This is a genomic window from Citrobacter sp. MGH110 (assembly GCF_001037515.1).
Classification (GTDB): Bacteria; Pseudomonadota; Gammaproteobacteria; order Enterobacterales; family Enterobacteriaceae; genus Citrobacter; species Citrobacter portucalensis.
The window spans coordinates 288,356-403,698 of sequence record NZ_KQ089831.1 but is presented as its reverse complement, the minus strand read 5'-3'; the positions used below and the strand labels follow the sequence as shown (position 1 = coordinate 403,698).

98 protein-coding genes and 4 tRNA genes (2 of these 102 running past the window's edge) are annotated in these 115,343 nt (G+C 53.2%); 69 read left to right on the top strand and 33 right to left on the bottom strand.

The window, feature by feature from the left end; genetic code table 11:
• The 5 genes from fdrA to SK38_RS17970 all read left to right on the top strand — a co-directional run.
• Positions 1–872 carry the 3' portion of an acyl-CoA synthetase FdrA gene (gene fdrA, locus SK38_RS17990; RefSeq protein WP_048236714.1) on the top strand. Its footprint begins 676 nt before the window's first position, so the window shows 872 of its 1,548 coding nt (coding positions 677–1,548); its start codon lies off the left edge, out of view; its stop codon occupies positions 870–872.
• Complete coding sequence (locus SK38_RS17985; protein ID WP_048236712.1) at positions 872–2,290, top strand: YlbE family protein; 1,419 nt, start codon at positions 872–874, stop codon at positions 2,288–2,290. Before fdrA ends, SK38_RS17985 begins: the two co-directional genes overlap by 1 nt.
• A 117-nt stretch (positions 2,291–2,407) precedes the next feature.
• Complete coding sequence (locus tag SK38_RS17980; protein WP_048236710.1) at positions 2,408–3,958, top strand: hypothetical protein; 1,551 nt, start codon at positions 2,408–2,410, stop codon at positions 3,956–3,958.
• Between the two features lie 26 nt (positions 3,959–3,984).
• A complete protein-coding gene (locus SK38_RS17975; protein ID WP_008785727.1) occupies positions 3,985–4,935 on the top strand; it encodes a carbamate kinase family protein in 951 nt (316 codons plus the stop codon).
• A gap of 12 nt (positions 4,936–4,947) precedes the next feature.
• Entirely contained in the window at positions 4,948–6,330 is a 1,383-nt protein-coding gene (locus SK38_RS17970; RefSeq protein WP_048236708.1) for an amidohydrolase family protein, read from the top strand.
• Positions 6,331–6,375: 45 nt separating this feature from the next.
• Here the strand turns inward: SK38_RS17970 and SK38_RS17965 are convergent, their stop codons facing one another.
• Positions 6,376–7,272: a nickel/cobalt efflux protein RcnA gene (locus SK38_RS17965; protein WP_048236707.1), complete on the bottom strand. Its 897-nt coding sequence runs from the start codon at positions 7,270–7,272 to the stop codon at positions 6,376–6,378.
• Positions 7,273–7,392: 120 nt separating this feature from the next.
• Here SK38_RS17965 and rcnR point away from each other — a divergent pair, with 120 nt between their 5' ends.
• Positions 7,393–7,665: a Ni(II)/Co(II)-binding transcriptional repressor RcnR gene (rcnR, locus tag SK38_RS17960; RefSeq protein WP_003825567.1), complete on the top strand. Its 273-nt coding sequence runs from the start codon at positions 7,393–7,395 to the stop codon at positions 7,663–7,665.
• Positions 7,666–8,196: 531 nt separating this feature from the next.
• On the opposite strand, the gene SK38_RS17955 is transcribed toward rcnR, so the two are convergent.
• Together SK38_RS17955 and SK38_RS17950 are read right to left on the bottom strand one after the other, a co-directional pair.
• Positions 8,197–9,426 (bottom strand): amino acid permease, encoded by a 1,230-nt coding sequence (locus SK38_RS17955; RefSeq protein WP_048236706.1) that lies wholly within the window; start codon positions 9,424–9,426, stop codon positions 8,197–8,199.
• A 142-nt stretch (positions 9,427–9,568) separates the two neighbouring features.
• The gene (locus SK38_RS17950; protein WP_008785723.1) at positions 9,569–10,024 is read right to left on the bottom strand and encodes a multidrug/biocide efflux PACE transporter; all 456 of its coding nucleotides are present in this window, start codon (positions 10,022–10,024) and stop codon (positions 9,569–9,571) included.
• 101 nt (positions 10,025–10,125) lie between these two features.
• Here SK38_RS17950 and SK38_RS17945 point away from each other — a divergent pair, with 101 nt between their 5' ends.
• The 5 genes from SK38_RS17945 to araE all read left to right on the top strand — a co-directional run bounded on the left by SK38_RS17945 (position 10,126) and on the right by araE (position 16,350).
• The gene (locus SK38_RS17945) at positions 10,126–11,010 is read left to right on the top strand and encodes a LysR family transcriptional regulator (protein WP_008785722.1); all 885 of its coding nucleotides are present in this window, start codon (positions 10,126–10,128) and stop codon (positions 11,008–11,010) included.
• Positions 11,011–11,112: 102 nt separating this feature from the next.
• The gene (locus SK38_RS17940; RefSeq protein ID WP_032944867.1) at positions 11,113–12,291 is read left to right on the top strand and encodes an acetyl-CoA C-acetyltransferase; all 1,179 of its coding nucleotides are present in this window, start codon (positions 11,113–11,115) and stop codon (positions 12,289–12,291) included.
• A gap of 668 nt (positions 12,292–12,959) precedes the next feature.
• The gene (gene kduI, locus SK38_RS17935; RefSeq protein ID WP_008785720.1) at positions 12,960–13,796 is read left to right on the top strand and encodes a 5-dehydro-4-deoxy-D-glucuronate isomerase; all 837 of its coding nucleotides are present in this window, start codon (positions 12,960–12,962) and stop codon (positions 13,794–13,796) included.
• Positions 13,797–13,854: 58 nt separating this feature from the next.
• Positions 13,855–14,616 carry a 2-dehydro-3-deoxy-D-gluconate 5-dehydrogenase KduD gene (kduD, locus tag SK38_RS17930; protein WP_003033923.1) on the top strand — a complete coding sequence of 254 codons (762 nt, stop codon included), beginning with the start codon at positions 13,855–13,857 and terminating at the stop codon, positions 14,614–14,616.
• A gap of 315 nt (positions 14,617–14,931) precedes the next feature.
• Positions 14,932–16,350 (top strand): arabinose-proton symporter AraE, encoded by a 1,419-nt coding sequence (gene araE, locus SK38_RS17925; protein ID WP_003033926.1) that lies wholly within the window; start codon positions 14,932–14,934, stop codon positions 16,348–16,350.
• 106 nt (positions 16,351–16,456) lie between these two features.
• Here araE and SK38_RS17920 read toward each other — a convergent pair whose 3' ends face one another.
• A complete protein-coding gene (locus SK38_RS17920; protein ID WP_003825583.1) occupies positions 16,457–16,783 on the bottom strand; it encodes a cupin domain-containing protein in 327 nt (108 codons plus the stop codon).
• Positions 16,784–16,924: 141 nt separating this feature from the next.
• On the opposite strand from SK38_RS17920, the gene SK38_RS17915 reads away from it, so the two are divergent.
• A complete protein-coding gene (locus SK38_RS17915) occupies positions 16,925–17,632 on the top strand; it encodes an aspartate/glutamate racemase (protein WP_048236705.1) in 708 nt (235 codons plus the stop codon).
• Here SK38_RS17915 and SK38_RS17910 read toward each other — a convergent pair.
• On the bottom strand, positions 17,604–18,539 hold the full coding sequence (locus tag SK38_RS17910) for a LysR family transcriptional regulator (protein ID WP_008785717.1): 936 nt from the start codon (positions 18,537–18,539) through the stop codon (positions 17,604–17,606). The two genes, SK38_RS17915 and SK38_RS17910, sit on opposite strands and share 29 nt — an antisense overlap.
• Positions 18,540–18,657: 118 nt before the next feature.
• Between SK38_RS17910 and lysA the strand changes: the two genes are divergently transcribed.
• The gene (lysA, locus tag SK38_RS17905) at positions 18,658–19,914 is read left to right on the top strand and encodes a diaminopimelate decarboxylase (RefSeq protein ID WP_048236704.1); all 1,257 of its coding nucleotides are present in this window, start codon (positions 18,658–18,660) and stop codon (positions 19,912–19,914) included.
• Positions 19,915–19,992: 78 nt separating this feature from the next.
• On the opposite strand, the gene SK38_RS17900 is transcribed toward lysA, so the two are convergent.
• The gene (locus SK38_RS17900; protein ID WP_008785715.1) at positions 19,993–21,003 is read right to left on the bottom strand and encodes a LacI family DNA-binding transcriptional regulator; all 1,011 of its coding nucleotides are present in this window, start codon (positions 21,001–21,003) and stop codon (positions 19,993–19,995) included.
• 13 nt (positions 21,004–21,016) lie between these two features.
• Positions 21,017–22,045 carry an HTH-type transcriptional regulator GalR gene (galR, locus tag SK38_RS17895; RefSeq protein WP_048215625.1) on the bottom strand — a complete coding sequence of 343 codons (1,029 nt, stop codon included), beginning with the start codon at positions 22,043–22,045 and terminating at the stop codon, positions 21,017–21,019.
• Positions 22,046–22,642: 597 nt separating this feature from the next.
• Between galR and aas the strand changes: the two genes are divergently transcribed.
• Positions 22,643–24,802, top strand: coding sequence for a bifunctional acyl-ACP--phospholipid O-acyltransferase/long-chain-fatty-acid--ACP ligase (gene aas, locus SK38_RS17885; protein ID WP_048236703.1), 2,160 nt, complete (start codon positions 22,643–22,645; stop codon positions 24,800–24,802).
• Positions 24,795–25,988, top strand: coding sequence for a lysophospholipid transporter LplT (gene lplT, locus SK38_RS17880; RefSeq protein WP_048236702.1), 1,194 nt, complete (start codon positions 24,795–24,797; stop codon positions 25,986–25,988). Before aas ends, lplT begins: the two co-directional genes overlap by 8 nt.
• A gap of 215 nt (positions 25,989–26,203) precedes the next feature.
• Here the strand turns inward: lplT and SK38_RS17875 are convergent, their stop codons facing one another.
• From SK38_RS17875 to mutH, 4 genes are all read right to left on the bottom strand, one after another.
• The gene (locus tag SK38_RS17875; protein ID WP_003825597.1) at positions 26,204–27,244 is read right to left on the bottom strand and encodes an NADP(H)-dependent aldo-keto reductase; all 1,041 of its coding nucleotides are present in this window, start codon (positions 27,242–27,244) and stop codon (positions 26,204–26,206) included.
• Positions 27,245–27,350: 106 nt separating this feature from the next.
• Positions 27,351–27,569, bottom strand: a complete 219-nt coding sequence (gene ygdR, locus SK38_RS17870; protein ID WP_000758660.1) for a lipoprotein YgdR — start codon at positions 27,567–27,569, stop codon at positions 27,351–27,353.
• Between the two features lie 144 nt (positions 27,570–27,713).
• Positions 27,714–28,427, bottom strand: coding sequence for a TerC family protein (locus SK38_RS17865; RefSeq protein WP_003033961.1), 714 nt, complete (start codon positions 28,425–28,427; stop codon positions 27,714–27,716).
• A 75-nt stretch (positions 28,428–28,502) separates the two neighbouring features.
• Positions 28,503–29,198 (bottom strand): DNA mismatch repair endonuclease MutH, encoded by a 696-nt coding sequence (gene mutH, locus SK38_RS17860; protein ID WP_003033965.1) that lies wholly within the window; start codon positions 29,196–29,198, stop codon positions 28,503–28,505.
• A 684-nt stretch (positions 29,199–29,882) separates the two neighbouring features.
• Here mutH and rppH point away from each other — a divergent pair.
• From rppH to recD, 12 genes are all read left to right on the top strand, one after another.
• Entirely contained in the window at positions 29,883–30,413 is a 531-nt protein-coding gene (rppH, locus tag SK38_RS17855; RefSeq protein ID WP_003825602.1) for an RNA pyrophosphohydrolase, read from the top strand.
• A gap of 12 nt (positions 30,414–30,425) precedes the next feature.
• Positions 30,426–32,672 carry a phosphoenolpyruvate--protein phosphotransferase gene (ptsP, locus tag SK38_RS17850; RefSeq protein ID WP_003825604.1) on the top strand — a complete coding sequence of 749 codons (2,247 nt, stop codon included), beginning with the start codon at positions 30,426–30,428 and terminating at the stop codon, positions 32,670–32,672.
• A 190-nt stretch (positions 32,673–32,862) separates the two neighbouring features.
• A complete protein-coding gene (gene lgt / locus SK38_RS17845; protein ID WP_003825606.1) occupies positions 32,863–33,738 on the top strand; it encodes a prolipoprotein diacylglyceryl transferase in 876 nt (291 codons plus the stop codon).
• A gap of 6 nt (positions 33,739–33,744) precedes the next feature.
• Entirely contained in the window at positions 33,745–34,539 is a 795-nt protein-coding gene (thyA, locus tag SK38_RS17840; protein WP_003033990.1) for a thymidylate synthase, read from the top strand.
• A 183-nt stretch (positions 34,540–34,722) separates the two neighbouring features.
• A complete protein-coding gene (locus SK38_RS17835) occupies positions 34,723–35,193 on the top strand; it encodes a prepilin peptidase-dependent protein (protein WP_048236701.1) in 471 nt (156 codons plus the stop codon).
• A complete protein-coding gene (locus SK38_RS17830; protein WP_048236700.1) occupies positions 35,184–35,747 on the top strand; it encodes a prepilin peptidase-dependent protein in 564 nt (187 codons plus the stop codon). Before SK38_RS17835 ends, SK38_RS17830 begins: the two co-directional genes overlap by 10 nt.
• Positions 35,744–36,151, top strand: a complete 408-nt coding sequence (locus tag SK38_RS17825; protein ID WP_048236699.1) for a DUF2509 family protein — start codon at positions 35,744–35,746, stop codon at positions 36,149–36,151. The genes SK38_RS17830 and SK38_RS17825 overlap by 4 nt, the downstream gene beginning before the upstream one ends.
• Positions 36,136–36,459, top strand: a complete 324-nt coding sequence (locus SK38_RS17820) for a prepilin-type N-terminal cleavage/methylation domain-containing protein (protein WP_048236697.1) — start codon at positions 36,136–36,138, stop codon at positions 36,457–36,459. The genes SK38_RS17825 and SK38_RS17820 overlap by 16 nt, the downstream gene beginning before the upstream one ends.
• Before the next feature lie 12 nt (positions 36,460–36,471).
• On the top strand, positions 36,472–39,840 hold the full coding sequence (gene recC, locus SK38_RS17815) for an exodeoxyribonuclease V subunit gamma (protein WP_048236696.1): 3,369 nt from the start codon (positions 36,472–36,474) through the stop codon (positions 39,838–39,840).
• 179 nt (positions 39,841–40,019) lie between these two features.
• A complete protein-coding gene (ptrA, locus tag SK38_RS17810; RefSeq protein ID WP_048236695.1) occupies positions 40,020–42,908 on the top strand; it encodes a pitrilysin in 2,889 nt (962 codons plus the stop codon).
• Entirely contained in the window at positions 42,901–46,446 is a 3,546-nt protein-coding gene (gene recB / locus SK38_RS17805) for an exodeoxyribonuclease V subunit beta (RefSeq protein ID WP_048236694.1), read from the top strand. Before ptrA ends, recB begins: the two co-directional genes overlap by 8 nt.
• Entirely contained in the window at positions 46,443–48,272 is a 1,830-nt protein-coding gene (gene recD, locus SK38_RS17800; RefSeq protein WP_048236693.1) for an exodeoxyribonuclease V subunit alpha, read from the top strand. The genes recB and recD overlap by 4 nt, the downstream gene beginning before the upstream one ends.
• Positions 48,273–48,369: 97 nt before the next feature.
• Here recD and argA read toward each other — a convergent pair whose 3' ends face one another.
• Complete coding sequence (argA, locus tag SK38_RS17795) at positions 48,370–49,701, bottom strand: amino-acid N-acetyltransferase (RefSeq protein WP_008785703.1); 1,332 nt, start codon at positions 49,699–49,701, stop codon at positions 48,370–48,372.
• 235 nt (positions 49,702–49,936) lie between these two features.
• Here argA and amiC point away from each other — a divergent pair, with 235 nt between their 5' ends.
• Positions 49,937–51,190, top strand: a complete 1,254-nt coding sequence (amiC, locus tag SK38_RS17790; protein WP_048215635.1) for an N-acetylmuramoyl-L-alanine amidase AmiC — start codon at positions 49,937–49,939, stop codon at positions 51,188–51,190.
• 74 nt (positions 51,191–51,264) lie between these two features.
• On the opposite strand, the gene SK38_RS17785 is transcribed toward amiC, so the two are convergent.
• From SK38_RS17785 to SK38_RS17770, 4 genes are all read right to left on the bottom strand, one after another.
• Positions 51,265–51,341, bottom strand: a tRNA-Met gene (locus SK38_RS17785).
• Positions 51,342–51,374: 33 nt separating this feature from the next.
• A tRNA-Met gene (locus SK38_RS17780) sits at positions 51,375–51,451 on the bottom strand.
• 33 nt (positions 51,452–51,484) lie between these two features.
• Positions 51,485–51,561, bottom strand: a tRNA-Met gene (locus tag SK38_RS17775).
• Positions 51,562–51,713: 152 nt separating this feature from the next.
• Positions 51,714–51,790: transfer RNA gene (locus SK38_RS17770), tRNA-Met, on the bottom strand.
• Positions 51,791–51,995: 205 nt separating this feature from the next.
• On the opposite strand from SK38_RS17770, the gene mltA reads away from it, so the two are divergent.
• Together mltA and tcdA are read left to right on the top strand one after the other, a co-directional pair.
• A complete protein-coding gene (gene mltA / locus SK38_RS17765) occupies positions 51,996–53,093 on the top strand; it encodes a murein transglycosylase A (protein ID WP_008785702.1) in 1,098 nt (365 codons plus the stop codon).
• A 108-nt stretch (positions 53,094–53,201) separates the two neighbouring features.
• Entirely contained in the window at positions 53,202–54,008 is an 807-nt protein-coding gene (tcdA, locus tag SK38_RS17760) for a tRNA cyclic N6-threonylcarbamoyladenosine(37) synthase TcdA (protein ID WP_003825630.1), read from the top strand.
• A 77-nt stretch (positions 54,009–54,085) separates the two neighbouring features.
• Here the strand turns inward: tcdA and csdE are convergent, their stop codons facing one another.
• Complete coding sequence (csdE, locus tag SK38_RS17755; protein ID WP_048236692.1) at positions 54,086–54,532, bottom strand: cysteine desulfurase sulfur acceptor subunit CsdE; 447 nt, start codon at positions 54,530–54,532, stop codon at positions 54,086–54,088.
• Positions 54,532–55,737 (bottom strand): cysteine desulfurase CsdA, encoded by a 1,206-nt coding sequence (gene csdA / locus SK38_RS17750; protein WP_048236691.1) that lies wholly within the window; start codon positions 55,735–55,737, stop codon positions 54,532–54,534. Before csdA ends, csdE begins: the two co-directional genes overlap by 1 nt.
• A 192-nt stretch (positions 55,738–55,929) precedes the next feature.
• Between csdA and SK38_RS17745 the strand changes: the two genes are divergently transcribed.
• The 4 genes from SK38_RS17745 (at position 55,930) to rlmM (ending at position 58,947) form a co-directional block, all read left to right on the top strand.
• Positions 55,930–56,157: a YgdI/YgdR family lipoprotein gene (locus tag SK38_RS17745; RefSeq protein WP_003825635.1), complete on the top strand. Its 228-nt coding sequence runs from the start codon at positions 55,930–55,932 to the stop codon at positions 56,155–56,157.
• Between the two features lie 365 nt (positions 56,158–56,522).
• Entirely contained in the window at positions 56,523–57,440 is a 918-nt protein-coding gene (gene gcvA / locus SK38_RS17740) for a glycine cleavage system transcriptional regulator GcvA (RefSeq protein WP_003034035.1), read from the top strand.
• Between the two features lie 18 nt (positions 57,441–57,458).
• The gene (locus SK38_RS17735) at positions 57,459–57,854 is read left to right on the top strand and encodes a DUF423 domain-containing protein (RefSeq protein ID WP_003034037.1); all 396 of its coding nucleotides are present in this window, start codon (positions 57,459–57,461) and stop codon (positions 57,852–57,854) included.
• Positions 57,847–58,947, top strand: a complete 1,101-nt coding sequence (gene rlmM, locus SK38_RS17730) for a 23S rRNA (cytidine(2498)-2'-O)-methyltransferase RlmM (RefSeq protein ID WP_003034040.1) — start codon at positions 57,847–57,849, stop codon at positions 58,945–58,947. Before SK38_RS17735 ends, rlmM begins: the two co-directional genes overlap by 8 nt.
• A gap of 35 nt (positions 58,948–58,982) precedes the next feature.
• On the opposite strand, the gene fucR is transcribed toward rlmM, so the two are convergent.
• From fucR to fucP, 5 genes are all read right to left on the bottom strand, one after another.
• On the bottom strand, positions 58,983–59,711 hold the full coding sequence (fucR, locus tag SK38_RS17725) for an L-fucose operon activator (protein WP_003825642.1): 729 nt from the start codon (positions 59,709–59,711) through the stop codon (positions 58,983–58,985).
• A 57-nt stretch (positions 59,712–59,768) separates the two neighbouring features.
• Entirely contained in the window at positions 59,769–60,191 is a 423-nt protein-coding gene (gene fucU, locus SK38_RS17720; protein WP_048236690.1) for an L-fucose mutarotase, read from the bottom strand.
• Between the two features lies 1 nt (position 60,192).
• Positions 60,193–61,611: an L-fuculokinase gene (gene fucK / locus SK38_RS17715; protein WP_008785697.1), complete on the bottom strand. Its 1,419-nt coding sequence runs from the start codon at positions 61,609–61,611 to the stop codon at positions 60,193–60,195.
• A 107-nt stretch (positions 61,612–61,718) separates the two neighbouring features.
• Entirely contained in the window at positions 61,719–63,494 is a 1,776-nt protein-coding gene (gene fucI / locus SK38_RS17710; RefSeq protein WP_003825648.1) for an L-fucose isomerase, read from the bottom strand.
• Between the two features lie 31 nt (positions 63,495–63,525).
• Positions 63,526–64,836 (bottom strand): L-fucose:H+ symporter permease, encoded by a 1,311-nt coding sequence (gene fucP / locus SK38_RS17705; protein ID WP_008785696.1) that lies wholly within the window; start codon positions 64,834–64,836, stop codon positions 63,526–63,528.
• A gap of 563 nt (positions 64,837–65,399) precedes the next feature.
• On the opposite strand from fucP, the gene fucA reads away from it, so the two are divergent.
• Together fucA and fucO are read left to right on the top strand one after the other, a co-directional pair.
• Complete coding sequence (fucA, locus tag SK38_RS17700) at positions 65,400–66,047, top strand: L-fuculose-phosphate aldolase (RefSeq protein WP_048236689.1); 648 nt, start codon at positions 65,400–65,402, stop codon at positions 66,045–66,047.
• Positions 66,048–66,058: 11 nt separating this feature from the next.
• Positions 66,059–67,207 carry a lactaldehyde reductase gene (fucO, locus tag SK38_RS17695; protein ID WP_048236688.1) on the top strand — a complete coding sequence of 383 codons (1,149 nt, stop codon included), beginning with the start codon at positions 66,059–66,061 and terminating at the stop codon, positions 67,205–67,207.
• A gap of 76 nt (positions 67,208–67,283) precedes the next feature.
• On the opposite strand, the gene xni is transcribed toward fucO, so the two are convergent.
• From xni to queF, 5 genes are all read right to left on the bottom strand, one after another.
• On the bottom strand, positions 67,284–68,039 hold the full coding sequence (xni, locus tag SK38_RS17690; protein WP_048236687.1) for a flap endonuclease Xni: 756 nt from the start codon (positions 68,037–68,039) through the stop codon (positions 67,284–67,286).
• Between the two features lie 169 nt (positions 68,040–68,208).
• Complete coding sequence (locus SK38_RS17685) at positions 68,209–69,576, bottom strand: L-serine ammonia-lyase (RefSeq protein WP_003034070.1); 1,368 nt, start codon at positions 69,574–69,576, stop codon at positions 68,209–68,211.
• A 53-nt stretch (positions 69,577–69,629) separates the two neighbouring features.
• Entirely contained in the window at positions 69,630–70,919 is a 1,290-nt protein-coding gene (locus tag SK38_RS17680; protein ID WP_003034073.1) for an HAAAP family serine/threonine permease, read from the bottom strand.
• 560 nt (positions 70,920–71,479) lie between these two features.
• Entirely contained in the window at positions 71,480–72,844 is a 1,365-nt protein-coding gene (gene ppnN / locus SK38_RS17675) for a nucleotide 5'-monophosphate nucleosidase PpnN (RefSeq protein WP_003034076.1), read from the bottom strand.
• Positions 72,845–72,957: 113 nt separating this feature from the next.
• Complete coding sequence (gene queF, locus SK38_RS17670) at positions 72,958–73,806, bottom strand: NADPH-dependent 7-cyano-7-deazaguanine reductase QueF (protein ID WP_003825665.1); 849 nt, start codon at positions 73,804–73,806, stop codon at positions 72,958–72,960.
• Between the two features lie 68 nt (positions 73,807–73,874).
• Between queF and syd the strand changes: the two genes are divergently transcribed.
• The 8 genes from syd to SK38_RS17630 all read left to right on the top strand — a co-directional run bounded on the left by syd (position 73,875) and on the right by SK38_RS17630 (position 82,258).
• A complete protein-coding gene (gene syd / locus SK38_RS17665) occupies positions 73,875–74,420 on the top strand; it encodes a SecY-interacting protein (protein ID WP_032944836.1) in 546 nt (181 codons plus the stop codon).
• A 632-nt stretch (positions 74,421–75,052) separates the two neighbouring features.
• Positions 75,053–75,382: a YqcC family protein gene (locus SK38_RS17660; protein ID WP_003825670.1), complete on the top strand. Its 330-nt coding sequence runs from the start codon at positions 75,053–75,055 to the stop codon at positions 75,380–75,382.
• A complete protein-coding gene (gene truC / locus SK38_RS17655) occupies positions 75,382–76,164 on the top strand; it encodes a tRNA pseudouridine(65) synthase TruC (RefSeq protein WP_003825671.1) in 783 nt (260 codons plus the stop codon). The genes SK38_RS17660 and truC overlap by 1 nt, the downstream gene beginning before the upstream one ends.
• Positions 76,165–76,183: 19 nt before the next feature.
• The gene (locus SK38_RS17650) at positions 76,184–76,633 is read left to right on the top strand and encodes a flavodoxin (protein ID WP_003825676.1); all 450 of its coding nucleotides are present in this window, start codon (positions 76,184–76,186) and stop codon (positions 76,631–76,633) included.
• Positions 76,634–76,976: 343 nt separating this feature from the next.
• Entirely contained in the window at positions 76,977–78,329 is a 1,353-nt protein-coding gene (gene gudP / locus SK38_RS17645; RefSeq protein WP_048215647.1) for a galactarate/glucarate/glycerate transporter GudP, read from the top strand.
• 2 nt (positions 78,330–78,331) lie between these two features.
• The gene (locus tag SK38_RS17640; RefSeq protein ID WP_048215648.1) at positions 78,332–79,672 is read left to right on the top strand and encodes an enolase C-terminal domain-like protein; all 1,341 of its coding nucleotides are present in this window, start codon (positions 78,332–78,334) and stop codon (positions 79,670–79,672) included.
• A gap of 20 nt (positions 79,673–79,692) precedes the next feature.
• The gene (gene gudD / locus SK38_RS17635; protein ID WP_048236686.1) at positions 79,693–81,033 is read left to right on the top strand and encodes a glucarate dehydratase; all 1,341 of its coding nucleotides are present in this window, start codon (positions 79,693–79,695) and stop codon (positions 81,031–81,033) included.
• An 82-nt stretch (positions 81,034–81,115) separates the two neighbouring features.
• Complete coding sequence (locus tag SK38_RS17630) at positions 81,116–82,258, top strand: glycerate kinase (protein ID WP_048236685.1); 1,143 nt, start codon at positions 81,116–81,118, stop codon at positions 82,256–82,258.
• A gap of 334 nt (positions 82,259–82,592) precedes the next feature.
• Here SK38_RS17630 and barA read toward each other — a convergent pair whose 3' ends face one another.
• The gene (gene barA, locus SK38_RS17625; protein WP_048236684.1) at positions 82,593–85,349 is read right to left on the bottom strand and encodes a two-component sensor histidine kinase BarA; all 2,757 of its coding nucleotides are present in this window, start codon (positions 85,347–85,349) and stop codon (positions 82,593–82,595) included.
• A 57-nt stretch (positions 85,350–85,406) separates the two neighbouring features.
• Here barA and rlmD point away from each other — a divergent pair, with 57 nt between their 5' ends.
• The 5 genes from rlmD to eno all read left to right on the top strand — a co-directional run bounded on the left by rlmD (position 85,407) and on the right by eno (position 93,336).
• Positions 85,407–86,705 carry a 23S rRNA (uracil(1939)-C(5))-methyltransferase RlmD gene (gene rlmD, locus SK38_RS17620; protein ID WP_008785684.1) on the top strand — a complete coding sequence of 433 codons (1,299 nt, stop codon included), beginning with the start codon at positions 85,407–85,409 and terminating at the stop codon, positions 86,703–86,705.
• Positions 86,706–86,805: 100 nt separating this feature from the next.
• On the top strand, positions 86,806–89,040 hold the full coding sequence (relA, locus tag SK38_RS17615) for a GTP diphosphokinase (protein WP_003825690.1): 2,235 nt from the start codon (positions 86,806–86,808) through the stop codon (positions 89,038–89,040).
• A gap of 130 nt (positions 89,041–89,170) precedes the next feature.
• Positions 89,171–89,962, top strand: a complete 792-nt coding sequence (gene mazG, locus SK38_RS17610; protein ID WP_003825693.1) for a nucleoside triphosphate pyrophosphohydrolase — start codon at positions 89,171–89,173, stop codon at positions 89,960–89,962.
• A gap of 350 nt (positions 89,963–90,312) precedes the next feature.
• Entirely contained in the window at positions 90,313–91,950 is a 1,638-nt protein-coding gene (gene pyrG / locus SK38_RS17605; RefSeq protein ID WP_008785683.1) for a glutamine hydrolyzing CTP synthase, read from the top strand.
• An 87-nt stretch (positions 91,951–92,037) separates the two neighbouring features.
• Positions 92,038–93,336 (top strand): phosphopyruvate hydratase, encoded by a 1,299-nt coding sequence (eno, locus tag SK38_RS17600; RefSeq protein ID WP_003034129.1) that lies wholly within the window; start codon positions 92,038–92,040, stop codon positions 93,334–93,336.
• Positions 93,337–93,391: 55 nt separating this feature from the next.
• Here the strand turns inward: eno and SK38_RS17595 are convergent, their stop codons facing one another.
• Entirely contained in the window at positions 93,392–94,216 is an 825-nt protein-coding gene (locus tag SK38_RS17595) for a MurR/RpiR family transcriptional regulator (protein WP_048236682.1), read from the bottom strand.
• A gap of 165 nt (positions 94,217–94,381) precedes the next feature.
• On the opposite strand from SK38_RS17595, the gene SK38_RS17590 reads away from it, so the two are divergent.
• The 3 genes from SK38_RS17590 to queE all read left to right on the top strand — a co-directional run bounded on the left by SK38_RS17590 (position 94,382) and on the right by queE (position 97,370).
• On the top strand, positions 94,382–95,938 hold the full coding sequence (locus SK38_RS17590; protein ID WP_048236901.1) for a maltose/glucose-specific PTS transporter subunit IIC: 1,557 nt from the start codon (positions 94,382–94,384) through the stop codon (positions 95,936–95,938).
• Positions 95,938–96,627: an N-acetylmannosamine-6-phosphate 2-epimerase gene (locus SK38_RS17585; RefSeq protein ID WP_032944829.1), complete on the top strand. Its 690-nt coding sequence runs from the start codon at positions 95,938–95,940 to the stop codon at positions 96,625–96,627. The genes SK38_RS17590 and SK38_RS17585 overlap by 1 nt, the downstream gene beginning before the upstream one ends.
• 71 nt (positions 96,628–96,698) lie before the next feature.
• A complete protein-coding gene (queE, locus tag SK38_RS17580) occupies positions 96,699–97,370 on the top strand; it encodes a 7-carboxy-7-deazaguanine synthase QueE (RefSeq protein ID WP_003034139.1) in 672 nt (223 codons plus the stop codon).
• A gap of 87 nt (positions 97,371–97,457) precedes the next feature.
• Here queE and queD read toward each other — a convergent pair whose 3' ends face one another.
• Positions 97,458–97,820 carry a 6-carboxytetrahydropterin synthase QueD gene (queD, locus tag SK38_RS17575; RefSeq protein WP_048236680.1) on the bottom strand — a complete coding sequence of 121 codons (363 nt, stop codon included), beginning with the start codon at positions 97,818–97,820 and terminating at the stop codon, positions 97,458–97,460.
• A gap of 430 nt (positions 97,821–98,250) precedes the next feature.
• Here queD and cysJ point away from each other — a divergent pair, with 430 nt between their 5' ends.
• The 3 genes from cysJ (at position 98,251) to cysH (ending at position 102,580) form a co-directional block, all read left to right on the top strand.
• Complete coding sequence (gene cysJ, locus SK38_RS17570; protein ID WP_048236679.1) at positions 98,251–100,050, top strand: NADPH-dependent assimilatory sulfite reductase flavoprotein subunit; 1,800 nt, start codon at positions 98,251–98,253, stop codon at positions 100,048–100,050.
• Complete coding sequence (cysI, locus tag SK38_RS17565; protein ID WP_048236677.1) at positions 100,050–101,762, top strand: assimilatory sulfite reductase (NADPH) hemoprotein subunit; 1,713 nt, start codon at positions 100,050–100,052, stop codon at positions 101,760–101,762. The genes cysJ and cysI overlap by 1 nt, the downstream gene beginning before the upstream one ends.
• 83 nt (positions 101,763–101,845) lie before the next feature.
• A complete protein-coding gene (gene cysH / locus SK38_RS17560) occupies positions 101,846–102,580 on the top strand; it encodes a phosphoadenosine phosphosulfate reductase (protein ID WP_048236676.1) in 735 nt (244 codons plus the stop codon).
• A 45-nt stretch (positions 102,581–102,625) separates the two neighbouring features.
• On the opposite strand, the gene SK38_RS17555 is transcribed toward cysH, so the two are convergent.
• Complete coding sequence (locus tag SK38_RS17555; RefSeq protein WP_032944823.1) at positions 102,626–103,669, bottom strand: aminopeptidase; 1,044 nt, start codon at positions 103,667–103,669, stop codon at positions 102,626–102,628.
• A 254-nt stretch (positions 103,670–103,923) separates the two neighbouring features.
• Between SK38_RS17555 and cysD the strand changes: the two genes are divergently transcribed.
• The 12 genes from cysD to rpoS all read left to right on the top strand — a co-directional run bounded on the left by cysD (position 103,924) and on the right by rpoS (position 113,750).
• Entirely contained in the window at positions 103,924–104,832 is a 909-nt protein-coding gene (gene cysD, locus SK38_RS17550; protein ID WP_003034152.1) for a sulfate adenylyltransferase subunit CysD, read from the top strand.
• 9 nt (positions 104,833–104,841) lie between these two features.
• The gene (gene cysN, locus SK38_RS17545) at positions 104,842–106,269 is read left to right on the top strand and encodes a sulfate adenylyltransferase subunit CysN (RefSeq protein ID WP_048236674.1); all 1,428 of its coding nucleotides are present in this window, start codon (positions 104,842–104,844) and stop codon (positions 106,267–106,269) included.
• Entirely contained in the window at positions 106,269–106,874 is a 606-nt protein-coding gene (cysC, locus tag SK38_RS17540; RefSeq protein WP_048236672.1) for an adenylyl-sulfate kinase, read from the top strand. Before cysN ends, cysC begins: the two co-directional genes overlap by 1 nt.
• 47 nt (positions 106,875–106,921) lie before the next feature.
• A complete protein-coding gene (locus SK38_RS17535; RefSeq protein WP_020996298.1) occupies positions 106,922–107,245 on the top strand; it encodes a DUF3561 family protein in 324 nt (107 codons plus the stop codon).
• A 214-nt stretch (positions 107,246–107,459) separates the two neighbouring features.
• On the top strand, positions 107,460–107,771 hold the full coding sequence (gene ftsB / locus SK38_RS17530) for a cell division protein FtsB (RefSeq protein ID WP_003034163.1): 312 nt from the start codon (positions 107,460–107,462) through the stop codon (positions 107,769–107,771).
• Positions 107,772–107,789: 18 nt separating this feature from the next.
• Positions 107,790–108,485: a 2-C-methyl-D-erythritol 4-phosphate cytidylyltransferase gene (ispD, locus tag SK38_RS17525; protein ID WP_048236671.1), complete on the top strand. Its 696-nt coding sequence runs from the start codon at positions 107,790–107,792 to the stop codon at positions 108,483–108,485.
• A gap of 55 nt (positions 108,486–108,540) precedes the next feature.
• The gene (gene ispF / locus SK38_RS17520) at positions 108,541–109,020 is read left to right on the top strand and encodes a 2-C-methyl-D-erythritol 2,4-cyclodiphosphate synthase (protein ID WP_048236669.1); all 480 of its coding nucleotides are present in this window, start codon (positions 108,541–108,543) and stop codon (positions 109,018–109,020) included.
• Positions 109,017–110,066 carry a tRNA pseudouridine(13) synthase TruD gene (truD, locus tag SK38_RS17515; protein ID WP_048236668.1) on the top strand — a complete coding sequence of 350 codons (1,050 nt, stop codon included), beginning with the start codon at positions 109,017–109,019 and terminating at the stop codon, positions 110,064–110,066. Before ispF ends, truD begins: the two co-directional genes overlap by 4 nt.
• Positions 110,047–110,808, top strand: coding sequence for a 5'/3'-nucleotidase SurE (surE, locus tag SK38_RS17510; protein ID WP_003825728.1), 762 nt, complete (start codon positions 110,047–110,049; stop codon positions 110,806–110,808). The genes truD and surE overlap by 20 nt, the downstream gene beginning before the upstream one ends.
• On the top strand, positions 110,802–111,428 hold the full coding sequence (locus SK38_RS17505; RefSeq protein WP_003034172.1) for a protein-L-isoaspartate(D-aspartate) O-methyltransferase: 627 nt from the start codon (positions 110,802–110,804) through the stop codon (positions 111,426–111,428). Before surE ends, SK38_RS17505 begins: the two co-directional genes overlap by 7 nt.
• A gap of 184 nt (positions 111,429–111,612) precedes the next feature.
• Positions 111,613–112,695, top strand: a complete 1,083-nt coding sequence (nlpD, locus tag SK38_RS17500) for a murein hydrolase activator NlpD (RefSeq protein ID WP_223849051.1) — start codon at positions 111,613–111,615, stop codon at positions 112,693–112,695.
• Between the two features lie 62 nt (positions 112,696–112,757).
• Complete coding sequence (rpoS, locus tag SK38_RS17495; RefSeq protein WP_000081498.1) at positions 112,758–113,750, top strand: RNA polymerase sigma factor RpoS; 993 nt, start codon at positions 112,758–112,760, stop codon at positions 113,748–113,750.
• A 142-nt stretch (positions 113,751–113,892) separates the two neighbouring features.
• Here rpoS and SK38_RS17490 read toward each other — a convergent pair whose 3' ends face one another.
• Positions 113,893–114,297: a MarR family winged helix-turn-helix transcriptional regulator gene (locus SK38_RS17490; RefSeq protein ID WP_032944816.1), complete on the bottom strand. Its 405-nt coding sequence runs from the start codon at positions 114,295–114,297 to the stop codon at positions 113,893–113,895.
• 160 nt (positions 114,298–114,457) lie between these two features.
• On the opposite strand from SK38_RS17490, the gene SK38_RS17485 reads away from it, so the two are divergent.
• Together SK38_RS17485 and SK38_RS17480 are read left to right on the top strand one after the other, a co-directional pair.
• Positions 114,458–115,051 (top strand): non-oxidative hydroxyarylic acid decarboxylases subunit B, encoded by a 594-nt coding sequence (locus tag SK38_RS17485; protein ID WP_048236666.1) that lies wholly within the window; start codon positions 114,458–114,460, stop codon positions 115,049–115,051.
• On the top strand, positions 115,051–115,343 hold the 5' end (the start) of the coding sequence (locus SK38_RS17480) for a non-oxidative hydroxyarylic acid decarboxylases subunit C (RefSeq protein ID WP_003825816.1). Its footprint extends 1,135 nt past the window's final position; only the first 293 of its 1,428 coding nucleotides appear in the window; it begins with the start codon at positions 115,051–115,053; its stop codon lies off the right edge, out of view. The genes SK38_RS17485 and SK38_RS17480 overlap by 1 nt, the downstream gene beginning before the upstream one ends.

The window sequence follows — 115,343 nt, the reverse complement described above, 5'->3', positions numbered from 1 at the left end:
ATCTTAGCGAAAAGATTGGCGGCCTGATGATGCTTGACGCGATTGGCATGCTGGAGGCCGATCCGCAAACTGAGATCATCGCACTTATCTCCAAACCGCCTGCGCCAGCGGTGGCGCGCAAGGTGCTGGAACGTGCGCGCACCTGTCATAAGCCCGTGGTGGTGTGTTTCCTCGGACGTGAAGCCGCGCCTGCGGATGAAAAAGGCCTGCAGTTTGCCCGCGGTACTAAAGAGGCGGCGTTGAAAGCGGTACTGCTGACCGGCGTGAAAAAAGAGAGTCTGGATCTGCATCCGCTCAACTGGCCGCTGATTGAAGAGGTTCGCGCCCGTCTGACTCCACAGCAAAAGTACATCCGTGGCTTGTTCTGCGGCGGCACGTTGTGCGATGAGGCGATGTTTGCTGCCATGGAAAAACATGCCGAAGTTTACAGCAACATTCATCCGGATCCGGCATTCCGCCTGAAAGATCTCAACCGCAGCGTGGCGCATACCTTCCTCGATTTCGGTGATGACGATTTTACCAACGGCAAACCGCACCCGATGATCGATCCCACCAACCGCATTAGTCGTCTGTTGCAGGAAGCACGCGATCCTGAAGTTGGCGTGATCGTGATGGACTTCGTCCTTGGATTTGGATCGCATGAAGATCCGGTTGGCGTGATGCTCGATGCGATCGTTGAAGCCAAAGCGATCGCCGCCGCAGACGGTCGTCCGCTTGAGATCCTCGGCTATGTGCTGGGAACCGATCTTGATACGCCGTCGCTGGAAAAACAGTGTCAGATGCTGACCGACGCCGGGGTTATCTGGGCGAGCAGTAGCACCAACACCGGATTGCTGGCGCGTGAATTTATCTGTAAAGGGGAGGAAGCCTGATGAGCCAGACACTGTTTAACCAGCCGCTGAACGTGATTAACGTTGGCATCGCAATGTTCAGCGATGACCTGAAAAAGCAGAACGTACCGGTGACCCAGCTCGACTGGACGCCGCCGGGCCAGGGCAACATGCAGGTCGTGGCTGCGCTGGACGACATTGCCGATTCGCCGCTGGCAGACAAAATCGCGGCCGCTAACCAGCAGGCGCTGGAACGCATTATCCAGTCGCATCCGGTGCTGATTGGCTATGACCAGGCGATCAACGTCGTGCCGGGCATGACCCGTAACACCATCCTGCACGCCGGGCCGCCAATCCGCTGGGAAAAAATGTGCGGCGCAATGAAGGGGGCGGTAACCGGGGCGCTGGTCTTTGAAGGGCTGGCGAAAGATCTGGATGAAGCCGCCGAACTGGCCGCCTCGGGTGAAATCATCTTCTCTCCGTGCCACGAGCATTACTGTGTCGGCTCGATGGCGGGCGTGACATCGGCATCGATGTTTATGCACATCGTCGAGAACAAAACCTATGGCAACCGCGCATATACCAATATGAGCGAGCAGATGGCGAAGATCCTGCGTATGGGTGCGAACGATCAGAGCGTTATCGATCGTTTGAACTGGATGCGCGATGTGCTGGGACCGATGCTGCGCGACGCTATGAAACTGGCGGGCGAAATCGATCTGCGCCTGATGCTGGCGCAGGCATTGCACATGGGTGATGAGTGCCATAACCGCAACAACGCCGGGACGGCGCTGCTGATTCAGGCGCTGACGCCGTGGATTATTCAGACCGGCTATCCGGTTGAACAGCAACGTGAGGTGTTCGAGTTCGTCCTTAGTAGTGATTACTTCTCCGGACCGACCTGGATGGCGATGTGTAAAGCCGCAATGGACGCTGCACACGGTATTGAATACAGCACCGTGGTGACGACGATGGCGCGCAACGGCGTTGAGTTCGGTCTGCGCATTAGCGGCTTACCGGGCCAGTGGTTTACCGGTCCGGCGCAGCAGGTGATTGGGCCAATGTTTGCGGGCTACAAGCCGGAAGATTCCGGACGTGATATCGGCGATAGCGCGATAACAGAAACCTACGGCATTGGCGGTTTCGCGATGGCGACGGCACCGGCCATCGTAGCGCTGGTGGGCGGTACGGTCGAAGAGGCCGTTGATTTCTCTCGCCAGATGCGAGAAATCACTCTCGGCGAAAACCCCAACGTCACCATTCCACTGCTTGGTTTTATGGGCGTACCGACCGCTATCGATATTACGCGCGTAGGCAGCACTGGCATTCTGCCGGTGATCAACACCGCTATTGCGCACAAAGACGCGGGGATCGGCATGATCGGCGCCGGAATAGTTCACCCGCCGTTCGCCTGTTTTGAAAAGGCGATCCTCAACTGGCGCGACCGCTACTGCCAATAACAATAACCGGGGCTAACGCGGTTAGCCCCACAGTAGCGAAGCGAAAAACGTTGCTTACCTGCAGGGCTGGGCGATCTCCGCGATCGCAAATGATGCTTAACCTGTTAAGGATATTCCATGAACAGCATAAAACTAGAATGGAAACGTGGTGACTGGGCGGCTTACTTTGGGTTGATGACCAACAACCTGACTAACCTGCTGACAATGATGGGGCTGCTCATTTTTGTCGTCGGGATCCCTACCGAAATTGTCTACGGTCGTATTGCGCCTGCCTTTGGTCTGGCGGTGCTGGTGGCCAGCGTCTGCTACGCCTGGTTTGGCCTGCAGATGGCAAAGCACACCGGGCGTAACGACGTAACGGCGCTGCCGTCCGGACCGAGTGCACCGTCAATCTTCACCGTGACCTTCCTGGTGCTGATGCCGGTTTATCAGCAAACCAAAGATGCCAACTTCGCTATCCAGATAGCCCTGGTGTGGTGCTTTGTCGAAGCGTTGATCCTGGTCGGCGGCTCCTTCCTGGGCGAGACCATCCGCAAGATGATCCCACGTACGGTACTGCTTTCTTGTCTGTCCGGCCTGGGGCTGTTGCTGCTGGCGATGAACCCGATGCTGCAGGCATTCGAAGCGCCGACGGTTTCTTTCATCGTCCTGTTGCTGATCTTCATTAACTGGTTCGGTAAGAAGCCGATTTTTGCCCGTATTCCTACCGGTTTACTGCTGCTGATTGCCGGTACGGCCCTGGCGTGGATCTCCGGTTTACAAAGCCCGGAAGCCATTAAAGCTTCGATATCTTCCTTTGGCTTCAATCCGCCGGAAATTCATGTCGACAGCTTCCTGCAAGGTTTACCGCACGCACTGCCGTATCTGGCTTCTGCAGTTCCTTTGGGCCTGGCGAACTATATTTTTGACCTTGAGAACATTGAAAGTGCGCACGCGGCGGGCGATGAGTACAACACCCGTAAGGTCATGATGGCGAACGGCTTTGCCTCCATGCTCGGCTGCATGCTGGGTAACCCGTTCCCGGTGACCGTATATGTTGGGCATGCGGGCTGGAAAGCGATGGGCGCCAGCATCGGCTATACCCTCGCTTCAGGCATCACCATGTTCCTGGTGCCGCTGTTTGGGCTGGGCGCGTTTATGCTCGCCATTATTCCGATGACCGCGATAGTGCCGATTCTGGTGTTTATCGGCGTGGTGACCGCCAACCAGGTGGTGCGAGAAACGCCCAAAGTCGAGGTTCCCGTTATCTTCATCTGTCTGTTCCCGTGGATCGCCAACTGGGCATTGACCATCGTCAACAGCGTGATGGGTGCCGCCGGAACTTCCGCGGGGAAACTGGGTAGTGACTTGCTGCACAGCAAAGGTGTCTATTACGACGGACTGGTGCATCTGGGAAGCGGCGCGCCGTTGGCCAGCATGCTGTGGGGCTGCGTCGCTATCTTCGCCATTATGAACAAGCCGTTACGCGGCGCGATTGCCGCAGCCTTTGGCGCGCTGTTATCGCTGTTTGGCGTGATCCACTCTCCGGCGGTTGGCTTTGCGGAAGGCAGCTCGATGATGTTTGTTGTGGCCTACCTGATGATGAGCGGCATGTTTGTCCTCAAGCATGTTCTTGATAGCCGTGAAGCGGTGACTGCGCCTGAGCAGGAACCAACGAAAACGACCTGAATTGCCTGCAAGCGGAAGATAACACTATGAAAGAACTTGTGGTCGTTGCCATTGGCGGCAACAGCATTATCAAAGATAACGCCAGCCAGTCGATTGAACACCAGGCTGAAGCGGTGAAAGCGGTAGCGGATACGGTGCTGGAGATGCTGGCATCGGACTACAACATTGTACTGACGCACGGTAACGGGCCACAGGTAGGGCTGGATCTGCGGCGTGCGGAAATCGCGCACGAGCGTGAAGGGCTGCCGCTTACCCCGCTGGCAAACTGCGTTGCCGATACGCAGGGCGGTATCGGTTACCTGATCCAACAGGCGCTGAATAACCGTCTGGCGCGGCGCGGTGAGCAGAGGGCAGTTACGGTGGTCACGCAGGTGGAGGTCGACAAAAACGATCCGGGCTTCGCTAATCCGACCAAGCCCATTGGAGCGTTCTTTAGCGAAGTGCAGCGTGATGAACTGCAGCGGGTCAATCCGGGCTGGCGCTTTGTTGAGGATTCGGGGCGCGGCTACCGTCGGGTAGTCGCCTCTCCACAACCGAAGCGCATTGTCGAGGCGGAGGCGATCAAAACGCTGACCCAGCAAGGCTTTGTGGTTATTGGCGCGGGCGGCGGCGGGATCCCGGTGGTGCGTAGCGATCAAGGGGATTACCAGAGCGTGGACGCAGTGATTGATAAAGATCTCTCCACGGCGCTACTGGCGCAAGAGATCCGCGCCGACATTTTGGTGATCACCACCGGCGTCGAGCAGGTCTGTATTCATTTTGGCAAACCCAACCAGCAGGCGCTGGATACGGTGGATGTTGCAACGATGACCCGTTACATGCAGGAGGGGCATTTCCCGCCGGGTAGCATGTTACCCAAGATCGTTGCCAGTCTGGCGTTTCTGGAGCGTGGCGGTAAACGAGTGATCATCACCACGCCGGAATGCCTGCCTGCCGCACTGCGCGGCGAAACGGGCACCCATATTGTCCATTCCTGAGAGGAGACGTGAATGAAGGAAAGTAACAGCCGCCGTGAATTTTTAAGCCAGAGCGGAAAAATGGTGACCGCTGCCGCGCTGTTTGGCGCGGTCGCTCCGGTCGCGTATGCTGCTAATCCTGTCGGGAACTCCTGCGGGTCGAAGAGCACAATGACGATTAACGATAAACACTATTACCTGGATAACGTCCTGCTGGAAGCGGGCTTTGATTACGAAAACTCAGTGGTGGTGCACACCCGTACCGCGCTGCAAACCGTTGAAATCAAAGACGGAAAAATCGTTGCGCTGCGCGAGAATAAGCAGCATCCGGATGCGACGCTGCCGCACTACGATGCGGGTGGAAAGTTGATGCTGCCCGCCATGCGCGACATGCACATCCATCTGGATAAAACCTTTTACGGCGGTCCCTGGCGTTCGCTGAACCGTCCGGCTGGCACCACTATTCAGGATATGATCCGCCTGGAACAAAAGCTGCTGCCTGAACTCCAGCCTTATACGCAGGAGCGTGCGGAAAAGCTGATCGATCTGCTGCAATCAAAAGGCACCTCGATCGCCCGCAGCCACTGCAACATAGAACCGGTTTCCGGGCTGAAAAATCTCGAAAACCTGCAGGCGGTACTGGCGCGTCGTCAACCGGGTTTTGCCTGTGAAATCGTGGCATTTCCGCAGCATGGCCTGCTGTTATCAAAATCTGAACCGCTGATGCGCGAAGCGATGCAGGCGGGAGCGCATTACGTCGGCGGTCTGGACCCAACCAGCGTCGATGGGGCGATGGAAAAATCCCTCGACACCATGTTCCAGATTGCGCTGGATTACGATAAAGGCGTAGATATCCATCTGCATGAAACCAGTCCGGCGGGTGTGGCGGCGGTGAATTACATGGTGGAAACGGTGGAGAAAACGCCGCAGCTAAAGGGCAAACTGACCATCAGCCACGCTTTTGCGCTGGCAACGCTGAACGAGCAGCAGGTTGACGCGCTGGCGACCCGTATGGCGGCGCAGCAGATTACAATTGCCTCGACGGTGCCGATTGGCACGCTGCATATGCCGCTCAAACAGCTGCGAGACAAAGGCGTGGAGGTGATTACCGGAACCGACAGCGTAATTGATCACTGGTCGCCGTATGGGCTGGGCGACATGCTGGAAAAGGCAAATCTGTACGCGCAGCTCTATATTCGCCCCAACGAACTGAACCTGTCGCGGGCGTTATTCCTCGCCACCGGCGATGTGTTGCCGCTTAACGATAAAGGCGAGCGCGTCTGGCCGAAAGCGCAGGATGAAGCCAGCTTTGTGCTGGTGGATGCCTCCTGTTCGGCGGAAGCGGTCGCGCGAATTTCCCCACGCACCGCGACCTTCCATAAAGGGCAACTGGTGTGGGGGAATGTCGCAAGCTAGCCTGGTTTTACGCGCAGCGGCAAGCGCTGCTGCGCTCTCTTAGTGTTAACCGACGATCCCCATATAGCCGTGAATCCCCATATATAAGCCGACCATCGCAATGAGCACACTGGAAAAATAGGGAGCTTTGCGTGCCATCGTGTTAAATCCGCTCCAGCGTTTGGCCGCCTGCTGCACGCTGATTGCCGCTCCCACGCCCACCGTTACGAGCGTCAGCGCCAGCCCGAGGCTGAAGCACAGCACCATGGTCGCACCCAGCGTGAAGGCTTTGAGCTGGATGCAAATCAGCAGCACCGTAATGGCGGCTGGGCACGGGATAAGCCCGCCGGTCAGACCGAACAGTAATATTTGGCCGTTGGTGACCTCTTTGCCCGCAAAGCGGCGCTGAATATCGGTGGCATGCGCCCGTTCGTGGGCATCCTGATACTCTTTCGATCCTTCGGTGAGTCCTGCCAGTGCGGCATGGTCGTTATTATGCTCGTGTTCGTGATGATGATGGTGATGATCGTCATCGTGGCCATGATGATGGTCATCATGATCATGATCATGGTGGTGGTGATGGTCGTGATTGTGGTCGTGATGCGTCTGGGCCAGCCAGTTCTGCTCTCCCTGCCAGGTTCGCCAGAACATCCAGAATGCGGTCCCGAGAATAATAATCGCCGAGACAAACTGCAGCCAGGGCTCAACGGCCTGGGCAGTAAACGCTTTGCTGATATACATCCCACCGAGCGCAATCAGCCATACCACGGCGGTATGCGACAGCGTTGCTGCCAGCCCCAGCATCACCGCCTGTTTGATGGTCCCCTTAATGGCAATAATAAAGGCCGCCATCATCGTCTTGGAATGCCCCGGTTCCAGACCGTGCAACACACCCAATAGAATCGCGCTGGGAATGAAAAACCAGGCGTTACCTTGCTGAAGAAGCGTAGAAAACTCACCCATGAGAATGATTCTTAGTTGTTTAATTTCGCCTGATTCTACTCCCCCCCAGTATCAAATACTACCCCCCAGTAGAATGTCGATGGTATTGTCCCTACAGCCAGACGTTAAAAAGGTAAAGTTATGTCACATACGATCCGCGACAAACAAAAGCTGAAAGCTCGAACCAGCAAGATTCAGGGGCAGGTAGCGGCGTTGAAAACCATGCTGGATGAACCGCATGAATGCGCGGCAGTATTGCAGCAAATAGCGGCGATCCGTGGGGCAGTAAACGGATTAATGCGTGAAGTGATTAAAGGTCATCTGACCGAGCACATTGTGCATCAGGGCGATGAAATTAAGCGCGAAGAAGATTTGGATGTGGTCCTGAAAGTGCTGGATTCGTACATCAAATAAGTCAGTTTAACGGCTCATCCACGTTCAATACTGTCCAGTTAAGCATGCAGGGTGAACATGTTCTTCTTGCTCAGGGTTCCGTTCACCTCAGCAGTGTCATTTATCTGAAGCACAGATACCCGTGAACGTGTAAAGGGCGTTCTTCGCCACGCCCTTTACAATCCCGGCTCCCGGCGGGAAAATTGTTGCTGCGCAATACCCTCCGCTTATTCCTCCAGGCTACCGGGCCGGGTGCGAGGTAGCGTCCCTGCAAAACGCGCCCTGAGCCAGCATCCATGCTGGCTCTCCCGTCCTTACGGAAACACGTCGGCAATTTTCAGCCGGACTCGCCCACACCTGACCATCGGCGCTTTTATTTGAATATCTCTGAACAGCAAAACAGATTTAACTGGAAGTCAGAGTACTAAAGCGACACCCAGGTCCGGCTGAAAAGCGATGAAGCGTTGACGGCTGACCGGGTCTGCCCGCAGGGACGCAGGCTCGGCCCCGACCCGACAGGCAGGCGGAAAAGGAGCCGCTAAACAACACGTTCTAGCCAAAAAACATCACAGATACGCACAGCAGACCGACAATCAGGGTGATCAGGTTACCCACTGAACGGTACGGCTTCAGCGCCGGGATCAGATAGGTAGACAATGTCGGCATGATAAACAAAATCATGGCAATCAGCGGGCCGCTTATCGCGTAAATCATTGAAATAGCATTAGGATTAATGCAGCAGATGATAAACGTGATAGCCGAGACAAGCATGATGGACAGAGCGCGGTTAAAGGCCCGGCTTTTCTTCACACCCACCTGATGCAACGACGTTTTTACTACCTCCGTTGCCCCTTCAATCACGCCAAAGTAGGTGCCGAGGAACGATTTTGACATCGCGACAACGGCAACGATGATCCCGGAAATCGACAGCCATGCCGGTGCGTTTGGCATCATCGACAGCGCGGAAAGAATCGTCACGCCTTCATTTTTCGCGTCTTCGATATAGTTTGTCGGAATCGAAAGCAAGCAGCTGAAGACGAAAAACAGTACGCTCAGGCAGATGATGACGTAGGCTACCTTCATGATTTTTTTGCATTTACCCATGGCCTGCTCGCCGTATTTCTCTCGTCTGTCGATGGCGAACGTAGAGATAATTGGCGTATGGCTAAAAGCGAAAACCATCACGGGAATAGATATCCAAACCTGATGAAGCGTGTGCTGATCGAAAGACATCTGGCCGGTGAGTAGCGTTGGCTGCCAGTTTCCGGTCAGGTAGAGCGAAAGGAACAAAAAGTACGCGATGAGCGGGAACACCAAAAAGCCCATGACCCGAATAGTGGCTTGTCGGCCCATCAGAAAAATCAGGTTCAGCACCAGCACCACGCCAAGGCTGACCAACATGCGGATCCGCAGATCGATAGTGATATGTTTTGCCAGCTGTTCAGTGAGTGAATTGGTTATCGCTACGGCGTAGATCAGCACCACCACAAAGAAGGCAATAAAATAGAGGGTGGTGATCAGGCTGCCAATCTTCTTGCCGTAGTAGTGGGTAACCGCGCCAGTGATCCCTTCACCAGCCGACGTTTTTGAGGACAGGATAAACTGACACAGCGCCTTGTGCGGCCAGTAGGTTAAAGGCCAGGCGACGAGTGCGGTGATAAACAATACCACCGCGCCTGCAGAACCCAGCTGTATGGGTAGGAATAGGGTTCCTGCGCCGACGGCAGTCCCATATAGTGCGAAGCTCCAGAGAGTCTCTTCTTTTGACCAAAATTTCGACATTATTTGAACGTATCAACTATAAAATAAACAAAAAGAAGCGCAATTTACCACAAATGGCAGGGACTGGGGGAGGTGTGAACAAGCGGGCGAGTGAATGGGACAATAGCCGGAACCGAGAAGATTCCGACTATTATTTTAATTATCAGGCAGTAACGCGCTGCTGGCGGCGCTTCATAACGCGCTCGCGTAACGTGTCATAAGCCCAGTTATAGAACATGGTGTACGGCAGGAAGAACAGGAAGAAACCTATTTCCAGCGTGAATGCCTGAACCAGGCTGACGTTCAGCACATACGCCACGATGCTCACCCCGATCACAATAAAACCGCTCTCGAAGCCTAAGGCGTGAAATGCTCGCACTTTCGCCGTACGTTTTACCAGGTGTGACGGCCACAAACGGTCAAACAGGGCGTTATAAATGATATTCCAGATCATCGCTGTGGTGGCGAGAAGAATGGTCAGTCCGCCCATTTCCAGCACCGAGCGCTGCATCAACCATGCGGTGGTTGGTGCGAGGATCGCGGTGGCAATGCCTTCAAAGCAGACGGCATGAAAAATACGCTCCACTAACGAGCGGCGTTGGACAGTATCGTGTTGCATAACCTAAAACCTTCTTTGATGCCCGGATAACGGAATGGTGGCAATTTTATCGTTTTATGTGATATCTAAAAGATAGTATCCATCGATAAAGTAGATAGCTCATGCGTTATTCTCCTGAAGCATTAACGGCATTTGTAGAGACCGTTTCCTGCGGTTCATTTTCTGCGGCGGCCCGGCGGCTGCGTAAAAGCCAGTCCACTATCAGTACGGCCATTGCGCATCTGGAAGCCGATCTTGGTTTTGCACTGTTTGACCGCTCATCCCGCCAGCCAACGCTGACCGAGGAAGGTAAGCGGGTGTTGGGCTATGTGCAGGCTATTCTGACGGCCAGCGAACGTCTCGATGAGGCGGCGATCTCGCTGTCGGGTGAAACTGAGGCGCGTCTGACCTTTGTGCTGTCTGACACGCTGCATCCGGATGTGCTGGAAGAGTTGATGGTGCAGTTTGATCGCAAGTTTCCCCATACCGAGTTTGAATGCCTGATTGGTGAAGATGAAGACGTGATCGATCTGCTGCAAAAAGGACGTGCTCAGGTGGGGTTGATCGAGGCGCGGGAAGATTACCCGACCGACATGGGCGTTACGCGTCTGCCGATGCAAACCTGGATGGGATTATACGTTGCAGCGTCGCATCCGCTCGCGGCTCAAGAAAAACTGCAGTGGGAGCAGCTACACACCTGGCGCGAGCTGCGTTTGAATACCTATCTGGAAAGCGGCACCAACGTGGCGCGCGGCCCCGTCTGGTCTGCTCCTAACTATCTGTTATTGCTAAGTATGGCTGTTCAGGGATTCGGCTGGTGCGCGCTCCCTTGTGCGCTGGTGGAGGAGTTTGCGGCAGAAAAACCACTGGTGCAATTAAAGATGCCTGGCTGGCCAAAGGCTATCTCTATCGATCTGTTGTGGAATAAGAAATCACCGCCTGGTGTGGCAGGAAGCTGGTTGCGTGACCATTTACAGCAGAGTGGCGTTCAGATGACCAATAAGTGATACGAATTTCCTTTGTGATAAAAATCACCGTTCTTAAACAACCTTGATAACTATTTTTAACAATCATCTACTATTGCGATGTTATTTTGCGCTGAGGTAGTGATGAAAGAGGTTGTGATCGTCGGGGCATTAAGGACACCGATTGGCTGCTTCCAGGGGACGCTGGCGCGCCACTCTGCCGTTGAGTTAGGCAGCATGGTGGTCAAGGCGTTACTGGAACGCACGGGCGTGGACGTTCACGCTGTGGATGAAGTGATCCTCGGACAGGTGCTTACCGCAGGTGCCGGGCAGAACCCTGCGCGTCAGTCTGCCATCAATGGTGGGCTACCCAATACCGTTTCCGCCATCACCATTAACGATGTCTGTGGCTCGGGTCTGAAAGCGCTGCATCTGGCGACCCAGGCTATCCAGTGTGGCGAAGCCGACATTGTGATTGCGGGCGGGCAAGAGAATATGAGCCGTGCACCGCATGTCCTTACCGATAGCCGCACTGGCGCACAGCTGGGGAACAGCCAACTGGTCGACAGCCTGGTACATGACGGTCTGTGGGATGCCTTCAACGATTATCACATGGGCGTTACCGCAGAAAACCTGGCGCGAGAATACGGAATCAGCCGCGAATTGCAGGATGCCTACGCGCTGCACTCGCAGCACAAAGCGCGGATGGCAATTGATGCCGGACGCTTTAAAGATGAAATCGTGCCGGTGGTAACACAGCGTAATGGGCAATCGTTCGTGGTGGACACCGACGAACAACCGCGTACCGATGCCAGCGCCGAGGGGCTGGCGCGTCTGGATCCTACCTTTGACAGACTCGGTTCGGTAACGGCGGGTAACGCGTCATCCATCAACGACGGTGCCGCTGCGGTGATGATGATGAGCGAGGCCAAGGCGCAGGAACTTAACTTACCTGTGTTGGCCCGTATTCGCGCCTTTGCCAGCGTCGGAGTCGACCCTGCGCTCATGGGGATTGCGCCAGTGTATGCAACACGCCGCTGCCTTGAGCGCGTGGGCTGGCAACTGGCTGATGTTGATCTTATCGAAGCTAATGAAGCCTTCGCCGCGCAGGCATTATCCGTTGGGAAAATGCTGGAGTGGGATGAACGGCGGGTGAATGTGAACGGCGGGGCCATTGCGCTCGGCCATCCGATTGGCGCTTCTGGCTGTCGTATTCTGGTTTCGCTGGTACATGAAATGGTGAAACGTCGGGCGCACAAGGGCCTGGCAACGCTGTGTATTGGTGGTGGTCAGGGGGTGGCGCTCGCTATCGAACGAGACTAATCCCCGTCATACTTCAAGCTGCATGTGCGTTGGCTTTACTCGCTCACCCCAGTCACGTACTTATGTACGCTCCGGGGAATTCGCTGCGTCGCCGCGTGATTCGGCCTTACGGCCTCACCCCTTCGGGGCCAGCGCAAGCGCTGTTCAAAACGGCCGGGAAGTTTTGTCCTGCAACTCGAATTATTTAGGGTATATATTTTTCTTCTCGAACAGTTTTCTGCCGTGTTATCTCTTCCTCTATAAAAAAGCCCTCCAGCAGGAGGGCAAGGCCAGTTACAGAAACATACACTCTAAACCCTGCCAACATATCAAAACGTTGTTTCATTTCATGTGATTGATAGCGCACTTTGTTAGAAAAGGTGTGTGAATGACGTATGAGCCTGGCTGTATTTTCAATATCTTATCCCTGCCACTAATGATCTACTTTTTTGTGTTTTTATCTATCTAATTGTTTTAAATGATTTTATTGAAACAAATTTTGCGATTTATATGCGCTAGCGTGATCGCACTTACACTTTTGATAATAAGATGCGGAAAAAGTGAAACATCGTTTTAGTTATAATTGAAAACACATTCAGGGAGGGATATCATGAGCGCATAAGATAAAACGGAACAGCGTTTTGCTATTCGTTTAAGCATTCACGGTCAATTTATCACTGGAGGTAAATGTGGACGTAAGACAAAGCATCCATAGTGCGCATGCGAAAACCCTGGACACTCAGGGGCTGCGTAATGAGTTTTTGGTCGAAGAAGTGTTTGTCGCAGATGAATACACCATGGTCTACAGCCACATCGACCGCATCATTGTTGGCGGCATTATGCCAGTGGCCAAAACCGTCTCTGTGGGTGGCGAAGTCGGCAAACAGCTGGGCGTAACCTATTTCCTCGAACGTCGTGAGCTGGGTGTGATCAATATCGGCGGCCCGGGCACGATTACCGTTGACGGCCAGTGCTATGAAATTGGTCATCGCGACGCGCTGTACGTCGGAAAAGGGGCAAAAGAAGTGGTATTCGCCAGTATTGATACGGCGAAACCGGCGAAGTTTTACTACAACTGCGCGCCGGCACACACGACTTACCCAACTAAGAAAGTCACGCCTGCAGACGTTGCGCCAGTGACGCTGGGCGATAACCTCACCAGTAACCGTCGTACCATCAACAAATACTTTGTGCCGGATGTTCTGGAAACCTGCCAGTTGAGCATGGGTCTGACTGAACTGGCACCGGGTAACCTGTGGAACACCATGCCGTGTCATACCCATGAACGTCGTATGGAAGTCTATTTCTACTTCAATATGGAAGAAGACACCTGCGTCTTCCACATGATGGGTCAGCCTCAGGAAACGCGTCATATTGTGATGCACAACGAGCAGGCGGTGATTTCTCCAAGCTGGTCTATTCACTCCGGCGTCGGCACAAAAGCTTATACGTTCATTTGGGGCATGGTCGGCGAAAACCAGGTCTTTGATGATATGGACCATGTTGCAGTAAAAGATCTGCGCTAGTTGCGGGCGACAGCCGTGCCTGCTGCGGCGGGCATTATAAAAAAATTAAGGATTTACAATGATTTTGAATGCATTCTCTCTTGAAGGTAAAGTCGCCGTTGTGACCGGTTGTGACACAGGTTTGGGTCAGGGTATGGCGCTGGGTCTGGCTGAAGCGGGCTGCGATATCGTCGGTATCAACATTGTTGAACCGACAGAAACCATCGAACGCGTGACCGCACTGGGCCGCCGTTTTTTAAGCCTGACCGCCGATCTGCGTCAAATCGATGGTATTCCGGCACTGCTGGAGCGCGCAGTGGCAGAATTCGGCCATATCGATATTCTGGTCAACAACGCGGGTCTTATCCGTCGTGACGATGCGATCGACTTCAGCGAAAAAGACTGGGATGACGTGATGAACCTGAATATTAAGAGCGTGTTCTTTATGTCTCAGGCCGCGGCGAAGCACTTTATCGCTCAGGGTAACGGCGGCAAAATTATCAATATCGCCTCTATGCTTTCCTTCCAGGGCGGGATCCGCGTGCCGTCTTACACCGCATCTAAAAGCGGCGTAATGGGTGTTACCCGTCTGATGGCGAACGAGTGGGCAAAACATAACATCAACGTCAACGCGATTGCACCAGGTTACATGGCGACGAATAACACCCAACAGCTGCGTGCTGATGAGCAGCGTAGCGCAGAGATCCTCGATCGTATCCCGGCGGGGCGTTGGGGTTTACCGAGCGACCTGATGGGGCCTGTCGTGTTCCTGGCGTCCAGCGCATCTGACTATATCAACGGCTATACCGTTGCAGTAGATGGCGGCTGGCTGGCACGTTAATTCACTTTCCAGAACCGTTAAACCCTGCCTTCTGGCAGGGTTTTTTTATATTCGGATTAATAAAATCCATATTGTGGTTATAAATTATTCCATATTAAATTTCATACGTATAAATTTATTGTTTTTAATATCCTTTAATATCAACAAATTAAATTTAATTGAGTGATTGTCGGTAAATTTTAAAATTGGAATATCCATCACATAACCATGTGGTGTAGCTATTTAATCCATGTTTTTGCCGTTTCCCGCCTGACGCTTCCTGCAAGGGATCCCTTACTTTCAATGGCATGGTTACTCTGTATCTGGCAGGAAAAAATGGTCTCAATAAATAATGATGCTGCTTTAGCGCCGCGCCCAGTGCGCGATACGCGACGTATGAATATGTTTGTTTCTATCTCTGCGGCTGTCGCAGGGTTGTTATTCGGCCTGGATATTGGCGTGATTGCTGGCGCGTTGCCTTTTATCACCGATCACTTTGTGTTGACCAGCCGCCTGCAGGAGTGGGTGGTAAGCAGCATGATGCTGGGTGCGGCAATTGGTGCGCTGTTTAACGGTTGGTTGTCATTCCGCCTGGGGCGCAAATACAGCCTGATGGCGGGCGCGATCCTTTTCGTCGTCGGATCTCTGGGCTCGGCGTTTGCTTCCAGCGTAGAAATGCTCATTTTTGCCCGCGTGGTGCTGGGCGTTGCGGTGGGGATCGCGTCTTACACCGCACCGCTCTATCTCTCCGAAATGGCCAGCGAAAACGTGCGTGGCAAGATGATCAGTATGTATCAGCTGATGGTGACGCTGGGCATCGTTCTGGCCTTTTTGTCCGATACCGCGTTCAGCTACAGCGGTAACTGGCGCGCTATGCTTGGCGTGCTGGCGCTTCCGGCTGTATTGCTGATTATTCTGGTTGTTTTCTTGCCCAACAGCCCGCGCTGGCTGGCGGAGAAAGGTCGCCACATCGAAGCTGAAGAAGTACTGCGCATGTTGCGCGATACGTCAGAAAAAGCCCGCGATGAGCTGAACGAAATCCGTGAAAGCCTGAAGCTGAAGCAGGGTGGTTGGGCGCTGTTTAAAATTAACCGTAACGTGCGTCGCGCGGTTTTCCTCGGAATGTTACTGCAGGCGATGCAGCAGTTCACCGGGATGAACATCATCATGTACTACGCGCCGCGCATTTTTAAAATGGCAGGTTTTACTACCACAGAGCAGCAGATGATTGCCACGCTGGTAGTTGGCTTAACGTTTATGTTCGCCACCTTTATTGCCGTCTTCACGGTCGACAAAGCAGGACGTAAACCGGCGCTGAAAATTGGTTTCAGCGTAATGGCCATCGGGACGCTGGTGCTTGGTTATTGCCTGATGCAGTTTGATAACGGCACGGCTTCCAGTGGGCTATCCTGGCTGTCAGTTGGCATGACGATGATGTGTATTGCAGGCTATGCGATGAGCGCCGCGCCGGTGGTGTGGATCCTGTGTTCGGAAATTCAGCCACTGAAATGCCGTGATTTTGGTATTACCTGCTCCACCACCACCAACTGGGTGTCGAACATGATCATTGGCGCAACGTTCCTGACGCTGCTCGACAGCATTGGTGCCGCCGGTACGTTCTGGCTCTATACTGCGCTGAACGTCGTGTTTATTGGCATCACGTTCTGGCTGATTCCAGAAACCAAAAACGTCACGCTGGAGCATATCGAACGTAAGCTGATGGCAGGCGAGAAGTTAAGAGATATTGGGGTGTAAGTCAGACAAGCATGCCGGATGGCGCTTCAGCCTTGTCCGGCCTGCGAGTGGAGTCTCTTACAGGCCGGGAAAGCGTCAACGCGACCCGGCTTTTTTATTTAGCACCTTACCCGTGCAGAAAATCTTCGCGAATTGGGGTAAAGGTATCCAGCAGCGTTCCCGGTTTTAAGCAGACGCAGCCATGCATAATGTTGGGCTGTTTATACAGAGTATCGCCCGCCCTAACGATATGTTTCTCTTCGCCGATGGTAAATTCAAACTCACCGGACAACACGTAAGTCAGCTGCTCATGCGGATGATTGTGCATCGGGCCGATTGCGCCTTGCTCGAAGTTCACCTCAACCGCCATCATGTTACCGCCGTGAGCAAGAATGCGCCGGGTAACGCCATTGCCCAGATCGTCAAGCGTGGTCTCTTTATGAAAAATAAACATCCGGCCTTCCTGTAATTAATTAAAACAGTGTTTCATTAAAGCTATATCAGAAAATTAAAAAAAGAAATGCACGCCAACAGATGTGGAAAGTTGATCACATCTTTGGTTCACTGGAGAGACAACAACGAGTCAGGGGAAATGATGAAAACGATCGGTCTGTTAGGCGGTATGAGCTGGGAATCTACCATTCCTTATTATCGACTCATTAATGAAGGCATAAAACAGCGTCTGGGTGGTCTGCATTCTGCGCAGATTCTGTTGCACAGCGTGGATTTTCACGAGATTGAAGTCTGCCAGTCAAGCGGTGACTGGCAGCGAGCCGGTGAGATCCTCGCGCAGGCCGCCACAGGGCTACAGCAAGCCGGGGCGCAAGGAATTGTGCTGTGTACCAACACCATGCACAAAGTTGCTGAGGCGATTGAAAGCGCCTGTGATGTACCGTTTCTGCATATTGCCGACGCGACGGGGCGGGCGATACAAAAGCAGCAGATGAACAACGTGGCGCTACTGGGTACGCGTTACACCATGGAGCAGGATTTTTACCGCGGGCGTTTACAGACTGAATTCGGCATTAGCACGTTGATCCCTGAAGCTGATGATCGTCAGAAAATAAACCAGATTATTTTCGATGAGCTGTGTCTCGGTGAATTCAGCGAGGCTTCCCGCGATTATTACCTGGGCGTCATCGACCAACTGGCGAAACAGGGGGCGCAAGGGGTGATCTTTGGCTGTACCGAGATTGGTCTGCTGGTTCCCACCGAGCTAAGCCCACTACCGGTTTTCGACACCGCGGCAATCCATGCGCAAGATGCGGTGGCGTTTATGCTTTCGGCTGTGGATGCAAAATAGCCTCCAGCGGGTCAATAAGCCTCGGTAGATGGGCCTGCAGATGCGCCGTAAAAGCATCAACCAGCGCCGAGGCGGGGCGATGAAGCGGGTGAATCAGGCTGACTGTAAAGGGTACCGAAATACTGAAGCGGCGGATAACGACTCCGCTGCTGGCGTAATCCAGCGCGGTCAGTGGGTTCACCACCGAGATCCCAACGCCTGCCCGTACCATTGCACAAATTGAAGCGGCGCTATGGGTTTCAATCACCATGCGGCGCTTCACCTGGTGCTCATTAAACAGGGTATCCAGTAGCTGACGGTAGCTGTCGGTGCGCGACAGGCTGATGTAGTTTTCTCCCTGAAAATCCTGCGGCGTTAACACCGCTTTCTTAGTCAGCGGATGGCCCTGCGGTAGCACGCACACTTCATCCAGCGCCAGCAATTCGGTGCGTTTCGTTCCGGCAGGCGTATGCAGCGTTTCCGTTAACCCCAGATCGTGGCGCTGCGCCGACAGCCACTCTTCCAGCAGCGGTGACTCCTGCGGCACTATCTGAATATTGACCTGTGGATAGCGTGCGAGGAATGGCTGCAGCAGCGGCGGTAAAAAAGACTGTGAGAATACCGGCAGGCAAACAATCGACAATTCGCCCTGGCGAAACTCGCGCAGACTTTCGGCGGCGCTCACAATTCTGTCCAGGCCATACCACGAACGTTGCACCTCTTCAAACAGACGTAACCCTTGCACGGTTGGGTGCAGTCGGCCACGCGTACGTTCAAACAGCGTTAATCCCAGCACTTTCTCGAATCGGGCCAGTTCCCGGCTGACGGTGGGCTGCGAGGTATGTAGCATGCGCGCGGCTTCTGTCAGATTGCCTGCCGTCATGATGGCGTGAAAAATTTCGATGTGTCGCAGGTTAACGGCGGGCATGGGCAATCCTCAAATGAATCAATCCATATCATTTTTGCATAGACTCACGATAAAACGATATTTTTTATTCTTTTCGGGCTGTGGCGTAATCATAAAAAAGCCAATACCGGAGCACACCATGCCACGCCCACTCAATAGTACTGACACTGACCTGACCGCCGACAACCTGCTGCGCCTGCCTGCCGAATTCGGCTGTCCGGTGTGGGTCTATGATGCGCAGATTATCCGCGGGCAGATTGCCAAATTGAGTCAGTTTGACGTGGTGCGTTTCGCCCAAAAGGCATGTTCGAATATTCATATTTTGCGCCTGATGCGCGAGCAGGGCGTGAAGGTTGATTCCGTCTCGCTTGGCGAAATTGAACGTGCGTTGGCGGCAGGCTTCGTACCGGGGAAAGATGAAATCGTCTTTACCGCCGATATGATTGATGAAGCGACGCTCGCGCGGGTGCATGAATTGAGCATTCCGGTAAATGCCGGGTCGGTGGATATGCTGGAACAACTGGGCCAGGTCTCGCCGGGCCATCGCGTGTGGCTACGCGTAAACCCTGGCTTTGGGCATGGGCACAGTCAGAAAACCAATACCGGCGGCGAAAACAGCAAGCACGGGATCTGGTATAGCGATCTTCCCGCGGCGCTGGAGGTGATTCAGCGCTATAAGCTGAAGCTGGTGGGGATTCATATGCATATCGGCTCCGGCGTGGACTATGCGCATCTGGAGCAGGTGTGCGGTGCGATGGTGCGCCAGGTGGTTGAATTTGGCCAGGATCTGGAGGCGATCTCCGCAGGTGGTGGTTTATCAATCCCGTATCGCGAAGGTGAAGAGGCGATCGATACCGATCACTACTTTGGATTGTGGAACGCTGCGCGTGAACAGATTGCTAAACACCTGGGTCACCCGATCGCGCTTGAGATAGAGCCTGGTCGTTTTCTGGTCGCGGAAGCTGGCGTGTTAGTGGCGCAGGTACGTAGCGTAAAAGAAATGGGCAGCCGTCACTTTGTGCTGATCGATGCGGGCTTCAACGATCTAATACGCCCGGCCATGTACGGTAGCTATCACCATATCTCAGCGCTGTCAGGAGATGGTCGCTCTCTGGAGCACACACCGCAACGGGAAACCGTGGTAGCCGGGCCGCTGTGCGAATCTGGCGACGTGTTTACCCAGCAGGAAGGCGGAAATGTGGAAACCCGTCTGTTGCCTGCGGTGGTGCCGGGCGATTATCTGGTGCTGCATGATACCGGGGCGTACGGCGCGTCAATGTCGTCAAACTACAATAGCCGTCCGCTGCTGCCGGAAGTTTTGTTCGATAACGGCGTGGCGCGGCTGATTCGCCGTCGCCAGACCATTGATGAGCTGTTAGCGCTGGAATTAATCTGATTACAGCGTTGTGAAATGCCGGATGGCGCTACGCTTATCCGGCCTACAAGATTAACTGCGCCGCCATCCGGCATTTGATTACTTAAAGTATGGCCCGAGCGTTACTGAGTCACGTAGTACCAGTTTGCCGGTGAACGGTGGGATTGGCTCGACGCTCTCGCCGTTGGCCAGCCGAATAGCCTGGTCGATTGCCGTGGTTATCATGGTATCAATCGGTAGATAAACGGTAGACAGCCCCGGCTCCAGCCATTTGGCGCTGGGCGCATCATCAAAACCAAACAGTGAGACGTCCGTTGGGATCCTCAGCCCGGCCTGATGTAACGCTTTTGATGCGCCTAATGCCATGTCATCGTTACAGGCGAACAGGGCGCTAAATTTTACCCCTTCCTCCAGCAGTTCACGGCAGGCCTCATAGCCTCGCGTCATCGTGGAGTCGCCGTATTTGACCTTATCGGGATCCCAGGGAATACCGTTTTTTTCCAGCGCCTTACGATATCCCATCAGGCGGGATTTACCGGTAGGCGTATGACCTGGCACAGTGATACAAGCAATATCGCTATGTCCCTGCGAGATCAGATAATTGACCGCCTGATAGGCCGCGTCTTCCTGTTCAAAGAAAATTGCGCGATCGCGAGCCTGGCTGACATCACGGTTGATGACCAGCAAGGGCATAGCAATGCTGTTCATCAACGACATAATCGCCTTTTCACTCATATAGCGGGTATAGAGAATAATGGCGTCGCACTGCCTGTCCGCCAGCATTTGCACGGCTTCCTGCTCACGCTCTGGTGTGTCGTGGCCGTCGGTGACGATCAACTGCTTGCCGTGAGATTCCGTCTGGCGTGAAGCCTGTTGCAGCAGGCGGCCAAAGTAGAATCCATCAAATGTGGAAACTACCAGACCAATGCTGTTGCTGGTGCGGTTTGCCAAAGAGCGCGCTAAAAAATTAGGCCGATAATCAAGTGCCTGCATGGCCTTAAACACTTTCTGACGCGTGCTCTCTTTTACCTGACCCGTGCCATTCAGTACGCGCGAAACGGTCGCTTTTGAGACGCCTGCATGTCGTGAAACGTCCAACATCGTAGTCATAACGCTATCCTGGTTATTCGTTTGACGATGAATTCCCCGGCTCTGTCAGCGTCGAAACGGAATGGCGACGCACCAGAGTTGGGTTAAAAACGTGGGTAATTTCAGGCACGGGACGCTTCTCCGCCAGCGCGAGCGCCAGTTCGGCAGCCTGGGTTGCCATCGTCACGATCGGGTAGCGCACCGTGGTCAGACGCGGGCGCACGTAGCGGGAAACCAGCACATCATCAAAACCAATCAGCGAGATTTCTCCCGGCACATCAATGCCGTTATCATTCAATACGCCCATGGCACCAGCGGCCATTGAGTCGTTGTAGCAGGCTACCGCAGTGAAGTTTTTGCCACGGCCAAGTAACTCTGTCATGGCCTGCTCACCGCCGCTTTCATCCGGTTCACCAAACGTTACCAGTCGATCGCTGACAGGAATATTGCTCTCTGCCAGCGCGTCGTAATAGCCTTGCAGACGATCTTCCGCATCTGAAATCGTGTGATTGGAGCACAGATAGCCAATGCGTGTATGGCCCTGCTGAATGAGGTGTCGGGTTGCGAGCCATGCGCCGAAACGGTCATCAAGGGCAACGCAGCGTTGTTCGAATCCCGGCAGAATTCGGTTAATCAATACCATGCCGGGGATTTGCTTCATGAGTGATGCCAGCTCAGCATCCGGGATAATTTTTGCGTGGACAACAAGGGCTGCGCAGCGGTGGCGAATGAGCTGTTCAATCGCCTGTCGTTCCTTCTGTTCGTTATGGTAGCCGTTACCAATCAGTAAAAAATTACCGGTGTTATACGCCACCTGCTCGACAGCTTTAACCATTGCCCCAAAAAATGGATCGGACACATCACCTACCACCAGACCGATGGTTTCAGTGGATTGTTGTGCCAGCGCACGCGCATTGGCGTTGGGGTGGTAGCTGAGTGATTCCATTGCACTCGTTACGGCCAGGCGCGATGCTTCGCTGGCTTTAGGGGAATCATTAATCACTCGAGAAACGGTGGCGACTGATACACCAGCTAGTCGGGCTACATCCTTTATGGTCGCCATGATAGTACCTGTTGTGGGTAAACGCTTACATTCCGTCAGTGTTACGGAAAATGGCTGGCTGTTCAAGCAGATTGCCCGTCAGAACGTCGCAAATGTGAGCGCACACGAGCGAAGTAAGACAGAAAATAGAAAATGCTAATTTTTGCTTACACTTTGCGATGTGCTGTTGCGATTGTTCGCTGGTGAGGGAACTGAGCAGATTGCTAGAGTTGAGATCCCAGAGGTATTGATAGGTGAAATCAACTTTCGGGTTGATCACTAGAATTACACCAGCCTGCGCAGATGCGCAGGTTTTTTTTTACCTTCAGCCTATCTGTAACAGTAACCGATAATTTACACAACTCGTTGCATTTGGGTTCATTCCTTTGCGTTTTCGCACTGGCGTATCTGGCTGCTGACGACCACAATCAAGATCCCAGAGGTATTGATTGGTGAGATTATTCGGTACGCACTTCGTACCTGTCTCTTGCACCAACCTGCGCGGATGCGCAGGTTTTTTTTCGGATTGTATTTACCAGTTACCTGTCGCGCCCATTCCCCAACTCGTATACTCTCCCACCATTGATGTTTATATAATTAATGGCACAGGGAGTTGAGATGCTATTTGGCTTTTTTCGTAATCTGTTTCGCGTGCTTTTCCGCGTTCGCGTCACGGGCGATGTCAGCGCGCTACAGGGAGAACGCGTTCTAATCACTCCCAACCATGTCTCATTTATAGACGGCATCCTGTTGGCGCTCTTTTTACCGATTCGTCCCGTCTTCGCTGTTTACACCTCGATCAGCCAGCAATGGTATATGCGCTGGCTAACTCCGCTGATTGATTTCGTACCGTTAGATCCAACCAAACCGATGTCGATTAAACATCTGGTTCGTCTGGTCGAACAGGGCCGTCCGGTGGTTATTTTCCCGGAAGGACGTATTTCGACGTCCGGTTCGTTAATGAAAATTTATGACGGCGCGGGGTTTGTTGCCGCAAAGTCTGGGGCGACGGTCGTTCCTGTGCGCATTGAAGGCGCGGAGCTTTCCCGCTTTAGCCGCCTGAAAGGTTTGGTTAAACAGCGATTCTTCCCGCGCATCCGCTTACATATCCTACCGCCGACACAACTGCCGATGCCGGAAGCACCGCGTGCTCGCGATCGCCGCAAAATTGCCGGAGAGATGCTGCATCAAATTATGATGGAAGCACGCATGGCGGTTCGTCCGCGTGAAACGCTATACGAGTCGCTGCTGGCAGCGAAATACCGTTTTGGCGCAGGCAAAAACTGCATTGAAGATGTTAACTTTACCCCGGACAGCTACCGCAAACTGCTGACAAAGACGCTCTTTGTGGCCCGTATTCTGGAAAAATACAGCGTCGAAGGTGAAAAAATCGGCCTAATGCTGCCAAACGCGGGGATCAGCGCGGCGGTTATTTTTGGCGCCATTGCGCGTCGACGCATTCCGGCCATGATGAACTACACCGCGGGCGTGAAAGGATTAACCAGCGCCATTACTGCGTCTGAAATCAAAACGATCTTCACATCCCGACAGTTTCTCGATAAAGGCAAACTCTGGCATTTACCGGAACAGCTCACCCAGGTGCGTTGGGTTTATCTGGAAGACTTAAAAGCTGATGTGACCTTCAGCGAAAAGCTGTGGATTTTCTCACATCTGCTGGCACCGCATCTGGCGCAGGTGAAGCAGCAGCCGGAAGACGCTGCGGTGATCCTCTTTACTTCTGGCTCAGAAGGCCATCCGAAAGGTGTGGTTCACAGTCATAAAAGCATTCTGGCGAACGTTGAGCAGATCAAAACGATTGCCGATTTCACCGCCGATGACCGTTTTATGTCGGCGCTGCCGCTGTTCCACTCCTTTGGCCTGACGGTGGGATTATTCACGCCGCTACTGACTGGCGCAGAAGTGTTTCTTTATCCTAGCCCGCTGCATTACCGCATTGTGCCAGAGCTGGTATACGACCGGAACTGCACCGTGTTGTTTGGTACTTCAACGTTCCTCGGCAACTACGCGCGTTTTGCGCATCCGTACGATTTCCACCGCCTGCGCTATGTGGTGGCGGGAGCGGAAAAACTTCAGGACAGCACAAAGCAGCTGTGGCAGGAGAAATTTGGCCTGCGCGTTCTTGAAGGCTATGGCGTGACGGAATGTGCGCCGGTTGTGTCGATTAACGTACCAATGGCGGCAAAATCGGGAACGGTAGGGCGCATCTTGCCTGGTATGGATGCTCGACTGTTGGCCGTTCCGGGAATTGAGGACGGTGGGCGTTTACAGCTGAAAGGTCCTAATATTATGAGCGGCTATTTGCGCGTCGAAAAACCTGGCGTGCTGGAAGTGCCGACAGCAGAGAATGCGCAAGGTGAGATTGAGCGCGGCTGGTATGACACCGGAGACATCGTGCGCTTTGATGAAAACGGCTTTGTACAGATTCAGGGGCGCGCTAAGCGTTTCGCTAAAATTGCCGGAGAGATGGTTTCGCTGGAAATGGTTGAGCAACTGGCGTTGGCGGTATCCGCAGACAAAATGCACGCCACGGCGATCAAGAGTGATGCCAGCAAAGGTGAGGCGCTGGTGCTGTTCACTACCGACAGCGAGCTGACACGTGAAAAACTACAGCAGTATGCGCGGGTGCACGGTGTACCTGAACTCGCCGTACCGCGTGATATTCGCCATCTGAAGCAACTCCCCTTACTCGGCAGCGGTAAGCCGGATTTTGTTACGCTGAAAAGCTGGGTCGATGAGCAGGAAAAACAACATGAGTGAGTCAGTGCACACTAACACTTCAATCTGGTCCAAAGGGATGATGTCCGTTATCGCCGCGCAGTTTCTGTCGGCGTTTGGCGATAATGCGTTGCTGTTTGCTACGCTGGCGTTGCTGAAAGAACAATTCTATCCGGACTGGAGTCAGCCAATCCTGCAAATGGTGTTTGTGGGCGCTTACATTCTGTTTGCTCCCTTTGTGGGACAGGTGGCGGATAGCTTTGCCAAAGGCAGAGTGATGATGTTCGCGAACGCTCTGAAACTGCTGGGCGCGGCGAGTATTTGCTTCGGCATTAATCCGTTTCTTGGGTATACGCTGGTGGGGATCGGCGCGGCGGCATATTCACCGGCCAAGTACGGCATTCTCGGTGAACTGACTACCGGCGACAAACTGGTGAAGGCTAACGGCCTGATGGAAGCCTCCACCATTGCCGCGATTTTGCTCGGTTCTGTCGCCGGCGGCGTTCTGGCCGACTGGCACGTGATTGCCGCGCTTTCTGCCTGTGCACTGGCCTATGCTGGCGCGGTGGTGGCTAACCTGTATATCCCGAAACTGGCCGCGGCTCGTCCTGGCCAGTCCTGGCATCTGGGGAAAATGACGCGCAGTTTCTTCTGTGCGGCTTCATCGTTGTGGCGCAACGGTGAAACACGCTTCTCGTTGGTGGGAACCAGCCTTTTTTGGGGCGCGGGCGTTACGCTGCGTTTTCTGCTGGTGCTGTGGGTCCCGGTGGCGCTCGGCATCACCGATAACGCCACGCCGACCTACCTCAATGCCATGGTAGCGATCGGGATTGTGGTCGGTGCGGGTGCGGCCGCGAAGCTGGTAACGCTGGAAACCGTGTCGCGCTGTATGCCTGCGGGGATCCTGATTGGCGTCGTGGTGCTGATTTTCTCTCTTCAACATTCGCTGCTTCCGGCCTACGCATTGCTGATGCTTATCGGCGTGTCGGGTGGCTTCTTTGTGGTGCCGTTGAATGCGTTGCTGCAGGAACGGGGTAAGAAAAGCGTCGGCGCGGGTAATGCGATAGCGGTGCAAAACCTGGGTGAAAACAGCGCGATGCTGTTGATGCTGGGGATTTACTCACTGGCGGTGCTGGTGGGGATCCCGGCAGTTGCGATTGGTATTGGATTTGGTGCGCTGTTTGCGCTGGCGATTGCGGCGCTGTGGATTTGGCAGCGCCGCCAATAGTCTGTTGTATGCTGTTGCCGGATGGCGGCGTTGCCTTATCCGGCCTACAGGATGCTCACTTTGTAGGCCTGATAAGCGTAGCGCCATCAGGCGCTAATCGTCACGGTGCGAGATGAGTATGCTATGAATGTGCCGGATGGCGGCGTTACCTTATCCGGCCTACAGGATGCTCACTTTGTAGGCCTGATAAGCGTAGCGCCATCAGGCGCTAACTGTTACGGTGCAGGATAGGTATACACCTGATGCACCGCTTCAATCTCTGCCAGTACTTCTTCGCTCAACTCCAGATGCAGGCTTTCAACGTTGGTTTTTAGCTGCTCCATCGTCGTGGCGCCCAGCAAAGTGCTGGCGACAAACGGCTGACGACGCACGAATGCCAGCGCCATTTGCGCAGGATCCAGATTATGGCGTTTCGCGATATCCACATAGGCCGCAACGGCTTTCTGCGTCTGCTCGCCGCTGTAGCGCGTGAAACGGCTAAACAACGTATTGCGTGCACCGGCAGGTTTCGCGCCGTTCAGGTATTTCCCGGTTAACGTACCGAAGCCCAGGCAAGAGTAAGCCAGCAGCTCAACGCCTTCATACTGGCTCACTTCAGCCAGTCCAACCTCAAAGCTGCGGTTCAGCAGGCTGTAGGGGTTCTGGATGGTGGCGATGCGTGGCAGATCGTGTTTGTCCGCCAGGTGTAGATAGCGCATCACGCCAAACGCGGTTTCATTAGAAACGCCGATGTAGCGAATTTTCCCAGCGCGCTGAAACTCGGCCAGTGCGTCCAGCGTATCGAGAAGGGAAACGACCGGCGCGGAGTCTGTCCAGCTGTAACCTAACTTACCAAAACAGTTGGTCGGGCGCTGTGGCCAGTGAACCTGATACAGATCCAGATAATCGGTTTTCAGTCTTTTCAGGCTGTCGTGCAGCGCTTCACGGATATTTTTACGGTCCAGCGCCTGATTCGGTCGAATGCCGCTGTCGTTGTTACGTGATGGTCCGCTGACCTTAGACGCAACGATCAGCTTTTCGCGGCTGCCGTGTTTGGCGAGCCAGTTACCTACGTAGGTTTCGGTGAGACCCTGGGTTTCAGGACGCGGCGGTACCGGATACATCTCGGCAACGTCGATCAAATTAATGCCCTGTGCTACGGCATAATCGAGCTGTGCATGTGCGTCGGCTTCGCTGTTTTGTTCACCAAACGTCATTGTGCCCAGCCCCAGTGTACTGACTTCCAGCGAGCTGTGGGGTATACGGTGATATTGCATAGCCGTTTCCTTTTTATAATCACGACATAAGGATTATAAAAATGGCTGAGGGAAGAGAAAAAGGGAAGTAAAATTGTTAAGGCCAGCGCGCTGCTGACCTCAACCATCAGCGTTCAATGATTTGAGACACATCATCGCGGTTAATCTGCATCGCATTGCCCTGCTGGTCGTGATAGCTCACCAGACCGGTATCATCGTCAATTTCTGGTTTTCCATCGGTCAGGATCATTCGACCATCTTTTGTCGCCATTACATAATCGCTGCTGCATCCGGAAACGGCAAAAGCCAGTCCTACGGCGGAAATCAAAACTGCCCATTTTTTCATCTGCTTATCCTCACATGGCCTGCGTCTGACAATAGTTTAGTAATAACGCGAAGTTGTGCAGGGTGAAAGCAGTAAAATCTTAAACTGTGAGAAGGGGTAGGTGTGGCTGGCATTCGCTCCCCTTGCGGGGAGCGATGGATTTCATCAGAGCGGATTTTTTTTATTACGCCACAGGTTCAGGGTCTCTACCGCGATAGAGAAGAACATGGCGAAATAGATATATCCTTTTGGAACGTGGACGTCGAAACTTTCCAGAATCAGCGTAAAACCGACCAGAATCAGAAACGAGAGCGCCAGCATTTTTACCGAAGGGTGGCGATCGACAAACTCACCAATCGGGCGAGCAGCAAACATCATCACGCCTACGGCAATCACCACCGCCGCCATCATGATAAACAGATGATCGGACAAACCAACCGCAGTAATCACGGAATCCAGACTGAAGATAATGTCTAACAACATGATCTGTACAATCGCGCCCAGGAAAGAAGATACGCGGGTTTTTAACCCCTCTTCCTCACCTTCAATGGATTCGTGGATCTCTTTACTGGCTTTCCAGATCAGGAACAATCCCCCCAGCAGAAGGATCAGGTCGCGTGCTGATATCGCCTCGCCAAACAGCTCGAATAACGGGTTTGTCAGCCGCGTTACCCAGGCGATAGAAGCCAGCAGTGCCAGACGCATGATCATCGCCGCCGCCAGCCCAATACGTCGGGCATGATTGCGTTGCGCTGTCGGGAGTTTGGCTACAACCAGAGAAAGGAAAATAATATTGTCGATCCCAAGAACGATCTCCAGCAGCGTCAGCGTACCGAGCGCAAGCCAGGCGTTAGGATCGGTTATCCATGCAAATAACATCGAACAAAGTCCTGCCAAAAAAAAGAAGCGGTAATTATAGGCCCGTAACGCGGCGGGTGAAAGGCCGGACGGTGCCTATTGCGCCTGGAACAAGAAATGTCGCTCAAGCAATGCGCGGGTGAAGTTCTTTTTCAGGTAAAAGCCGCGTGGCAGGGTCAGGATGGGTTCGCCGTTGGCGCCAATGGCCTCGGTAAGCGCGCGGGCGTTGGCGGCTTTAGGACGCAGTTGCAGTACTTCCCCATGGCGAGCGGTGATGCGTTCGACATGTCCTAACACAATCATGTCCATTAACTCTTCCCAGTCCAGACGCAATTGCCGGTCTTCTTCTTCATTCGGGCTCCACAGCAGGGGAGAGCCGACGCGGCGCTCAGCCAGAGGGATGCTGCGTTCGCCTTCTACCGGGATCCACAGAACACGTTTGAGTTTGTGTCGTACATGGCTGGTTTCCCAGGTGACGCCGGTATTGCCGGTTAACGGCGCCACACACACAAAGGTGGTTTCCAGCGGTCTGCCAAGACTGTCCACAGGGATCGTTTTCAGCTCCACGCCCAGCGCCGCAAAATCCTGCTCTGGTTTACTGCCCGCGCTGGCACCGAGCCAGATTTCCAGCAGGACGCCAATCCAGCCTTTATCGCGCTTAAGATCCTTCGGCGTAACGATTCCCGCCATTGCCGCTAATTCTCCTAACGCGTAGCCCGAAAGCTGCCGTGCCTGGCTCAGCAACTGTGCTTCAGATTCAGGGGGAGAAAGCAACGGACGGAGTTCTGGCATCGGGTTAACCCTTAGGTGAAAAAATGAGCAATGATTTTATACCGTGTGGACAGAGTTTATCTTTTTCCACATGCTTTATTCAATTCTATGATTTATATTGGTTTTTAGATTCACGTTCGCAGAGTTGCGCAACAGCGAAGCGGGTTTTCCAATTCTGGTCACTGACAATGAACAGGATCTTACACCATGTTATCCACAGAAAGATGGGATAACTGTGAAAAACCCCCACTACTGTTTCAATTTACAGCCTTGACGTGCGACGAAAATCGAATTTTCACACAAATTGTGCCTAACTTATTGGCATAATCTGTGGATAAAACCAACGCTGGTCGATCTTTCATCAGCGTGAAGATCGTATGCGTGATGCACATCACATTTCTGTGTGTTTATCTGCGTGGATCGGTTTTAACTTTATGAATGTATAAGAGTATTTTTGATATGTGACGAATGTCTTATTCGGACTGTTCTGGGTTTTCCCATAGTAATTCCGTACTTCTTCACAACTATATCCACAGAAAAGGTGAATAAAATCGCCTTACTTGCCCTTCTTCTGTTTATAACTCGGCCTTTAACTGTGAGTTATTCAATTGTTATTAGAATATCGCACCCTTAACAGAGTGGTTTACCGCCCCTCAGGAGTGTGAAACAATCGTTTGTATATAAGGTTTATGTTGAGGTAGTCCGGTGATTGATGACGATGGCTACCGCCCGAATGTAGGGATAGTAATTTGTAACCGCCAGGGGCAGGTCATGTGGGCCCGGCGATTTGGTCAGCACTCCTGGCAATTCCCACAAGGTGGGATCAACGCAGGAGAGACAGCAGAGCAGGCGATGTACCGGGAACTCTTTGAAGAAGTGGGTCTCAGTCGTAAAGATGTACGGATCCTTGCTTCTACTCGTAACTGGTTGCGTTACAAGTTACCGAAACGTTTGGTGCGTTGGGACACAAAGCCGGTTTGTATCGGCCAGAAACAAAAATGGTTTCTTCTGCAATTGGTCAGCAGCGATGCTGAAATCAATATGCAAACCAGCAGTACACCTGAGTTCGACGGCTGGCGCTGGGTGAGTTACTGGTATCCGGTTCGACAGGTGGTGTCATTTAAACGCGATGTCTATCGCAGGGTGATGAAAGAATTCGCAAGTGTTGTCATGGCGCTTCAGGAGAGCACTCCTAAACCGCAAAGCGCACCTGCGTACAGACGTAAAAGAGGTTAAGCTACGCAAATTATGCTCACCCGCCTGCGCGAAATAGTCGAAAAGGTGGCCAGTGCTCCGCGTCTGAACGAAGCGCTGAATATACTGGTTACCGACATCTGTCTTGCGATGGATACAGAGGTCTGTTCGGTTTATCTGGCCGATCACGATCGACGTTGTTATTACCTCATGGCGACCCGGGGACTAAAAAAACCACGTGGTCGCACTGTCGCACTCGCGTTTGATGAAGGTATCGTTGGCCTGGTTGGCAGGCTGGCGGAACCTATCAACCTCGCCGATGCGCAAAAACATCCCAGCTTTAAATACATTCCTTCGGTAAAAGAAGAGCGTTTTCGTGCATTCTTAGGCGTACCGATCATTCAGCGTCGCCAGCTTTTAGGTGTGCTGGTGGTGCAGCAGCGTGAACTGCGTCAGTACGATGAAAGTGAAGAGTCTTTCCTCGTCACGCTCGCCACGCAAATGGCGGCCATACTTTCGCAGTCGCAGCTAAACGCGCTGTTCGGCCAGTACCGTCAAACGCGCATCCGTGCGCTGCCTGCCGCTCCCGGTGTGGCAATAGCCGAAGGCTGGCAGGATGCGACGCTGCCGTTGATGGAACAGGTCTACCAGGCTTCAACGCTGGATCCTGTGCTTGAACGCGAGCGACTGACCGGTGCGCTGGAAGAGGCGGCGAACGAATTCCGCCGCTACAGCAAGCGTTTTACCGCTGGGGCGCAGAAAGAAACGGCGGCGATCTTTGATCTTTACTCGCACTTGCTTTCCGATACCCGTCTGCGCCGCGAGCTGTTTGCGGAAGTGGATAACGGTTCGGTGGCCGAGTGGGCGGTTAAAACGATCATTGAAAAGTTTGCCGAACAGTTCGCCGCGCTGAGCGATAACTACCTCAAAGAGCGGGCCGGAGATTTACGCGCGCTGGGCCAGCGCTTGCTGTTCCACCTTGATGACTCTATCCAGGGGCCGAATGCCTGGCCGGAACGCTTTGTGCTGGTGGCGGATGAACTTTCAGCAACCACGCTGGCGGAGCTTCCACAGGACCGGTTAGTTGGCGTGGTTGTCCGGGACGGCGCAGCCAACTCTCATGCGGCAATTATGGTGCGTGCGCTGGGTATCCCTACCGTCATGGGGGCCGATATCCAGCCGTCGGTGCTGCATCGCCGTACGCTGGTGGTGGACGGTTATCGCGGTGAACTGCTGGTCGATCCGGAACCGGTATTGATCCAGGAATACCAGCGTCTTATCAGTGAAGAAATTGAGCTGAGCCGCCTGGCGGAAGACGACGTCAACCAGCCAGCACAGCTGAAAAGCGGCGAGCGCGTGAAGGTGATGCTCAATGCGGGCCTCAGCCCGGAACATGAAGAAAAGCTGGGTAGCCGAATCGACGGCATTGGCCTCTATCGCACCGAAATCCCGTTCATGCTGCAAAGCGGATTTCCTTCGGAAGAAGAACAGGTTGCGCAGTATCAGGGGATGCTGCAAATGTTTAACGACAAGCCGGTGACCCTGCGTACGCTGGATGTCGGTGCCGATAAACAGCTGCCCTATATGCCGATCAGTGAAGAGAACCCGTGCCTTGGCTGGCGAGGGATCCGCATAACGCTCGATCAGCCGGAGATCTTTTTGATCCAGGTTCGCGCTATGCTGCGTGCGAATGCGGCAACCGGAAACTTGAGCATTTTGCTGCCGATGGTAACCAGCATCGATGAAGTGGACGAAGCGCGACGTTTGATTGAACGCGCCGGACGCGAAGTGGAGGAGATGATCGGTTACGAGATCCCGAAACCGCGCATTGGCATCATGCTGGAAGTTCCGTCGATGGTGTTCATGCTGCCGCATCTGACAAACCGGATAGACTTTATCTCGGTCGGAACCAACGACCTTACCCAGTACATACTGGCCGTCGATCGTAACAACACACGGGTAGCCAGCATTTATGACAGCCTGCATCCGGGGATGTTGCGTGCGCTGGCGATGATTGCGCAGGAAGCCGAAAGAAGCGGTATCGATTTGCGCCTGTGTGGTGAAATGGCGGGCGACCCGATGTGCGTGGCTATTCTGATCGGTCTCGGTTTCCGTCATTTGTCGATGAACGGTCGTTCTGTCGCTCGCGTAAAATATCTGCTGCGTCATATCGATTTTGATGAGGCGCAAACGCTGGCGCAGCGCAGCCTGGAGGCTCAGATGGCAACAGAAGTACGCCATCAGGTAGCGGCCTTCATGGAGCGTCGTGGCATGGGGGGCTTGATTCGCGGGGGATTGTAGGTCTGACAAGCGTAGCGCTATCAGGTATTACGGGGGATAGAGATTACCTATACAGATCTTTTACATCTTCCCGGCATCCGCTTCTAACCCCTTGTGCTATCATTCGCACCTTTGGAGCGCCTGCATTATGCAGGCGCGCTTATCAATTGCTGTCTGACTTCAGCGAAATAACAAGAACTTGTGGTGACAGATGACCAGTAGCTATCTGCATTTTCCGGATTTCGATCCGGTCATTTTCTCAATCGGACCCGTCGCGCTTCACTGGTACGGCTTAATGTATTTGGTGGGGTTTATTTTCGCGATGTGGCTGGCGACGCGCCGCGCGAATCGTCCGGGCAGTGGCTGGACCAAAAATGAAGTAGAAAACTTACTGTATGCGGGCTTCCTCGGGGTTTTCCTCGGTGGGCGTATTGGTTACGTACTGTTCTATAACTTCCCGTTATTCCTCGATAATCCCCTGTATCTGTTCCGCGTCTGGGACGGCGGTATGTCCTTCCACGGTGGACTTATCGGTGTGATCCTGGTGATGATTATCTTCGCCAAACGCACTAAGCGTTCGTTCTTCCAGGTTTCTGATTTCATTGCCCCGCTGATTCCGTTTGGCCTTGGTGCAGGGCGTCTGGGCAACTTTATCAACGGTGAGCTGTGGGGACGCGTTGACCCGAACTTCAAGTACGCCATGCTGTTCCCGGGCTCCCGTACCGAAGATATTTTACTGCTGCAAACTAACCCGCAATGGCAGTCTATTTTTGATACCTACGGCTCGCTGCCACGCCACGCCTCACAGCTTTATGAGATGGCGCTGGAAGGCGTTGTGCTGTTTATCATTCTGAACTTGTACATTCGCAAACCGCGCCCGATGGGTTCGGTGTCCGGTCTGTTCCTGATTGGTTATGGCGCGTTTCGTATTATTGTTGAATTCTTCCGCCAGCCGGATGCGCAGTTTACCGGCACCTGGGTACAGTACATCAGCATGGGGCAGATACTCTCTATCCCGATGATTGTCGCAGGCATTATTATGATGGTTTGGGCGTACCGCCGCAGCCCACAGCAACACGTTTCCTGAGGAACCATGAAACAGTATTTAGAACTGATGCAAAAAGTGCTGGATGAAGGCACACAGAAAAACGACCGTACCGGAACCGGAACGCTTTCCATTTTTGGTCATCAGATGCGTTTTAATCTGCAGGAAGGGTTCCCGCTGGTTACGACTAAACGCTGCCATTTACGCTCGATCATTCATGAGCTGCTGTGGTTCTTGCAGGGCGATACTAACGTTGCCTACCTGCATGAAAACAACGTCTCAATCTGGGACGAATGGGCGGATGAAAACGGTAATTTAGGCCCGGTTTATGGCAAACAATGGCGCGCGTGGCCTACGCCAGATGGTCGCCATATCGACCAGATCACCACCGTGCTAAACCAGCTGAAAAATGATCCGGACTCTCGCCGCATCATCGTTTCCGCATGGAACGTCGGCGAGCTGGATAAAATGGCGCTGGCACCGTGCCATGCGTTCTTCCAGTTCTACGTGGCGGATGGCAAGCTCTCCTGCCAGCTGTATCAGCGTTCGTGCGATGTGTTCCTCGGCCTGCCGTTTAACATTGCCAGCTACGCTTTGCTGGTACACATGATGGCGCAGCAGTGCGATCTGGAAGTGGGTGATTTTGTCTGGACCGGCGGCGACACGCACCTGTACAGCAACCATATGGATCAAACGCATCTGCAGCTTAGCCGTGAACCGCGCGCGCTGCCGAAACTGGTTATCAAACGTAAGCCTGAATCAATCTTTGACTATCGCTTCGAAGACTTCGAAATTGAAGGCTACGATCCGCACCCGGGTATTAAAGCACCGGTAGCTATCTAACCTGTTTCATGCTGTCACAACCGACGCCCATGTGCGTCGGTTTTTTTTGTCTCAAATCGCGTTCTTCGGCGTGGATTCCTGAAATATTGCAACGGCCTGTAACGCGCTAAATATTCCCCATAGCTCGCCGTAGAAACCGAATTTCCCGCTCGTTATTCATTTTCCTCACGCCATACTGGCGATATGAAAAAACAACAAGGTTACACGCTTCTCGAAACCCTGATTGCGATGCTGATTGTCGCGGCGCTTGGTGCATCTGGGCTGTATGGTTGGCAGCGCTGGCAGCAGCAACAGCGGCTGTGGCAGACCGCCTGCCAGGTGAGGGACTACCTGCTGCAACTGCGTGAAGATGCTAACTGGCATAACCGCGATCACGTGATAAGCGTGATTCGGGATGGCACATCATGGTGTTTTGTCAGCTCTGCGGCTTCGCAAACCACGTGCCGACCCGTTTCGTCTTTGGTTTTTACACCACCCTGGGACGACGTCGAAATGGCAGAGATAACACCTTCACTGGCCTTTTTTGGACTGCGCAATACGGCATGGGCCGGACATATACGCCTGAAAAATGCGACTGGGGAATGGCGCGTGGTGGTGTCTGGCTGGGGGCGAATCAGGCTTTGCGAGCGTGATGAGGCCAGATTATGTCAGTAAATGAACGGGGATTTTCACTGCTGGAGATGCTCATTGCCATGGCGATTAGCAGTATTTTATTGCTTAGCTCAGCACGATTTTTACCGGCGCTACAGCGAGAGATTCTGCGTAACACGCGCCAGTTAGTACTGGAAGATGAAATATGGCAGCGGGTCTACACCGTGGCGAAGCATCTTCAGCGGGCGGGGTATTGCCGGGGAAACTGTGTCGGAGAGGGACTGGTGATATCGGCTAAGGGAGACTGTGTTATTGCCCGCTGGGATGCCAACAGCAATGGCGTTTGGGAAAGCGGTCCCGTGAAAGAGGCTGATTCTATTGGGTTTCGTTTACAGGACAAGGTGTTGGAAACCGTGCGTGGAGCCACCGGCTGCACTGGCAAAGGATGGGACAAAATGACCGATCCGGCCACGATGCAGATTGAGGTATTCCAGGTTGAAAGGCTGAATTTCAGCGGATATTCCCCGCTTCTTACGCTGCGTTTGCGTGGAGTGAGCAATGACGAACCACAAAAAGTTGTTGAAGCGGTCTACAGCGTTACGGGATTCAACCTGTGAACCGTGAGCGAGGCGTATCTTCTCTGGCAATGGTCCTGTTGCTGCTGGTGCTCGGTAGTCTGCTGCTGCAAGGCGTTAGCAGACAGGAGGCCAGTTTTGCTGCGCGTGTGGTCACACAAAGTCAGGCGCTGCAGCGTCAGGCGGTAGTGCAATCCGCGATAGAATGGGGGCGTACGCAGCCCTGGCGCTTACAACCCGCCGTACAGTGTCGGCGCGATCCCACGCAGGATGCCGCGGTTTGCCTGCGCCGGCTTACCAATAATTTTGTTCTGCTTATTGCCCACTATGAAGGGATATCGTTATGGCGTCAGGGGGTGGTTATTGATGGCAACATAGAATTCTCGGCGCGTGGTTGGAGCGATTTTTGTCCGCTAAAGGAGCAGACGTTATGCCAGATCCCTTGAACAGACAGCGTGGCTTTAGTCTGCCGGAAGTGATGCTGGCAATGGTACTAATGATAATGATTGTGACCGCGTTGTCAGGATACCAGCGGGTGCTAATGAACAGCTTTATCATCAGAAACCAGTATCAGCAACTCTGGCGCCACGCCTGGCAGCAAACCCAGCTGTACCCGTTTTCATCGCCTGTGAACTGGCAGGCTAACCGAATGCAGACAACGAGAGCGGGATGTGTCAGCATCAACGTTATAATTTCTTCACCCCTCGGCAGGCAGGGTCAGATGACGCGTCTGCATTGCCCGAATCGTCAGTAGTCAGGAGTCGCTATGTTAAGGGTCTACCACTCCAACCGTCTGGATGTGCTGGAAGCGTTAATGGAATTTATCGTTGAGCGCGAGCGGCTGGACGACCCCTTTGAGCCTGAGATGATCCTGGTTCAAAGTACCGGTATGGCGCAGTGGCTACAAATGACTCTTGCACAGAAGTTTAGTATTGCCGCCAATATCGATTTTCCGCTGCCCGCGAGTTTTATCTGGGATATGTTTGTGCGCGTGCTGCCGGATATCCCGAAAGAGAGTGCGTTCAGCAAACAGAGCATGAGCTGGAAGTTGATGACGCTGTTGCCACAATTGCTGGATAGCGATGACTTCGCATTGCTACGACACTATCTGACGGACGACACTGATAAACGTAAGCTTTTTCAGCTTTCCTCGCGCGCGGCTGACCTTTTCGACCAGTATTTAGTCTACCGCCCTGAATGGTTGACCCAGTGGGAAGCGGGGCGACAGGTTGAGGGACTTGGCGAGTCTCAGGCCTGGCAGGCACCGTTGTGGAAAGCGCTGGTGGAATACACCGCGGAATTGGGCCAGCCGCGCTGGCATCGTGCCAATTTATACCAACGATTTATTCAGACGTTGGAAAACGCGTCCGAGTGCCCACAGGGACTGCCTTCTCGGGTCTTTATTTGCGGTATTTCGGCGCTGCCGCCGGTTTATTTGCAGGCATTGCAGGCGCTAGGTAAGCACATTGATATTCATCTGCTGTTTACCAACCCTTGTCGCTACTACTGGGGGGATATTAAAGATCCGGCCTGGCTGGCGAAGCTGATGGCACGTCAGCGTCGGCACAGCTTTGAAGAACGGCATCTGCCGCTGTTTCGTGATAATCAGAAAGCCGAAGGATTATTTAACAGCGATGGCGAACAGGATGTGGGCAACCCGATGCTGGCCTCGTGGGGCAAGCTGGGGCGTGATTACATTTATTTGCTTTCGGAGCTGGAAAACAGTCAGGAACTGGACGCGTTTGTCGACATTACGCCTGACAACCTTTTGCATAATATTCAATCGGATATTCTGGAACTTGAAAGTCATGCCGTGGCGGGCGTTACGCTGGAAGAATATTCCCGTAGCGACAATAAACGCCGGCTTGAGCTGAACGACACCAGCGTGACTTTCCATGTCTGCCATAGCCCACAGCGCGAGGTGGAAATTCTTCATGACCGGCTGTTGGCCATGCTGGAAGCGGACCCAACGCTGACACCGCGCGATATTATCGTGATGGTGGCGGACATCGACAGCTACAGCCCATTCATTCAGTCGGTCTTTGGTAGCGCGCCAGCCGAGCGTTACTTACCTTATGCGATATCTGACCGTCGGGCACGCCAGTCTCATCCCGTCTTACAGGCCTTTATCAGCCTGCTGTCGCTGCCGGATAGCCGTTTTGTCTCAGAGGATGTCCTGGCGTTACTGGATGTTCCCGTGCTGGCGGCGCGTTTCAACATTGATGAAGAAGGGTTGCGCTATCTTCGCTTATGGGTCAATGAATCCGGGATTCGTTGGGGAATTGACGACGATAACGTGCGTGAACTGGAACTTCCGCCGACAGGTCAGCATACCTGGCAATTTGGTTTAACGCGTATGCTGCTCGGCTACGCGATGGAAAGCTCGCAGGGCGAGTGGCAATCGGTATTGCCTTACGATGAGTCCAGCGGCCTGATTGCCGAGCTGGTAGGGCATCTGGCCTCGTTGCTGATGCAGCTTAATCTCTGGCGTAGAGGGTTGGCGCAGGAACGACCGCTGGAAGAGTGGCTACCCGTTTGTCGGGAAATGCTTAATGATTTCTTCCTACCGGACGCGGACACCGAAGCGGCAATGACGCTGATTGAACAGCAGTGGCAGGCCATTATTACCGAAGGTTTAGGGGCTGAGTACGGCGATGCTATACCGCTCTCTCTGTTGCGTGATGAGCTAGCCCAGCGCCTTGACCAGGAACGCATCAGCCAGCGCTTCCTGGCGGGGCCCGTTAACATTTGTACGCTGATGCCGATGCGCTCCATTCCGTTCAAAGTGGTGTGCCTGCTGGGTATGAACGATGGGGTTTATCCGCGTCAACTTGCGCCGCTGGGCTTTGATTTAATGAGCCAAAAACCGATGCGGGGTGACCGCAGTCGTCGCGATGATGACCGCTATTTGTTCCTCGAAGCATTAATCTCGGCACAGCAGACGCTCTACATCAGCTACATTGGCCGCTCTATTCAGGATAACAGCGAGCGCTTCCCGTCGGTGCTGGTGCAAGAACTGATGGACTACATTGGACAAAGCCATTATCTGCCGGGCGATGAATCGTTGACCTGTGATCAAAGCGAGGCAAGGGTAAAAGCGCATATAACCCGTTTGCATACCCGTATGCCCTTTGATGCACAAAACTATTTGCCGGGCGAACAGCAAAGCTATGCCCGGGAATGGCTGCCTGCGGCGAGTCTGTCAGGAAAAGCGCACACGGATTTTGTGCAGCCTCTGCCCTTAGAAATGCCAGAAACGCTAACGCTGGAAACGCTGCAGCGATTTTGGGCACATCCGGTACGCGCCTTTTTCCAGATGCGTTTAAGGGTCAACTTCCGCTCTGAAGAGAGTGAGATCCCGGATACGGAACCTTTCACTCTTGAAGGGTTAACCCGCTACCAGCTTAATCAGCAATTGCTTAATACGCTGGTTGAAGAGAACGATGCTGAACGACTGTTCCGCCGTTTTCGTGCGGCGGGCGCGCTACCCTATGGGCCGTTTGGCGAAATTCTGTGGGATACGCAGCGTCAGGAAATGCAGTCGCTGGCTGAACGCATTATCGCCTGTCGTCAGCCCTGTCAGAGCATGGAAATCGATCTTAACTGTCACGGCGTGCAAATCACCGGTTGGCTGCCGCAGGTGCAAGAGGACGGTTTGTTGCGCTGGCGCCCATCTTTGATAAGCATTGCGCAGGGTGTGCAACTTTGGCTGGAACATCTTGTCTATTGTGCCAGTGGCGGTAGGGGAGAGAGCCGATTGTTCCTGCGTAAAGACGGAGAATGGCGTTTTCCGCCGCTGGATGCAGAACAGGCGCTGCTGTACCTGTCGCAACTCATTGAGGGATATCGGGAAGGCATGTCGTCACCGTTGCTGGTATTACCCGAAAGCGGTGGTGCATGGATAAAAACCTGTTATGACGCCGCAAATGATGCCATGTTAGATGACGATGCAACGTTGCAAAAAGCGCGCAGTAAGTTTCTGCAAGCCTATGAAGGCAACATGATGGTACGTGGCGAAGGTGATGATATCTGGTATCAGCGTCTTTGGCGTCAACTGGATGCTGATACGCAGGAGGCTATTGTTTTACAGTCTCAGCGCTACCTGTTACCGATTTTTCGCTTTAATCAGTCCTGATGACTGTATAAAAATTGCGCAATTCGATGGCTTCCACTATGATGCGCATTCTGTCACGGACTGATTCTTACAAAGAGAAGATGCTGGCTCGTTCAGCACATAGTCTTGCCCTGTTCAGATCACGTATTTATGCGTGGTTTGTAGTGAACAGGTGAATTCGTTAATGATGAGGTTTGTGAATGCCCCGCAGCACCTGGTTCAGCGCATTACTGTTGTTCGTCGCCCTTTGGGTTCCCGTAAGTCAGGCAGATACCGGTTGGCAGCCTTTAGCTGAAACCATCCGTAAAAGCGATAAAGACACCCGTCAGTATCAGGCCGTGCGCCTTGATAACGGCATGGTTGTGCTGCTGGTATCCGATTCTCAGGCCGTGAAATCCCTTTCTGCACTGGTAGTCCCCGTGGGCTCGCTGGAAGATCCGGACGATCATCAGGGGCTGGCGCACTATCTCGAACACATGTGTCTGATGGGCTCGAAAAAATACCCACAGCCGGACAGCCTGGCTGAATTCCTGAAAATGCACGGCGGTAGCCACAATGCCAGCACAGCGCCTTATCGTACGGCCTTCTATCTTGAAGTCGAAAACGACGCACTGGTGGGGGCGGTGGATCGCCTGGCGGATGCTATTGCCGATCCATTGCTGGATAAAAAATATGCCGACCGCGAGCGTAACGCGGTTAACTCCGAGCTGACGCTGGCGCGTACCCGAGACGGGATGCGTATGGCGCAGGTGAGCGCTGAGACGATCAACCCGGCGCACCCAGGTTCGCGTTTCTCTGGCGGGAATCTTGAGACATTAAGCGATAAACCGGGCAACCCGGTGCTGCAAGCATTACAAAAATTTCATGAAAAGTACTACTCTGCGAACCTGATGAAGGCGGTGATTTATAGCAATAAACCGCTGCCAGAGCTGGCGCGGATAGCGGCTGACACCTTTGGGCGCGTACCGAACAGGAATATCGCAAAGCCTGAGATTACCGTCCCGGTCGTCACTGATGCGCAAAAGGGCATCATCATCCACTATGTTCCGGCAATGCCGCGTAAAGTATTGCGCGTCGAGTTTCGTATCGATAACAACAGCACGCAGTTCCGCAGTAAAACCGATGAACTGGTGACCTACCTGATTGGCAATCGTAGCCCGGGCACGTTGTCTGACTGGCTGCAAAAGCAGGGCCTGGTTGAAGGTATTCGCGCAGACTCCGATCCGGTGGTCAACGGGAACAGCGGCGTATTAGCCATTTCCGCGACGTTAACCGACAAGGGGCTGGCGAACCGCGATGAAGTTGTCGCGGCAATCTTTAGCTACCTCAATTTGTTACGCGAGAAAGGTGTCGATAAACGCTATTTTGACGAGCTGGCGCACGTGCTGGATCTCGATTTCCGTTATCCCTCCATCACCCGTGATATGGACTACGTGGAATGGCTGGCTGATACCATGATCCGCGTTCCCGTCGAGCATACGCTGGATGCGGTGAATATTGCTGACCAGTACGATGCGAAAGCCGTTGAGCAACGTCTGGCAATGATGACGCCGCAGAATGCGCGTATCTGGTATATCAGCGCGAAAGAGCCGCATAATAAAACCGCTTATTTTGTCGATGCGCCTTACCAGGTGGATAAAATCAGCGACAAAACCTTTGCCGACTGGCAGCAAAAAGCGCAGGGCATTGCGCTGTCGTTACCGGAGTTGAACCCCTACATTCCGGATGATTTCACGCTGATTAAGACGGATAAAAAATACGCTCATCCTGAGCTGATCGTTGATGAGCCGGATTTACGCGTGGTGTATGCCCCGAGCCAGTATTTTGCCAGCGAGCCGAAGGCTGACGTCAGCGTGATCCTGCGTAACCCGAAAGCCATGGACAGCGCCCGCAACCAGGTCTTATTCGCACTTAACGATTACCTGGCAGGGATTGCGCTCGATCAGTTAAGTAACCAGGCATCGGTAGGTGGAATTGGTTTCTCTACCAACGCTAACAATGGGTTGATGCTTAACGCCAACGGCTACACCCAACGTTTGCCGCAGCTTTTTCAGGCGCTGCTGAGCGGATATTTCAGCTATACCTCAACGGACGAACAGCTGGAACAGGCGAAATCCTGGTATGCCCAGATGATGGATTCCGCAGAAAAGGGTAAAGCTTACGATCAGGCTATTATGCCGGTGCAGATGCTTTCTCAGGTACCGTACTTCTCCCGCGACGAGCGCCGTAAGCTGCTGCCTTCCATCACCCTGAAAGAGGTGATGACCTACCGCGACGCCTTAAAAACCGGTGCGCGACCTGAATTCCTGGTCATTGGCAATATGAGCGAAGCTCAGACGACGAGCATGGCGCGGGATATCCAAAAACAGCTTGGTGCGAACGGATCACAGTGGTGTCGCAACAAAGATGTGGTTGTGGACAAGAAGCAGTCCGTCATCTTCGAAAAAGCAGGCAGCAGCACGGATTCAGCGCTGGCCGCGGTATTTGTGCCAACCGGATACGATGAATACGCCAGTTCAGCCTACAGCGCTATGTTAGGTCAGATTGTTCAGCCGTGGTTCTACAATCAGCTGCGTACTGAAGAACAGTTAGGCTACGCCGTATTTGCTTTCCCGATGAGCGTTGGCCGTCAGTGGGGAATGGGGTTCCTGCTGCAAAGCAGTGATAAGCAGCCGTCTTACCTCTGGGAGCGTTATAAAGCGTTCTTCCCGACGGCGGAAGCGAAGCTGCGGGCGATGAAACCTGAAGAGTTCGCGCAAATTCAGCAGGCGATTATTGCGCAAATGCTGCAGGCGCCGCAAACGCTGGGGGCAGAAGCCTCACAGTTAAGCAAAGATTTTGATCGCGGCAATATGCGCTTCGATTCACGTGATAAAATAGTGGCTCAGATTAAACTGCTGACGCCGCAAAAACTTGCCGACTTCTTCCATCAGGCGGTGGTTGAGCCGCAAGGCATGGCGATATTGTCACAGGTTTCCGGCAGTCAGAATGGGAAAGCAGAATATGTGCACCCGGAAGGCTGGAAAGTGTGGCAGACCGTCAGCGCGTTGCAGCAAACCTTACCCCTGATGAGTGATAAGAATGAATGATGCCGCTGAGTCCCTTGATCCACTGCGCTTGCCCCTGACGGGCGAGCGCCTGATTGAAGCCTCTGCGGGCACCGGTAAAACCTTTACCATCGCCGCCCTGTATTTACGTTTACTGCTTGGACTGGGCGGCTCTGCCGCCTTTCCTCGTCCTCTGACCGTCGAAGAACTGCTGGTGGTTACCTTCACCGAGGCGGCTACCGAAGAGTTGCGTGGTCGAATTCGTAGCAATATTCATGAACTGCGAATTGCCTGCCTGCGTGAAACCACCGACAACCCGCTATATGCCCGTTTGTTAGATGAAATTGCCGATAAAAAACAGGCCGCGCAGTGGCTGCTATTGGCTGAAAGACAGATGGATGAAGCGGCGGTGTTTACCATCCACGGCTTTTGTCAGCGTATGCTCAGTCTCAATGCCTTTGAGTCAGGCATGCTGTTCGAACAGCAGCTGATAGAAGATGAATCGCTGCTGCGCTATCAGGCCTGTGCGGACTTCTGGCGTCGGCACTGCTACCCGCTGCCCCGCGACATTGCGCAGGTGGTTTTTGAAACGTGGAAAGGACCGCAAGCGCTGCTGAGAGATATCGATCGCTATCTGCAGGGGGAAGCGCCGGTTATCAAGGCGCCACCGTCTGATGACGAAACGCTGGCCGCCCGGCATGAACAAATTCTCGCACGCATTAACCAGATCAAGCAGCAATGGCGTGATTCTGTTGATGAGCTGGATGGCCTGATGGAAGCCTCCGGAATTGACCGGCGTAAATTTAATCGCGGTAATCAGGGCAAGTGGATCGAAAAGATCAGCGCGTGGGCGCAGGAAGAAACACAAAGTTATCAGCTTCCTGACGCGCTGGAGAAATTCTCACAGCGTTTTCTGGAAGAGCGAACCAAAGCGGGCGGGATAACCCCTCAGCACCCGCTGTTTGTCGCTATTGATGAACTGCTTAGCGAACCGTTAACTCTCCGCGATCTGGTGATCACCCGGGCGCTGGCGGAGATCCGCTCGGCAGTTGCCGAGGAAAAACGTCGCCGCGGCGAGCTGGGTTTTGACGATATGCTCAGCCGTCTGGATGCGGCGTTGCGCAGTGAAAGCGGAGATGCGCTGGCGACGGCTATTCGTACTCGTTTTCCGGTCGCCATGATCGATGAATTCCAGGATACCGATCCGCAGCAGTACCGTATTTTTCGTCGGATCTGGCAGCATCAGCCGGATACCGCACTGCTGCTAATTGGTGATCCGAAACAGGCAATTTACGCGTTTCGCGGCGCGGATATCTTCACCTATATGAAGGCGCGCAGCGAAGTCAGCGCACACTATACGCTTGATACCAACTGGCGTTCGGCCCCCGGCATGGTCAATAGCGTGAATACGCTTTTCAGCCAGATGGACGACGCCTTTATGTTCCGCGAAATCCCTTTCAGCCCGGTAAAATCCGCAGAAAAAAACCAGGCGTTACGGTTTGTTTTGCACGGCGAAACGCAGCCAGCTATGAGTATGTGGCTGATGGAAGGAGAAAGTTGCGGCGTAGGCGATTATCAGAGCTACATGGCCCAGGTGTGCGCCACACAAATTCGCGACTGGCTTAAAGCCGGGCATTCTGGCGCAGCGCAACTGGTCAGTGGCAAAGCATCCAGCCCGGTACGCGCGTCAGATATCAGCGTACTGGTGCGTAGCCGCCAGGAAGCGGCGCTGGTCCGTGATGCGCTGACGCAACTGGCCATTCCCTCTGTCTACCTCTCCAACCGTGACAGCGTATTTGAAACGCTGGAAGCGCAGGAGTTGCTATGGGTGCTGCAGGCGGTGATGACGCCGGAACGTGAGAACACGTTGCGTAGCGCGCTGGCGACCTCAATGATGGGTCTGAATGCGCAGGATATTGAAGCGTTAAATACCGACGAGAATGCCTGGGATGCGGTGGTCGAAGAATTCGACGGCTATCGTCAGATCTGGCATAAACGCGGCGTGATGCCGATGCTACGTGCGCTGATGACGGCTCGCCAGATTGCAGAGAACCTGCTGGCGACGGCGGGAGGCGAACGTCGACTGACCGACATTTTACATATCAGCGAACTGTTGCAGGAAGCGGGCTCGCAGCTGGAAAGCGAGCATGCGCTGGTGCGCTGGTTGTCCCAGCATATTCTTGAACCCGACAGCAACGCGTCCAGCCAGCAGCTCAGGCTGGAAAGCGACAAGCATCTGGTCAAAATCGTCACCATCCATAAATCGAAAGGGCTGGAGTATCCGCTGGTCTGGCTGCCGTTTATCACCAATTTCCGCGTTCAGGATCAGGCTTTCTACCACGATCGTAGCTCTTTTGAAGCCGTGCTGGATCTCAGCGATGCTGAGGAGAGCGTTGAGCTAGCCGAAGCAGAGCGTCTGGCGGAAGATCTGCGTTTGCTGTATGTCGCGCTAACCCGTTCGGTATGGCATTGCAGCCTTGGCGTTGCGCCGTTGGTACGACGTCGGGGCGATAAAAAAGGGGATACCGATGTGCATCAGAGCGCACTTGGTCGCCTGTTGCAAAAAGGTGAGCCGATGGATGCCGTGGGTCTGCGTAGCGCGATTGAAGCGCTTTGTAGCAACGATATTGCTTGCCAGACTCCCGCGCAGCCTGACGGTGAACCCTGGCAGGTTGCGCAGGCTGTTAGCAGCGAACTGAGTGCGAAAATACTGCGGCGTAAGCCCGGCGATAGCTGGCGCGTGACCAGTTATTCCGGTCTGCAACAGCGTGGACAGGGTATCGCGCAGGATCTGATCCCACGACTGGATATCGATGCCGCAGGCGTCGGTGAGGTTATTGAAGAACCAGGACTCACACCGCACCAGTTCCCGCGCGGCGCTTCGCCGGGTACGTTCTTGCATAGCCTGTTTGAAGACCTCGATTTTACGCAACCGGTGGATCCGCATTGGGTCGAGGAGCAACTGGCGTTGGGCGGTTATGACGCACACTGGACGCCGGTTTTGACCGAATGGCTGGACGCCATTTTGCAGGCGCCTCTCAACGAGACGGGTGTGAGTTTGAACCAGCTTTCCGCGCGTGAAAAACAGGTGGAGATGGAGTTTTATCTGCCGATTTCGCAGCCGTTGATGGCCAACCAGCTTGATGCGTTAATTCGCCAATACGATCCGCTCTCGGCGGGGTGCCCTGCGTTGGACTTTATGCAGGTTCGCGGCATGCTGAAAGGCTTTATTGACCTGGTATTCCGCCACCAGGGGCGTTATTACCTGCTCGATTACAAATCGAACTGGCTGGGCGAAGACAGCTCCGCCTATACGCAGCAGGCAATGGCCTCTGCCATGCAGGCGCATCGCTACGACCTTCAATACCAACTTTATACCCTCGCGCTGCATCGCTACTTACGCCATCGCATTGCTGATTACGATTATGAACGCCATTTTGGCGGCGTTATCTATCTCTTCCTGCGCGGCGTTGACAGTGAAAATCCGCAGCAGGGAATTTACGCGACCCGACCTGACGGAGAGTTGATTGCGTTGATGGACGAGTTGTTTGCCGGTGCGGTGCAGGAGACGATGTTATGACAATCCAGAAACGATTTCTGGAGGCTGTTGAGCAAAAACAGCTCCGGCCTCTGGATGCTCAATTCGCGCTGGCGGTTGCCGGAAGTGATAACCCAGCCGTTGCGCTGGCTGCGGCGTTGCTCAGCCGTGAAGCGGGAGAAGGGCACGTCTGCTTACCGCTTTCACGGTTATCTCTGAGCGAGGACGCGCATCCTCTGTTAAGCGCCTGGCTCGCTGAAACGGGCGAGCCAGAAGACTGGGCGGAATGTCTGCTGGCTTCCAGTGCGGTAAGCCGTGGCGAGCAACCCACGCCGCTGGTGCTGTACGGCGATCGCTTGTATCTGAACCGGATGTGGCATAACGAACGTACGGTAGCTCGCTTTTTCAGTGAAGTGAACCACGCCATTGAAGTGGATGAACAACGGCTGACCCACACGCTGGCGGCGCTGTTTCCGCTATCGGAGGGGGTTAACTGGCAAAAAGTAGCCGCTGCTGTTGCGCTCACCCGCCGGATATCGGTGATCTCAGGCGGACCGGGGACGGGAAAAACGACAACGGTCGCAAGGCTGCTGGCGGCGTTGATTCAAATGGCCGACGGTGAGCGCTGTCGTATTCGACTGGCGGCGCCAACGGGAAAAGCGGCTGCGCGCCTGACCGCCTCACTGGGAGCGGCGTTACGAGAGCTACCGCTAACCGATGAGCAAAAGAAACGCATCCCCGATGACGCCAGTACGCTGCATCGATTATTAGGCGCTCAGCCTGGCAGTCAGCGCCTGCGTCATCATGCGGGAAACCCGCTGCATCTGGATGTGCTGGTGGTGGATGAAGCCTCGATGATTGATTTGCCGATGATGTCGCGCCTTATCGATGCGCTGCCGCCGCACGGACGGGTGATTTTTCTGGGCGATCGCGACCAGCTCGCTTCCGTCGAAGCGGGGGCCGTGCTGGGGGATATCTGTGCTTTCGTTGGTGACGGGTTTACCCCGGAACGCGCCCGCCAGCTCAGTCGCCTGACCGGGAGCGCTATTCCTGCCGGGTCGGGAATTCAGGCAGCAGCGTTGCGCGACAGTCTGTGCCTGCTGCAAAAGAGCTACCGTTTCGGCAGCGATTCCGGAATCGGTCAGTTGGCTGTGGCAATTAATCGCGGCGACAAAACTGCGATAAAAACGGTGTTCCAGCAGGGATTTAGCGACATCGAAAAACGCACTCTACACAGCAGCGAGGATTATGCCGCGATGCTGGATGAGGCGCTGGCGGGATATGGGCACTACCTGGATTTGTTGCACGAGGGTGCGGAGCCGGGGGCTGTCATTCAGGCCTTCAATGAGTATCAGCTGCTATGCGCCCTGCGGGAAGGTCCGTTTGGCGTTAGTGGTTTGAATGAACGCATTGAGCAGGTGATGGCGCAAAAACGTAAAATTCATCGTTCGACCCATAGCCGCTGGTATGAGGGAAGGCCGGTGATGATCGCGCGCAATGACAGTTCGCTGGGATTATTTAACGGTGATATCGGCATTGCCCTCGACCGTGGACAGGGCCTGAGGGTGTGGTTTGCGCTGCCGGATGGTTCTATCAAATCGGTGCAGCCCAGCCGCTTGCCTGAACATGAAACCACCTGGGCGATGACGGTGCACAAATCGCAGGGATCTGAGTTTGACCACGCGGCGTTGATTTTACCCAGCCAGCATTCACCCGTGGTTACCCGCGAGCTGGTCTATACCGCCGTTACCCGCGCGCGTCGCCGCCTGTCGCTGTATGCTGATGAGCGGATACTGAGCCGCGCCATTGCCACCCGTACCGAACGTCGCAGCGGACTGTCAGCATTATTTAATGACGGCATGATGTAGATGTAGGCCGGATAAGCGTCAGCGCCATCCGGCCTAAAAAAGATGTGCCAGCGACGTAGGCCGGATAAGGCAGTTATGCCGCATCCGGCAACGACTCTTACCCCAAATCCGCCATCAGCACTTTTGACCGCCGCTGATAGTTGTACATCTCTTTCTTGCTTTCCGGCAGCAGGTCGATATCCACCGGCGTGAAGCCGCGTTCCTGGAACCAGTGGATGCTGCGTGTGGTTAACACAAACAGCTTGCTCAACCCCATTTGCCGGGCCTGCGCGGCGATTCGTTCCAGCAACACTTCCCCGCGTGACGAGCTACGGTAGTCCGGATGCACTGCTACACACGCCATTTCGCCAATTCTCTCTTCCGGGAAAGGGTACAGAGCGGCACAGGCGATGGTCAGGTTATCACGCTGAATAATGGTGAATTTGTCGATCTCCATTTCCAACTGCTCGCGCGAGCGGCGCACCAGAATACCTTGCTGCTCCAGCGGGCGGATAAGCTCCAGAATCCCGCCGATATCGTTAATGGTAGCGCGACGGATCTGCTCGGCGCTTTCCATTACGATCTGCGTACCGATCCCGTCGCGGGAGAACAGTTCCTGCAGCAATGCACCATCTTCCTGATAGCTGATCAGATGGCAACGGCGTACGCCACTGCGACAGGCCTTCACTGCCCCACGCAGGAAGCGCACCGTGCCGGAGCTGTAATCGCCTTTCTCTTCCTGCAACTCAACGCGAGCCTGAGCTTCGTTAGGAAACAGCTCGGAAATAATATCGCCGTCATCGTTGGTGACACCCTGAGAGGAGCAAAAGCCGATCATTTTCTCGGCCTTCAGTTTGATAGCCAACTGCGTGGCGACCTCTTCTGACGTCAGGTTAAAGCTCTCACCGGTGACGGAAACGGCGACCGGGCCCATCAGCACAATTGCGCCGCTGTCTAACTGGCGGTGAATGGCATCTTCATCAATACGACGAATACGCCCGCTATGGCAGTAATCTACGCCGTCATCAACGCCCAGAGGCTGAGAGATAATAAAATTACCGCTGACCACATTGATGTGAGCACCCTGTAATGGCGTATTATTCAGGCTCATCGACAGGCGGGCGGTAATATCAAGCTGAAGTAAACCCGCAGCCTGTTTGACCAGCTCCAGCGTTTTAGCGTCGGTAACGCGCGTATTTTTGTGGTACACCGGCTCATGATGATGCGCCGCAAGATTGGCATCAATCTGCGGTCGTGCGCCATAGACCACGACCAGGCGGATGCCGAGGCTATGAAGAAGACCAATGTCATTGACGATACTGGAAAAGTTTTCATGCTCGATGGCTTCGCCGCCCAGCATAATGACAAACGTTTTTCCCCGATGGGTATTGATATAGGGAACAGAATGGCGGAATCCCTGTACCAGTTCGGTTCTACGCTCCTTCACCACGGTACACCCTCATTGCATGATTATTCGTAATTTGTGTATTTTTATTCTGTTTTGGCGCTGTGCGCAAGCGTAATTTTTACCCATGCCGAAGATTTTTCTCAGTAATGCCGTGAATATAAAAAGAATGTTTACCCTTTTATAGATGACAGATTATGCGTCATTCGCTAAAGTTTCCGGTCAATTCGGACGTTTTACGTATTACCTCTTAAAAAGATTTCTTTTGCTCGGGAGAAGCATGTCGGGATCCAATTCAGCAATCAGTCGCCGCCGTTTATTGAAAGGTGCGGGTGCTATGTGGCTTTTGAGCGTCAGCCAGGTGGGTCTGGCGGCCGTGAGTCAGGTCGTTGCCGTACGTATCTGGCCTGCGTCCAGCTACACTCGCGTCACGGTAGAATCTAACCGTCTGCTGAAATACAAACAGTTTGCCCTGAGTAATCCTGAGCGTGTGGTTGTGGATATTGAAGACGTTAATTTGAACTCGGTGCTCAAGGGCATTGGGACGCAGATTCGTCCTGACGATCCGTATATTAAGTCGGCGCGCGTTGGCCAGTTTGATCCAAAGACCGTGCGGATGGTGTTCGAGCTGAAACAGAATGTGAAGCCGCAACTTTTTGCTCTGGCTCCGGTGGCAGGCTTTAAAGAACGTCTGGTGATGGATCTCTATCCCGCGAATGCCCAGGACGTTCAGGATCCGCTGCTGGCATTGCTGGAAGATTACAACAAGGGCGATCTGGATAAACAGGTGCCACCTGCACAAAGTGGCCCGCAGCCGGGTAAAGCGGGGCGCGATCGTCCCATTGTCATTATGCTCGATCCAGGCCACGGCGGAGAAGACTCCGGTGCGGTGGGGAAATACAAGACGCGTGAAAAGGATGTGGTGCTGCAGATTGCCCGCCGCCTGCGAGCCCTCATAGAGAAAGAGGGCAACATGAAGGTCTTTATGACACGAAATGAAGATATCTTCATTCCGCTTAAAGTCCGCGTGGCGAAAGCGCAGAAGCAGCGTGCTGACCTGTTTGTCTCTATTCACGCCGATGCCTTTACCAGTCGACAACCCAGCGGTTCGTCGGTGTTTGCGCTCTCGACCAAAGGTGCGACAAGTACCGCCGCGAAATATCTGGCGCAGACCCAGAACGCCTCGGATCTCATTGGTGGCGTCAGTAAGAGCGGTGACCGCTATGTCGACCACACCATGTTCGACATGGTGCAGTCGCTGACCATCGCCGACAGTCTGAAGTTTGGTAAAGCGGTATTGAGTAAGCTTGGCAAAATCAACAATCTGCACAAGAACCAGGTTGAACAGGCCGGGTTTGCGGTACTAAAAGCGCCGGATATCCCGTCTATTCTGGTCGAAACGGCATTTATCAGTAACGTTGAGGAAGAGCGCAAACTCAAAACGGCGACCTTCCAGCAGGAAGTTGCAGAGTCGATTCTGGCAGGGATTAAAGCCTACTTTGCCGATGGGGCTACGCTGGCGAGAAGGGGATAACAAAAAAGCGCTGAAAAGCGCTTTTTTTATGGGCGACAGAAACAAAAAAACACCCGTTAAGGTGTTTAATGTGTTGGTTGCGGGGGCCGGATTTGAACCGACGACCTTCGGGTTATGAGCCCGACGAGCTACCAGGCTGCTCCACCCCGCGTCACCGTACTGCTTATATTTTATCAAATTTGATTGGTTGCGGGGGCCCGATTTGAACCGACGACCTTCGGGTTATGAGCCCGACGAGCTACCAGGCTGCTCCACCCCGCGTCACCGTACTGCTTATATTTTATCAAATTTGATTGGTTGCGGGGGCCAGATTTGAACTGACGACCTTCGGGTTATGAGCCCGACGAGCTACCAGGCTGCTCCACCCCGCGTCCGTCTTTTTGCTTCGTATTTCAAACCACATCAGCGTTGGCTTTCCTCGTTCACCTCAGTCACTTACTGGAGTAAGCTCCTAAGGATTCACTGCGTCTCCGCCTTGCTGTGATTCGAACTACTTTGCAAAAATATTACATCAAATTTTAATTGGTTGCGGGGGCCAGATTTGAACTGACGACCTTCGGGTTATGAGCCCGACGAGCTACCAGGCTGCTCCACCCCGCGTCCGTGGATGCGCACTATACTCTGCTCGCATTTTCATGCAACCCTTTTTTCACCTTGATCACGTTTTTAGGGTGAAAATGAACAAAAACAACGCATTCTGGATTATTTTTTGCTCAAAATTTGCGTTCGGGTATGTATACGCATTTCATTAGGTTCGGGGGTTTGTTATCTTCGTCTCGCATTCAGGCAACATAAGACGAGAACAATGAAAGGACGTTGGGCAAAATATCTTCTGGCGGGAGCTGTAGTCGCGATGCTCGCCGCGTGTTCCTCAAAACCCACCGATCGTGGGCAGCAGTATAAAGACGGGAAATTTACCCAGCCTTTCTCACTGGTGAACCAGCCTGATGCGGTTGGCGCGCCAATCAATGCCGGTGATTTCGCCGAGCAGGTTAATCAAATTCGCAGCGCTTCGCCACGTTTGTACGGCAACCAGAGCGACGTCTACAACGCTATCCAGCAATGGTTACGTGCGGGCGGTGATACGCGCAGTATGCGCCAGTTTGGTATTGATGCCTGGCAAATGGAAGGGGCGGACAACTACGGTAACGTCCAGTTTACCGGTTACTACACACCGGTTATCCAGGCGCGCCATACGCGCCAGGGCGAGTTTCAGTATCCTATCTATCGCATGCCGCCAAAACGTGGGCGCTTACCCTCTCGTGCCGAGATCTACGCGGGCGCGCTAAGCGACAATTATATTCTGGCATACAGCAACTCCCTGATGGATAACTTCATTATGGATGTTCAGGGCAGTGGTTACATCGATTTTGGCGATGGCAGCCCGCTCAACTTCTTTAGCTATGCCGGGAAAAACGGCCACGCCTATCGCAGTATCGGTAAAGTGCTTATCGACCGTGGCGAAGTGAAAAAAGAAGATATGTCGATGCAGGCTATTCGCCACTGGGGTGAAACACACAGCGAAGCCGAAGTGCGTGAGCTGCTGGAGCAGAACCCATCGTTTGTCTTCTTTAAACCGCAATCTTTTGCTCCGGTGAAAGGGGCCAGCGCGGTGCCGCTGATTGGCCGCGCGTCCGTAGCTTCTGACCGTAGTATCATTCCTGCGGGCACAACGTTACTGGCGGAAGTCCCGTTACTGGACAATAACGGCAAGTTTACCGGCCAGTACGAACTGCGCCTGATGGTGGCGTTAGATGTGGGTGGGGCTATTAAAGGGCAACACTTCGACATCTATCAGGGTATTGGCGCTGACGCCGGACACCGTGCCGGGTGGTATAATCACTACGGTCGCGTATGGGTACTAAAAACAGCGCCGGGTGCGGGTAACGTGTTCAGCGGTTAATTGCCGGATGGCGCTTCGCTTATCAAGCCTACATTATTGAGTAGGCCTGATAAGGCGTAGCCGGCATAAGGCAGTAAGACTGCTCGGTATTAATGAATTTGAGGTTCTATGTCTGTGGTTATTAGCGATGCCTGGCGCCAACGTTTTGGCGGTACGGCACGTCTGTATGGCGAAAATGCGTTGCAGCTGTTTGCCCAATCGCACGTTTGCGTGGTTGGGATTGGCGGAGTAGGGTCATGGGCGGCGGAAGCGCTGGCGCGAACCGGTATTGGCGCTATCACACTCATCGATATGGATGATGTGTGCGTCACCAATACAAACCGCCAGATCCATGCGCTGCGTGATAACGTCGGTCTGGCAAAAGCTGAAGTGATGGCGGAGCGTATCCGACAGATTAACCCGGAGTGCCGGGTGAACGTGGTCGATGATTTTGTTACGCCAGATAACGTTGCTGAATATATGAATGCGGGATTTTCGTACGTTATCGATGCGATTGATAGCGTGCGCCCAAAAGCGGCACTGATTGCGTACTGTCGGCGTAACAAAATTCCGCTGGTGACCACCGGTGGTGCGGGCGGACAGATCGATCCTACGCAGATTCAGGTCGTTGATTTGGCAAAAACCATCCAGGATCCGCTGGCGGCCAAGCTACGTGAGCGGCTGAAAAGCGATTTTGGCGTGGTGAAAAACAGCAAAGGCAAGCTGGGCGTGGACTGCGTGTTCTCGACCGAAGCGCTGGTTTACCCGCAGGCGGATGGCTCGGTATGTGCGATGAAAGCGACGGCGGAAGGGCCGAAGCGTATGGATTGCGCGTCCGGGTTTGGCGCGGCCACCATGGTGACAGCCACCTTTGGCTTTGTTGCTGTCTCCCATGCGCTGAAGAAGATGATGGCGAAGGCCGCGCGTCAGGCCTGATTGTGTCGGATGTCGCTACGCTTATCCGACCTACAGTTCGTGCAGTGTTGTAGGCCGGATAAGACGTATCAGCGTCGTCATCCAGCTTTCTGGGCCGCCTCGAGAATCGCCTCGTTCAGAGCATGTAGTCCCTGGCTACGCGAGGCGCTGAGCTGCGCGCGTAAACCCAGTTCATCAAATAACGCCATCGGAGAACGCGCCAGTAACTCGGCTGCCGTTTTACCTTCGACCGCGGTGAGTAATACCGCCAACAGTCCACGTACTATTCGACCTTCGCTGTCGCCGAAGAAATGCAGAGTGCCATTCTCATGAAGAGTATGCCCCAGCCAGACTCGGTTTTCGCAGCCCGCAATTTCTTTGGCCTGTGCCTTTAGCGCATCCGGGAGCGCCGGCAACTGCTTACCCAGCAGAATCAGCTGGCGATATTTATCTTCCCACTGAGTAAGCGGGATAAAGGTATTGCGTAACGTCTCTTCGGTTACGGTTGTGCCAAACGGGTGTCCAGCGAACTGAGGGCTTGTCATTAATCCACCAATATTTCCAGCGCGCGGTCGACGGCTGCGACCAACGCATCCACATCGCTTTGGGTATTATAAGGGGCAAATGAGGCGCGTAGTGTTCCGGATACGCCAAGTTCCGCCAGCAGCGGTTGTGCGCAGTGTTGCCCCGCGCGCAGCGCAATGCCATATTCGGCCAATAGAGTGACCATATCGCTGTGATGAACACCCGTGAAATCAAAGGCTAACAGACTGGAGTCCTGGCAGCGGAAGGAACGAAAGCCAGGGCGTTTCGCCAAGGCATCTTCTGCCAGCGTCGCCAGACCCCGGCTCCAGTTTTCGGCCTGCCCAACGTCGACGTCCGCCAGCCATTCGAGCGCCCCGCTTAGCCCGATAACGCCTGCAACGTTAGGCGTACCGGCTTCCAGCTTCCATGGTGCGGGCTGAGTGGTGAAACCGTCAAAACTGACTTCGCTAATCATCTTACCGCCCCCAAGCCAGGGAGACATGGCTTCCAGCAGTTCCGGCTTACCGTACAGCACGCCAATACCGGTGGGGCCATATAGCTTGTGGCCTGAAAACGCATAGAAATCAATATCCAACTGCTGTACATCGGCAGGGTAATGCACAATCCCCTGGGCACCATCAACCATCACCACCATGCCAGCCGCATGGGCGAGCGTAATGGCGCGGGCCAGATCCGGGCAGCCACCGGTGACGTTCGACATTTGCCCGAGCGCCAGAATGCGGCTGTGCGGGGTAATGAGCTGCGTGAGGCGCTCAACGTCTGGCAATAAATGGGGGGTGAGTGGGAGTTTGACGACCTTAGCCCCCGTTTGCTCCGCGACCATCAGCCAGGGAACGAGGTTGGCGTGATGTTCCGCTGCGCTAACGATAATCTCATCACCCGGTTGAAGGCGTGGACGCGCATAGCTTTGGGCAACCATGTTGATCGCTTCCGTTGTGCCGCGGGTCCAGACGATGGTTTTGTCATCCGACGCATTAATCAGGTGTGCGACTTTTTCCCGCGCGGCTTCATAGCGTGCGGTCAGGCGCTGGGCTTCAGCAAACTGGCTGCGATGGACGTTCCCGGCACTCAGGCTATAAAACTGATGGGTAGCCTCAATGACCGCCTGTGGCTTCAGCGCCGTAGCAGCACTGTCGAGATAGACGCCAGCATCGTTGAGTGCGGGAAATTGTGCGCGAAACTGCGCGGGGTTAAAAGCGTTCATGGTATTCCTCAGTTCAGTAAACCGATCGTGGCGCAAAAAGGGCATTGATACAAGGGTTGTGCTAACCATCGGAATACTCTGGATATCCTGGCAAAGCCCGTTCAGTGTCTTATGCTAAATAGCGTTAGGCGAACAATTTTGCCTGTTACGGAGTATGTTTTTAATAGCATAAATCGCTTTAAGGAGAAGAAGATGAAAAAGACTGCCGCCATTATTTCTGCCTGTATGCTGACTTTTGCCCTGAGCGCCTGTTCTGGTTCGAATTACGTGATGCACACCAATGATGGTCGATCAATCGTAGCTGATGGTAAACCACAGACCGATAATGAGACGGGGATGATTTCGTATAAAGACGCTAACGGCAACAAACAGCAGATTAACCGCACTGACGTGAAAGAGATGGTAGAACTGGAGCAATAATAGCCGGTCGGCCATCGACGAAACGTGGACAAAAAAAAGCACCGCAATTTGGCGGTGCTACATTAATCACTATGGACAGACAGGGTAAATGTACAGGAAGTGAAAAAGGGTAGCTTTGCTACCATGGTCTGAATCGCAGACCAATTGCAAACACAACAACACAACATCACAACCGTAAGCCAAAAGCCCACCAGAACACGCATTCCGATAAAACTTTTCGTTCCGGCTTCAGGAAGTGCCGCCACTATAGGTATTTGCTGGTAGAACCTCAACGGACAATTTATAATGGCTCAGATAAAAAAAACTAATAGGTTACAGCCTGTTAGCTAATTGTTAAATTCATTTAACATCAAAGCCTAAAAGTCATGTCAAAACGATTACCACCCTTAAATGCGTTACGTGTTTTTGATGCTGCAGCGCGTCATTTAAGCTTTACTCGCGCAGCAGAAGAGCTTTTTGTGACGCAGGCCGCAGTAAGTCACCAAATCAAGTCACTTGAGGATTTTTTGGGGCTAAAACTGTTTCGTCGACGCAATCGATCTTTGCTGTTAACGGAAGAAGGTCAAAGCTACTTTCTCGACATTAAAGAGATTTTTTCGCAATTAACCGACGCGACGCGTAAACTTCAGGCACGTAGTGCAAAAGGTGCGCTTACCGTTAGTTTATTGCCCAGTTTTGCGATCCAATGGCTGGTGCCCAGACTCTCTAGCTTTAACTCAGCTTATCCGGGAATCGATGTCAGGATCCAGGCGGTGGACCGTCAGGAAGACAAACTGGCTGATGATGTTGATGTGGCGATTTTCTACGGACGCGGCAACTGGCCGGGTCTGCGCGTTGAAAAATTGTACGCAGAATATTTATTGCCGGTCTGCTCTCCGCTGTTGCTTACCGGTGATAAACCGCTAAAGACACCGGACGACCTGGCAAAACACACTTTATTGCATGATGCGTCGCGACGAGACTGGCAAGCCTATACGCGCCAGCTTGGCCTGAATCATATCAACGTGCAGCAGGGACCTATCTTCAGCCATAGCGCCATGGTGCTACAGGCTGCAATCCATGGACAGGGGATCGCGCTGGCTAACAACGTCATGGCGCAGTCCGAAATTGAAGCCGGACGACTGGTCTGTCCGTTTAACGATGTTCTGGTCAGCAAAAACGCATTTTATCTGGTTTGTCATGACAGTCAGGCAGAACTGGGTAAAATAGCCGCCTTCCGTCAGTGGATTCTGGCGAAAGCGGCCACGGAACAAGAAAAATTCCGCTTTCGTTATGAACAATAATTTACGTAGGGTATTCAAATGACCAGCCGTTTTATGCTGATTTTTGCCGCCGTAAGTGGCTTTATCTTTGTGGCGTTGGGCGCCTTTGGGGCACATGTTCTGAGCAAAACCCTCGGTGTTGTTGAAATGGGGTGGATTCAGACCGGCCTTGAGTATCAGGCGTTTCATACGCTGGCTATCTTTGGCCTGGCCGTCGCCATGCAACGGCGCATTAGTATTTGGTTTTACTGGAGTAGCGTGTTTCTGGCATTAGGTACAGTGCTGTTTAGCGGCAGCCTGTATTGTCTCGCGCTCTCTCATTTACGCCTGTGGGCGTTTGTTACCCCTGTCGGCGGCTTCAGCTTCCTCGTAGGCTGGGCGCTGATGTTAGTGGGCGCTATTCGATTGAAACGTAAGGGCGTTAGCCATGAATAAGGTTGTATTGTTGTGTCGCCCAGGTTTTGAAAAAGAGTGCGCCGCAGAAATTACGGATAAAGCAGGACGCCGGGAAATCTTCGGTTTTGCCCGCGTGAAAGACAATGCGGGTTACGTCATCTTCGAATGCTATCAGCAGGACGATGCTGAAAAGTTAGTGAAAGAGCTGCCGTTTAGTTCGCTGATTTTTGCTCGTCAAATGTTTGTGGTGGGCGAGCTGCTGCAATACTTACCGCCGGAAGATCGTATTACACCGATCGTTGGCATGTTGCAGGGCGTGGTGGAAAAGGGTGGCGATCTGCGAGTAGAAGTTGCCGACACCAATGAAAGCAAAGAGCTGGTTAAATTTTGCCGTAAATTTACCGTACCGTTGCGTGCAGCGCTGCGCGAAGCGGGCGTACTGGCAAAGTATGAAACGCCAAAGCGTCCGGTGGTTCACGTCTTCTTTATCGCCCCTGGCTGTTGTTATACCGGTTATTCCTGGCCTGACAATAACTCACCGTTTTACATGGGGATTCCGCGTCTGAAGTTTCCAGCCGATGCGCCGAGCCGTTCAACGCTCAAGCTGGAAGAAGCGCTGCACGTGTTTATCCCTGCCGATGAATGGGATGAGCGTCTGGCGAACGGAATGTATGCGGTGGATTTAGGCGCCTGCCCTGGCGGATGGACCTATCAACTGGTTAAACGCAATATGTGGGTTTACTCCGTGGATAACGGTCCGATGGCGCAAAGCCTGATGGATACCGGGCAGGTCACCTGGCTACGTGAAGACGGATTTAAGTACCGTCCGAATCGCAACAACATTTCGTGGATGGTCTGTGACATGGTGGAGAAGCCGGCGAAGGTTGCCGCGCTGATGGCACAATGGCTGGTCAACGGCTGGTGTCGTGAGACGATCTTCAACCTCAAGCTGCCGATGAAAAAACGCTACGAAGAGGTATCACAGAACCTGGCTTACATTCAGGCCCAGCTTGATGAACATGGTGTAAATGCCCAGATTCAGGCGCGTCAGCTGTATCATGACCGTGAAGAAGTAACCGTTCACGTACGTCGTCTGTGGGCTGCCGTCGGCGGTCGTCGCGACGAGCGATAAGGCTACAACCCAGGCCGGATGGCGGCGTAATTGCCCTATTCGGCCTGGATTGCTTCAATCAGCTGTGTATCTGAAACAATATGCGTCACATCATCCAGATGCCCAATTCTGGCCTCTCCCGAACGATTAAATTTACTTTTATCGATCAGTAATAAAGACTGCGATGCACGCTTAAGCAGAATGGATTTGAAGTCTGCGTTGGTTGCATTTGAGTCCCAGAGCGCACCGTCGCTGTCGATCCCTTCGCAGGAAAAAATAAACAGGTCAATCTCGAGTGGTTTTAGCTGCGAGATAAGCGAGGGATTAACGTAGCAACCGTATTTGCGCTCAAGGCGACCGCCGGAGCTGATAAGCTGAATGTGTTCACGTTTAGCCAATTCCTGGCAGATGGGCTGGCTGTTGGTAAAAACGTGAATGTTGATGTCCGGTAACTGTCGCGCAAGATACCAGCAGGTAGAGCTGGCGTCTAAGGCAATCACCATACCTTCTTCGATCCATGCCAACGCTTCACGGGCGATATCCGCTTTGTGTGCATAGTGGCTTTTGAGTCGAATATGAAATGGGTCACCGCTGTCCTGATTTTCCCGGTGAATAACTTTGGCCCGACCGTGGTTGCGTAACACTTTTCCCTGGGTCTGTAACTCGCTGAGATCGCGGCGGATGGTCTCTTTGCTGACGTTAAGCTGCAAAGCCAGGGCTTCGGTTGTCAGGCTTTTGTGGTTAGTAAGCAGATCTACGATTGCCTGCTGGCGCGCCGCTTTCATGTTCTGATCCTCATCTAATGATGAATGCCCGTACCTGACGGGCATTCTGACCAGAGATTACGGCGTTACCCCTTTTTTTAAAAGAATATTCCCGTACTTTGCCCGCTCTCCTGTGATAACGATCGCAAACGCCTTTTGTGCTCGTTCGTAAAAGGCATAGCGGTCAATACGCGTGATGTCCGGGCAGGGGGTCTGTAATGAAAGCGCCTGACGATAGCGAGTCTCAACGTCAGGATCGAGAGTGTCACCTTCAACCGCAGCCATCATCACCAGCGGTGGGGCGTAGCTGTCCAGTTCAAATAGCGGAATAAGCGCCTGCAGCAGATCGCTGACCAGCAGACCGTCAGCGCGGATGACCTGCGGCCCCATGCTGTTGGCCGGGAAGTGGGCATCGGAAAAGATAATCTCATCGCCGTGTCCCATTTCGGCCAGCACTTTCAGTAAGTCGGGGGAAATTAAGGGAGATATCGTTTTAAGCATGTTACTCGACTCCTGTGAGTTCGGATTCGGTTTGCGGATAGAAGTAACGGTACTGATAGCGCACCTGTTCGCGCGCCTGCTCCGGGGAGGTAAATTCCCCGATGCCTGACCAGGCAAACATTGCGGCGCCTGCCACGGTGGTTTCGGCATCATCCAGCACTTTGACAGGGATCCCGAGAACGTTCGCTTTGATTTGGTTCCACAAGATGTTGCGGCTGCCCCCGCCAACTAATAGCAGTTCAGTGGCCTGGAAATGGCCGATTTTTTCCAGCGTTTGCAGATTTCGCTGCAGCTGTTCTGTCAGTCCTTCCAGCGCGGCGCGATAAAAGTGTCCACGGGTAGTATTGAGGGTAACCCCTTGCCAGCCCGCATTCTGACAGGCCAGCAGGTCGCAGTGCATCTTCACCCCTTCGGCACCAGCGGGAATATCCCGAGCTTCATCAATCAACGTTTGCCAGGGCGTGTCCGCGGTCCATAACAGCTTACGAACCCATTCAAGCACACCGGAGGCCAGCCACTGCATACCGGGATTGTTAAGCCCAGCCTGACTATCCAGCTCACAGGTGGAGCCCGCATAATGACTGAGCAGGGAGGTATTTACCTGCGCACTGCGTACCATCAGAATTTCCCATGTGCCGGAAGAGAGTACCGGTTCATCCTGTTGGGCTCCTGCGCCAAATAGCGCAAACTGTGTGTCGTGTCCGGCAGAGATGACTGGAATACCCTCTGGAAGTCCGAGCTGGCTGGCGGCCTCGCGTTGCAGTACCCCAATTTGTTCGCCTGCTTCAACCAGGCGCGGAAACAGGCGACGCGGTATGCCTGTTGCCTGCAAAATGTCCTGGCTGAAATCACGTTGCTGGATATCCAGCATCTGGCTGGTTCCCGCCATGGTGATGTCAGTTGTGAACTCGCCGGTTAAACGTTGGTTGATAAGCGACGAGATAAACAGCCAGGCGTGCGCCTGTTCCAGTAATTGCGGGTGGTTCTCTTTCAGCCACACCAGTTTGTACAGCGTATTGAAGCTAAACGCCCCAACGCCGGAGATTTCCTGCAGTTGCTGCGGTGACATGTAGCGATGGATATTCTCCATTACCGCTGCGGTACGTGGGCATTTCCAGCTGATCACCGGGTACAGTTGTTTGCCGTTCTTATCCACCAGCGCGCCATCCACGCCGAAGGTGGTGACGGCGATCCCGCGAATTTGGCAGGCGGCCAATTGTGAGGAAAGCCGCTGACAGCAGTCGGCAAAGCGCTGCAGAATGGCCTCCAGCGACCATTGGTGCCAGGCACTGTTTTCTGCGGCGATGTCACTGGCGTTCGGGGTCGCTGCGCGGGCGACAATCTTTCCCTGTCGGTCAACGGCAATGGCCCGTACGTTGGTCGCGCCACAGTCGAGAACCAGAATAACCTCTTGTTTCATAATTGCTCCTGGGAGATTACCTATTGCCGGATGGCGGCTTCGCCTTATCCGGCCTACAAAACCGTGTGCTTCATAGGCCGCGCCGCCATCAGGCAATCGCTCGATGTTTAACGCTTATACAGCGGGCCGTAGTTCTGACAAGCGCGGTAATCCTGACCTTCCGTATCCATACCGTGGGCGGCCCAGGAGGAAGGACGATAAATTTTCTCGTCTTCCACGTTGTGCATGCACACCGGGATACGCAGCATGGCAGCCAGAGTGATAAAGTCCGCACCTACGTGACCAATCGTCAGCACCCCGTGGTTAGCGCCCCAGTTAGCCATGACGGAATAGACGTCGCTGAACGGGCCCTTGCCGGTTAAGCGCGGAGCAAACCAGGTGGTTGGCCATGTGGAGTTGGTACGCGCATCAAGCTGGTCGTGCATATCTTTCGGCAATTCCACGCTCCAGCCTTCCGCGATTTGCAGCACCGGTCCCAACCCTTTGATGATGTTGATACGGCTCATGGTGAACGGCACACCGCCTTCAGTCAGGAAGCGAGATGAGTAACCGCCCCCGCGGAAGTATTCGTGAATAGCCGGGCACCATTCGGTTGCCGCCAGGCATTCATCCGCCTCTTTCTGCGAGATTTCCCAGTGTGGTTTCATGGTCGGTTTACCTTCGCTGTCGCGCTGTTTGCAGGAACCGTCCAGTGCCGCAGAACCGGAGTTAATCAAGTGAATGATGCCGTGCTCAGCAAGGCCGGTCAGCGGTTTACCCGTCACGCGTTCAACCGCCTCTGGCGACCAGTAGGTGCGCACATCGGCAAAGACCTGGGCCGTGCCGGTGAGTTGATGGCCGAACAGCATCGCCACGCCGTTCAGGCTGTCGTTTTCGGTTGCGACAACGAACGGTTCACGAACGCCATTCCAGTCAAAGGAACTGTTGAGCAACGCTTCGGCGGTATCGCCATTTGGGTATTGATCGGTCCAGTGACGCTGGCCCTGGAAGCCTGCGGCGATCGCGTTATAGCCCAGGGATTCTTCGACCAGACCTTTGTCTGCCAGCTTTTTGTTACCCTGCATCATGTCGCGAATGCACATAGCCATCAGCAGGCTTTCTTTCAGCACTGCGCGGCTTTGTTCTGCGTTACGCTTATATTGCTGCGCGTTCTGATCTTCGCCGTAGCGGAAGTTTTTGTCCGCCCACGCCAGCGCCATTTCCAGCTCGGTTTCATCATAGATTTTCTGGTCAATGCGACGACGCAGCTCGGTCATATCAACCGCCTGCACCTTCATACCCAGCCAGGATTCAAAGAAGTTATGGTCGACGATAGAACCGGCGATGCCCATTGATACACCACCGACAGACAGGTAGCTTTTCCCTTTCATACTGGCGACCGCTAAGCCGGCACGGGCAAAGCGCAGCAGTTTTTCTTCAACATCGGCAGGGATAGATGTGTCGTCTGCATCCTGTACGTCATGACCATAGATGGAGAAGGCAGGAAGGCCTTTTTGGCTGTGAGCTGCCAGTGCGGCGGCCAGGTAAACCGCCCCCGGACGTTCCGTGCCGTTGAAGCCCCAGATCGCTTTCGGGCGCATCGGATCCATGTCGATGGTTTCACTGCCGTAGCACCAACATGGGGTAACGGTAATCGTCACGCCAACATTCTGGCTGCTGAATTTTTCTTCACAGGCTGCGGATTCCGCCATGCCGGCGATACAGGTATCGGCAATCACACATTCAATTTGTGCGCCGCAGGCATGACGAAGTTTTTCAGTGATAAGCGCTGCGGTAGCTTTAGCCATATTCATGGTTTGCTCTTCGAGCGACTCACGTACACCCATACGACGTCCGTCAATAACCGGGCGAATACCAATTTTTGGTAAGCTGATTTTTTTCATCACAGATTCCTCACGTTATTCGGATAAATATTCAGTTGGCTGCCGTTTGTGAACGGAAGCGGGCAAAAATAAAGATGATGGCGAAGCAAAGCGCCGGGACCAGTTCAGCGGTCGGGATATTGCCAGCGGCATCGCTGACAAAGCCCATCACCGGGGTCACAATGCCGCCGCCAATGATGGTCATGACGATAAAAGACGAGCCGTATTTGGTGTCTTGTCCCAGATTTTTGATCCCCAGAGAAAAAATGGTTGGGTACTGAATCGACATAAATGCGCTGCACAACGTCAGGGCCAGCAGGCCGATCTGGCCACCGGTGAAGGCGGAAATCAGGCACAGAATCATGGCAAGCAGGGCATATGCGGCCAGCACTTTATGCGGCGCAAAGCGACTGATAAGCCAGGTGCCGGAGAAACGACCGATAAAGAAGCACACCATGGTGCCGGTCAGGTAGTTGGCGGCGAAACCTGGCGTCATGCCTGGGATCTCTTCGATTGCGTAGCGAATCAGGTAGCTCCAGCAGGCAGTTTGTGCACCGACGTAGCAGAACTGCGCCAGTACCGCCCAACGCCAGTGGCGAATGCGCACCAGGCGGGAAAGGGACGCGGAGAATGAACTCTGAGCGTTGTCACTGTGATCGTCACTTTGCAGGGTCGGAAACTTGGTAAACATGATCAGCAGGGCGACCAGCAAAACGACCGCAACGATGATCATATAAGGGGTTTGAACCGATAACACCAGGCTGTGCTTGTAGGCGCTTAGCTGTTCTGGCGCCATCTTATCGAGTACGTCTTGAGATTGATGTGGCACATTAGACAAAATAAGACTTTGCCCAAAAACAACCGCAATAATGGCACCAAATGAGTTAAAAGTTTGCGCGAGATTTAATCGGAAGTGACCGCCGCTTTCCGGGCCCAGTACGGTTACAAAGGGGTTGGCAGCCGTTTCAAGACAACCTAATCCCGCCGCAATAATAAATAGGCCAATCAGGAATAAGGTGTAATTCATTACCTCAGCCGCTGGCCAGAATAATGCTGCACCGATGGCATATAAGAATAATCCGGTAATAATGCCTGCTTTATAACTTAGTTTTTTCATCAGGATCCCGGCTGGGATTGGAATGACGAAATAACCAAAATAAAAAGCAGATTGAATCAGACCAGCCTGAAAGTTTGTTAATGTAAAAGCTTGCTGAAATTGTGGTAATAAAATGTCATTAAGATTATTGGCAACCGCCCAAAGAAAAAACAGTGAACAGAGTAACGCGAAGGGAATGACATAATTTTTTGTCTGCCCCCGCTCTACCGCATGAAAACTTTGTGTTTGTATTGATGTGTTTCCCATAGCATCCTCATCAGTTCATAAGCATGTTCAACAGCTTAAGAGTACGATTGGTGATTTTCACCAACCTGCTAATCCAGGTGAGTTCCGGTAACCTGCCAGATAAAATTGGCCTTCATGAATGAACTCATGAATTCATTTTCAAATAAAAACCGGCCATTAATATGATGGTGGTCACATTTATGCTCAGGGTGTGGGTTTATGTGATTATCATCACTTTAATTTCTTTAAAACAATGACCGTTTGAGAAAAATAAATTAAAAAGCCACAGGGATAATGCCCGAATTAATTAGTTAAGTGGAAAACGGGCAATGATAACAATTTATTCGCAAATGACCGTTTTACAATGGTTTTATTAAGAACGGACATTTTGGAATTGTAATATTATGCCTGCATGTTTTTATTCAGCGTTATTAGTTGATGAACATCACAAAATCCAGTGCTAAAAATTCCCTTCTCTTTATTCAGCATGATGATAGTTAGCAAATACCCGCTTAAATCAACAGAGCGTCGAGGTATTAGCAATGTTCTGTTGTCGCATTTTGACTCACTGAGAGAGGTAAGTAATGGAACGAAATACGCTGGCACGGCAGATTATCAATACCTGCCTGGAAATGACCCGTCTGGGGTTGAATCAGGGGACTGCGGGTAATGTAAGTGTGCGTTACCAGGACGGGATGTTAATTACCCCGACGGGTATTCCGTATGACAAACTCACCGAATCCCACATTGTGTACATCAACGCTGAGGGGCAGCACGAAGAAGGGAAATTACCTTCCAGCGAGTGGCGGTTCCATATGGCCGCTTATCAGACGCGTCCCGATGCTCAGGCGGTGGTCCATAATCATGCCGTGCATTGTACTGCTGTTTCTATTCTCAATCGGCCAATCCCGGCAATCCATTACATGATTGCGGCGGCTGGCGGTAACTCAATTCCCTGTGCGCCATATGCGACGTTTGGTACGCGTGAGCTTTCCAAGCACGTTGCGGTAGCGCTGAAAAACCGAAAAGCAACGCTGTTGCAGCATCATGGGCTGATCGCCTGCGAGGAAAATCTGGAAAAAGCCCTGTGGTTAGCGCATGAAGTGGAAGTGCTGGCGCAGCTTTATCTCAGCACGCTGGCGATTACCGATCCGGTTCCGGTACTGGACGATGAGGCTATCGCTATTGTGCTGGAAAAATTCAAAACATATGGATTGCGTATTGAGGAATAGGAGATAAAACGATGGCGAACAGAATGATTCTGAACGAAACGGCATGGTTTGGCCGGGGAGCTGTTGGCGCATTAACCGATGAAGTTATTCGTCGTGGTTATCGCAAAGCGTTGATTGTGACTGATAAAAATCTGGTGCAGTGCGGCGTTGTTGAGAAGGTGACTTCCCGAATGGATGCTGCAGGTCTGGCATGGGAAATCTATTCAGGCGTTATTCCTAATCCAACCATTGCGGTAGTGCAGGAAGGATTGAGTGTCTTTCAGCAAAGCGGCGCAGACTATCTGGTCGCCATTGGCGGCGGCTCCCCGCAGGATACCTGTAAAGCGATTGGCATTATTAACAATAACCCGGAGTTTGCGGATGTACGCAGCCTTGAAGGGTTATCGCCGACACGCTTCCCGAGCGTGCCAGTTATGGCTATACCAACCACTGCGGGAACGGCGGCGGAAGTAACCATTAACTACGTGATCACTGACGAAGAGAATCGGCGTAAGTTTGTTTGTGTCGATCCACATGACATCCCGCAGGTGGCGTTCATTGATGCTGACATGATGGACGGCATGCCTGCTGCATTAAAAGCGGCTACTGGCGTAGATGCACTGACTCATGCCATTGAAGGCTACATCACGCGGGCTGCGTGGGCGCTTACCGATGCGCTGCACATTAAAGCCATCGAAATTATTGCCGGGTCATTACGCGGTTCCGTTGCGGGCGACAGCCAGGCGGGGGAAGCGATGGCTCTGGGCCAGTACGTTGCCGGGATGGGTTTCTCCAACGTAGGTCTGGGATTAGTGCATGGCATGGCACACCCGTTAGGCGCGTTCTACAACACGCCGCACGGCGTCGCGAATGCCATTTTGCTGCCGCACGTGATGCACTATAACGCCGAATTCACCGGGGAAAAATACCGCGATATCGCCCGGGTAATGGGGGTTAAGGTTGAAGGACTGACGCTGGCAGAGGCACGCAAAGCGGCGGTGGATGCCGTCTTCGCCCTTAATCGCGATGTAGGTATCCCACTGCATCTACGCGATGTTGGCGTCCGTAAAGAGGATATTCCTGCGCTGGCGCAAGCCGCATTTGACGATGTTTGTACCGGGGGAAATCCGCGTGAAGCGAGCCTTGGGGATATCGTTGAGCTGTACCATACCGCCTGGTAATCACCTGGCGCTTATCCGGCCTACAGGGTTGTACAATAAGTAGGCCGGATAAGCGCAGTGCCATCAGGAAATAAGGCTACCGCGCCAGCCGTAGCTGCTGTAGGTTTCCGTCGATATGTAAGTCTGTTTGCAGCCGCGCGATATCGCGGCACAAAAATGCCATCTCCCGATGTTCTTCGAGTTTCTTGCGCCATTTTTCCGGTACATCATCCAGGTGTTCATACAGCGCTTCCAGCGTTGGAAACTGTGCCAGCAGTTGTGTGGCGCTTTTAGGACCAATACCGGCAACCCCCGGTATTTTAGAACTGCTGATCCCGGCCAGTCCCCAGTAATCAGGCAGCAGTTGCGGCAGTACGCCAAACTCTTTCTCGATAAACGGCGCATCCAGCCAGCGTTTCTGGAAATAATCACGAATACGCAGCGTCGGGGAGAGTAGCTGACAGTAGCCTTTATCGGTTGAGACGATAGTCGCCTGGTGTCCCGCCTGGCTAACTTTCACCGCCAGAGTGGCGGCTAAATCATCGGCTTCATTCCCGCTGGATACCCAGCAGCAGACGCCGCGCTGTTCAAAAGCGGCGCGTAAGGCGGGCATTTCCTGGTGTAAATCGTCAGGCATCGGCGGGCGACCGGCTTTGTAGTCAGGTAACCGTTGGTGACGCCAGCCGCTGTTACGCGCTTCGTCATCAAATACCGCCACGGCGTGCGTGGGCTGACTGTGCACAATCAGCTGATCGAGCGCGTGCTGACATGCCTCCACGCAGGGGGAGCCCTGTACGGCGTGAATACGGCGGATGAGATTCAGTGCATCAACAATGAGCAGGTGGACGGCCACGGTGTTCTCCCTAACAAATTAGTCTGTAGGGTAACATTCACGACGAGTGGAGACGAGCATTGCGAAAGAGCGCTATCCGTAAGCCTGATAAGCGAAGCGCCATCAGGCAATAAAAGCCGGATGCGGCGAGCGCCTTATCCGGCCTACAGAAACGAAAATGTGCTGAGAATTAATCGCAGGTGACAATCTTCATCGCCAGACCACCACGAGAGGTTTCGCGGTATTTGGCGTTCATGTCTTTACCGGTTTCGTACATGGTCTCGATAACTTTATCGAGGCACACGCGTGGTTCACTGGTACGGCGCAGCGCCATACGTGCAGCGTTCACCGCTTTAACCGAAGCAATGGCATTACGCTCAATGCACGGTACCTGAACCTGGCCGGCAACCGGGTCGCAGGTCAGACCCAGGTTGTGTTCCATACCGATTTCTGCCGCGATGCACACCTGCATTGGGCTACCACCCAGCAGTTCAGCCAGACCAGCCGCTGCCATGGAGCAGGCGACGCCAACTTCACCCTGACAGCCGACTTCGGCACCAGAGATAGAGGCGTTCATCTTGTACAGTGAACCAATGGCGCTCGCGACCAGCATGTAGCGTGCCAGCGAGTTAGCGTTCACTTCACGGATAAACTTGTCGTAATACGCCAGTACGGCAGGAACAATCCCGCATGCACCGTTGGTTGGTGCAGTCACCACGCGTCCACCGGCTGCGTTTTCTTCGTTCACGGCCAGCGCGAACATGTTGATCCAGTCAACAACCGCCATCGGGTCGGTGGTGGTTTTGTCGCTGCTGACCAGCATGCGACGCAGCGCAGCAGCACGACGCGGAACGCGCAGTTTGCCCGGCAATACACCTTCGGTGGTGATGCCGCGTTCAATCCCGCTACGCATCACTTCCCAGACGTTAGCAAAGTGCTGTTCCAGCTCTTCTTTGCTGTGCAGCGCCAGTTCGTTTTGCATCATCAGACCGGAAAGTGACAGGCCGGTTTCCTGGCAATGACGTTGCAAATCAGCTGCGGATTTATACGGATATGGCACGTTTACCGGAGAGTTGTTCGGTAAACCAAAGTGTTCTTCATCAACGATGAACCCACCGCCAATGGAATAGTAAGTCTGGCTGTAAATGGCCTTTTCGCCCGCCAGTGCGGTAATGCGCATCCCGTTTTCGTGCAGGGACAGATTGTCCGCATGGAAATTCATGCACTTGTCGACCGGGAACTCGACCTCATGTTGACCATCTGCCAGCAGCAAACGCCCATGAGTATTCACATCCTGGATAAAGGACGGAATGGCATCAATGTCTACGGTATCCGGCAGATTACCCGCCAGGCCCATAATTATCGCGATGTCGGTATGGTGACCTTTCCCCGTCAGAGATAAAGAGCCATAGACATCAACCACTACGCGGGTTACGTCAGTGAGAATTCCGCGTGCAATCAGGTCATCCGTGAATTGTTTGCCTGCTTTCATCGGGCCAACAGTGTGGGAGCTGGAAGGGCCAATGCCGATTTTGAAAATATCGAATACGCTAATCATGAGGCGTCCATTGTGTATCGAGGTGCGCCGCCCCGAGGAGCGGCGCAGGGGAATTAACTGAACAGAGAGTAGAAAATAGCGGAGATAGCGATCAGGCCCATAATCACAACGAAGACGTTGCTGATATGGCCGCTGTACTTACGCATTGCCGGTACTTTCTGAATGGCATACATCGGCATCAGGAACAGAATCATCGCGATGATTGGGCCACCCAGGGTCTCAATCATGCCGAGGATGCTTGGGTTCAGCGTCGCCACAATCCAGGTGGTTACCAGCATGAACAGCGCAGTGATTTTGTTCAGTTTGTTGATTTCGATGGATTTGCCTTTGCCACGCAGAGACTTAATCACCATTCCATTGAAGCCTTCACGTGCGCCCAGGTAGTGGCCCAGGAAGGATTTGGTGATAGCGATAATCGCGATGATCGGTGCCATCCAGGCAATAATCGGCGCGTTAAAGTGGTTCGCCAGGTAAGACAGAATCGAGATGTTCTGCTCTTTCGCTGCTGCCAGGTCTGCCGGAGTCAGGCTGAACACGCAGCTGAAGACGAAGAACATAACGGTCAGTACCATCATGATGTGAGCGAATGCCAGAATCTTGGAGCATTTTTTCTCTGCTTCATCACCGTACTCTTCACGCTTCGCCACGGCGAAGGAGGAGATGATCGGGGAGTGGTTGAAGGAGAACACCATTACCGGAATTGCCAGCCACAGGGTCAACAGCAGGCCGTTGCCGGTGGTTGCCGCAGAGTCAAATGACATGGTTTCCAGAATCGCACCGCTCCACTGAGGGATCAGGTACAGCGCCAGCAGCATCAGAGCCGCAACAAACGGGAATACCAGGATGCTCATCGCCTTAACGATCATCTGCTCACCGAAGCGCACGATGGTCATCATGCCGACAATCAGGATCAGTGACAGGATTGCGCGCGGCGGCGGCGTAATTGCCAGCTGGTGGGTCAGGAAGCTTTCAACCGTGTTGGTGATTGCAACGCTGTAAACCAACAGAATCGGGTAGATAGCGAAGAAGTAGAGCAGGGTAATCAGTTTACCTGCACCAACACCAAAGTGTTCTTCTACAACTTCGGTGATGTCTTCACCCGGATTTTTACCGGACAGCACAAAGCGAGTCAGACCGCGGTGTGCAAAGAAGGTCATTGGGAAGGCAAGGATCGCCATGATGATCAGCGGGATCATACCGCCTACGCCTGCGTTAATCGGCAGGAACAATACACCCGCCCCAATCGCCGTGCCGTAAAGGCCCAGCATCCACATGGTGTCTGTTTTGCGCCATGCGCTGCGGGTCTGGCCCGTAACGATAGTGCTGGTTTGAGTGTTTTCCATCTATTTCTCCTGGAGGAAGCTTAAAAAGTCGGGTTTGGGGTCAATCCAATGAGAAAGTACCCGACTGTAAATCGAAATTCGTTGAGCGATTTTTATATAATTTTTCGCCGTAATAATTTTCGGGCGGAAAGATACATTTTAGTAATGAATGTATCAGTGATCGGGATCCCAAATGCAATAATCCACCTTTTATGTGGATAAATTTGGGCCATTAATCTGTTAAAAAATAGTCAAAGCGAATTTACGGGCGCGAAGGCTAACATTAACGACATATCTCATGAAAGCGAAGGCGCGAAGATAGGCGTGTTCAGCTGTAAAAACTGTTGTTTTTAGATGATTTCGGCGACTAATAATAATTTTCTAAGATAAATCACGGTTGGTTTTTCAAGGTAATCGTTTGCGTGACGCGCTGTTTTTAATGAATCATCACTGATATTTATATGATTGTCGGGGCTATGTGACTGGTATCACTAAAAAAAGCCGGGAGGCAAGTGCGCCAAACCCGGCTTTGATATGGACAAAACTGTCACCGCTATAGCGCTGCTAGCGGGTGTTGAAGGTTAGGCGCAGATCTCGTAACAAGGGATATACGCAGTGCCCGGTAACTTCATACGATGTTGTGCAACAAAGCCCTGCAGGAGATCGTCCATGCGGCGCATCATTTCGCGGTCACCGTGGATTTTGTACGGGCCAAACTCTTCAATAGCGCGGATCCCGACTTCCTTCACGTTACCTGCCACAATACCGGAGAATGCACGACGTAAATCGGCGGCCAATACTTCAACGGGTTGATCCGGGTACAGCTTCAGGTTGGCCATGTTTTCATGGGACGGCTCGAACGGCATCTGCAAATCAGGCGCGATACGAATCGACCAGTTAAAGCTGTAAGCATCTCCTGTGTCGCGACGGTTTTCTTTCACCAGCGGCATCGCTTTTTTCATCAAACGCGCAACTTCCGCCGCATCGTCAATGATAATGCGATAGTGGCGACGCGCATCTTCCCCTAGCGTGTGCACGATAAATTCGTCCAGCACGCGGAAGTAATCCGCACTCTCTTTTGGTCCGGTCAGGATCAGCGGTAGAACCTGATCTTTGTTGGCCGGATTCATCAGGATCCCCAGCAGATACAGCAGCTCTTCTGCTGTCCCTACGCCACCCGGGAAGATGATAATACCGTGGGCGATACGCACGAACGCTTCCAGACGTTTTTCAATGTCCGGCATGATGATCAGTTCGTTTACCAGCGGGTTAGGCGGTTCAGCGGCGATGATTGACGGTTCGGTCATGCCAATAAAGCGGCTGTCTTTGTATCGCTGCTGGGCGTGACCGACCGCAGCGCCTTTCATTGGCGCTTCCATCGCCCCCGGACCGCAGCCGGTACAGATGTTCAGTTCGCGCAGACCCAGTTGGGTGCCGACGCGACGGGCATACAGGTACTCATTTTCGTTGATTGAGTGACCGCCCCAGCAGACGACCATGTTCGGCGCTTCACCGACGTGCAGCGCCCGCGCATTACGCAGGATCGAGAATACGAGGTTGGTAATATGCACCGAGCTTTCGAGATCCAGATGCTGAAAACGACCGGCGTTATGGATCTGTCCATTGACGAACAGAATGTCGCGCAGCACGGCAAACAGGTTAGCCTGTAGCGCACGAATAATGCGTCCATCAACAAACGCATCTTCAGGTGGGTTGATCAGTTCCAGCTTCACGCCTCGTTCGCGGCGCAGTACGTTAATATCGAAACTTTCAAAGCGGGACAGCAGTTCTTTACTGTTGTCGGTCAAACTGCCGGAGTTCAGAACGGCAAGCGAACAGTTACGAAACAGTTGATACAGGTCGCTGCTGGCCGTGCGTTTAAGCATATCGACTTCCAGCTGCGACAACATGTCCATTGAGCCAAGCGGGCTAATATGTGTAATCAAGTAAACTCCTTATGGGACGCAACACGTCATTCCCTATTGATTACAATAGCCCTGGCTTATGACCTTTCACAACCTTGCGCGCGGAATCCGGCACGCAAAATTGAGAAAAAAGATTACTGACGTACCAAACGACCGGTTGCCGGAGTGAAATCGGTGTTGGTGCGCCATGGGTTAATGTCCAGACCGCCACGTCGCGTGTAGCGTGCGTAGACGCTCAGTTTCTCTGGCTGGCAGAAGCGCAGAATGTCATTGAAAATACGTTCCACGCACTGCTCATGAAATTCATTATGGTGGCGGAAGGAGACCAGATAACGCAGCAGCTTCTCTCTGTCGATTTTCCGTCCACGATACTGAATTTGTATGGAGCCCCAGTCGGGCTGGTGGGTGATCAGACAGTTGGATTTCAGCAGGTGGCTGACCAGCGTCTCTTCGACTGCCTTTTCACCGCTCACGGCATTTTCCAGATACGCAGTGCTGAACTGATAGTTGTCGATGACGATATCCTGATTGTCGATACAGGTCCCATTAAAGTGGGCTATCGGCTGCCCTTCCAGTTCGTCAAGGCGGTACAGCGCCACGCTGACATCGCCCTGAGCGCAGGCGCGCAGATCGTTTTCCAGCGTCTGGCGTACCGCGTCCCAGGAATCAAAACGCGTCTGGTTAAAACTGTTCAGGTACAGCTTAAAGCTTTTCGATTCAATCAGATTTACGCTGGTGTAATCCAGCTCCACATGACCGACCGCAACCTGCGGTAAGCCGTTGGCATTCAGCCACGACAGTTCATATAGCGTCCAGATATCCGCACCGTGAAAAGGCAAGTTATCGGCCTTTAAATCCAGCGGGTCGCGATTCAGGCTGCGCGGAACGCCCTGCAACAGACTTGCATCGTAATTGTCTCGGTAATCCGTTGATTTACCGAGTGTCAGGCCGTTAAGCGCCTGATGATTTTCATAAGAGGACATGTTTCACCGTCATAAACCAGATACACTATGCGACAAGTGTATCCTGGCTTTTGTGAAGAGAGAAATCAGTGGACGAATTGACAGCGCAGGCGTTGATAGCCTTTACGACGCGTTATTGCGACGCATGGCATGAAAAAAACAACAGTTGGCCGCTCAGCGAAGAGCTGTATGGCGTACCTTCTCCGTGTATCATTTCTTCCACAGACGATGCGGTATTTTGGCAGCCTCAACCTTTTGTCGGCGAAAATAACCTCAATGCGGTTGAACGGGCCTTTGATATTGTGGTACAACCTGCCGTTCACGCTTTTTACACCACCCAGTTTGCTGGTGATATGCACGCGCAGTTTGCGGATGAAAAGCTCACGCTGCTGCAAACCTGGAGTGAAGATGACTTCAGGCGCGTTCAGGAAAACCTGATTGGTCATCTGGTTACGCAAAAGCGCCTCAAGCTATCACCTACGCTTTTTATTGCCACACAAGATAATGAGCTTGACGTCATTTCGGTGTGCAATCTGTCCGGTGAAGTGTGCAAAGAAACGCTGGGAACCCGTAAACGAACGGTGCTGGCGGCCTCACTTGCGGAATTCCTCACTCAACTTAAGCCAGTTCTGTAATCCAGTTTGCCCTGAATCTTGTGAGAGATCTCTTACAAACCCTGTAGGACATTGCCAGGTGATAAGTAAAGACTTAATGAATTGATAAAATAATAATTTATTATTATTCAATTGGTTAGTGTTTTATTGTCAACTTTCATATGAAAATAATCATAAGGGTAAGCCTGTAAGCATCTTGTAAGACAAAGCGAAACAGGCGATTCTATATCTGTCGACAAGGAGTCGCACAACGAAGAGAACATCAGGATGATGGCTCTTCGCCAGGATACACCAGGACGGTGTTGCAAGGACAGGCTTCAGGACGAAGCAAAGAGGAAGACGCTGGATGCGTTAAAGGACACCTCCAGGATGGAGAATGAGAGCCGGTCAGGATGTTCGGCGGGTCTGGATGGCCAGGATACTTCAGGATGAAGTTTTCACATCGGGGTGATGTGAGCAGGATGCAAAAGTTCAGGATGAACACGGTCGCAAGACCACAGGAAAAGTTGTCAAGGATGAGCAGGGAGCACTAAAAGTAGCTGGAATGCTGCGAAACGAACCGGGAGCACTGTTTTTACAGTGCTCCCTTTTTTTATTTCCCTTCACTAGTGCTATTCTTCGCGCCAGATTTTTTCATCATTGAGGTTAATTTCATGACGACTCATGACCGTGTGCGCCAGCAGTTACATGCACTTGAAGCGCTACTGCGTGAACATCATCACTGGCGGATGGATGAGCCAGCAGAGCATCTGTTTACCAGTACACAGCCTTTTTGTATGGATACCATGGAACCGGTCGAGTGGCTGCAGTGGGTGTTGATTCCCCGCATGCATACGTTGATTGATAACGCGCAGCCGCTTCCGCAGGCTTTTGCCGTCGCACCGTATTACGAAATGGCGCTGGCAGCCGATCACCCGCAACGCGACATTCTTCTGGCGGCATTGCAGGAGCTGGATGCGCTGTTTACTAGTGATAACGCCTGATGCTGGAAATTCTTTATCAGGACGAATGGCTGGTCGCCGTCAATAAACCTTCGGGCTGGTTGGTTCACCGCAGTTGGCTCGACCGGGATGAGAAAGTGGTGGTGATGCAAACGGTGCGCGACCAAATTGGTCAGCACGTATTTACCGCCCATCGTCTCGACAGACCAACCTCCGGCGTGCTGCTGATGGGACTGTCCAGCGAAGCCGGGCGTTTGCTGTCCCAGCAGTTTGAACATCATCAAATTCAGAAACGCTATCATGCGATTGTGCGTGGCTGGCTGATGGATGATGCCGTGCTGGATTACCCGCTGGTCGAAGAGCTGGATAAGATTGCCGATAAGTTTGCCCGCGATGATAAAGGCCCGCAGCCTGCTGTCACCCATTATCGTGGCCTGGCAACGGTAGAAATGCCGGTAGCGACTGGGCGTTATCCGACTACCCGTTACGGGCTGGTGGAGCTGGACCCTAAAACCGGTCGCAAGCACCAGCTCAGACGCCATCTGGCGCACTTGCGCCATCCGATTATCGGCGACAGCAAGCACGGTGATTTGCGGCAAAACCGCAGCGCCGCAGAGCATTTCGGTTGCCAGAGATTGATGCTGCATGCCAGCCAGCTTGCGCTGACCCATCCTTTCACCGGCGAACCGCTGGTTATTCGCGCCGGACTGGATGACGTCTGGATGCAGGCGTTATCACAGTTTGGCTGGCGTGGACTTCTCCCTGAGAATGAAAGGGTTGAGTTCAGCGGGCTGTCAGGTCAGGATGAGCAGATAGATTCTTAAGTCCCAGGAGATTACGGTTATGGCGGAAATTGGAATTTTTGTCGGCACGATGTACGGAAACGCGCTGCTGGTTGCCGAAGAGGCCGAAGCTATTTTGACGGCGCAGGGTCATAAAGCTACGGTGTTCGAAGATCCGGAGCTTAGCGACTGGCAGGCATATCAGGATAAATATGTACTGGTGGTGACTTCCACGACCGGGCAGGGCGATCTGCCGGATAGCATCGTGCCGCTGTTTCAGGGGATCAAAGATAATCTCGGTTTCCAGCCAAATCTGCATTACGGGGTAATTGGGCTGGGCGACAGTAGCTACGTTAATTTCTGCAATGGCGGCAAGCAGTTCGATGCGCTGTTGCAGGAACAAAGCGCCCACCGTGTAGGAGAAATGCTGCTGATTGATGCCAGCGAGCATCCTGAACCGGAAAGCGAATCCAATCCCTGGGTAGAAAACTGGGGAACCTTGCTTAAATAACTCCCTCGCTCGTACGGGCATGCAACCCCCATTTGAACCGCAAGCCGGGCCAGGCGAAGCCACCACCCGGCAATAAAACCCCAATTACGTGAACTAACTTCCACTACTTTGGGCTTATGCCCCAAACAACTTCTCACTGCCTCCCTAATGTTGTGTTCATGCACGGTGAGGGTCAGTGGCACTCCTTCATATACTTTTCCCGTCAGTTCCCGGAATGGCAGCGAGTCAGAATAAAACGGCCCTGAGCTGTACCAACACTGCCACACACTAACCTCTCATTCTGATCACCCTACAGGTGCTGTACAGAATGAACTGGCGAAAGCCAGGATTCAGGAGTGCAACAATGAGTTCATTAAGTCAGGCGGCGAGCAGCGCGGAAAAACGCACTAACGCTCGCTACTGGATAGTGGTGATGCTGTTTATCGTCACATCCTTCAACTACGGTGATCGCGCCACCTTATCCATTGCCGGTTCGGAGATGGCCAAAGACATTGGTCTGGATGCGGTAGGGATGGGGTATGTATTCTCCGCTTTCTCATGGGCCTATGTTATCGGCCAGATCCCCGGCGGCTGGTTGCTCGACCGCTTTGGTTCAAAACGCGTTTATTTCTGGTCCATCTTTATTTGGTCCATGTTTACCCTGTTGCAGGGTTTTGTCGATATCTTCAGTGGTTTCGGCATTATCGTTGCGCTGTTTACTCTGCGTTTCCTCGTCGGTTTAGCTGAAGCGCCCTCCTTCCCCGGCAACAGTCGTATTGTGGCGGCGTGGTTCCCGGCACAGGAAAGGGGCACAGCGGTCGCTATCTTTAACTCTGCGCAATACTTTGCCACCGTTATCTTCGCGCCAATCATGGGTTGGCTGACCCACGAAGTGGGTTGGTCGCACGTGTTCTTCTTTATGGGCGGTCTTGGGATTGTTATCAGCTTCGTCTGGCTGAAGGTGATTCATGAACCGAACCAGCACCCGGGCGTAAACCAAAAAGAGCTGGAGTACATTGCCGAAGGTGGGGCGCTGATCAACATGGATCAGGCGGCAGCCAAAACAAAAGTGCCGTTTAGCGTGAAGTGGGGGCAAATCAAACAGCTGCTGGGTTCACGGATGATGATCGGGATTTACATCGGCCAGTACTGCATTAACGCGCTGACCTACTTCTTTATCACCTGGTTCCCGGTTTATCTGGTGCAGGCTCGCGGTATGTCGATTTTGAAAGCTGGCTTTGTTGCTTCGGTTCCGGCCATTTGCGGATTCGCCGGCGGCGTGCTCGGCGGCATTATTTCCGACTGGCTGATGCGCCGTACCGGTTCGCTGAATATCGCCCGTAAAACGCCAATCGTACTCGGTATGCTGCTGTCGATGGTGATGGTGTTCTGTAACTACGTCAATGTGGAGTGGATGATCATCGGCTTTATGGCGCTGGCCTTCTTCGGCAAAGGTATCGGTGCGCTGGGATGGGCGGTGATGGCTGATACCGCACCTAAAGAGATCAGCGGTCTGAGCGGCGGTTTGTTCAACATGTTTGGCAACATCTCCGGCATCGTCACGCCAATTGCTATCGGCTACATCGTCGGGACTACCGGCTCGTTTAACGGCGCGTTGATTTACGTCGGGGTACATGCGCTGATTGCGGTGGTGAGCTATCTGGTGCTGGTGGGCGATATTAAACGTATCGAACTGAAACCTGTCGCAGGACAATGATGATGACAACACAATCGAGTCCAGTTATTACCGATATGAAGGTCATCCCGGTGGCCGGTCATGACAGCATGCTGCTCAATATTGGCGGCGCGCATAACGCATACTTTACTCGTAATATCGTGGTGCTCACCGATAATGCCGGAAACACCGGTGTCGGTGAAGCGCCTGGTGGTGAAGTGATTTATCAGACGCTGGTGGATGCGATTCCGCAGGTGTTGGGCCAGGAAGTGGCGCGCCTGAATAAGGTGGTGCAGCAGGTGCATAAGGGCAACCAGGCCGCTGATTTTGACACCTTTGGCAAAGGCGCCTGGACCTTTGAACTACGGGTCAATGCGGTAGCGGCGCTGGAAGCCGCATTGCTCGACCTGCTGGGCAAGGCGCTCAACGTGCCGGTTTGTGAACTGTTAGGGCCGGGCAAGCAGCGCGATGCGGTCACCGTACTCGGCTATCTGTTCTACGTGGGCGATCGCACAAAGACCGATTTACCGTATCTGGAAAGTACGCCGGGAAACCATGAGTGGTATCACCTGCGTCATCAGCAAGCGATGAACAGTGAGGCAGTGGTACGTCTGGCTCAGGCTTCGCAGGATCGCTACGGCTTTAAAGATTTCAAACTCAAAGGTGGTGTACTGCCTGGCGAGCAGGAAATCGACACCGCTCGTGCGCTGAAAAAATGCTTCCCGGATGCGCGTATTACGGTTGATCCCAACGGTGCCTGGCTGCTGGATGAAGCCATCTCCCTGTGTAAAGGGCTGAACGATGTTCTGACCTACGCCGAAGATCCATGCGGCGCTGAACAGGGTTTTTCTGGCCGTGAAGTGATGGCCGAGTTCCGCCGTGCAACCGGTCTGCCGGTAGCAACGAACATGATAGCTACCAACTGGCGTGAAATGGGCCATGCGGTGATGCTGAATTCAGTAGATATTCCGCTGGCCGATCCGCACTTCTGGACCCTTTCTGGCGCGGTACGCGTGGCACAGTTATGCGACGACTGGGGCCTGACCTGGGGCTGCCATTCTAACAATCATTTTGATATTTCCCTGGCGATGTTCACCCACGTTGGTGCGGCAGCACCGGGTAATCCAACGGCTATTGATACCCACTGGATCTGGCAGGAGGGCGATTGCCGCCTGACCAAAAATCCGCTGGAGATTAAAAACGGAAAAATTGCGGTACCCGATGCGCCCGGTCTGGGCGTGGAACTGGACTGGGATCAGGTACAGAAAGCGCATGAAGCCTATAAGGCGCTGCCCGGCGGCGCGCGTAATGACGCAGGCCCAATGCAGTATCTGATCCCCGGATGGACTTTTGACCGTAAACGTCCCGTTTTCGGCCGCCACTAATTTTGAATAAGGACTTAATTATGAGCGCACAATTTTCTACCCCATTGGTTACCTCTATGCAGGTTATTCCGGTTGCGGGTCATGACAGCATGCTGATGAACCTGAGCGGCGCACATGCTCCGTTCTTCACGCGCAATATTGTGATTATTAAAGATAACTCCGGTCATACCGGCGTGGGTGAAATTCCCGGCGGCGAAAAAATCCGCAAAACGCTGGAAGATGCGATCCCGCTGGTGGTAGGCAAAACGTTAGGTGAATACAAAAATGTGCTGAATGCAGTACGCAATACTTTTGCCGATCGTGATGCGGGCGGTCGCGGTTTGCAGACCTTCGATTTACGTACCACTATTCATGTGGTTACAGGGATCGAAGCGGCGATGTTGGATCTGTTAGGTCAGCATTTGGGCGTAAACGTCGCCTCTTTGCTGGGGGATGGCCAGCAGCGTAGCGAAGTTGAAATGTTGGGTTATCTGTTCTTCGTGGGTAACCGTAAGGCAACGCCGCTGCCGTACCAGAGTCAGCCGGATGAGAAATGCGACTGGTATCGTCTGCGTCATGAAGAAGCGATGACCCCGGATGCGGTAGTGCGCCTGGCGGAAGCCGCGTATGAGAAGTATGGTTTCAACGACTTTAAACTGAAAGGCGGCGTGCTGGCCGGGGAAGAGGAAGCAGAATCTATCGTTGCGCTGGCGAAGCGCTTCCCGCAGGCCCGCGTCACGCTGGATCCGAACGGCGCGTGGTCGCTAAATGAAGCGATTAAGATCGGCAAATATCTGAAGGAGTCTCTGGCCTATGCGGAAGATCCATGCGGTGCCGAGCAGGGTTTCTCCGGTCGTGAAGTGATGGCGGAGTTCCGCCGCGCCACCGGTCTGCCGACCGCCACCAATATGATCGCCACCGACTGGCGTCAGATGGGGCATACGCTGTCGTTGCAGTCTGTGGATATCCCACTGGCGGACCCGCACTTCTGGACCATGCAGGGTTCTGTCCGTGTGGCGCAGATGTGCCATGAGTTCGGGCTGACCTGGGGATCGCACTCTAACAACCACTTTGATATTTCGCTGGCGATGTTTACGCATGTCGCGGCGGCGGCTCCGGGTAAAATAACCGCTATCGACACCCACTGGATCTGGCAGGAAGGCAACCAGCGCTTGACCAAAGAGCCGTTTGAAATCAAAGGCGGCATGGTGCAGGTTCCGGCAAAACCAGGTCTGGGCGTGGAGCTGGATATGGATCAGGTCATGAAAGCGCATGAGCTGTACCAGCAACATGGACTGGGGGCGCGTGATGATGCGATGGGAATGCAGTATCTGATCCCGAACTGGACGTTTGATAATAAGCGTCCGTGCATGGTACGCTAAGCGAACTGGGACCGCTCCCATAAAGTGAGCGGTTTTTCTCCTGGTGTATGCTTAACACAGTCAACATGCGTAAGGATGCTTTATGAAAATAGTAATCGCACCGGATTCCTATAAGGAAAGTTTGAGTGCGCTTGAAGTGGCAACGGCTATTGAGCAGGGGTTTCGTGAGATCTGGCCCGATGCGGATTACGTGAAGATCCCAGTCGCGGACGGCGGTGAAGGAACGGTCGAAGCGATGGTTGCCGCAACGCAAGGTCACCTTGTGCATGTTGATGTTACCGGCCCTTTGGGCAACACAATTCAGGCATTTTATGGTTTATCTGGTGATGAGCGCTCGGCGTTTATCGAAATGGCGGCCGCCAGCGGACTGGAACAAGTTCCTGCGAGGCTACGCGATCCGCTGAAAACCACCTCCTGGGGAACCGGGGAGCTAATCCGTCATGCGCTGGATGCGGGCGTTGAGCATATCATCATTGGGATTGGCGGTAGCGCCACCAATGATGGCGGTTCCGGGATGGTGCAAGCGCTGGGAGCAAAATTGCTGGATGCGCAAAATAACGAAATTGCGCAAGGCGGAATCGGTCTGGAATCTCTGTCCCGGATTGATATTTCTCAGTTAGACAGCCGTCTTGCCGGGTGCCGTATTGAAGTGGCTTGCGATGTGACCAACCCGTTGACTGGAAAAGAGGGCGCATCTGCGGTTTTTGGTCCGCAAAAAGGGGCTACGCCGGAGATGATTACCCGCCTGGATCGGGCGCTCACGCACTATGCGCGACTTATTGCCCGCGATCTGGACGTCAACGTGCTGGATCTGGCCGGTGGTGGTGCGGCTGGTGGTATGGGGGCGGCGCTGTATGCGTTTTGCGGCGCACAGTTACGCTGCGGTATTGAGATAGTGACCGATGCGTTACACCTTGATGCCTGCGTTGCGGATGCGGATTTAGTGGTCACAGGTGAAGGGCGCATGGATAGTCAGACTATTCACGGTAAGGTTCCGGTTGGCGTGGCGAAGGTCGCAAAGCGTTACAACAAGCCGGTTATCGGTATCGCAGGTAGCCTGACGGCCGATGTGGGGGGCGTACACGAGCATGGGCTGGATGCGGTTTTCAGCGTCATCTACTCCATTTGTACCCTGGATGAGGCGCTGAAGAACGCGAGCGACAACGTACGAATGACGGCGCGAAACGTAGCCGCAACGCTTAAAGCAGGGCAGCAATTACGCTGAGTTGTAGGTCGTATAAGGCGTTTACGCCGGATTTGGCGATGTGCCCGATGCGCGACGCTTATCGGGCCTACGGTAAACAGCGAAGCCTGTAGACCGGATAAGGCGTTTACTGCCCGATGCGCGACGCTTATCGGCTCTACGGTAAACAGTGAAACCTGTAGGCCGGATAAGGCGTTTACTGCCCGATGCGCGACGCTTATCGGGCCTACGGCAAACAGCGAAGCCTGTAGGCTGGATAAGGCGTTTACTGCCCGATGCACGACGCTTATCGGCTCTACGGTAAGCAGCGAAACCTGTAGGCCGGATAAGGCGTTTACGCCGCATCCGGCGAATATCACCCCAATATCCGTTTCGCTTCGCGCGCAACGTTGTCCATTTCATCCAGAAGCTCTAAAAATTCAGGTTCCAGCTCTTCTTCTTTGGTTCCACTGCGTAGCTGTTGTTCAATGAGCTGACACAGGTTTTTCATGCGGGGGACACCACTATAGCCGCAACTGCCGTGCAGCTTGTGAATCATATCCACCAGCCCTTCGGGGTTCTCTCCGACCAGTTGCTCTTCGATTTTGTTACGCACCTCAGGCAGAAAATCGATCAGCATTTGCAGCATATCTCGCGCCAAATCGTTCTTACCCGCGGCTTGCCTTAATGCCAGTTGCCAGTCGAGCGTCGTGTTCGGATTGACGACCGGCTCAAGAGGTTCTGCGGTGAGCGCCCGCATCGATGTGCTTGCGCCCGGTTTGTAACGTAACAGCAGATTATGCAGCTTATCTTCCTCGATAGGCTTCGCCAGGTAATCGTTCATCCCGGCGCTGAGCAGCTTCTCTTTCTGCCCGGCCATGGCGTGTGCGGTGACCGCAATGACCGGTGTCTGCTGTTGATGAGGAAGCTGGTGGATTAGTTCGCAGGCACGAATACCGTCCATGTCTGGCATCTGAATATCCATCAGGATCAGGTCAAACGGCATTTGTCTGGCGCGATCCACCGCCTGATGCCCGCTGTCACACAGCACGACGTGCTGTACCTTATCTTCCAGCAATGCGCCAATCAGCTTGAGGTTCGCCGGGTTGTCGTCTACCGCCATGACGGTCATCGCAATTTTGCTTTCATCTATCAGCAGCGGATCCGCGCTGTGGTTCAGCTGACAATACTCTGTCAGCGCGGGCAGTAAGCGGGTTGAGGTGAGAGGTTTCAACAGACACGCCGCTGCGCCGCCCTGTTTCAATTTCTCAGCGTTAATTTGTGCATGACAAGGCAAGGCTAGCAACAGGAAGTCGGACATCGCTGCTGCGCTTGCCAGCCGCTCATGCTGCATGGTGAGTGGTTCGCGCAAAGTGACCGGAATGCCCAGCAACAGAATGTCGTAGTGCTCCGCTGGCAACCCGGAGAACGAAGGGCTGTAAATCACCTCCAGCGGTGTTTCACTCAAGATATCTAACGTGCATTGTGCGGCGGTGGCGTTAGGTTCGACGTAGGCCAGTCGTTTACCGGCAAGGCATCGGGTTGTCGAACGATCAATAAGCACGTTAGGGTTGAGATCGAGGCTGATATGGAACCAGAACGTGGAACCCCGATTAGGTTGGCTGTGGAAGGAGATATCCCCACCCATTTCGTTGACCAGTTTTTGCGTAATGACCAGACCTAGCCCGGTTCCGCCATGACGCCGGGAAATACTGGCATCCGCCTGACGGAAAGCCTGGAACAGACGGGATTGATCGCGCTCAGGAATACCGATCCCGGTATCGCGGATTTGTACTTCAATTTGCACTTTCGTGTTACTAAGGGCTCGCTTCTCGACCAGAATGTCGATGTTGCCGCCTTCGGTAAATTTGATGGCGTTGCCGACCAGATTGGTGATCACCTGCTGTAAACGCAGCGGGTCACCGATGACGTTGTCCGGTACGTCATTCTTAATATTCAGCGTCAGCTCAAGCCCTTTATCATGGGATGAATGCGCTAACAGCGTAACGACGTCATCCAGCGTGCTGCGCAGCGGGAACGGAATGCTTTCCAGAATCAGCTTGCCCGCCTCAAGTTTGGAGAAGTCGAGTACATCATTGATGATGGCCAGCAGATTGTTAGCCGAGCGTTCAATGGTATTCAGGTGATCGCGCTGTGTGGTGTTGAGTTCGGTTTTTAGCGTCAGACGGGTGAAGCCAATCACGCCATTCAGCGGTGTTCGCAGCTCGTGGGACATGTTTGCCAGAAACTCAGACTTAATACGTGCCGCTTCCTGGGCGCGTTTCTTCGCCAGATCCAGCTCGACGTTCTGGATTTCCATCTGCTCCAGCGTTTCGCGCAGGTCAGAGGTGGCCTGATCGATGTTGTGCTGCATCTCTTCATGGTAGGCCGCGAGAGACATCGCCATCGAGTTGATACCATTTTTGAGCATATCCAGCTCGCCCAGCATGAAACCTTCCACGCGGCTGTCGAGCTGTCCTCTACGTATTCGGTCAACGGTATTCACCATATTGCGAATCGGGCCGGTCACGTCGCGCATTAGACGCCAGCCGAAAATTAACGCAATACCAATACAAAACAGCATCATTACGCTGGAGATAAAGATCTCTTTGTACTGCTGCAATCGTACGGACTTAAGGTCCAGCTCAAGCGCCACATACCCCAGCATATTTTTGGTGTTTTTGGCGTCGCTTACGGCGGATTCATCCGGTGAATAGCTTTCCGATATAATAGGGGTTCGCAGGATCATGATATCCCCGTGCCGGGTGACGCTCAGCTTCCGGGGAAACGGTGAACCTGTCGCCAACTGCATTTCAGACGGATCGAGATGAAAATTAGAAGTGACGAAAAGTCGGTTATTTTCGTCATAAACAGAAATAGCCCGCACGATATCGGAATGGCGACGATGCAGCACGCTGATAAGCTGGCCGATGGATTCCCTGTTTTGCAGGTTCATGCCATATTCGCTGGAGACCGCGAGTGGTTCAATGATGCTGGCACCAGCATCTTCCAGTTGACGCTGCAAGTCGTTATAGCGATGCACAACAAAAAAGATACTGAGCAACAAACCTATCAGGACGGTCGGGGCCAGGATCAGAATCATCATGCGTGCGCGCAGGCTGTAGTTGGTCATGGAGTTCCGTTATGGGACAATTAGGGTCACACTGTTAAATAGAGAAATATCTCGTCGATGGCGCAATTCTACTCTGCAAAACGACGCGTGACGACGCGTCAGATCATAACCGTTACCGTCAATGACCTCGATCCTTTTGGTCAGGGCGTCGCTCGCCATAACGGAAAGGCGTTGTTTATACCGGAATTGCTACCCCAGGAAAGCGCCGAGGTGGTGATTACCGAAGATAAAAAACAGTTTGCCCGCGCGCAAGTAAAACGACGTTTAAACGACAGCCCACAGCGTGAAGTGCCACGTTGCCCGCATTTTGGCGTGTGCGGCGGTTGCCAGCAGCAGCATGCCAGCATCTCATTGCAGCAGCGTAGCAAAAGCGCAGCGTTGTCGCGTTTAATGAAATGTGAGGTGTCGGATGTTATAGCTGATGCCCCGTGGGGCTATCGTCGTCGCGCACGTTTGAGTCTGAACTATCGGCCAAAAGAACAAAAATTGCAGATGGGGTTTCGCAAATCCGGTTCCAGCGACATTATCGATGTCAAACAATGCCCTATTTTGGTGCCCCAGCTTGAGGCGTTATTGCCCCATCTCAGAGCGTGTCTGGAAAGTCTGCAAGGGTTACGCCATCTTGGCCATGTCGAACTGGTGCAGGCGGGAAGCGGAACCCTGATGATTTTGCGCCACACGGCGCCATTGAGTGCTGCGGATAAAGAAAAACTGGAATGCTTTTCGCATTCTCAGGGGCTGTCTTTGTTTCTGGCCCCGCAAAGCGAGATACTGGAATCAATATCAGAAGAATCGCCCTGGTATGATTCAAATGGACTACGGTTAACCTTCAGCCCGCGCGATTTTATTCAGGTCAATGAAGGGGTAAACCAACAAATGGTCGCCCGTGCGCTGGAATGGCTTGATGTGCAACCTGAAGATCGTGTACTCGATCTGTTCTGTGGCATGGGAAATTTTACCCTACCGCTGGCAACTCGGGCAGCAAGCGTGGTTGGCGTAGAAGGTGTTCCTGCGTTGGTGGAAAAAGGCCGAGAAAACGCGCTGAATAACGGATTACACAATGTGACATTCTTTCATGAAAACCTTGAGGAAGATGTTACCCGACAGCCGTGGGCGAAAAACGGATTCGACAAAGTATTGCTCGATCCTGCGCGTGCGGGGGCTGCAGGTGTGATGCAACATATTATAAAATTAGAACCTATACGCGTTGTTTATGTATCCTGTAACCCAGCAACGCTGGCTCGTGACAGCGATGCTTTGCTCAACGCTGGATACGCCATACGGCGACTGGCGATGCTCGATATGTTTCCGCACACTGGACACCTGGAATCAATGGTCCTGTTTGAGCGTTTGTAATGAATTTTGTACCCATTGGATTTCGGGTTGTAATGCAGCATGAAAGACAATGGGTAGGGCTTGTCGACTTCGACAGGCCTGGCCCCTTAAGGAGAGGACAATGGTTGCGGTAAGAAGTGCACATATAAATAAAGCTGGTGAGTTTGATCCAAAGAAATGGATCGCGAGTCTGGGGATCTCCAGCCAGCAGTCGTGTGAACGCTTAGCCGAAACCTGGGCGTACTGCCTCCAGCAGACACAGGGGCATCCGGATGCGGATCTGCTGCTGTGGCGTGGCGTGGAGATGGTAGAAATTCTCTCTATGTTGAGCATGGATATCGACACGCTGCGTGCAGCAATGCTGTTCCCTCTGGCTGATGCCAATGTGGTCAGTGAAGACATCCTGCGCGAGAGCGTGGGCAAATCCATTGTTCATCTTATCCACGGTGTGCGTGATATGGCGGCAATACGCCAGCTTAAAGCCACGCATACCGATTCAGTTTCTTCCGAGCAGGTCGATAACGTCCGTCGCATGCTGCTGGCAATGGTGGATGACTTCCGCTGTGTGGTCATCAAGCTGGCAGAGCGGATTGCCCATCTGCGTGAAGTGAAAGATGCGCCGGAAGATGAACGCGTTCTGGCGGCAAAAGAGTGCACCAATATCTATGCACCGCTGGCCAACCGTTTGGGAATCGGGCAATTAAAATGGGAGCTGGAAGATTATTGCTTCCGTTATCTGCACCCGGCTGAATACAAACGCATTGCCAAGCTGCTGCATGAACGTCGTATCGACAGGGAACATTACATTGATGAGTTCGTCGGTCATTTGCGCTCAGAGATGAAAACGGAAGGCGTCAAAGCCGAAGTGTATGGACGTCCGAAGCATATCTACAGCATCTGGCGCAAAATGCAGAAAAAGCAGTTGGCCTTCGATGAACTGTTCGATGTACGCGCAGTGCGTATCGTGGCAGAGCGTTTACAGGACTGCTATGCCGCACTCGGGATAGTACATACTCACTATCGCCATCTGCCGGATGAGTTCGATGATTACGTTGCTAATCCGAAACCCAATGGCTACCAGTCAATCCATACGGTTGTACTGGGGCCGGGCGGGAAAACCATCGAAATTCAGATCCGTACCAAACAGATGCACGAAGATGCCGAACTGGGCGTCGCGGCGCACTGGAAGTACAAGGAGGGCACCGCTTCAGGCGCGGCGCGTTCTGGTCATGAAGATCGCATTGCGTGGCTGCGTAAGCTGATTGCCTGGCAGGAAGAGATGGCGGATTCCGGTGAAATGCTGGATGAAGTCCGTAGCCAGGTCTTTGATGACCGCGTGTACGTCTTTACGCCAAAAGGGGACGTTGTAGACTTACCTGCGGGCTCCACGCCGCTCGATTTTGCTTACCACATTCATAGCGATGTGGGGCATCGATGCATTGGCGCGAAAATTGGTGGGCGCATCGTACCGTTTACCTACCAGCTGCAGATGGGCGATCAAATTGAAATTATCACCCAGAAACAGCCAAACCCAAGCCGCGACTGGCTGAATCCTAACCTTGGCTACGTAACCACCAGTCGTGGGCGTTCGAAGATCCACGCCTGGTTCCGTAAACAGGACCGCGACAAAAACATCCTTGCTGGTCGCCAGATCCTCGACGATGAGCTGGCGCATTTAGGTATCAGCCTGAAAGAGGCGGAAAAACACCTGCTACCGCGCTACAGCTTCAATGAGCTGGACGAGTTGCTGGCGGCGATTGGCGGAGGAGACATCCGCCTCAACCAAATGGTGAACTTCCTGCAGGCGCAGTTTAATAAGCCAAGTGCTGCCGAACAGGATGCCGCCGCGCTGAAACAGCTTCAGCAGAAAACGCAGGCACCGCAGAGCCGTCGTAAAGACGACGGTCGTGTGGTGGTGGAAGGGGTAGGTAACCTGATGCACCACATCGCCCGCTGCTGCCAGCCGATTCCAGGCGATGAGATTGTCGGATTTATTACCCAGGGACGTGGTATTTCCGTGCACCGGGCGGATTGTGAACAGCTGGCTGAGCTGCGCTCCCATGCGCCGGAACGTATTGTTGATGCAGTCTGGGGCGAAAGCTACTCGGCAGGGTATTCGCTGGTGGTTCGCGTCCAGGCCAACGATCGCAGCGGTTTGTTACGTGATATCACCACGATTCTCGCCAACGAGAAGGTGAACGTGCTGGGAGTTGCCAGCCGAAGTGATACCAAACAACAGCTGGCCACCATCGATATGACCATCGAAATTTATAACCTGCAGGTGCTCGGGCGCGTGCTCGGCAAACTGAACCAGGTACCGGATGTGATCGACGCACGTCGCTTGCACGGTAATTAATGATTTTGTAGGCCGGATAACCTTGTAGGCCTGATAAGACGCGTTAGCGTTGCCATCAGGCATTGCTATGTTGCCGGATGTCGGCTATCGCCTTATCCGGTCTACTGTATTGAAATTTCAGGATATCCCAATGAATCAAATCGACCGACTGCTCGGTATTATGCAGCGCCTGCGCGACCCGGAAAACGGCTGTCCGTGGGACAAAGAGCAGACATTCTCCACTATTGCCCCTTACACCCTCGAAGAAACCTATGAAGTGCTGGACGCGATTGCGCGTGAAGACTTTGACGACCTGCGCGGAGAGCTGGGCGACCTGCTGTTCCAGGTGGTGTTTTACGCCCAGATGGCGCAGGAAGAAGGGCGCTTCAACTTCGATGATATTTGTGCTGCGATAAGCGATAAACTTGAACGCCGTCATCCACATGTTTTTGCTGATGTTTCTGCCAGTAACAGTACTGAGGTTTTGACCCGTTGGGAAAAAATCAAAAGTGAAGAACGCGCCCAGAAGGCACAGCATTCCGCACTCGACGATATTCCCCGCAGTTTACCGGCATTAATGCGCGCCCAAAAAATCCAGAAACGCTGCTCAAATGTTGGCTTCGACTGGAAAACGTTAGGACCGGTTGTCGACAAGGTTTACGAAGAGATCGACGAAGTCATGTTTGAGGCTAAGCAGGCTGTTGTCGACCAGGCTAAACTGGAGGAGGAAATGGGCGATCTGCTGTTTGCTACGGTTAATATGGCCCGGCATTTAGGCACTAAAGCAGAGACCGCATTGCAGAAAGCGAACGAGAAGTTTGAGCGGCGTTTTCGTGAAGTTGAGCGAATTGTGGCTTCGCGCGGTTTGGAAATGACTGGTGTTGATCTGGAAACTATGGAAGAAGTCTGGCAACAGGTAAAACGGCAGGAAATTGATCTCTAAGGGATTTCGTCGGTCAAGGGCGATTTGTGTGATTTTTTAAATAACAAGCGCTTGATTTACGTCAAAAACATTTACCCAAAAGAGGCTATTTTCTCTTCCCGTTATGTTGATGAAACACCTTGTATACTGCCTCTTCGAGTTATTCGAGTCGCAACAAGGCGGCGACTGAAAGAATCCCCAGGAACATAGAAATGCTATGTGACTGGGGTGAGTGAAGGAAGCCAACACCGGTGCGGCTTGAAGAACGAAGGAGAGGGGATAATGAAAGTTTGTGGCGCTCGTCATGTTCGGGTATACTACTTTCCCGTCTTGGTAATTCCATCGTTTCACCCTAACTTCTCAGGTCCAGCATGACAACGAACTATATTTTTGTGACCGGCGGGGTCGTATCCTCTCTGGGAAAAGGCATTGCCGCAGCCTCCCTGGCAGCCATTCTTGAAGCCCGTGGCCTCAATGTAACCATGATGAAACTGGATCCGTACATCAACGTCGATCCAGGTACTATGAGCCCAATCCAACACGGGGAAGTGTTCGTTACCGAAGACGGCGCTGAAACCGACCTGGACCTGGGTCACTATGAGCGTTTCATTCGTACCAAAATGAGCCGCCGCAACAACTTCACTACGGGTCGTATCTACTCCGACGTTCTGCGTAAAGAGCGCCGTGGCGACTACCTGGGCGCAACAGTTCAGGTTATCCCGCACATCACGAATGCCATTAAAGAGCGCGTTCTGGAAGGCGGTGAAGGTCATGATGTTGTTCTGGTCGAAATCGGCGGAACCGTTGGGGATATCGAATCTCTGCCGTTCCTTGAAGCGATTCGCCAGATGGCCGTAGAAATTGGCCGTGAGCACACGCTGTTTATGCATCTGACGCTGGTTCCGTACATGGCGGCGGCTGGTGAAGTCAAAACTAAACCGACTCAGCACTCTGTAAAAGAGCTGCTTTCTATCGGTATTCAGCCAGATATCCTGATTTGCCGCTCCGATCGCGCAGTTCCGGCTAATGAACGTGCAAAAATTGCATTGTTCTGTAACGTTCCGGAAAAAGCGGTGATTTCTCTGAAAGATGTCGATTCCATCTATAAAATCCCGGGCCTGTTGAAATCTCAGGGCCTTGACGATTATATTTGTAAACGATTCAGCTTGAACTGTCCGGAAGCTAATCTGTCAGAATGGGAACAGGTTATCTACGAAGAAGCGAATCCGGCAGGCGAAGTGACTATCGGTATGGTCGGCAAGTACATTGAACTGCCGGATGCCTATAAGTCAGTTATCGAAGCGCTGAAGCACGGTGGTCTGAAGAATCGTGTCACCGTCAACATCAAGCTGATCGATTCGCAAGATGTCGAAACGCGTGGCGTTGAGATCCTGAAAGGTCTTGATGCAATCCTGATCCCAGGCGGCTTCGGCTACCGTGGTGTTGAAGGTAAAATCGCGACGGCGCGCTTTGCGCGTGAGAACAATATTCCTTATCTGGGCATTTGCCTGGGTATGCAGGTTGCGTTGATTGAGTTTGCACGTAACGTAGTGGGTATGGATAACGCCAACTCCACGGAATTTGTGCCAGACTGTAAGTACCCGGTGGTGGCCCTGATTACCGAATGGCGCGATGAAGACGGCAACGTCGAAATCCGTACCGAGAAGAGCGATCTGGGCGGCACAATGCGCCTTGGCGCGCAGCAGTGTCAGTTGAGCGACGATAGCCTGGTTCGTCAACTGTACGGCGCGCCGACAATTGTTGAACGCCATCGCCACCGTTACGAAGTCAACAATATGCTGTTGAAACAGATTGAAGCTGCGGGTCTGCGTATTGCAGGCCGTTCCGGTGATGATCAGTTGGTCGAGATCATTGAGGTACCGAATCATCCGTGGTTCGTGGCCTGTCAGTTCCACCCGGAATTTACTTCCACGCCACGTGATGGGCACCCGCTGTTTGCCGGCTTTGTGAAAGCCGCCAGTGAACATCAGAAGCGTCAGGCGAAGTAAGAAGTAAATAAGTTAGAACGGCAATGCACCCATTAGGGTGCATTGTTTGTCTGGAGTTTTAGTTTAACTTGTACTGAGGAAAATCTAATGTCCAAAATCGTTAAAATCATCGGTCGTGAAATCATCGACTCCCGTGGTAACCCGACTGTTGAAGCCGAAGTACACCTAGAAGGTGGTTTCGTTGGTATGGCAGCAGCTCCGTCAGGTGCTTCTACTGGTTCCCGCGAAGCACTGGAACTGCGCGATGGCGACAAATCCCGTTTCATGGGTAAAGGCGTACTGAAAGCTGTTGCAGCTGTTAACGGCCCAATTGCTCAGGCTCTGCTGGGTAAAGATGCTAAAGATCAGGCTGGCATCGACAAGATCATGATCGATCTGGACGGTACTGAAAACAAATCCAACTTCGGTGCAAACGCCATCCTGGCTGTGTCCCTGGCGAACGCCAAAGCAGCAGCTGCTGCAAAAGGCCTGCCGCTGTATGCACACATCGCTGAACTGAACGGTACTCCGGGTAAATACTCCATGCCGGTTCCGATGATGAACATCATCAACGGTGGTGAGCACGCTGACAACAACGTCGACATCCAGGAATTCATGATTCAGCCGGTTGGCGCTAAGACTCTGAAAGAAGCCGTTCGTATGGGTTCTGAAGTGTTCCACAACCTGGCTAAAGTTCTGAAAGCTAAAGGTATGAACACCGCAGTTGGTGACGAAGGCGGCTACGCGCCGAACCTGGGTTCCAACGCTGAAGCTCTGGCTGTAATCGCTGAAGCGGTTAAAGCAGCTGGCTACGAGCTGGGCAAAGACATCACCCTGGCGATGGACTGTGCAGCGTCTGAATTCTACAAAGACGGTAAATACGTTCTGGCTGGCGAAGGCAACAAAGCATTCACCTCCGAAGAATTTACTCACTTCCTGGAAGAACTGACCAAACAGTACCCGATCGTGTCCATCGAAGATGGTCTGGACGAGTCTGACTGGGACGGTTTCGCATACCAGACTAAAGTACTGGGCGACAAAATCCAGCTGGTTGGTGACGATCTGTTCGTAACTAACACCAAGATCCTGAAAGAAGGCATCGAAAAAGGCATCGTTAACTCCATCCTGATCAAATTCAACCAGATCGGTTCTCTGACCGAAACTCTGGCTGCGATCAAAATGGCGAAAGACGCTGGCTACACCGCTGTCATCTCTCACCGTTCTGGCGAAACTGAAGACGCTACCATTGCTGACCTGGCTGTTGGTACCGCTGCAGGCCAGATCAAAACTGGTTCTATGAGCCGTTCTGACCGCGTTGCTAAGTACAACCAGCTGATTCGTATCGAAGAAGCTCTGGGTGAACAAGCACCGTACAACGGTCGTAAAGAGATCAAAGGTCAGGCGTAATCCTGTTCTTTAGCTCTTAACGTAAAAACCCGCTGCGGCGGGTTTTTTTATGCTCTTAAAGCAGTAGAGGAAGGGTCGCGCTGGCGGTTTGCTGGCTCACATTACTGTACTTTTCATCCAGCGCAATCAGCGACGTGGTGAGCAGTTCTACTAACAGCATCACTCCCACCTTGGCATTTAGCGCGCCAGCACTCAACGGACCTTCCGGTTTGGCTGCGACCAGCTGAATATCACTCAGCGAAGCCAACGGGCTGCGCGGCGTATTACTTAACGCCAGTACGCGCACGCCTTGCTTACGCGCCAGTTTAACGACATGCAGTAGATCGCGCGTCGAACCTGAACTGGAAATCGCTACCACCAGCGTGTCTTTGTTAAGCGTTGTGGCGTTCATGGCTGCACGATGCATGTCACTGAACAATTGTGCAGGTTTGCCGAGGCGCAGGAGTTTGTAATGTAAATACTCACCCAGAATAGCGCTGGCCGCTACGCCATAAATCTGTACCGACTGGGCCTGATGCAGCGCCAAAGCGGCGGATTCCAGTAATGTCCTGTCGAGTAATTTTGCTGTGTCCTGCAGCGCTTGTACGGATTCATTGACCACATTGTCAATCTCATCTCCGCTGTGCTCTACCGGCTGTCCTTGCTGGAGATCGAGTGCCAGCGCCATTTTGAATTCGTTATAACCCTTACACCCTAGTGCGCGGCACAGACGTGTGACGCTCGCCTCGCTGGTGTCGCTTTCACGCGCCAGTTCGGTAATCGTCAGGTAGACAACTTTTGCCGGATCGCTGAGCACAAACTCTCCCAGCTTCTGCTGTGTTCGGCTATATCCGTCAACGCCCTGGCGCAATCTCAGCAGCAGGTTTTCATTTTCTGACATGCAAAATCCTTAATGCGTTTCTCTGTTGATAGTGTGGCGGAAAGCAGGGGAGAGATGCCAGTCATTTTAAAAAAGTATGATCGACTTCCTGGATTTTGATGATAATTTTCATTTTACAAATTAAATGTGGTAAAAATTTTCATCATTAATCGGGGAGATGAAAAAATGATGCAAATGTTTAGCGGCGCTTCATCGGGCGCATGGTTCGAAAAGGCACAGCGGTTCGGCAAATCGTTCATGCTGCCGATTGCGGTACTGCCCGCTGCGGGGCTGTTGTTAGGGATTGGCGGCGCGCTGTCGAATCCAAACACATTGACTGCTTATCCGTTTTTGGACGTTGACTGGTTACAGGCAATCTTCACGATCATGACCAGCGCAGGTTCTATTGTGTTTGCCAACCTGTCGGTGCTCTTTGCGGTGGGTGTTGCAGTAGGACTGGCTAAAACGGATAAAGGCACCGCTGGGCTTGCGGCATTGCTGGCATTTCTGGTGATGAACGCCACCATCAACGCTTTATTGACGCTCAACGGAACGCTGGCACACGAGAATCCCGGTGCCGTAGGCCAGGGGATGACGCTGGGTATTCAGACACTGGAAACGGGGGTGTTCGGTGGGGTGGTGATTGGGCTTGTCACCTGCGCGCTGCATAGCCGTTTCAATAAAGTCTCATTACCTCAGTTCCTTGGTTTCTTCAGCGGTTCGCGCTTTGTACCGATTATTAGCTCCCTTGCCGCGATTGTCGTGGGTGCGGTCATGACGGTGGTTTGGCCGCATTTCCAGAAACTCATTTTTGGACTGGGTGGTCTGGTGGATGCGACAGGCTATCTGGGGACGCTGTTGTACGGCTTCATCCTGCGTATGCTTGGCCCACTGGGGTTACACCATATCTTCTATTTGCCGTTCTGGACGACGGCGCTTGGCGGTAGTGAAATCGTCAACGGCCAGTTAGTTGAAGGTACGCAGCGTATTTTCTTCGCGCAACTTGCCGATCCGAATACGCAGCAGTTCTATGCGGGCACCTCGCGCTTTATGTCAGGGCGCTTCATCACCATGATGTTTGGCCTGCTTGGCGCATGTCTGGCGATGTACCACACCGCCAAGCCTGAGAACAGAAAACTTGTCGCCGGTCTGCTGTTGTCTGCGGCACTGACCTCTTTCCTGACAGGGATCACTGAGCCTATCGAGTTCTCATTCCTGTTTGTCGCACCCGTGTTATACGTCATTCACGCCTTCTTCGATGGTCTGGCGTTTATGATCGCGCATATTTTACATATCACCATCGGGCAAACCTTTTCGGGTGGGCTTATCGATTTCCTCCTCTTCGGCGTGCTACAGGGGGAAGCTAAAACCAACTGGATGTACGTCCCCATGGTGGGGATCCCGTGGTTCTTCCTTTACTACTTCACCTTCCGCTATTTGATTAACCGCTTTAACTGGTTGACACCAGGTCGTGAAAACGCAGCGCCGACTGAATCCGGCCTGCCGCAGAGTGAGCGAGCAGCGGCAGTGATCGCCGGGCTGGGAGGTAAAGAGAATCTGGAAGAGGTGGATTGTTGTGCCACACGCCTGCGCGTGACGGTGAAAGAGAGCAGCAAGGTCGATGAAGCGGCGCTGAAAGCGACCGGGGCCCGTGGCGTAATTATTCGCGGCAACGGGGTTCAGGTGATTTATGGCCCGCATGTCACCATCATTAAAAACGAAGTCGAAGAGATCTTATCGTAATGAAAACTGTACTGGATTCCCTGAAAGGTAAATTAATTGTCTCCTGTCAGGCGCTGGAAAATGAGCCTCTGCACAGCCCGTTTATTATGTCACGTATGGCGCTGGCGGCAGCGCAGGGCGGTGCGGTAGGTATTCGTGCGAACAGCGTGGTGGACATTCGCGCGATCAAAGAGAGCGTCTCCCTGCCGGTGATTGGGATTATCAAGCGTGATTATCCGGGTAGCGATGTGTTTATCACGGCCACTTTGCAGGAAGTCGATGAACTGATGACCGTTGAGCCGGAAATTATTGCTCTGGATGCGACAGCGCGCCCGCGCCCCGGTGGGCAAACGCTGGAAGAACTGGTTACGCAGATCCGTGCTCGCTATCCGTCCGTACTGCTGATGGCGGATATTGCCACCGTAGACGAAGCGGTGACCGCTGAGCGCCTGGGTTTTGACTGTGTGGGCACTACGCTCTACGGCTATACCGCTGATACTGCCGGGCATGTGCTGGCGGAAAACGACTGCGGTTTTTTACGTGATGTGTTGGCTGCGGTTAGCGTACCGGTTGTGGCGGAAGGGAACGTTGATACCCCTGAACGTGCTGCACGATGCCTGGCATTAGGCGCCCATACCGTGGTGGTTGGTGGGGCTATCACGCGTCCGCAGCAGATAACGGCACGCTTTGTCGCAGCGATCGCCTCGTAAAGCATCGATGGGGCATGATACTTTGGCGGGGATCTGCGATAATTATCGTTTATCCCCATATTGAGAGCGCTATGCAGTACCCGATTAACGAGATGTTCCAGACCCTGCAAGGTGAGGGTTACTTTACCGGCGTCCCCGCCATTTTTATTCGTTTACAGGGATGCCCGGTTGGCTGTGCCTGGTGCGATACCAAACACACCTGGGATAAGCTTGAGGATCGGGAAGTCTCCCTGTACAGCATCCTGGCCAAGACCAAAGAAAGCGATAAATGGGGTGCTGCGAGCAGCGAAGATCTGCTGGCGGTCATTTCGCGTCAGGGCTATACCGCCCGTCACGTGGTGATCACCGGTGGCGAGCCCTGCATTCATGACCTGATGCCGCTGACTGACCTGCTGGAAAAGAACGGCTTTAGCTGCCAGATTGAGACCAGCGGCACGCACGAAGTACGCTGTACGCCGAATACCTGGGTGACCGTATCGCCGAAGGTGAATATGCGCGGTGGCTATGATGTGCTGTCACAGGCGCTGGAGCGCGCGAATGAAATCAAGCATCCGGTTGGCCGTGTCCGCGATATTGAAGCGCTGGATGAACTGCTGGCGACGTTGAGTGACGACAAACCGCGAATCATCGCCTTACAGCCAATCAGCCAGAAAGAAGATGCGACGCGTTTGTGCATTGATACCTGTATTGCGCGTAACTGGCGTCTGTCGATGCAGACCCATAAGTATCTGAATATTGCCTGATAACTGTGCCGGGGGCGTTTCGCTTACCCGGCCAGAGTTTGTTGCTCGTTGCAGGCCGGATAAGACGCATTGCCATCCAGCCTATAATCACTCGCCGCGGTATACGCAGCCCGCTGTGCAGGTCTCTTTCACCATTACGGCACTCAGCAGAGGGACCACAGGTTTAACCTGATCCCAAATCCATTTGGCCAGCACTTCGCTGGTTGGATTTTCTAAGCCAGGAATATCGTTCAAATAGTAGTGATCGAGTCTGTCGTAAATCGGCTTAAACGCGGCTTTTAACTCAGCAAAATCCATGATCCAACCGGTATGCGGATCGACTTCACCGGTAATTTCAAGACGCACCATAAATGAGTGACCATGCAGGCGGCCACACTTATGCCCTTCCGGTACATGCGGCAGGTGGTGAGCGGCTTCGAAGGTGAAATCTTTAAACAAGGTGGTGGACATTTTTTACTCTCAAGAATGCGAAAAACCGCGGTAGGGTACCGTAAAGAGCAAATTTTATCATTATTTATACACGTCATTCTTTAAGCTGCTTCTTTGTTGGCTGCCTTTGCTCGCCCCAGTCACTTACTCATGTAAGCTCCTGGGGACTTGCTCAGTTGCCGCCTCGATGCATCTTAAATTATTTAGTGTATAAAAGGATGCTCAGTACCAAAGCTACATATTCATACAACCAATATTGGTTAATTATTTATATATCAAATGCTTATATAATCTGTTTTGCAGTTAATAACTATAACTAAAACAGGTTAGTCCATTTGGTTATTTGTTATTTCCATCCCTTCTTTAATTGTTACTATCCCCGCCGTTAACCTTATCTTCAGTTTGGGTTTTATTGCTGAAATCCGCTTTGCTTACTGGAACATGACAACGCATGACGACACAGGCCCCACCTTCCGCTTTGCTACCGCTAAACCCGGAGCAACTGGCACGCCTTCAGGCGGCCACGACCGATTTCACTCCCGCACAACTTGCGTGGGTTTCTGGCTATTTTTGGGGCGTGCTGAATCAGCAGCCTGGCAGCAACGCGGTGGCGACTGCGCCTGTCGCTGAAATGCCTGGCATTACGCTTATCTCCGCCTCGCAAACCGGTAATGCGCGCCGTGTGGCGGAAGCCCTGCGCGATGATCTGATCGCCGCGAAGCTCAACGTCACTCTCATCAACGCTGGCGACTATAAATTCAAACAAATCGCCAATGAAAAACTGCTGATCGTGGTGGCGTCGACGCAAGGGGAAGGTGAACCGGCGGAAGAAGCCGTGGCGTTGCATAAATTCCTGTTCTCGAAAAAAGCGCCGAAGCTTGATAACACCGCTTTTGCCGTGTTTGGTCTTGGCGATACCTCTTATGAGTTTTTCTGCCAGGCAGGAAAAGACTTCGATGCGAAACTGGCTGAGCTGGGCGGTGAACGTCTGCTCGATCGCGTCGATGCCGACGTTGAATACCAGGCCGCCGCCACGCAGTGGCGTGCTCGCCTCGTTGATGTTCTGAAAGCGCGTGCGCCTGCGGCACCGTCTGTGCAAGTTGCCGCGAGCGGTGCAGTAAATGAAGTACACACCAGCCCATACACCAAAGAAGCGCCGCTGACGGCGTCCCTTGCGGTGAATCAAAAAATTACCGGCCGCGACTCTGAAAAAGACGTGCGCCATATTGAAATTGATTTAGGCGATTCCGGCCTGCGTTATCAGCCGGGCGATGCGCTGGGCGTCTGGTATCAGAATGACCCGGCTCTGGTTAAAGAACTGGTTGAACTTCTGTGGCTGAAAGGTGATGAGCCGGTCACGGTTGAAGGAAAAACCCTGTCCCTCGCTGAAGCGTTGCAGTGGCATTTCGAGCTGACGGTTAACACCGGCAATATCGTAGAGAACTATGCCACCTTAACCCGCAGCGAAACTTTGCTGCCGTTAGTGGGTGACAAAGCACAGTTGCAGCATTACGCCGCAACCACGCCCATCGTCGATATGGTGCGCTTCTCTCCGGCACAACTGGATGCTCAGGCGTTAGTTGATCTTCTGCGTCCGCTGACGCCGCGTTTGTACTCCATTGCTTCTTCCCAGGCGGAAGTGGAAAGCGAAGTGCACGTCACCGTGGGCGTGGTGCGTTATGAGATAGAAGGTCGCGCCCGTGCTGGTGGTGCTTCCAGTTTCCTCGCCGACCGCGTGGAAGAAGAAGGTGAAGTTCGCGTGTTCATTGAACACAACGACAACTTCCGTCTGCCGGCGAACCCGAAGACGCCGGTAATTATGATTGGACCGGGTACGGGGATTGCGCCGTTCCGTGCATTCATGCAGCAACGTGCGGCTGACGGAGCCGAAGGCAAAAACTGGCTGTTTTTTGGTAACCCACACTTTACCGAAGATTTCCTGTATCAGGTGGAATGGCAGCGTTACGTCAAAGAGGGCGTACTGAGCCGTATCGATCTCGCCTGGTCCCGCGATCAAAAAGAAAAAGTCTACGTACAAGATAAACTGCGCCAACAGGGCGCGGAACTGTGGCGCTGGATTAACGACGGTGCGCACATTTATGTCTGTGGCGACGCCAATCGCATGGCGAAAGACGTTGAGCAGGCGTTGTTGGAAGTGATTGCCGAATTCGGTGGTATGGATATCGAAGCGGCGGATGAATTTTTAAGTGAGCTGCGCATTGAGCGCCGTTATCAGCGAGATGTCTACTAATGAGCGAAAAACATCCAGGACCATTGGTGGTCGAAGGCAAACTGTCCGACGCTGAGCGTATGAAGCTGGAAAGCAACTATCTGCGCGGTACCATTGCCGAAGATTTAAACGACGGCCTGACCGGCGGGTTTAAAGGCGACAACTTCCTGCTGATCCGTTTTCACGGTATGTACCAGCAGGACGACCGCGATATCCGCGCCGAACGTGCCGAGCAAAAGCTGGAGCCACGTCACGCGATGCTGCTGCGCTGTCGTCTGCCGGGTGGGGTGATCACCACCAAACAGTGGCAGGCGATCGACAAGTTCGCCCATGACAACACCATATACGGCAGCATTCGTCTGACCAACCGTCAGACCTTCCAGTTTCACGGCATTCTGAAGAAGAATGTTAAGCCGGTACACCAGATGCTGCATTCAGTCGGGCTTGACGCTCTGGCGACCGCCAACGACATGAACCGTAACGTGCTGTGCACCTCGAATCCGTATGAATCTGAGCTGCATGCCGAAGCCTATGAATGGGCGAAGAAAATTTCCGAGCACCTGTTGCCGCGCACCCGCGCCTATGCAGAGATCTGGCTTGATCAGGAAAAAGTCGCGACTACCGACGAAGAGCCGATCCTCGGTCAAACCTATCTGCCGCGTAAGTTTAAAACCACGGTCGTGATCCCACCGCAGAACGACATCGATCTGCACGCCAACGACATGAACTTTGTGGCGATTGCGGAAAACGGCAAGCTGGTGGGCTTTAACCTGCTGGTGGGCGGTGGTTTGTCGATTGAGCACGGCAACAAGAAAACCTATGCCCGTACGGCAAGCGAGTTTGGTTATCTGTCGCTTGAGCATACGCTGGCCGTGGCGGAGGCTGTGGTGACCACGCAGCGTGACTGGGGTAACCGTACCGATCGTAAAAACGCGAAAACCAAATACACGCTGGAACGCGTGGGTGTTGAGACCTTTAAAGCTGAAGTTGAGCGCCGGGCGGGGATCAAATTTGAGCCGATCCGTCCGTACGAGTTCACCGGTCGCGGCGATCGTATCGGCTGGGTGAAAGGGATCGACAATAAATGGCATCTGACGTTGTTTATTGAAAACGGACGAATCCTCGATTATCCGGGCCGACCGCTGAAAACCGGTCTGCTTGAGATCGCGAAGATCCACAAAGGTGAGTTCCGCATTACCGCGAACCAGAACCTGATCATTGCCGGTGTTCCTGAGAGTGAAAAGGCGAAGATCGAGAAGATTGCGCAGAAGAGTGGCTTAATGAACGCGGTCACTCCGCAGCGTGAAAACTCGATGGCCTGCGTCTCGTTCCCGACCTGTCCGCTGGCGATGGCGGAAGCTGAGCGCTTCCTGCCAACGTTTATCGACAACATCGACACGCTGATGGCGAAGCACAGCCTGAGTGATGAAAACATTGTCATGCGTGTGACCGGCTGCCCGAACGGTTGTGGTCGTGCGATGCTGGCGGAAGTTGGTCTGGTGGGTAAAGCTCCTGGGCGTTACAACCTCCATTTAGGGGGCAACCGTATCGGAACCCGTATTCCCCGGATGTTTAAAGAGAACATCACCGAGCCGGAAATTCTGGCATCGCTGGATGAACTGATTGGGCGCTGGGCGAAAGAGCGCGAAGCGGGTGAAGGCTTCGGTGACTTTACGGTGCGTGCGGGCATTATTCGCCCGGTGCTCGATCCAGCACGGGATTTCTGGGAATAATGTGAAATTGACTTATCGGGTCTGCTGAATCGGTAGGCCTGATAAGCGCAGCGCCATCAGGCAAGGCAAACAGTGAGGAACTTATGCCCAAACTCGATCTCAACGCGTTGAACGAACTGCCGAAAGTTGAACGCGTTATGGCGTTGGCACAAACCAACGACCAACTGGAAAAATTGAGCGCCGAGGATCGCGTAGCGTGGGCGCTGGAAAACCTGCCTGGTGAATATGTACTGTCATCAAGTTTTGGTATCCAGGCGGCAGTGAGCCTGCATCTGGTAAATCAGATTCGCCCGGATATCCCGGTGATCCTCACCGATACTGGCTATTTGTTCCCGGAAACCTATCAGTTCATTGATGAGTTAACGGACAAGCTTAAGCTTAATCTGCAAGTCTACCGGGCAAAGGAAAGTGCGGCCTGGCAGGAAGCACGCTACGGCAAACTGTGGGAGCAGGGCGTTGAAGGCATTGAAAAATACAATGACATCAACAAAGTCGAGCCGATGAACCGGGCGCTGCAGGAGCTGAACGCGCAAACCTGGTTTGCCGGTCTGCGTCGAGAGCAATCGGGCAGTCGTGGGCATTTGCCGGTGCTGGCTATCCAGCGCGGCGTGTTTAAAGTTCTGCCGATCATAGACTGGGATAACCGTACGGTTTACCAGTATCTGCAAAAACACGGTTTGAAATACCATCCGTTGTGGGATCAGGGCTATCTGTCGGTAGGCGATACCCACACCACCCGCAAATGGGAGCCGGGTATGGCGGAAGAAGAGACGCGCTTCTTCGGATTGAAGCGTGAGTGCGGACTGCACGAAGGGTAACAGGAAAGGGGTCCGGTAAGATTTACATCCTACCGGACCACTTCTTCAGGATTTACCCGCTTTTGCCAGTTCTTTTACCAGCGGCAGCATAATGCGTACCACGTCGCGGCTACGGTGCTCTATCCGGCCCGGTAACGCTTTATCGATATGCTGTTGGTTATCCAGTCGCACATCGTGCCAGCTGTTGCCAGCCGGGAATGAGGCGCTTTTGGCGCGCTGTTGATAGCCATCTTTCTTTCCCAGGTTCCAGTTAGTCGCTTCAACTGAGAGAACGGCAATCCCTGCGTTGTCGAAGACCTCTGCATCGTTACAACATCCAGTGCCTTTCGGATAGTCTTTGTTCAGACCTGGATTGGTGCTGGCAACGATACCGCGGCTGTGCGCGATAGCCAGTGCCCGGTCGCGCGTCAGTTTTCGCACCGCTTCCGGGGTTTTCTTACCGCTATTGAAATAGAGCTTATCGCCGACGATCAGGTTATCGAGGTTGATAACCAGCAGCGTGTTTTTCTTCTCGGCGGCGCTCATTCGCTTCAGGATGTTCTCCGCGCCCAGTTTGCCCTCTTCCTCGCCGCTGGTGGCGATAAAGCGAATACCGTACTGCGTCGGCACGTTTTTGAGTTTTTCCGCCAGTTCCAGCATTACGCCAACACCTGCGGCGTTGTCATCGATACCTTGCAGGGTTAATCCACCCAGATTGGCATCGGAGTCGGCGTCGCTTTGTGCGGCGTAGGTGTCGAGGTGCGCCATAATAATAATCTGCTGCGGCGCTTTGCCTTCATGTGCAGCAATAACGGTGCTTCCCGTTACGTTATGCCAGTTTTTACGGTTATCTTTGGCGGTATAAACATAACGGCTATTAAACGTCCGAATATCGCTGCTATAACCCATCTGCTGAAATTGTTGACGTATATAATCAGCAGACAACATTTCTGCCGGAGATCCCGTCACGCGGCCTGGGAAAAACGTTGCGATATATCGAGCCTGGGTATTTGCGATATCTCCGGGCTTCGAAGATGTTGCCTGTGCGGGAAGGATGAAGCACGCGCCGAGCGCCATGGCTGCAAGAAGGTGGCGCAATGCGAGAAACATGATGAGTCCTTAAATACCAAGCAGAAATTTTCAGCCGCTAGTATGAAACCGTGATCGAGGTAAAACAATTTCATTTGCTCCTAAATGCCCGAATTCCGGTAGCTTAAGCACTTTTTGATATTTGCTTTTCCGGATCGTTATTCCTTTGAGGAACTACTCATTCCAATTCGTAATTTCATTCGCCCCCTTGCCCTCCCTATAGTCAGGTTATCTGAGCATCGTTAGCAAAATAACGGCATTACATAGGAACGGTTATGGATCAAAAACGACTTACCCACCTGCGGCAACTGGAAGCGGAAAGCATCCATATCATTCGTGAGGTGGCCGCCGAGTTTTCTAATCCGGTGATGATGTATTCCATCGGCAAAGATTCCAGCGTAATGCTGCATCTGGCGCGTAAAGCGTTTTATCCGGGCACGCTGCCGTTCCCATTGCTGCACGTTGATACCGGCTGGAAATTCAGCGAAATGTACGAGTTTCGTGACCGCACGGCGAAAGCCTACGGCTGCGAACTGCTGGTGCATAAAAACCCGGAAGGGGTGGCGATGGGCATCAACCCGTTTGTCCACGGTAGCGCCAAGCATACCGACATTATGAAAACTGAAGGGCTGAAGCAGGCACTGAATAAATACGGTTTCGATGCCGCGTTTGGCGGTGCTCGTCGTGACGAAGAGAAATCGCGTGCCAAAGAGCGTATTTACTCTTTCCGCGATCGTTTTCATCGCTGGGATCCTAAAAATCAGCGCCCGGAGCTGTGGCACAACTACAACGGGCAGATTAACAAAGGCGAAAGTATTCGCGTCTTCCCGCTCTCTAACTGGACTGAACAGGATATCTGGCAGTACATCTGGCTGGAAAATATCGATATCGTGCCGCTGTATCTGGCGGCGGAGCGTCCGGTGCTGGAACGCGACGGCATGCTGATGATGATTGATGACGACAGAATCGATCTGCAACCTGGTGAAGTGATTAAAAAACGCATGGTGCGTTTCCGTACGCTCGGTTGCTGGCCGCTGACAGGCGCGGTGGAGTCGAATGCGCAGACGCTGCCGGAAATCATCGAAGAGATGCTGGTTTCAACCACCAGTGAACGTCAGGGCCGCGTGATTGACCGCGACCAGGCGGGCTCCATGGAGCTGAAGAAACGTCAGGGGTATTTCTAAGGAGCCGCCATGAATACGACACTTGCACAACAAATTGCTAATGAAGGCGGCGTTGAAGCCTGGATGGTTGCCCAGCAACACAAAAGTCTGCTGCGCTTTTTAACCTGCGGTAGCGTGGATGATGGGAAAAGTACCCTGATTGGCCGCCTGCTGCACGACACGCTTCAGATTTATGAAGACCAGCTTTCATTGCTGCACAATGACAGTAAACGTCACGGCACTCAGGGCGAAAAGCTTGATCTGGCGTTATTGGTTGACGGCTTGCAGGCCGAGCGCGAGCAGGGCATCACCATCGACGTGGCGTATCGTTATTTCTCTACCGAGAAGCGTAAATTTATTATTGCGGACACTCCCGGGCATGAGCAGTACACCCGTAACATGGCGACCGGCGCGTCGACCTGCGACCTGGCGATCCTATTGATCGATGCGCGTAAAGGCGTGCTGGATCAGACTCGTCGTCATAGCTTTATCTCCACGCTGCTTGGGATCAAACACCTGGTAGTGGCGATCAACAAAATGGATCTGGTGGACTTTAGCGAAGAGACATTTAACCGCATTCGCGAAGACTATCTTACTTTTGCTGAACAACTGCCGGGCAACCTGGATATCCGGTTTGTGCCGCTCTCTGCGCTGGAAGGCGATAACGTGGCTTCGCAAAGCGCCAGTATGCCGTGGTACAGCGGTCCGACGCTGCTGGAAGTGCTGGAAACCGTTGAGATCCAGCGCATTGTTGATACTCAGCCGATGCGCTTCCCGGTGCAGTATGTGAACCGACCGAATCTGGATTTCCGTGGTTATGCCGGAACGCTGGCCTCCGGTAGCGTGAAGGTCGGACAGCGCGTCAAAGTGCTGCCGTCCGGCGTTGAGTCAAGCGTGGCGCGGATCGTAACCTTTGATGGCGATTTACAGGAAGCGCATGCGGGTGAAGCGATCACCCTGGTGCTGAAAGATGAGATCGATATTAGCCGGGGCGACCTGTTACTTGATGCCGGTGAAACGCTGCCGACAGTACAAAGCGCAGCTGTTGATGTGGTGTGGATGGCGGAACAACCGTTGTCGCCAGGGCTGAGCTACGACATAAAAGTCGCGGGCAAGAAGACCCGCGCACGCGTAGATAGCGTGCAGAATCAGGTCGATATTAATAACCTGACCCAACGTGACGTTGAAGCGCTACCGCTGAACGGTATCGGTCTGGTTAATCTGACTTTTGATGAGCCGCTGGTGCTGGATACCTATCAGCAGAATCCGGTTACGGGCGGGCTGATTATCATTGATCGCCTGACCAACGTTACCGTTGGCGCGGGACTGGTGCGTGAGCCAATCGTCCAGGAGCTTGCCACAGCTTCTCAGTTCAGCGCGTTTGAGCTGGAGCTTAATGCGCTGGTGCGTCGCCACTTCCCACACTGGGGTGCGCGCGATCTGCTGGGAGGAAAATAATGGCGCTGCATGACGAAAACGTCGTCTGGCATGCCCATCCTGTTACACCGCAACAGCGGGAACAACGCCACGGTCATCGTGGTGTTGTGCTGTGGTTTACCGGGCTGTCAGGTTCCGGTAAATCCACGGTAGCAGGGGCGCTGGAAGAGGCGCTGCATAAGCTAGGGGTGAGCACCTATCTGCTGGATGGCGATAACGTGCGTCACGGTCTGTGCAGCGATCTTGGGTTTAGCGATGCCGATCGCAAGGAGAATATTCGTCGGGTTGGTGAAGTGGCTAACCTGATGGTAGACGCCGGCCTGGTGGTGTTGACTGCGTTTATCTCCCCGCATCGCGCCGAGCGAAAAATGGTTCGCGAGCGCGTGGGCCAAGGGCGTTTTATTGAGGTTTTTGTCGATACGCCATTAGCAACGTGTGAAGCACGCGATCCAAAAGGGCTGTATAAAAAAGCGCGATCGGGGGAATTGCGCAATTTCACCGGAATTGACTCGGTTTACGAAGCGCCTGAATCGCCAGAGATTCATCTTGATGGTGAACAATTGGTAACAAATTTGGTTCCTCAATTATTAGACCTGCTGAGGCAGGAAGATATTATCAGATCCTGAGACACCCGAGCTTACACGCCCGGTCAGTCACGGTCACAGGATTAGATATGCGTAACAGCCATAACATTACTATTACAGAGTCAGATACCTTCGCTGCCGACGACGAAACTACCTGGTCACTCCCAGGAGCCGTGGTTGGTTTTGTCGCGTGGTTGCTGGCGCTGGGATTCCCGTGTCTGATGTATGGCCCTAACACACTGTTTTTCTTCCTTTATACATGGCCCTTTTTCCTCGCATTGTTGCCCGTGGCGATTGTCGCGGGTATTGCCCTGCATTCGCTATTGAAGGGGAGATTGCTGCTGAGTATTGCCTGTACCCTGCTGGTGGTTGGCGCAATGTTTGGCGCACTGTTCCTGTGGCTACTGGGTTAGGCATACGTCCTTTCACGCGATCGTCGCTGTTGTTCACTGTCTGGCCATAATTCAAACCGTAACCAACAATGAGATTATGTTCTCCTTACATGGGGTATACGTAACAACGGGCAAATGTGGTACATTTGCCCGCGTTGTCGCGGCATTCCCGTCCGTTGATGTAAAGTTGTCAGCGGAGTTTATGGGATGTTGATGCCGTTTTTCAGGGGGCAGGATGGGTAAACTTACGTTGCTGTTGCTGGCTTTATTAGTCTGGCTACAGTATTCGCTGTGGTTCGGTAAGAACGGCATACATGACTATAGTCGCGTCAACGATGATGTTGCGGCGCAGCAAGCTACAAACGCGAAACTGAAAGCGCGTAACGATCAGCTTTTTGCCGAAATTGACGATCTCAATGGCGGGCAAGAGGCTATCGAAGAGCGCGCGCGTAACGAACTCAGTATGACTAAGCCAGGCGAAACCTTTTATCGTCTGGTGCCTGACGCGTCTAAACGCGCTCAGACTGCAGGGCAAAACAATCGATAAACCGTCCAGGGATTTAACATGGCAGCCACTTTAATGGACGTTTGCGCCGTGGTGCCGGCTGCCGGGTTTGGCCGCCGAATGCAAACAGAGTGTCCTAAGCAGTACCTCTCTATTGGCAATAAAACCATTCTCGAACACTCGGTTGATGCGCTGCTGGCTCATCCCCGGGTGACGCGAGTCGTCATCGCTATTAGCCCAGGCGACAGTCGCTTTGCCCAACTTCCACTCGCAGCGCACCCGCAAATTACCGTGGTGGATGGTGGCAACGAGCGTGCCGATTCTGTCCTTGCCGGTTTGCAAGCCGCAGGTGAGGCCGGTTGGGTACTGGTGCATGATGCCGCGCGTCCGTGTCTGCATCAGGAAGATTTATCTCGTTTGCTGGCAATAAGTGAAACCAGCCGCATCGGCGGGATCCTTGCTGCGCCGGTGCGCGACACGATGAAACGCGCGGAGCCGGGCCGAACAGACATCGCCCATACGGTCGATCGCACCGATTTATGGCATGCGTTGACGCCGCAGTTTTTCCCTCGCGAGCTGTTGCATGACTGTCTGACCCGTGCGCTAAACGAAGGTGCAACCATTACGGACGAAGCCTCGGCGCTGGAATATTGCGGTTTTCATCCGCTGCTGGTCGAAGGACGCGCTGACAACATCAAAGTCACCCGCCCGGAAGACCTGGCGCTGGCGGAATTTTATCTGACCCGAACTATCTAGATACATCATTCTTCAGGCTGCCTGGAGGATGTTGTGTATATCAGGAGAAGGCATAATGCGAATTGGACACGGTTTCGACGTACACGCTTTTGGCGGAGTTGGCCCAATTATCATTGGTGGTGTGCGCATCCCGTATGAAAAAGGATTGCTGGCGCATTCTGATGGCGACGTGGCGTTACACGCGTTAACCGATGCTCTGCTGGGCGCGGCTGCGCTGGGGGATATCGGTAAACTCTTCCCGGACACCGACCCGGCCTTTAAAGGTGCAGATAGTCGTGAATTATTGCGTGAAGCCTGGCGGCGTATTCAGTCCAAAGGCTATACGCTTGGTAATGTGGATGTGACGATTATTGCTCAGGCGCCGAAGATGCTGCCGCACATTCCGCAAATGCGCGTGTTTATTGCCGAAGATCTCGGCTGCCATATGGATGATGTTAACGTGAAAGCGACCACCACGGAAAAACTCGGTTTTACCGGGCGTGGGGAAGGGATTGCCTGTGAAGCGGTGGCGTTACTCATTAAGGCAACGAAATGACTGCGTTTGAAGATCTGACGTATCTCCATGGCAAACCACAAGGCCATGGCGTTCTGAAAGCGAATCCGGAAGACTTTGTCGTCGTCGAAGATTTAGGCTTCGAACCGGATGGCGAAGGCGAGCACATTTTGGTGCGTATCCTGAAAAACGGCTGTAATACCCGTTTTGTGGCTGACGCGCTGGCGAAGTTCCTGAAAATTCACGCCCGTGAAGTGAGCTTTGCTGGCCAGAAAGACAAGCATGCAGTCACGGAACAGTGGCTGTGCGCGCGCGTGCCGGGCAATGCAATGCCTGATTTAAGCAAATTTGAACTCGAAGGCTGTAAAGTGCTGGAGTACGCGCGCCACAAGCGTAAGCTGCGTTTAGGGGCGCTGAGAGGTAACGAATTTACGCTGGTGCTGCGTGAAGTGAGCCAGCGAAATGACGTTGAAGCGCGTTTGCAGGCGATTAGCGAGCGCGGCGTACCGAACTATTTTGGCGCTCAGCGTTTTGGTATTGGCGGCAGCAACCTGCAAGGGGCGCTGCGCTGGGCGCAAAGCGATGCGCCGGTGCGCGATCGCAATAAGCGCAGTTTTTGGTTGTCGGCGGCCCGTAGCGCGTTGTTTAATCAGATAGTCAGTGAACGCTTGAAAAAAACAGACTTTAATCAAGTTGTTGACGGCGATGCGCTACAATTGTCGGGACGCGGAAGTTGGTTTGTCGCCACGCAGGAAGAACAGACCGAATTACAGCGTCGCGTCGATGATAAAGAATTGATGATTACAGCGGCATTACCGGGCAGCGGTGAGTGGGGAACTCAGCGCGACGCGCTGGCGTTTGAAGAAGCCGCTATTGCTGATGAAACCGCGCTGCAGTCGCTGTTGTTGCGCGAGAAAGTCGACGCATCGCGTCGTGCTATGTTGCTGTATCCACAACAATTAAGCTGGAACTGGTGGGATGACGTAACCGTTGAGTTACGTTTCTGGCTACCGGCAGGTAGCTTCGCCACCAGTGTTGTAAGGGAACTTATTAACACAATGGGTGATTATGCGTATATTGCTGAGTAACGATGATGGGGTCCACGCACCCGGTATACAAACGCTGGCGAAAGCGCTGCGTGAGTTTGCTGACGTACAGGTGGTTGCCCCGGATCGTAACCGCAGTGGCGCGTCTAACTCGCTGACGCTGGAATCCTCACTTCGCACGTTTACCTATGATAATGGCGATATCGCCGTACAAATGGGTACACCCACCGACTGCGTCTATCTGGGCGTGAACGCATTAATGCGTCCGCGTCCGGACATTGTCGTGTCTGGTATTAACGCAGGTCCTAATCTGGGCGATGATGTTATCTATTCCGGTACCGTTGCGGCGGCGATGGAAGGTCGTCACCTGGGCTTTCCTGCGCTGGCGGTCTCACTTGATGGGCATAAACACTACGATACTGCTGCCGCAGTAACTTGCCGTATCTTACGGGCGCTGAGTCGCGAACCGCTGCGCACCGGGCGAATTTTGAATATCAACGTGCCGGATTTACCGCTGGATCAGATTAAAGGTATCCGCGTCACCCGCTGCGGTAGCCGCCATCCTGCGGATCAGGTGATCCCACAGCAGGACCCGCGCGGTAATACGCTGTACTGGATCGGGCCGCCGGGCGAAAAGTGCGACGCCGGACCGGATACAGATTTTGCCGCCGTCGATGAAGGCTATGTTTCCATTACGCCGCTGCATGTCGATTTAACCGCATATGGCGCGCATGAAGTTGTTTCTGACTGGTTAGACAGCGTGGGAGCCGACACGCAATGGTAAGCAGACGCGTACACACTCTTCTTGAACAATTACGTGCGCAGGGCATCAGAGATGAGCTTGTTCTCGATGCACTTGCCGCCGTGCCGCGTGAAAAATTCATTGATGAGGCGTTTGAACATAAGGCCTGGGACAATATTGCTCTGCCGATTGGTCAGGGGCAGACGATTTCGCAGCCCTATATGGTTGCGCGGATGACCGAGCTGCTTGAGTTAACGCCGCAGTCCCGGGTGCTGGAAATTGGTACCGGCTCTGGCTACCAAACGGCGATTCTGGCACACCTGGTGCACCATGTGTGCTCTGTTGAGCGCATTAAAGGTTTGCAGTGGCAGGCGCGTCGTCGACTTAAACAGCTTGATTTACATAATGTTTCTACCCGTCATGGTGATGGATGGCAGGGCTGGCAAGCGCGAGCCCCGTTTGACGCTATCATTGTTACGGCAGCGCCGCCTGAGATCCCAACCGCATTGATGATGCAGTTGGATGAAGGCGGTATTCTCGTCTTACCCGTGGGCGACGAGCATCAGTTTCTGAAACGGGTGCGTCGTCGGGGAGGCGAATTTATTATCGATACCGTGGAGGCCGTACGTTTCGTTCCCTTAGTAAAAGGGGAGCTTGCGTAGATACAGGCTCTGAATACCTGGAGTTTTCCTGGATATTCTGGAATTAGTAAGCGTATCGTGGTCACGTTTCCAGTGCCCAGTCCGATGCCTTGCACGGTGATTACGTCACTGGTTTTAACCAAATTTTCCTGGGGGATAAATGAGCGCGGGAAGCCACAAATTTACCGTCCGCCGCATTGCGGCATTGTCACTGGTTTCATTATGGCTGGCAGGTTGTTCAAATACCTCGAATCCACCTGCACCGGTCAGTTCCGTTGATGGCGGTGCATCAACGAACACCAATTCCGGCATGCTGATTACGCCTCCACCAAAAATGGGCTCGACGTCGACAGTACAGCAAACGCCACAGATCCAGCCGGTGCAGCGTCCGACCACACAGTCAACACAGATCCAGCCTGTTGCGGAACAGCCTGTGCAGATGGAAAACGGTCGTATTGTGTACAACCGTAAGTATGGGAACATTCCGAAAGGTAGCTATACGGGCGGCAGTACCTATACTGTTAAGAAAGGCGATACCCTTTTCTATATCGCCTGGATTACCGGGAACGATTTCCGTGATCTCGCACAACGCAATAACGTTCCGGCCCCGTATGGCCTGAATGTCGGTCAAACTCTGCAAGTGGGCAACGCGTCGGGTACACCGATTACTGGTGGGAATGCCATCACCCAGGCGGATGCAGCACAGCAAGGAGTTGTGACCAACCCTGCACAAAATTCCACCGTTGCTGTTGCTTCGAAACCAACAATTACGTATTCTGAGGATTCAGGTGAACAAAGTGCTAATAAAATGTTGCCGAACAACAAGCCTGCTGGGACCGTTGTCACAGCGCCTGTAACGGCTCCAGCAGTTAGCGCAACCGAATCAACTGCAAGCTCAACGTCAACCAGCTCGCCAATCTCTACCTGGCGCTGGCCGACTGACGGCAAAGTAATCGAAAACTTCGCGGCTACTGAAGGTGGCAATAAAGGGATCGATATTGCAGGCAGTAAAGGACAGGCTATTGTCGCGACCGCAGATGGACGCGTCGTATATGCCGGTAACGCACTGCGCGGTTACGGTAATCTTATTATCATCAAACACAACGATGATTACCTGAGTGCCTACGCCCATAACGATACAATGCTGGTCCGGGAACAACAAGAAATCAAGGCGGGGCAGAAAATAGCTACCATGGGTAGCACCGGAACCAGTTCAACACGCTTGCATTTTGAAATTCGTTACAAGGGGAAATCCGTAAACCCGCTGCGCTATTTACCGCAGCGATAATTCGGCGGAACCAGGCTTTCACGTGCTAGTTCCGTTAGGGATCACGGGTAGGAGCCACCTTTATGAGTCAGAATACGCTGAAAGTTCATGATTTAAATGAAGATGCGGAATTTGATGAGAACGGAGTAGAGGCTTTTGATGAAAAAGCCTTGAGTGAAGAGGAACCCAGTGATAACGACCTGGCTGAAGAAGAGCTGTTATCGCAGGGGGCCACACAGCGTGTGTTGGACGCGACTCAGCTTTACCTTGGTGAGATTGGTTATTCACCACTGTTAACAGCCGAAGAAGAAGTTTATTTTGCGCGTCGCGCACTGCGTGGGGATGTCGCTTCTCGCCGTCGCATGATTGAAAGTAACCTGCGTCTGGTGGTGAAAATTGCTCGTCGTTATGGCAATCGTGGTCTGGCATTGCTGGACCTGATTGAAGAGGGCAATCTGGGACTAATCCGTGCAGTCGAGAAGTTTGACCCGGAACGCGGGTTCCGCTTCTCAACATACGCAACCTGGTGGATCCGCCAGACGATCGAACGGGCGATTATGAACCAAACCCGTACGATCCGACTGCCGATCCACATTGTAAAAGAGCTGAACGTCTATCTGCGTACCGCGCGTGAGTTGTCGCATAAACTGGACCACGAACCGAGCGCAGAAGAGATTGCTGAACAACTGGATAAACCGGTTGATGACGTCAGCCGTATGCTCCGACTCAACGAGCGTATTACCTCGGTAGACACCCCGCTGGGTGGCGATTCCGAAAAAGCGTTGCTGGATATTCTGGCCGATGAAAAGGAAAACGGCCCGGAAGACACCACGCAAGACGATGATATGAAACAGAGCATCGTCAAATGGCTGTTCGAACTGAACGCCAAACAGCGTGAAGTGCTGGCACGTCGTTTTGGTCTGCTGGGGTACGAAGCTGCGACACTGGAAGATGTGGGCCGTGAAATTGGTCTCACCCGTGAACGTGTTCGCCAGATTCAGGTTGAAGGTCTGCGTCGTCTGCGTGAAATCCTGCAGACTCAGGGACTGAATATCGAAGCGCTATTCCGCGAGTAAGCACAAGTTCTATCAAGAAAGGCCAGTCTCATTGGGACTGGCCTTTTTCTATGTTTGTTGCCTGATGGCACTGCGTTTATCAGGCCTACGGGGAGCAGGACTTTGTAGGCCGGATAAGACATTTATGTCGCCATCCGGCAGATTAGTTCATCATCTTACGCACCAGACGTGTGAACTGCTCGCGTTCTTCTTCGCTAAGTCTGCCCAGAAACTCATCATCCACGCTATCGCCTAACGGAGTTGCGCTGGCCAGTAATGCTTCTCCTTGCGCGGTCAAATAAACAAACCGTCGACGCTTATCTGCCGGGTCATGTTCACGCCTGACCAGCTCCCGTTTTTCCATTCGGCTCAGCATTTCCGCAAGGGTTGCTTTGGTACAGACTGCGGCTTCGGTCAGGTCAACCTGCTCAATACCGGGACGTTCAGCAATGGCGCGCATCACCGCATACTGTGGTTTGGTCAGGTCCGGTAATTCATGTTGCCAGCGGGACGTATGCTGCTGGAAGAGCTGACGTAAAAGGTGAAATGCTTTATTTCGTAACGGCATGAGCGCTCCGGAATTCCTGTCAGTCTCTATCATAGCGGGTTACGCATCTTTTTTTAACAATTGCGGCTTTAGCGATCTGTGCTCGATGACCTTGCCCGAAATGTTATGTGAGAGTATTTTAACCTAAATGTTCGTACACGAACAAAAATTGAGAGACTAAATGAGACTGATTGTCGGAATGACCGGGGCAACCGGCGCGCCCCTTGGTGTGTCGCTATTGCAGGCGCTGCGAGAAATGCCCGAGGTGGAAACCCATCTGGTGCTGTCAAAGTGGGCCAAAACCACTATTGAACTGGAAACGCCGTACAGCGTCCGTGATGTGTCTGCGTTGGCCGATTTTTGCCACAACCCGGCGGACCAGTCGGCAACCATCTCCTCTGGATCGTTTCGCACTGACGGCATGATCATTATCCCCTGCAGTATGAAAACCCTGGCCGGTATTCGTGCAGGCTACGCGGAAGGGCTGGTGGGGCGCGCTGCTGATGTGGTGCTGAAAGAAGGGCGCAAGCTGGTTCTGGTTCCGCGTGAAATGCCGCTTAGCACGATTCATCTGGAAAACATGCTCGCACTTTCCCGCATGGGCGTGGCGATGGTCCCGCCGATGCCCGCATATTACAACCACCCGCAAACGGTCGATGACATTACGCAGCATATCGTTGCGCGTGTGCTCGATCAGTTTGGTCTGGAACACCCCAACGCCCGTCGCTGGCAGGGTTTACGGCAGGCGCAGAATTTTTCACAGGAGAATGAATAATGGCATTTGATGATTTGCGCAGCTTTTTACAGGCGCTGGACGACCAGGGGCAATTGCTGAAAATCAGTGAAGAAGTTAACGCCGAGCCGGATCTGGCTGCGGCAGCCAATGCGACCGGGCGCATTGGTGACGGTGCGCCAGCGCTGTGGTTTGACAATATTCGTGGTTTTACCGATGCCCGCGTGGCGATGAACACTATTGGTTCGTGGCAGAATCACGCCATCTCTTTAGGCCTGCCGCCAAATACCCCTGTGAAAAAACAGATTGATGAGTTTATTCGCCGTTGGGATAA

Coding starts and splice junctions, on each gene's coding strand:
- SK38_RS17900 (WP_008785715.1), bottom strand. CDS start 21,003: ATGACTACGATGTTGGACGTTTCACGACATGCAGGCGTCTCAAAAGCG.
- eno (WP_003034129.1), top strand. CDS start 92,038: ATGTCCAAAATCGTTAAAATCATCGGTCGTGAAATCATCGACTCCCGT.
- pyrG (WP_008785683.1), top strand. CDS start 90,313: ATGACAACGAACTATATTTTTGTGACCGGCGGGGTCGTATCCTCTCTG.
- SK38_RS17535 (WP_020996298.1), top strand. CDS start 106,922: ATGCGTAACAGCCATAACATTACTATTACAGAGTCAGATACCTTCGCT.
- cysI (WP_048236677.1), top strand. CDS start 100,050: ATGAGCGAAAAACATCCAGGACCATTGGTGGTCGAAGGCAAACTGTCC.
- SK38_RS17590 (WP_048236901.1), top strand. CDS start 94,382: ATGATGCAAATGTTTAGCGGCGCTTCATCGGGCGCATGGTTCGAAAAG.
- SK38_RS17955 (WP_048236706.1), bottom strand. CDS start 9,426: ATGTCGAAATTTTGGTCAAAAGAAGAGACTCTCTGGAGCTTCGCACTA.
- gudD (WP_048236686.1), top strand. CDS start 79,693: ATGAGCGCACAATTTTCTACCCCATTGGTTACCTCTATGCAGGTTATT.
- rlmM (WP_003034040.1), top strand. CDS start 57,847: ATGAATAAGGTTGTATTGTTGTGTCGCCCAGGTTTTGAAAAAGAGTGC.
- SK38_RS17835 (WP_048236701.1), top strand. CDS start 34,723: ATGAAAAAACAACAAGGTTACACGCTTCTCGAAACCCTGATTGCGATG.
- SK38_RS17965 (WP_048236707.1), bottom strand. CDS start 7,272: ATGGGTGAGTTTTCTACGCTTCTTCAGCAAGGTAACGCCTGGTTTTTC.
- fucO (WP_048236688.1), top strand. CDS start 66,059: ATGGCGAACAGAATGATTCTGAACGAAACGGCATGGTTTGGCCGGGGA.
- ispF (WP_048236669.1), top strand. CDS start 108,541: ATGCGAATTGGACACGGTTTCGACGTACACGCTTTTGGCGGAGTTGGC.
- ptsP (WP_003825604.1), top strand. CDS start 30,426: ATGCTCACCCGCCTGCGCGAAATAGTCGAAAAGGTGGCCAGTGCTCCG.
- ygdR (WP_000758660.1), bottom strand. CDS start 27,569: ATGAAAAAATGGGCAGTTTTGATTTCCGCCGTAGGACTGGCTTTTGCC.
- mutH (WP_003033965.1), bottom strand. CDS start 29,198: ATGCCAGAACTCCGTCCGTTGCTTTCTCCCCCTGAATCTGAAGCACAG.
- SK38_RS17940 (WP_032944867.1), top strand. CDS start 11,113: ATGAAAGAGGTTGTGATCGTCGGGGCATTAAGGACACCGATTGGCTGC.
- rpoS (WP_000081498.1), top strand. CDS start 112,758: ATGAGTCAGAATACGCTGAAAGTTCATGATTTAAATGAAGATGCGGAA.
- SK38_RS17595 (WP_048236682.1), bottom strand. CDS start 94,216: ATGTCAGAAAATGAAAACCTGCTGCTGAGATTGCGCCAGGGCGTTGAC.
- aas (WP_048236703.1), top strand. CDS start 22,643: ATGCTATTTGGCTTTTTTCGTAATCTGTTTCGCGTGCTTTTCCGCGTT.
- csdE (WP_048236692.1), bottom strand. CDS start 54,532: ATGACAAGCCCTCAGTTCGCTGGACACCCGTTTGGCACAACCGTAACC.
- mltA (WP_008785702.1), top strand. CDS start 51,996: ATGAAAGGACGTTGGGCAAAATATCTTCTGGCGGGAGCTGTAGTCGCG.
- relA (WP_003825690.1), top strand. CDS start 86,806: ATGGTTGCGGTAAGAAGTGCACATATAAATAAAGCTGGTGAGTTTGAT.
- recC (WP_048236696.1), top strand. CDS start 36,472: ATGTTAAGGGTCTACCACTCCAACCGTCTGGATGTGCTGGAAGCGTTA.
- cysJ (WP_048236679.1), top strand. CDS start 98,251: ATGACGACACAGGCCCCACCTTCCGCTTTGCTACCGCTAAACCCGGAG.
- queD (WP_048236680.1), bottom strand. CDS start 97,820: ATGTCCACCACCTTGTTTAAAGATTTCACCTTCGAAGCCGCTCACCAC.
- SK38_RS17975 (WP_008785727.1), top strand. CDS start 3,985: ATGAAAGAACTTGTGGTCGTTGCCATTGGCGGCAACAGCATTATCAAA.
- fucK (WP_008785697.1), bottom strand. CDS start 61,611: ATGAAACAAGAGGTTATTCTGGTTCTCGACTGTGGCGCGACCAACGTA.
- gcvA (WP_003034035.1), top strand. CDS start 56,523: ATGTCAAAACGATTACCACCCTTAAATGCGTTACGTGTTTTTGATGCT.
- truC (WP_003825671.1), top strand. CDS start 75,382: ATGCTGGAAATTCTTTATCAGGACGAATGGCTGGTCGCCGTCAATAAA.
- SK38_RS17830 (WP_048236700.1), top strand. CDS start 35,184: ATGTCAGTAAATGAACGGGGATTTTCACTGCTGGAGATGCTCATTGCC.
- truD (WP_048236668.1), top strand. CDS start 109,017: ATGACTGCGTTTGAAGATCTGACGTATCTCCATGGCAAACCACAAGGC.
- SK38_RS17630 (WP_048236685.1), top strand. CDS start 81,116: ATGAAAATAGTAATCGCACCGGATTCCTATAAGGAAAGTTTGAGTGCG.
- ptrA (WP_048236695.1), top strand. CDS start 40,020: ATGCCCCGCAGCACCTGGTTCAGCGCATTACTGTTGTTCGTCGCCCTT.
- cysH (WP_048236676.1), top strand. CDS start 101,846: ATGCCCAAACTCGATCTCAACGCGTTGAACGAACTGCCGAAAGTTGAA.
- SK38_RS17490 (WP_032944816.1), bottom strand. CDS start 114,297: ATGCCGTTACGAAATAAAGCATTTCACCTTTTACGTCAGCTCTTCCAG.
- SK38_RS17920 (WP_003825583.1), bottom strand. CDS start 16,783: ATGTTTATTTTTCATAAAGAGACCACGCTTGACGATCTGGGCAATGGC.
- rcnR (WP_003825567.1), top strand. CDS start 7,393: ATGTCACATACGATCCGCGACAAACAAAAGCTGAAAGCTCGAACCAGC.
- lysA (WP_048236704.1), top strand. CDS start 18,658: ATGCCACGCCCACTCAATAGTACTGACACTGACCTGACCGCCGACAAC.
- lplT (WP_048236702.1), top strand. CDS start 24,795: ATGAGTGAGTCAGTGCACACTAACACTTCAATCTGGTCCAAAGGGATG.
- SK38_RS17745 (WP_003825635.1), top strand. CDS start 55,930: ATGAAAAAGACTGCCGCCATTATTTCTGCCTGTATGCTGACTTTTGCC.
- fucA (WP_048236689.1), top strand. CDS start 65,400: ATGGAACGAAATACGCTGGCACGGCAGATTATCAATACCTGCCTGGAA.
- SK38_RS17875 (WP_003825597.1), bottom strand. CDS start 27,244: ATGCAATATCACCGTATACCCCACAGCTCGCTGGAAGTCAGTACACTG.
- SK38_RS17970 (WP_048236708.1), top strand. CDS start 4,948: ATGAAGGAAAGTAACAGCCGCCGTGAATTTTTAAGCCAGAGCGGAAAA.
- surE (WP_003825728.1), top strand. CDS start 110,047: ATGCGTATATTGCTGAGTAACGATGATGGGGTCCACGCACCCGGTATA.
- SK38_RS17945 (WP_008785722.1), top strand. CDS start 10,126: ATGCGTTATTCTCCTGAAGCATTAACGGCATTTGTAGAGACCGTTTCC.
- gudP (WP_048215647.1), top strand. CDS start 76,977: ATGAGTTCATTAAGTCAGGCGGCGAGCAGCGCGGAAAAACGCACTAAC.
- SK38_RS17985 (WP_048236712.1), top strand. CDS start 872: ATGAGCCAGACACTGTTTAACCAGCCGCTGAACGTGATTAACGTTGGC.
- SK38_RS17685 (WP_003034070.1), bottom strand. CDS start 69,576: ATGATTAGCGTATTCGATATTTTCAAAATCGGCATTGGCCCTTCCAGC.
- SK38_RS17485 (WP_048236666.1), top strand. CDS start 114,458: ATGAGACTGATTGTCGGAATGACCGGGGCAACCGGCGCGCCCCTTGGT.
- SK38_RS17735 (WP_003034037.1), top strand. CDS start 57,459: ATGACCAGCCGTTTTATGCTGATTTTTGCCGCCGTAAGTGGCTTTATC.
- recD (WP_048236693.1), top strand. CDS start 46,443: ATGACAATCCAGAAACGATTTCTGGAGGCTGTTGAGCAAAAACAGCTC.
- SK38_RS17980 (WP_048236710.1), top strand. CDS start 2,408: ATGAACAGCATAAAACTAGAATGGAAACGTGGTGACTGGGCGGCTTAC.
- SK38_RS17585 (WP_032944829.1), top strand. CDS start 95,938: ATGAAAACTGTACTGGATTCCCTGAAAGGTAAATTAATTGTCTCCTGT.
- SK38_RS17680 (WP_003034073.1), bottom strand. CDS start 70,919: ATGGAAAACACTCAAACCAGCACTATCGTTACGGGCCAGACCCGCAGC.
- SK38_RS17555 (WP_032944823.1), bottom strand. CDS start 103,669: ATGTTTCTCGCATTGCGCCACCTTCTTGCAGCCATGGCGCTCGGCGCG.
- SK38_RS17650 (WP_003825676.1), top strand. CDS start 76,184: ATGGCGGAAATTGGAATTTTTGTCGGCACGATGTACGGAAACGCGCTG.
- fucI (WP_003825648.1), bottom strand. CDS start 63,494: ATGAAAAAAATCAGCTTACCAAAAATTGGTATTCGCCCGGTTATTGAC.
- mazG (WP_003825693.1), top strand. CDS start 89,171: ATGAATCAAATCGACCGACTGCTCGGTATTATGCAGCGCCTGCGCGAC.
- SK38_RS17950 (WP_008785723.1), bottom strand. CDS start 10,024: ATGCAACACGATACTGTCCAACGCCGCTCGTTAGTGGAGCGTATTTTT.
- fucU (WP_048236690.1), bottom strand. CDS start 60,191: ATGCTTAAAACGATATCTCCCTTAATTTCCCCCGACTTACTGAAAGTG.
- ftsB (WP_003034163.1), top strand. CDS start 107,460: ATGGGTAAACTTACGTTGCTGTTGCTGGCTTTATTAGTCTGGCTACAG.
- SK38_RS17865 (WP_003033961.1), bottom strand. CDS start 28,427: ATGTTATTTGCATGGATAACCGATCCTAACGCCTGGCTTGCGCTCGGT.
- kduD (WP_003033923.1), top strand. CDS start 13,855: ATGATTTTGAATGCATTCTCTCTTGAAGGTAAAGTCGCCGTTGTGACC.
- galR (WP_048215625.1), bottom strand. CDS start 22,045: ATGGCGACCATAAAGGATGTAGCCCGACTAGCTGGTGTATCAGTCGCC.
- ispD (WP_048236671.1), top strand. CDS start 107,790: ATGGCAGCCACTTTAATGGACGTTTGCGCCGTGGTGCCGGCTGCCGGG.
- amiC (WP_048215635.1), top strand. CDS start 49,937: ATGTCGGGATCCAATTCAGCAATCAGTCGCCGCCGTTTATTGAAAGGT.
- SK38_RS17820 (WP_048236697.1), top strand. CDS start 36,136: ATGCCAGATCCCTTGAACAGACAGCGTGGCTTTAGTCTGCCGGAAGTG.
- lgt (WP_003825606.1), top strand. CDS start 32,863: ATGACCAGTAGCTATCTGCATTTTCCGGATTTCGATCCGGTCATTTTC.
- barA (WP_048236684.1), bottom strand. CDS start 85,349: ATGACCAACTACAGCCTGCGCGCACGCATGATGATTCTGATCCTGGCC.
- queF (WP_003825665.1), bottom strand. CDS start 73,806: ATGTCCTCTTATGAAAATCATCAGGCGCTTAACGGCCTGACACTCGGT.
- queE (WP_003034139.1), top strand. CDS start 96,699: ATGCAGTACCCGATTAACGAGATGTTCCAGACCCTGCAAGGTGAGGGT.
- SK38_RS17640 (WP_048215648.1), top strand. CDS start 78,332: ATGACAACACAATCGAGTCCAGTTATTACCGATATGAAGGTCATCCCG.
- SK38_RS17660 (WP_003825670.1), top strand. CDS start 75,053: ATGACGACTCATGACCGTGTGCGCCAGCAGTTACATGCACTTGAAGCG.
- thyA (WP_003033990.1), top strand. CDS start 33,745: ATGAAACAGTATTTAGAACTGATGCAAAAAGTGCTGGATGAAGGCACA.
- cysD (WP_003034152.1), top strand. CDS start 103,924: ATGGATCAAAAACGACTTACCCACCTGCGGCAACTGGAAGCGGAAAGC.
- cysC (WP_048236672.1), top strand. CDS start 106,269: ATGGCGCTGCATGACGAAAACGTCGTCTGGCATGCCCATCCTGTTACA.
- recB (WP_048236694.1), top strand. CDS start 42,901: ATGAATGATGCCGCTGAGTCCCTTGATCCACTGCGCTTGCCCCTGACG.
- SK38_RS17505 (WP_003034172.1), top strand. CDS start 110,802: ATGGTAAGCAGACGCGTACACACTCTTCTTGAACAATTACGTGCGCAG.
- cysN (WP_048236674.1), top strand. CDS start 104,842: ATGAATACGACACTTGCACAACAAATTGCTAATGAAGGCGGCGTTGAA.
- SK38_RS17910 (WP_008785717.1), bottom strand. CDS start 18,539: ATGCCCGCCGTTAACCTGCGACACATCGAAATTTTTCACGCCATCATG.
- araE (WP_003033926.1), top strand. CDS start 14,932: ATGGTCTCAATAAATAATGATGCTGCTTTAGCGCCGCGCCCAGTGCGC.
- fucP (WP_008785696.1), bottom strand. CDS start 64,836: ATGGGAAACACATCAATACAAACACAAAGTTTTCATGCGGTAGAGCGG.
- fucR (WP_003825642.1), bottom strand. CDS start 59,711: ATGAAAGCGGCGCGCCAGCAGGCAATCGTAGATCTGCTTACTAACCAC.
- SK38_RS17915 (WP_048236705.1), top strand. CDS start 16,925: ATGAAAACGATCGGTCTGTTAGGCGGTATGAGCTGGGAATCTACCATT.
- csdA (WP_048236691.1), bottom strand. CDS start 55,737: ATGAACGCTTTTAACCCCGCGCAGTTTCGCGCACAATTTCCCGCACTC.
- rlmD (WP_008785684.1), top strand. CDS start 85,407: ATGGCGCAATTCTACTCTGCAAAACGACGCGTGACGACGCGTCAGATC.
- tcdA (WP_003825630.1), top strand. CDS start 53,202: ATGTCTGTGGTTATTAGCGATGCCTGGCGCCAACGTTTTGGCGGTACG.